This window comes from Mesorhizobium sp. WSM4887 (assembly GCF_029625865.1).
Taxonomy (GTDB): domain Bacteria; phylum Pseudomonadota; class Alphaproteobacteria; order Rhizobiales; family Rhizobiaceae; genus Mesorhizobium.
The window spans coordinates 111,896-198,818 of the sequence record NZ_JARTVP010000010.1 but is presented as its reverse complement, the minus strand read 5'-3'; the positions used below and the strand labels follow the sequence as shown (position 1 = coordinate 198,818).

The 86,923-nt window shown below is 62.5% G+C and carries 83 protein-coding genes, 2 tRNA genes and 1 pseudogene (1 of these 86 only partly in view); 35 read left to right on the top strand and 51 right to left on the bottom strand.

Features of this window, described 5'->3' with window-relative positions; genetic code table 11:
• From P9230_RS26925 to moaA, 4 genes and pseudogenes are all read right to left on the bottom strand, one after another.
• The coding region (locus P9230_RS26925) for a DMT family transporter (RefSeq protein ID WP_278121209.1) at window positions 1-984 on the bottom strand (984 nt) is incomplete at its 3' end.
• Between the two features lie 121 nt (window positions 985-1,105).
• Window positions 1,106-1,461, bottom strand: a pseudogene (locus P9230_RS32440) (hypothetical protein).
• Window positions 1,462-1,576: 115 nt separating this feature from the next.
• A complete protein-coding gene (locus tag P9230_RS26915) occupies window positions 1,577-2,071 on the bottom strand; it encodes a hypothetical protein (RefSeq protein ID WP_127325323.1) in 495 nt (164 codons plus the stop codon).
• A 54-nt stretch (window positions 2,072-2,125) separates the two neighbouring features.
• Entirely contained in the window at window positions 2,126-3,121 is a 996-nt protein-coding gene (gene moaA / locus P9230_RS26910) for a GTP 3',8-cyclase MoaA (protein WP_095825398.1), read from the bottom strand.
• 193 nt (window positions 3,122-3,314) lie between these two features.
• Here moaA and P9230_RS26905 point away from each other — a divergent pair, with 193 nt between their 5' ends.
• Both P9230_RS26905 and P9230_RS26900 read left to right on the top strand, forming a co-directional pair.
• Complete coding sequence (locus P9230_RS26905) at window positions 3,315-3,668, top strand: DUF971 domain-containing protein (protein WP_066989863.1); 354 nt, start codon at window positions 3,315-3,317, stop codon at window positions 3,666-3,668.
• Window positions 3,669-3,751: 83 nt separating this feature from the next.
• Window positions 3,752-4,363 carry a pyridoxamine 5'-phosphate oxidase family protein gene (locus P9230_RS26900; protein ID WP_067320176.1) on the top strand — a complete coding sequence of 204 codons (612 nt, stop codon included), beginning with the start codon at window positions 3,752-3,754 and terminating at the stop codon, window positions 4,361-4,363.
• A gap of 18 nt (window positions 4,364-4,381) precedes the next feature.
• On the opposite strand, the gene P9230_RS26895 is transcribed toward P9230_RS26900, so the two are convergent.
• Window positions 4,382-4,834, bottom strand: a complete 453-nt coding sequence (locus P9230_RS26895; RefSeq protein ID WP_067320018.1) for a MarR family transcriptional regulator — start codon at window positions 4,832-4,834, stop codon at window positions 4,382-4,384.
• 47 nt (window positions 4,835-4,881) lie between these two features.
• On the opposite strand from P9230_RS26895, the gene P9230_RS26890 reads away from it, so the two are divergent.
• Window positions 4,882-5,790 (top strand): alpha/beta hydrolase, encoded by a 909-nt coding sequence (locus tag P9230_RS26890; protein WP_127325324.1) that lies wholly within the window; start codon window positions 4,882-4,884, stop codon window positions 5,788-5,790.
• A 53-nt stretch (window positions 5,791-5,843) separates the two neighbouring features.
• On the opposite strand, the gene P9230_RS26885 is transcribed toward P9230_RS26890, so the two are convergent.
• Window positions 5,844-6,245 carry a rhodanese-like domain-containing protein gene (locus tag P9230_RS26885; protein WP_066989852.1) on the bottom strand — a complete coding sequence of 134 codons (402 nt, stop codon included), beginning with the start codon at window positions 6,243-6,245 and terminating at the stop codon, window positions 5,844-5,846.
• 344 nt (window positions 6,246-6,589) lie between these two features.
• Between P9230_RS26885 and P9230_RS26880 the strand changes: the two genes are divergently transcribed.
• Window positions 6,590-8,464 carry a murein L,D-transpeptidase gene (locus P9230_RS26880; RefSeq protein ID WP_278121203.1) on the top strand — a complete coding sequence of 625 codons (1,875 nt, stop codon included), beginning with the start codon at window positions 6,590-6,592 and terminating at the stop codon, window positions 8,462-8,464.
• On the opposite strand, the gene P9230_RS26875 is transcribed toward P9230_RS26880, so the two are convergent.
• Entirely contained in the window at window positions 8,456-8,932 is a 477-nt protein-coding gene (locus P9230_RS26875; RefSeq protein WP_127216935.1) for a hypothetical protein, read from the bottom strand. The genes P9230_RS26880 and P9230_RS26875 overlap by 9 nt on opposite strands.
• A gap of 107 nt (window positions 8,933-9,039) precedes the next feature.
• Window positions 9,040-9,297 carry a PepSY domain-containing protein gene (locus tag P9230_RS26870; RefSeq protein ID WP_066989847.1) on the bottom strand — a complete coding sequence of 86 codons (258 nt, stop codon included), beginning with the start codon at window positions 9,295-9,297 and terminating at the stop codon, window positions 9,040-9,042.
• A 409-nt stretch (window positions 9,298-9,706) separates the two neighbouring features.
• Between P9230_RS26870 and P9230_RS26865 the strand changes: the two genes are divergently transcribed.
• Together P9230_RS26865 and P9230_RS26860 are read left to right on the top strand one after the other, a co-directional pair.
• Entirely contained in the window at window positions 9,707-11,491 is a 1,785-nt protein-coding gene (locus P9230_RS26865; RefSeq protein WP_278055755.1) for an adenylate/guanylate cyclase domain-containing protein, read from the top strand.
• Window positions 11,492-11,610: 119 nt separating this feature from the next.
• Window positions 11,611-15,879 carry a cytochrome P450 gene (locus P9230_RS26860; protein ID WP_278121201.1) on the top strand — a complete coding sequence of 1,423 codons (4,269 nt, stop codon included), beginning with the start codon at window positions 11,611-11,613 and terminating at the stop codon, window positions 15,877-15,879.
• Between the two features lie 16 nt (window positions 15,880-15,895).
• Here P9230_RS26860 and P9230_RS26855 read toward each other — a convergent pair whose 3' ends face one another.
• Window positions 15,896-16,582 carry a Crp/Fnr family transcriptional regulator gene (locus P9230_RS26855; protein WP_095830188.1) on the bottom strand — a complete coding sequence of 229 codons (687 nt, stop codon included), beginning with the start codon at window positions 16,580-16,582 and terminating at the stop codon, window positions 15,896-15,898.
• Between the two features lie 654 nt (window positions 16,583-17,236).
• Between P9230_RS26855 and P9230_RS26850 the strand changes: the two genes are divergently transcribed.
• A complete protein-coding gene (locus P9230_RS26850) occupies window positions 17,237-17,407 on the top strand; it encodes a hypothetical protein (RefSeq protein ID WP_164746760.1) in 171 nt (56 codons plus the stop codon).
• An 85-nt stretch (window positions 17,408-17,492) separates the two neighbouring features.
• Here P9230_RS26850 and P9230_RS26845 read toward each other — a convergent pair.
• Window positions 17,493-17,567 (bottom strand) — tRNA-Val (locus P9230_RS26845).
• Between the two features lie 126 nt (window positions 17,568-17,693).
• Window positions 17,694-18,374, bottom strand: a complete 681-nt coding sequence (locus P9230_RS26840; protein ID WP_066989841.1) for a phosphoglycolate phosphatase — start codon at window positions 18,372-18,374, stop codon at window positions 17,694-17,696.
• Window positions 18,375-18,527: 153 nt separating this feature from the next.
• Here P9230_RS26840 and rpiA point away from each other — a divergent pair, with 153 nt between their 5' ends.
• The 3 genes from rpiA to gor all read left to right on the top strand — a co-directional run bounded on the left by rpiA (window position 18,528) and on the right by gor (window position 21,385).
• Window positions 18,528-19,259: a ribose-5-phosphate isomerase RpiA gene (gene rpiA / locus P9230_RS26835; protein ID WP_066989839.1), complete on the top strand. Its 732-nt coding sequence runs from the start codon at window positions 18,528-18,530 to the stop codon at window positions 19,257-19,259.
• Window positions 19,246-19,881 carry a DUF2059 domain-containing protein gene (locus P9230_RS26830; RefSeq protein WP_095830088.1) on the top strand — a complete coding sequence of 212 codons (636 nt, stop codon included), beginning with the start codon at window positions 19,246-19,248 and terminating at the stop codon, window positions 19,879-19,881. Before rpiA ends, P9230_RS26830 begins: the two co-directional genes overlap by 14 nt.
• A 115-nt stretch (window positions 19,882-19,996) precedes the next feature.
• On the top strand, window positions 19,997-21,385 hold the full coding sequence (gene gor, locus P9230_RS26825; RefSeq protein ID WP_127325116.1) for a glutathione-disulfide reductase: 1,389 nt from the start codon (window positions 19,997-19,999) through the stop codon (window positions 21,383-21,385).
• Between the two features lie 52 nt (window positions 21,386-21,437).
• On the opposite strand, the gene mgtE is transcribed toward gor, so the two are convergent.
• From mgtE to P9230_RS26805, 4 genes are all read right to left on the bottom strand, one after another.
• Window positions 21,438-22,802 (bottom strand): magnesium transporter, encoded by a 1,365-nt coding sequence (mgtE, locus tag P9230_RS26820; RefSeq protein ID WP_278121196.1) that lies wholly within the window; start codon window positions 22,800-22,802, stop codon window positions 21,438-21,440.
• Window positions 22,803-23,179: 377 nt separating this feature from the next.
• The gene (locus tag P9230_RS26815) at window positions 23,180-25,069 is read right to left on the bottom strand and encodes an ABC transporter ATP-binding protein/permease (protein WP_278121194.1); all 1,890 of its coding nucleotides are present in this window, start codon (window positions 25,067-25,069) and stop codon (window positions 23,180-23,182) included.
• Between the two features lie 500 nt (window positions 25,070-25,569).
• The gene (locus P9230_RS26810) at window positions 25,570-26,250 is read right to left on the bottom strand and encodes a DsbA family protein (protein WP_278121192.1); all 681 of its coding nucleotides are present in this window, start codon (window positions 26,248-26,250) and stop codon (window positions 25,570-25,572) included.
• Between the two features lie 41 nt (window positions 26,251-26,291).
• Window positions 26,292-28,112 (bottom strand): extracellular solute-binding protein, encoded by a 1,821-nt coding sequence (locus tag P9230_RS26805; RefSeq protein WP_278121190.1) that lies wholly within the window; start codon window positions 28,110-28,112, stop codon window positions 26,292-26,294.
• Window positions 28,113-28,396: 284 nt separating this feature from the next.
• On the opposite strand from P9230_RS26805, the gene P9230_RS26800 reads away from it, so the two are divergent.
• Complete coding sequence (locus P9230_RS26800; RefSeq protein ID WP_095777677.1) at window positions 28,397-29,026, top strand: invasion associated locus B family protein; 630 nt, start codon at window positions 28,397-28,399, stop codon at window positions 29,024-29,026.
• Window positions 29,027-29,099: 73 nt separating this feature from the next.
• Here P9230_RS26800 and hspQ read toward each other — a convergent pair whose 3' ends face one another.
• Together hspQ and P9230_RS26790 are read right to left on the bottom strand one after the other, a co-directional pair.
• Complete coding sequence (hspQ, locus tag P9230_RS26795; RefSeq protein WP_066989816.1) at window positions 29,100-29,423, bottom strand: heat shock protein HspQ; 324 nt, start codon at window positions 29,421-29,423, stop codon at window positions 29,100-29,102.
• Window positions 29,424-29,648: 225 nt separating this feature from the next.
• Window positions 29,649-30,860, bottom strand: coding sequence for a UbiH/UbiF family hydroxylase (locus tag P9230_RS26790; RefSeq protein WP_245322432.1), 1,212 nt, complete (start codon window positions 30,858-30,860; stop codon window positions 29,649-29,651).
• 98 nt (window positions 30,861-30,958) lie between these two features.
• Here P9230_RS26790 and P9230_RS26785 point away from each other — a divergent pair, with 98 nt between their 5' ends.
• The 8 genes from P9230_RS26785 to P9230_RS26750 all read left to right on the top strand — a co-directional run bounded on the left by P9230_RS26785 (window position 30,959) and on the right by P9230_RS26750 (window position 39,246).
• Complete coding sequence (locus P9230_RS26785; protein WP_095825409.1) at window positions 30,959-31,846, top strand: DUF2182 domain-containing protein; 888 nt, start codon at window positions 30,959-30,961, stop codon at window positions 31,844-31,846.
• A gap of 11 nt (window positions 31,847-31,857) precedes the next feature.
• Window positions 31,858-32,472 carry a DUF1326 domain-containing protein gene (locus tag P9230_RS26780; protein ID WP_066989810.1) on the top strand — a complete coding sequence of 205 codons (615 nt, stop codon included), beginning with the start codon at window positions 31,858-31,860 and terminating at the stop codon, window positions 32,470-32,472.
• On the top strand, window positions 32,469-33,287 hold the full coding sequence (gene pcsA / locus P9230_RS26775; RefSeq protein WP_066989933.1) for a phosphatidylcholine synthase: 819 nt from the start codon (window positions 32,469-32,471) through the stop codon (window positions 33,285-33,287). Before P9230_RS26780 ends, pcsA begins: the two co-directional genes overlap by 4 nt.
• A gap of 41 nt (window positions 33,288-33,328) precedes the next feature.
• Window positions 33,329-34,306, top strand: a complete 978-nt coding sequence (locus P9230_RS26770) for a quinone oxidoreductase (protein WP_095825410.1) — start codon at window positions 33,329-33,331, stop codon at window positions 34,304-34,306.
• Between the two features lie 215 nt (window positions 34,307-34,521).
• Window positions 34,522-36,099 (top strand): ABC transporter ATP-binding protein, encoded by a 1,578-nt coding sequence (locus tag P9230_RS26765; protein ID WP_176477636.1) that lies wholly within the window; start codon window positions 34,522-34,524, stop codon window positions 36,097-36,099.
• Window positions 36,096-37,208: an ABC transporter permease gene (locus P9230_RS26760; protein ID WP_067320065.1), complete on the top strand. Its 1,113-nt coding sequence runs from the start codon at window positions 36,096-36,098 to the stop codon at window positions 37,206-37,208. Before P9230_RS26765 ends, P9230_RS26760 begins: the two co-directional genes overlap by 4 nt.
• Window positions 37,208-38,128 (top strand): ABC transporter permease, encoded by a 921-nt coding sequence (locus P9230_RS26755; protein WP_127324903.1) that lies wholly within the window; start codon window positions 37,208-37,210, stop codon window positions 38,126-38,128. Before P9230_RS26760 ends, P9230_RS26755 begins: the two co-directional genes overlap by 1 nt.
• 50 nt (window positions 38,129-38,178) lie before the next feature.
• Window positions 38,179-39,246, top strand: a complete 1,068-nt coding sequence (locus tag P9230_RS26750) for a BMP family ABC transporter substrate-binding protein (protein WP_066989795.1) — start codon at window positions 38,179-38,181, stop codon at window positions 39,244-39,246.
• A 70-nt stretch (window positions 39,247-39,316) separates the two neighbouring features.
• Here the strand turns inward: P9230_RS26750 and rimO are convergent, their stop codons facing one another.
• The 5 genes from rimO to P9230_RS26725 form a co-directional block, all read right to left on the bottom strand.
• Window positions 39,317-40,630 (bottom strand): 30S ribosomal protein S12 methylthiotransferase RimO, encoded by a 1,314-nt coding sequence (rimO, locus tag P9230_RS26745; RefSeq protein ID WP_127243354.1) that lies wholly within the window; start codon window positions 40,628-40,630, stop codon window positions 39,317-39,319.
• 139 nt (window positions 40,631-40,769) lie between these two features.
• Entirely contained in the window at window positions 40,770-41,429 is a 660-nt protein-coding gene (locus P9230_RS26740; RefSeq protein ID WP_067320072.1) for a TerC family protein, read from the bottom strand.
• Window positions 41,430-41,705: 276 nt separating this feature from the next.
• Window positions 41,706-42,113, bottom strand: a complete 408-nt coding sequence (locus P9230_RS26735; RefSeq protein ID WP_066989790.1) for a DUF930 domain-containing protein — start codon at window positions 42,111-42,113, stop codon at window positions 41,706-41,708.
• An 822-nt stretch (window positions 42,114-42,935) separates the two neighbouring features.
• Entirely contained in the window at window positions 42,936-43,094 is a 159-nt protein-coding gene (locus P9230_RS26730) for a hypothetical protein (RefSeq protein WP_164748299.1), read from the bottom strand.
• Between the two features lie 663 nt (window positions 43,095-43,757).
• Window positions 43,758-44,156: a hypothetical protein gene (locus tag P9230_RS26725; RefSeq protein WP_278055786.1), complete on the bottom strand. Its 399-nt coding sequence runs from the start codon at window positions 44,154-44,156 to the stop codon at window positions 43,758-43,760.
• A gap of 602 nt (window positions 44,157-44,758) precedes the next feature.
• Here P9230_RS26725 and P9230_RS26720 point away from each other — a divergent pair.
• A complete protein-coding gene (locus tag P9230_RS26720; protein WP_278121184.1) occupies window positions 44,759-45,790 on the top strand; it encodes a hypothetical protein in 1,032 nt (343 codons plus the stop codon).
• Between the two features lie 31 nt (window positions 45,791-45,821).
• On the opposite strand, the gene P9230_RS26715 is transcribed toward P9230_RS26720, so the two are convergent.
• The 9 genes from P9230_RS26715 to P9230_RS26675 all read right to left on the bottom strand — a co-directional run bounded on the left by P9230_RS26715 (window position 45,822) and on the right by P9230_RS26675 (window position 50,794).
• Complete coding sequence (locus tag P9230_RS26715) at window positions 45,822-46,121, bottom strand: hypothetical protein (protein ID WP_278121182.1); 300 nt, start codon at window positions 46,119-46,121, stop codon at window positions 45,822-45,824.
• 411 nt (window positions 46,122-46,532) lie between these two features.
• A complete protein-coding gene (locus P9230_RS26710; protein WP_278121180.1) occupies window positions 46,533-46,988 on the bottom strand; it encodes a hypothetical protein in 456 nt (151 codons plus the stop codon).
• Between the two features lie 145 nt (window positions 46,989-47,133).
• Window positions 47,134-48,441, bottom strand: a complete 1,308-nt coding sequence (gene dgt, locus P9230_RS26705; protein ID WP_278121179.1) for a dGTP triphosphohydrolase — start codon at window positions 48,439-48,441, stop codon at window positions 47,134-47,136.
• Complete coding sequence (locus P9230_RS26700; protein WP_278121178.1) at window positions 48,428-48,646, bottom strand: hypothetical protein; 219 nt, start codon at window positions 48,644-48,646, stop codon at window positions 48,428-48,430. Before P9230_RS26700 ends, dgt begins: the two co-directional genes overlap by 14 nt.
• A 358-nt stretch (window positions 48,647-49,004) precedes the next feature.
• Window positions 49,005-49,430, bottom strand: a complete 426-nt coding sequence (locus tag P9230_RS26695) for a hypothetical protein (RefSeq protein ID WP_278121176.1) — start codon at window positions 49,428-49,430, stop codon at window positions 49,005-49,007.
• Between the two features lie 8 nt (window positions 49,431-49,438).
• Window positions 49,439-49,600: a hypothetical protein gene (locus tag P9230_RS26690; protein ID WP_278121174.1), complete on the bottom strand. Its 162-nt coding sequence runs from the start codon at window positions 49,598-49,600 to the stop codon at window positions 49,439-49,441.
• A 42-nt stretch (window positions 49,601-49,642) separates the two neighbouring features.
• Window positions 49,643-49,897: a hypothetical protein gene (locus P9230_RS26685; protein WP_278121173.1), complete on the bottom strand. Its 255-nt coding sequence runs from the start codon at window positions 49,895-49,897 to the stop codon at window positions 49,643-49,645.
• Complete coding sequence (locus P9230_RS26680; protein ID WP_278121171.1) at window positions 49,890-50,165, bottom strand: hypothetical protein; 276 nt, start codon at window positions 50,163-50,165, stop codon at window positions 49,890-49,892. Before P9230_RS26680 ends, P9230_RS26685 begins: the two co-directional genes overlap by 8 nt.
• A 2-nt stretch (window positions 50,166-50,167) precedes the next feature.
• Window positions 50,168-50,794, bottom strand: coding sequence for a hypothetical protein (locus tag P9230_RS26675; RefSeq protein ID WP_278121169.1), 627 nt, complete (start codon window positions 50,792-50,794; stop codon window positions 50,168-50,170).
• Window positions 50,795-51,682: 888 nt separating this feature from the next.
• On the opposite strand from P9230_RS26675, the gene P9230_RS26670 reads away from it, so the two are divergent.
• Window positions 51,683-52,348, top strand: a complete 666-nt coding sequence (locus tag P9230_RS26670) for a recombinase family protein (protein ID WP_278121168.1) — start codon at window positions 51,683-51,685, stop codon at window positions 52,346-52,348.
• 1,254 nt (window positions 52,349-53,602) lie between these two features.
• Here the strand turns inward: P9230_RS26670 and P9230_RS26665 are convergent.
• The 4 genes from P9230_RS26665 to P9230_RS26650 form a co-directional block, all read right to left on the bottom strand.
• Entirely contained in the window at window positions 53,603-55,657 is a 2,055-nt protein-coding gene (locus tag P9230_RS26665) for a bifunctional DNA primase/polymerase (protein ID WP_278121167.1), read from the bottom strand.
• A 1-nt stretch (window position 55,658) separates the two neighbouring features.
• On the bottom strand, window positions 55,659-55,979 hold the full coding sequence (locus P9230_RS26660) for a hypothetical protein (RefSeq protein ID WP_278121165.1): 321 nt from the start codon (window positions 55,977-55,979) through the stop codon (window positions 55,659-55,661).
• Window positions 55,976-56,230, bottom strand: a complete 255-nt coding sequence (locus tag P9230_RS26655) for a hypothetical protein (protein WP_278121163.1) — start codon at window positions 56,228-56,230, stop codon at window positions 55,976-55,978. Before P9230_RS26655 ends, P9230_RS26660 begins: the two co-directional genes overlap by 4 nt.
• Before the next feature lie 324 nt (window positions 56,231-56,554).
• On the bottom strand, window positions 56,555-56,860 hold the full coding sequence (locus P9230_RS26650) for a hypothetical protein (protein ID WP_278121161.1): 306 nt from the start codon (window positions 56,858-56,860) through the stop codon (window positions 56,555-56,557).
• A 659-nt stretch (window positions 56,861-57,519) separates the two neighbouring features.
• On the opposite strand from P9230_RS26650, the gene P9230_RS26645 reads away from it, so the two are divergent.
• Together P9230_RS26645 and P9230_RS26640 are read left to right on the top strand one after the other, a co-directional pair.
• Window positions 57,520-57,792 carry a DUF1883 domain-containing protein gene (locus P9230_RS26645; RefSeq protein ID WP_278121159.1) on the top strand — a complete coding sequence of 91 codons (273 nt, stop codon included), beginning with the start codon at window positions 57,520-57,522 and terminating at the stop codon, window positions 57,790-57,792.
• A gap of 77 nt (window positions 57,793-57,869) precedes the next feature.
• A complete protein-coding gene (locus tag P9230_RS26640) occupies window positions 57,870-58,106 on the top strand; it encodes a hypothetical protein (RefSeq protein WP_278121157.1) in 237 nt (78 codons plus the stop codon).
• Window positions 58,107-58,137: 31 nt separating this feature from the next.
• On the opposite strand, the gene P9230_RS26635 is transcribed toward P9230_RS26640, so the two are convergent.
• Complete coding sequence (locus P9230_RS26635; protein WP_278121155.1) at window positions 58,138-59,409, bottom strand: integrase arm-type DNA-binding domain-containing protein; 1,272 nt, start codon at window positions 59,407-59,409, stop codon at window positions 58,138-58,140.
• A gap of 178 nt (window positions 59,410-59,587) precedes the next feature.
• Window positions 59,588-59,677: transfer RNA gene (locus P9230_RS26630), tRNA-Ser, on the bottom strand.
• A 797-nt stretch (window positions 59,678-60,474) separates the two neighbouring features.
• Between P9230_RS26630 and P9230_RS26625 the strand changes: the two genes are divergently transcribed.
• The 9 genes from P9230_RS26625 to P9230_RS26585 all read left to right on the top strand — a co-directional run bounded on the left by P9230_RS26625 (window position 60,475) and on the right by P9230_RS26585 (window position 69,813).
• Window positions 60,475-61,743 (top strand): septal ring lytic transglycosylase RlpA family protein, encoded by a 1,269-nt coding sequence (locus tag P9230_RS26625; RefSeq protein WP_278121153.1) that lies wholly within the window; start codon window positions 60,475-60,477, stop codon window positions 61,741-61,743.
• A gap of 83 nt (window positions 61,744-61,826) precedes the next feature.
• Complete coding sequence (locus P9230_RS26620) at window positions 61,827-63,005, top strand: D-alanyl-D-alanine carboxypeptidase family protein (protein WP_278121214.1); 1,179 nt, start codon at window positions 61,827-61,829, stop codon at window positions 63,003-63,005.
• Between the two features lie 72 nt (window positions 63,006-63,077).
• Entirely contained in the window at window positions 63,078-63,752 is a 675-nt protein-coding gene (gene tmk / locus P9230_RS26615) for a dTMP kinase (protein WP_278121151.1), read from the top strand.
• Window positions 63,749-64,804: a DNA polymerase III subunit delta' gene (locus P9230_RS26610; RefSeq protein ID WP_095825414.1), complete on the top strand. Its 1,056-nt coding sequence runs from the start codon at window positions 63,749-63,751 to the stop codon at window positions 64,802-64,804. The genes tmk and P9230_RS26610 overlap by 4 nt, the downstream gene beginning before the upstream one ends.
• Before the next feature lie 134 nt (window positions 64,805-64,938).
• Window positions 64,939-66,486, top strand: a complete 1,548-nt coding sequence (gene metG, locus P9230_RS26605; RefSeq protein ID WP_278121150.1) for a methionine--tRNA ligase — start codon at window positions 64,939-64,941, stop codon at window positions 66,484-66,486.
• A complete protein-coding gene (locus P9230_RS26600) occupies window positions 66,486-67,280 on the top strand; it encodes a TatD family hydrolase (protein WP_278121149.1) in 795 nt (264 codons plus the stop codon). The genes metG and P9230_RS26600 overlap by 1 nt, the downstream gene beginning before the upstream one ends.
• A 1-nt stretch (window position 67,281) precedes the next feature.
• Window positions 67,282-68,103 carry an MBL fold metallo-hydrolase gene (locus P9230_RS26595; RefSeq protein ID WP_278121148.1) on the top strand — a complete coding sequence of 274 codons (822 nt, stop codon included), beginning with the start codon at window positions 67,282-67,284 and terminating at the stop codon, window positions 68,101-68,103.
• 66 nt (window positions 68,104-68,169) lie between these two features.
• Window positions 68,170-68,778 carry a chloramphenicol phosphotransferase gene (locus tag P9230_RS26590; protein WP_278110983.1) on the top strand — a complete coding sequence of 203 codons (609 nt, stop codon included), beginning with the start codon at window positions 68,170-68,172 and terminating at the stop codon, window positions 68,776-68,778.
• A 123-nt stretch (window positions 68,779-68,901) separates the two neighbouring features.
• Window positions 68,902-69,813 (top strand): agmatinase, encoded by a 912-nt coding sequence (locus P9230_RS26585; protein WP_127240454.1) that lies wholly within the window; start codon window positions 68,902-68,904, stop codon window positions 69,811-69,813.
• 127 nt (window positions 69,814-69,940) lie between these two features.
• Here the strand turns inward: P9230_RS26585 and P9230_RS26580 are convergent, their stop codons facing one another.
• Window positions 69,941-70,177: a hypothetical protein gene (locus P9230_RS26580; RefSeq protein ID WP_095800710.1), complete on the bottom strand. Its 237-nt coding sequence runs from the start codon at window positions 70,175-70,177 to the stop codon at window positions 69,941-69,943.
• Window positions 70,178-70,379: 202 nt separating this feature from the next.
• On the opposite strand from P9230_RS26580, the gene P9230_RS26575 reads away from it, so the two are divergent.
• The gene (locus tag P9230_RS26575) at window positions 70,380-71,897 is read left to right on the top strand and encodes a winged helix-turn-helix domain-containing protein (protein WP_278121146.1); all 1,518 of its coding nucleotides are present in this window, start codon (window positions 70,380-70,382) and stop codon (window positions 71,895-71,897) included.
• 23 nt (window positions 71,898-71,920) lie between these two features.
• Here the strand turns inward: P9230_RS26575 and P9230_RS26570 are convergent, their stop codons facing one another.
• The 6 genes from P9230_RS26570 to P9230_RS26545 all read right to left on the bottom strand — a co-directional run bounded on the left by P9230_RS26570 (window position 71,921) and on the right by P9230_RS26545 (window position 75,989).
• Window positions 71,921-72,313, bottom strand: coding sequence for a GFA family protein (locus P9230_RS26570; protein WP_095825420.1), 393 nt, complete (start codon window positions 72,311-72,313; stop codon window positions 71,921-71,923).
• Window positions 72,314-72,449: 136 nt separating this feature from the next.
• On the bottom strand, window positions 72,450-72,860 hold the full coding sequence (locus P9230_RS26565) for a hypothetical protein (protein ID WP_278121145.1): 411 nt from the start codon (window positions 72,858-72,860) through the stop codon (window positions 72,450-72,452).
• A 3-nt stretch (window positions 72,861-72,863) separates the two neighbouring features.
• On the bottom strand, window positions 72,864-73,739 hold the full coding sequence (locus P9230_RS26560) for an aldose 1-epimerase family protein (RefSeq protein ID WP_278121143.1): 876 nt from the start codon (window positions 73,737-73,739) through the stop codon (window positions 72,864-72,866).
• Window positions 73,740-73,943: 204 nt separating this feature from the next.
• Window positions 73,944-74,660 (bottom strand): Bax inhibitor-1/YccA family protein, encoded by a 717-nt coding sequence (locus P9230_RS26555; RefSeq protein ID WP_127217141.1) that lies wholly within the window; start codon window positions 74,658-74,660, stop codon window positions 73,944-73,946.
• Window positions 74,661-74,697: 37 nt separating this feature from the next.
• On the bottom strand, window positions 74,698-75,471 hold the full coding sequence (locus P9230_RS26550; protein WP_067321338.1) for an anti-sigma factor: 774 nt from the start codon (window positions 75,469-75,471) through the stop codon (window positions 74,698-74,700).
• Window positions 75,468-75,989 carry a sigma-70 family RNA polymerase sigma factor gene (locus P9230_RS26545; RefSeq protein ID WP_245307415.1) on the bottom strand — a complete coding sequence of 174 codons (522 nt, stop codon included), beginning with the start codon at window positions 75,987-75,989 and terminating at the stop codon, window positions 75,468-75,470. The genes P9230_RS26550 and P9230_RS26545 overlap by 4 nt, the downstream gene beginning before the upstream one ends.
• 187 nt (window positions 75,990-76,176) lie before the next feature.
• On the opposite strand from P9230_RS26545, the gene P9230_RS26540 reads away from it, so the two are divergent.
• Together P9230_RS26540 and mazG are read left to right on the top strand one after the other, a co-directional pair.
• Window positions 76,177-77,361, top strand: a complete 1,185-nt coding sequence (locus P9230_RS26540) for an amino acid aminotransferase (protein ID WP_278121141.1) — start codon at window positions 76,177-76,179, stop codon at window positions 77,359-77,361.
• 82 nt (window positions 77,362-77,443) lie between these two features.
• The gene (mazG, locus tag P9230_RS26535) at window positions 77,444-78,268 is read left to right on the top strand and encodes a nucleoside triphosphate pyrophosphohydrolase (RefSeq protein WP_067321346.1); all 825 of its coding nucleotides are present in this window, start codon (window positions 77,444-77,446) and stop codon (window positions 78,266-78,268) included.
• Window positions 78,269-78,276: 8 nt separating this feature from the next.
• Here mazG and hflX read toward each other — a convergent pair whose 3' ends face one another.
• From hflX to P9230_RS26500, 7 genes are all read right to left on the bottom strand, one after another.
• The gene (gene hflX / locus P9230_RS26530) at window positions 78,277-79,665 is read right to left on the bottom strand and encodes a GTPase HflX (protein ID WP_278121139.1); all 1,389 of its coding nucleotides are present in this window, start codon (window positions 79,663-79,665) and stop codon (window positions 78,277-78,279) included.
• A complete protein-coding gene (gene hfq, locus P9230_RS26525; RefSeq protein ID WP_066989720.1) occupies window positions 79,666-79,911 on the bottom strand; it encodes an RNA chaperone Hfq in 246 nt (81 codons plus the stop codon).
• A 143-nt stretch (window positions 79,912-80,054) separates the two neighbouring features.
• Window positions 80,055-80,918: a D-amino-acid transaminase gene (locus tag P9230_RS26520; RefSeq protein WP_067321352.1), complete on the bottom strand. Its 864-nt coding sequence runs from the start codon at window positions 80,916-80,918 to the stop codon at window positions 80,055-80,057.
• A 156-nt stretch (window positions 80,919-81,074) separates the two neighbouring features.
• On the bottom strand, window positions 81,075-82,436 hold the full coding sequence (locus tag P9230_RS26515; protein ID WP_066989715.1) for a sigma-54 dependent transcriptional regulator: 1,362 nt from the start codon (window positions 82,434-82,436) through the stop codon (window positions 81,075-81,077).
• Window positions 82,426-84,717 (bottom strand): PAS domain-containing sensor histidine kinase, encoded by a 2,292-nt coding sequence (locus P9230_RS26510; RefSeq protein ID WP_278121137.1) that lies wholly within the window; start codon window positions 84,715-84,717, stop codon window positions 82,426-82,428. The genes P9230_RS26515 and P9230_RS26510 overlap by 11 nt, the downstream gene beginning before the upstream one ends.
• Before the next feature lie 119 nt (window positions 84,718-84,836).
• Window positions 84,837-86,297, bottom strand: coding sequence for a nitrogen regulation protein NR(I) (ntrC, locus tag P9230_RS26505; protein ID WP_066989709.1), 1,461 nt, complete (start codon window positions 86,295-86,297; stop codon window positions 84,837-84,839).
• Window positions 86,294-86,923, bottom strand: partial view of a nitrogen regulation protein NR(II) gene (locus P9230_RS26500; protein WP_066989706.1) — the 3' portion only. 513 nt of this gene lie beyond the right edge of the window; the window shows 630 of its 1,143 coding nt (coding positions 514-1,143); the start codon falls outside the window, past its right edge; the stop codon is at window positions 86,294-86,296. Before P9230_RS26500 ends, ntrC begins: the two co-directional genes overlap by 4 nt.

The following is an 86,923-nucleotide window of genomic DNA, read 5'->3' as shown; positions in this document are numbered from 1 at the left end:
CCCCCCCCCGGCGGTTGGGCCCCCCCCCCTGTTTTTGGCCTCAACCGCTTCTACCCTGGGGCCATTTTTGGGGCCGGCCGCCTGGGGGGGCCCCGGGTTTGGGGGGGCTGGGGGGCGCCGCCCCACGACACGCTCGCGGTAGAGCGCGTAGAGGCCGGAGCCGATGATGATCGCGGCGCCGACGATCATCGGCAGGTCGGGGATATCGCCGAAGATGACGAGGCCGAGCACTATCGACCACAGCAGCGCCGTATAGCGGAAGGGCGCGATGAAGGAGATGTCGCCCGAGCGCATCGCCATGATGATGAACTGATAGCCGATGAGCACGAGCACGGCGGCCAGCGCCAGCAGCGCCGTCGCCTCGGCGGTCATTGGCGTCCAGCCGCCCATCGGCGGGAGCAGCAGCGCACCCAGGATCGTCATGGCCAGCGCAGTCGCGGTCGATACCAGCATGGTCGGGATCGCTTGCGGGATGCGCTTGGTGGCGAGATCGCGCACCGCGCAGCAGGCGACGCTCGCCAGCGCCAGCAACGAATAGGCGCTGAAACCCTCGAAGCCCGGCCGCACGATGATCAGTACGCCGGCAAAGCCGACGGCAATGGCGAGCCAGCGGCGCCAGCCGACGCCCTCGCCGAAGAACAGTGCGGCGCCCATCGTCACCGCCAGCGGCAGCGCCTGCAGAACGGCGGAGACGTTGGCGATCGGCAAATGGGCAAGGCCGATCAGGAACGACACGGTCGCGCCGGCTTCGCCAGCGACACGCAGCGCGACCATCGGCTGCAGCATGGCGCGTGGATCAGCAAGCGCGCCGCGCCGCCAGGCGAGCAGACCGACGAAGAGCGAGGCGAAGGCGCCACGCACCAGCATGACCTGCGCCATGTTCATCGATTCGGAGGAGAATTTGGTGATCGCGTCGTTCAAGGTGAAGCCGATCATGGCCACGACCATGAACAGTGCGCCGCGAAGATTTGGCGAAAGAGGCAAGGGCGCTTCCGGTTATGTTCTCTCGCAAGCGTCTAACAGCCAGCGGCGAGACAGCAACATCAAAGAAATGGGCCACAGGAGGTTCCTGCGGCCCTCAAGATCGGCTGCGTTACTGGAGCGATTATTTCGGCGTCAGCGTCTCGGTGCCGTTGCCGTTCTGGCCGGCGATGGTCCACAGGCCGTGCAACGAGCCGTCCTTCTCCACTTTGTAGACGACGAGGCCGATTTCCTTGCCCATGACGTAGCCGGCGGAAAAGGCATCGTCATTGCGCATGCAGATGCCGTCGGAGGACGAGCCGCCGGTTTTCCAATGGATCGTGCAGGTTGTGTCGCTGGTCAGCGTGATGGTTGCCTCGCCGCCATATTTCGATCCGTCGAAATTGGTGAGGCGACAGTGTAGGTGCCACCGATCGACTGAGCGGCCGCAGGCACCAAGGCAATCCCGAGCATTGCAAGCGAAGCCAAGAATTTGCGCATGAGAATTCCCCCTGAATGCGAAAAAAATCGCTTCATGAGGCTAGGCCGGAACAAGTCGGCGGTAAATCGGGTGGAAGTCGGCGCGGTGGTTTATTTCCAGTGCGCCGAGCGCAGCTCAAGGGCCGCGCAGGCTGGCGGCGATCGCCCCGGTCAGCGGATCGTATTTCGCCTTAAGCGAGGAAGGATACTCGATCCAGACGGTGCGGATGACACCATCCTTTCCGAACAGGCGCCGTTCGTAGAAGACCTTGTCGCCCTTGATGCCGGAAACCACCGCCCAATTCTTCCCGGTCTTGCTGTAAGTGATCTTGTAGCCCGGCCCGGTGTTTGCCTTTTCGTCGGCGACGAAGCCCTTCGGAGTGTCGCTGTCGATGTTATAATTGCCCCAGCAGGTCAGGCTGGCGCCGTCGGGCGCGCTCCATTGCTGCCCATCGCCGTTTTCTGGCTCGGGCAAGCGGTCGCTGAAAATCTCGTCGGGAAAGGTGCAGGACGTGCCGAAGCGCGCATTGACGTAGGTGAACGGCTTTGCGATTGCCGCTGTCGTCGCAATCGTCAGCAACGAGAAGGCGATCACCAAAGGCGCGCCCTGGACGAGATGAACACACTTCATGATGCCCCCAAGGTCCGTGACCGAGGGTGATCCTGCACCAAATCGGAGAAAAAATCAGCCGCCGGTGACGCTCATATGGCGCGATACCGAGGGTCGGCTGGTGCGGCGGTCGATGACGAAATCATGGCCCTTCGGCTTGCGCCCGATCGCCTCGTCTATGGCCTCGCCGACCAGCTCATTGCCTTCGGAGGCGCGCAGCGGCGCTCTCAGGTCGGCGGCGTCCTCCTGGCCGAGGCACATATAGAGCGTGCCGGTGCAAGTCAGCCGGACGCGGTTGCAGCTTTCGCAGAAATTATGCGTCATCGGGGTGATGAAACCGAGCCGACCGCCGGTCTCGGCGACCTGGACATAGCGGGCAGGGCCGCCGGTCTTATAAGGAATGTCGGTCAGCGTGAACTGGCGCTCAAGCGAGGCGCGCAGCAGCGACAGCGGCAGATACTGGTCCGTGCGGTCGGCGTCGATCTCGCCCATCGGCATGGTCTCGATGACCGTCAGATCCATGCCGCGACCATGCGCCCAGCGCAGCATCTCCGGTATTTCAGCGTCGTTGAAGTCGCGCAGCGCCACGGCATTGAGCTTGACCTTCAGGCCTGCCGCTTGCGCGGCGTCGATGCCTTCCATGACCTTGCCGAGATTGCCCCAGCGGGTGATCTGGCGGAATTTGTCGGCATCGAGCGTGTCGAGCGAGACATTGATGCGCTTCACGCCGCAGTCGGCGAGCTCGGCGGCAAAGCGCGACAGCTGCGAGCCGTTGGTGGTGAGCGTCAGCTCTTCCAGCGCGCCGCTCTCAAGATGCCGCGACAGCTGGCGAACTAGGTGCATGATGTTCTTGCGCACCAGCGGCTCGCCGCCGGTCAGCCTCAGCTTCCTGACGCCCTTTTCGATGAAGACGCTGCAGAGCCGGTCGAGCTCCTCGAGCGAGAGCAGATCCTTCTTGGGCAAAAAGGTCATGTCCTCGGCCATGCAATAGGTGCAACGGAAATCGCAGCGGTCGGTAACCGACACGCGCAGATAGCTGATCGTGCGACCGAAGGGGTCGATCATGTCCATTGCAAGCGCTTCCGTGGCCTGAGCAGCGTCGTTATATACGGCTATGTGATACGATCCAACCGCGCATTCAAGATAGAAGCTCTCGATCTTTGGTAACATTCCCCGACCGACATTCTCTGTCGGCTGCCTTCTATCACCTTTTCGCACTGCGCGAACCGGCGTAGGGAAGGGCGCAAAGCATATAGGAAGAAACATGACGGCGCCGAAGGAACTCAGGGTCTCGAAGGACCGCAAGCTGCTCACCGTGACCTTTGCCGGGCATCAGCCGTTCGAACTGCCGGCGGAGTTCTTGCGCGTGGCCTCGCCTTCTGCCGAGGTGCAGGGCCATTCGCCGGATCAGCGCGTGACTGTGCCCGGCAAGCGCAATGTCGCGATTCTTAAGATCGAGCCGGTCGGCAACTACGCGGTGCGCATCACCTTCGACGATTTCCACGACACCGGGATCTTCACCTGGAACTATCTTCACACGCTCGGGCATGAAAAAGACGAGCGCTGGAACGCCTACCTTGCCGAGCTGGCCGAGAAGGGCCTCAGCCGCGACCGCTAGCCTGGCGCCAAGACGTTCGATTGGGTGTCGTCAAAGCGTCATGGACATAGAATAGCGCCGGCAAAAGGTCAGGAGGCGAAAAGATGTCGCTCATCACATCGGTCGAACAGCTCGAAGCCCTCTACGGCCTGCCTGGCGAGGCCTCGGTCGTCAAGGAGCTCGACCATGTGATCCCCGAATATGCAGCCTTCATTGAAGCCTCGCCTTTCGTGGCGCTGGCGACCTGCGGGCCGGAGGGGCTGGACTGCTCGCCGCGCGGCGATCTCGCCGGCTTCGTGCGCCTCCTGGACGAAAAAACGCTGATGATGCCCGACAGGCGCGGCAACAACCGCGCCGATTCGCTGAAGAACATTATTCGCGATCCGCGCGTCGGGCTGCTCTTCCTTGTGCCGGGCTCCGGCACGACGCTGCGCGTCAACGGCCGCGCCCATATCACAGCCGATGCCGAGCTTTGCGCGTCCTTCATGGTCGATGGCAAGCCGGCACGGTCGATCACCGTTGTCGCCGTCGACGCGGTCTATTTCCAGTGCGCACGCGCCATCGTGCGCTCGGAGCTGTGGAACCCGGCAAAGCATGCCGACCCGAAGTCGCTGCCGACGCCCGGCCAGATCCTCGAGCTCACCAGCCGCAGGAATATCAATGGCGCCGCATATGACAAGGAATGGCCGGAGCGGGCAAAGAAGACCATGTGGTAGCGGCATCGAGAGCGCCGGTCAGGCCTCCTTCAGGACATCGGCGATCTTGCGCATCTGCTCGCCGATCATGTCGCACTGCTCCGGCGTCGACTGGCTCATCGCCTTCTCGATGAGCGCCATATGTACTTTCAGCGCCCGCATCAGCAGGGCCTCGCCGGCTTCGGTGAGGTTCAACCGCAGCACGCGTTTGTCCTTTTCGTCACCCTCTCGACGCAGCAGGCCGCGGGCTTCCAGTTGCGGCAATAGCATCGTGATGTTGGAGCGGCCGACCAAGAGCTTGCGAGCAAGGTCGTGCTGCGACATCCCGGGATGACGGTAGAGGTTCATCAGCACGTCGAGCTGCGCCGGTTTGAGGTCGAGCGGCGCCAGCTTCACCGCCAGCGTGCGCTCCAGCACATGGCAGGCGCGCGCCACCGCAACCCAGTTGCGGAAGCGCGGATTGTCCCAGGGCAGCTCTTGCTTAATGTTCATGTTTGAACTATTATGTTCATGCCTGAACGAATGGTTGGACCGACACTATGGCATCATTTGGATTGAAGGTCATCCGAGGCGTCTTCGGCGCGGCCGAGCATGTCGCGCCGCGTCTCAGTGGCCGCGCCGCGTTCGAATTGTTCTGCCGCACGGCAAACGTCAAGGCCTTGAGCGATGGCGAGCGCCGCGCAGTCGAGCGCGCTGCGGGTTTCATGGCCGAGGCGCGCCATCACCGGCTGAAGACGAAGGCGGATTGCGTTGCGGTGCATGAGTTCCGGCCGGGGCCGGGCAGGGGCTCCCGCGGCACCGTGCTTGTCATCCATGGCTGGCGCTCGCGCACCGAATATATGCGAACTCTGATCGATGGGTTTCGCGACGCCGGCTACAAGGTGGTCTCGCTTGACCTGCCGGGCCACGGCCATTCGCTCGGGCGACATCTCAATATGGTGACCGCGGTCGACGCCGTGCGAGTCGCAGGCGAATGGTTCGGCCCGTTTGCCGCTGCCGTCGGCCATTCCTTCGGCGGCGCCGTCGCCGCCAATGCGGTTGCCGCTTCGGTGAAAGGCATGCCGCCGCTTGCGGCCGAGAAACTGGTTCTAATCGCGGCGCCGAGCTCGCTGCCGGCGATCTTCGACGATTTCAGCCACCGGCTCAATGTCGGGCCGCGCTCCCGGGTCGCCATGGCGGATCGGGTGAAGCATTTGTCGGGACGGCCGCTCAGCGATTTCACGGGCGACCGCCAGCTCGCTGAGGCTCCGGTGCCGACGCTGATCATCCATGCGCCGGACGACCGCGAAGTCCATGCCGATCACGCAAAACGATATGCGGGAGCCGGCGATCATGTGAGCTTGCATTGGGCCGAAGGGCTTGGCCACCGCCGCATCCTTGCCGACAAGGATGTCGTCGCGCGCGCCGTGGGCTTCGTCGCCGAGGAACGGCAACCGGCGCTGCATTGAAAATGACTGCGGGAGACGCCTGCTGGCGTCTTCCGTCCGTAGTTGCGAATGGCTCAGTCGGCCTTCTTCTTCTGCCCTGGCTCGACCGGCAGGCCGGCAGCCTTCCAGGCTGTGTAGCCGCCAAGGATGTGTTTGACCGGGGCGAGACCCATGTCCTGCGCCGTCTTGGTCGCCAGCGCCGACCGCCAGCCGCCGGCGCAGAAGAAGACGAAGGTCTTGCCGGAGGCGAAGAACGGCTTGTGGTAAGGGCTTTCGGGGTCGATCCAGAATTCGAGCATACCGCGCGTCACATGCTTGGCGCCGGGAATCTTGCCGTCGCGCTCGACCTCGCGGGGGTCACGTAGGTCGACGAAGATGGTGCCGTCATCCTCCAGCAGCCCGGCAGCTTCCTCAGGCGAAACCACCTCGATCTCGGCATTCGCTTCGTCGAGAAGTTCGCGATATCCCTTCTTCACTGCGCATCCTCCAGGCCATGGCTCGCGCCCGCCGGAATTTCGATCACAAAGACTGCTGTTTGTCACGGGCCGATGTTTGTCAGGAGGGAAGGTCGGCCATGATCGCCAAGGCCGCACAGCGCCAACGCCTGATTGTTACCGAGGCGTCTGAAACCGGGAGCCGCCCTGCCGCATTGTGTCTCACACGGATGTGAAACTGTTCTGCAACACGGTCGCGAAAATTTATGGAAGCTTAACGGAATCAGTATGAATCGGTACAGTCGCGCATTACATCCGCCATGCGGAGGGCGGGACCGTCTAGCGGCGCGGAACGGGAAACCGGTTTCAACCGGTGCGGGTGAAGCATGAAAATCCTCGGGAACAAAATGGCCGTCATGCCGATCGCGATCGCGACGGCGCTTGCCTTCGGCCAGCAGCCGGCGAGCGCGCAGGGGCTGTTCGACATGCTGTTCGGCGGCGGCATCCGGCACAATTCCCAAGGAGAATTTCCGCCGCCGCCGAAGCCGCGCAAGGTGCAGCCTGGCACAGGCGGTAGCGTCAGGATCAGCAGCCCGACCTACAATACCTACAGGGCCGACAAGCTTGTGCGCGTCGACTTCAAGTCGCTGCTGCCCGCTCCGCCGCCCGCGACCGCGCAAGATGCTGCCTTTGTGCCCTCCGTAACCGGAAGCGCGTTCCGCGACGCGCTGGCGGGCCTGAGCGATTATGAACTCTTTGCCGAGCCCGATATCGCCAAGGCGCTCATCGCCTACTATTCGGCCAATCCGGATTTCATCTGGGTGACAGGGGATGCACCCAACAGCAGGGCGCAGGATGCCGTGCGGGTGCTTGGCGGAGCGGCGAGCTATGGCCTGACGCCTGCCGATTATTCCGTCGATGTTCCTGCGGCGGCCACGAATGCCGCCTTGCCCGAAGCGCGGACCAAGGAACTGGTTCGCTTCGAGATGGCGCTATCGGCGCGCGTGCTGCGCTACGCCCATGACGCCCAGAGCGGCCGAGTCTATCCGAACCGCATGACCGGCTATTACGATTTTCCGGGCAAGCCGCTCGATCTCGAAGGCGTGCTGAAGACGCTGGCGCACACGCGAGAGGTGCGCACCTATCTCGAATCGCGGCACCCGCAGAACCCTGAATATCAGGCGCTGCGCGTCGAGTTGGAGTCGCTCCAGGCAAGCGAGGAGAACGAGATCGTCGTCGATCCGAAGCTGCTCCTGAAGCCCGGTGAAAGCAGCCCGGAACTGCCCAAGCTTTTGACTTTGATCGCGCGCAACCTCGATGACGAGATGGGCGGTGACTTTGGCGAGACCCTCGCCCGGCTCGGCAAGAGCGAGGTTTACGATCCTGAACTGGTGCCAGTGATCAAGGCGGTGCAGAAGCGGGCCGGCATGAAGGGCGACGGCGTCATCGGCCCGCGCACCGTCGCCTCGCTCGCCGGAACGTCCAAGGCCGACAAGGTCGAGAAGGTCATGGCGGCGCTTGAAGAGCTGCGCTGGCTCCCCTCCGATCTTGGCAGCCCGCGCGTCTTCATCAACCAGCCGGCCTTCACCGCAAGCTACATCGACAACGGCGAGGAGAAGCTGAAGACTCGCGTGGTCATCGGCAAGGTCACCAACCAGACCGCATTTTTCTACAACCAGATCAAGCAGGTCGACTTCCACCCCTATTGGGGCGTGCCGCAGTCGATCATCGTCAACGAGATGCTGCCGAGGCTGCGCAGCGATCCGGGCTATCTGGACCGCGCCGGCTATGAGGTGACGGATTCCAGCGGCAGGCGAGTTCCCTCTGCGGCGGTGGACTGGGGCGCCTACGGTGCCAAAATCCCGTTCAGCGTGCGCCAGCAGCCGAGCGAGGCCAATGCGCTTGGCGAGTTGAAGATCCTCTTCCCCAACAAGCACGCCATCTACATGCACGACACGCCGCAGAAGTCGTTCTTCGGGCGCGACATGCGCGCGCTGAGCCATGGCTGCATACGCCTGCAGGATCCGCGCGGCATGGCGGCCGCTGTGCTCGGCACGTCGGTCGACGACATCGCCGAGAAGCTGAAGCATGGTCATTCGACCGAGAATGTCACGCGCGTCATCCCGGTCTATGTCACCTATTTCACCGCTTGGCCGGACATGTCCGGCAAGGTCGAATATTTCGACGACGTCTACGATCGCGATTCGAAGCTGATGCAGGCGCTGGATGCGACCGAAGCGGTGCGCGCACCGTCAACCTAAGCGCTCGATGAGCGGGCGCCTGAAACCGGCGTCACGTCCGGCAATGAGCCAATAAACGAAACCGGCCACCAGCCCGGCCGCGAGGATGATGCCAAGGTCGGCCCAGCGTTCCGGATCGTGCGGCGCGTCCGGCGAAAGCAGCATGAAACCGGCGGCCGCAACCACGCCGCCGAACAGCATATGCAGCCAGAAGCTCCGCAACGAGAAGACCTCGGCGATAAGCGCAAAGATGAGAGTCTGCATGCCGGTCGCCACGATCGTCAGGAAATAGACGAACATGCCAAGCGGCGGCACGACCAGCACGGCGACGGGCGTGAACTGCATCAGCTCGAAATAGCTTGGGGCGTTGGGCAGCGAGCTCAGCGCTGCATAGATCGCGACCAACGCGACCAATCCGACGAGCACCGCGATCAGATAGCCGGCGAGCACCATCAGGATGCGCTTCAGAACGTAGCCAACCATTGCCATGCACCCCCGTGCCCGCAATCATGGCGCGCAGTCAGCCATCAAACGTGCATCGACGCAAGTCTCGGATAGGGAGGCGCCGGCCCAGCTGCGGGCGGCCGTATCAGGCGTTACTTCGGTTCGCCGGTGACCGGATCGTAGGTGATTTCGACCTTGGCCTTGTCGGTCGTGTAATAGGTAACGGTATAGCCGTCGCTGCTCCAGCCGACCTCCTTGATATATTGGAAGTCGCTCCGCTTCTCGACCTTGGTCAGGATTTCCGAGAGCTTCTTGGCATTTTGCGGCGGCAGCGCTTGCGCTTCGGCCGCGAAAGCCGACCCGCCGACAAGGAAAAACGCGATACCGCTTGCCAAAAGAACACCGCGCATGACTGCCCTCAATCTCTCGTGGTGGCATGAACGCGCTGACAACTCGAATCCTGGCCCGTTGGTTCCGCCAACGGGCCGCAACGCCTTGCTCCACAGTTGGTCCGTCACGGCCGGCGCGACCTCTATTCGCGAAAGCTTAAATAAGTAAAACGGCGTGAATCCAACAAGTAAGGAGGCTTCTGCAACATCGGACTTCAGGTAACGAACGACTAACCATGGCTTGCGCCGAAACCGCCTTCCATTAGCTGTTCGTGGTAGAGCTTTTGGCCAGACCCTGTTAGAGTCCCGGACCAACAGGGTGGCAACGGCGCGCCGAGCCTGCCGGGGATCTTCCATCGGCAAACGGCGAAGTTTTTTGGGAGCGGAAGTCGCCTGTTCTGGACCGAAAACAGGGACCGGGGGCTCAACCATGGCTGAACGGAACTATACCCGTCAGCTTGCGACAATCATTTCTATCGACGCCGTTGGTTTTTCGCGGCTGATGGGCATCGACGACGAGCGCGCCGTCGCGGCCTTCGAGGAAAGGCGCGATATCATCACCGACAGTTGCGGCGCCTTTGGCGGCCGCACGTTTGGCGTTGCCGGCGACAGCATCATGGCCGAATTCGGCAATCCAATCGAAGCCTTGCGCGCGGCGTTCGATTTCCAGGACCGGATCATGGCGCTCAATGCCTCGGCCGCGGATGAGATGCGCATGCCGTTCCGGGCCGGGATCAACACCGGAGACGTCATCGTCCGCGAGGGCCGCCTCTATGGCGACGACGTCAACATTGCCGCGCGCCTGCAGGAATTCGCTCCGCATGACGGTCTAGCCATCTCAGAGACGACCTGGCACCACGTGAAGGACAAGACGGCCGCGGTTTTCACCGACCTTGGCGAGTTCATGCTCAAGAACATCGCCCTGCCTGTACGTGTGCTGATCGCCGGACGCGGCGGCAACGGCGCGGCGATTGCTGCGCCCCTGGCCGCCATCCCTACCGCTCCCGTCCATGACAGACTCGCATCGAAGGGCCCGCCGGCAATCGCGGTGCTGCCGTTTCACGGCAGCAACGGAGGCGAGCCTGACGTCGGCTACATGGCCGACGGCATTGCGGAAGACATCATCTACGGCCTGTCCAACACCCGCTGGCTCTCGGTGATCGCGAAGGGCTCCAGCTTCCAGTTTCGCGACGACCAGCTCGGAACCAGGCTCATCGGCAATGCGCTTGGCGCGCGCTACATCGTCGGCGGCACGCTGGCGCGCCACAACGGGCAGATACGCCTCAACGCCTCGCTGACCGACACGTCGAACGGGCGCCTGGTCTGGTCGCAGCGCTTCGACCGCGACCTCATCGACATCTTCAGGCTGCGCGACCAGATCGGCAGCGAGATCGTTTCGATCCTCGACAAGGAGGTCGACCGAGCCGAGCAGGTGCGCACCTTCCAGGTGCCGTGGGAAAGCCTCGAGACCTGGCAGCTGGTGCGGCGAGGCCGCTGGCACATGAACAGGCGCACGCGCAAAGACACCGAGATCGCGCTCGAATTCTTCGAGAAGGCTTACCAGGAAGATCCGAATTCCAGCGCCGTTCTGAACGAGCTGGCATGGTGGTATTTCTGGCGGGCATGGCTGCGCTTCGGCGACAGCGACGACCTGGCCAAGGTCGAAGAATTTGCGCGCAAGTCGCTGTTGATGGACAGCCTCGACGCACGGCCGCACGCCTATCTCGGGGCTGCCGACATCATGCGCGGCCAGCCGGCATCGGCGGCGGAGCATCTGGCCGAGGCGATCCACATCAATCCGAGCTTTGCCTTCGCCCGCTCGGCAATGGGCAGCGCGCGGCTGCTGCTTGGCGATGCCGCCGGCGCGATCCCGTTCTTCCTGGATACCGAGCGGCTGAGCCCATTCGACCTCTACCGCTTTCACAATCTGGGCGAGCTGGCTGCCGCATACTGTTTGGTCGAGGACTGGCCGGCCGCAATTGCGGTTGCCGATCGCTCGCTCAACCTTTCGCCGGGCTATTTCTACGCCAGGTTCCTCAAAATCGGCGCCTTGATGCGGAGCGGCCGTCTTGAGGAGGCCGAACGCGAACGCGCCATTCTGGCAACCAGGCATCCCGATTTTTCCGAGCAGCGGATTCGCTGGATACCGTTCGTCGATCCTGCGAAGAACAACTTCCTGATCGCGAATTTCGGCCAGGCCAAGTCCATCGCATGATTGCTGGAACCGAACACCGATGATTGTGAAAAAAATCACATACGCCGGACCGAACCAAACCTAGGCCAGACAATAGCCGGCATCGCAGTGACGTGGACAGCCGGGGGGCTCGAGCGCGCATGATCAAGTTGAAGTATTTCGCTGCTGTCCGCGCTGCGCAGAAGAGCCAGCGCCCTGTCGCCGAAATGCCGCCCTTCGATATCGACCGGCTCCGCGCCAAGGGGCTTGCGTCCCGTATCGCCGGCTTCCTTTTCAACGACCCGCGCTGGCTGCTGGCGCTGCTGCGCCGCTTCTGGCCGAACCTGGCCTTCGGCAATTTCCTGCTTGTCACCAAAGGCGTCGATGTGCGCGACATTTTGGAGCGCGGCGACGAGTTCGAGACGCCGTACGGACCGGAAATGGCGGAACTGGCCAGGGGATCGAACTTCATCCTCGGCATGCAGGACGGGGCCGCCTACCGGCAAATGAAATCGGCCGTGCTGAGCGCCTTTCCGCCGGCGGAAGTCGAAGCCGCCGTCAGGCCGATCGCCGAGCGTCATTCGCGCGACATCATGACCCGGGCCAGCCCCGGCTTCGACGCCATCGGCGGGCTGATGAAGATCGTTCCGGTACGCATCTGTCGCGACTATTTCGGCCTCGAGATCGACGATGAAACCGAATTCGCCGACTGGTCGATCGCGCTCAGCGCGCTGTTCTTTTCCGATCCGACAGCGAGCCCAACGACACGTCAACTCGCGATCGTCGGGGGCGATCGTCTGATCAAGGTCATCGACCGCTCGATTGCCGCGATCAGGGAAAGGGGAGGGAAGGACGAACGGCCGCTGGCGCGCCTCGTCGCGCTCATGGATCAAGGGCGCCTATCGCAGCCCGATATCCATTCGATCATGCTCGGCCTGATTGCCGGCTTCGTTCCGACCAATGTGCTTGCCGGCGGCAATTGCCTGGACGTCATCCTGTCGCGGTCAGACGCAAGGCAGGCTGTCGACGCAGCCATTGCAGCGGGCGATACCGGCAAGCTCGATAGGGCGATCCTGGAAGCCATGCGCTTCAAGCCGATCTGGGTCGGCCCGTGGCGCTACACCGCCCGTGACGCGGTCATCGGCCAGGGCACCCGGCGAGAGCGCCTTGTGAAGGCCGGAACGGTCGTCATGCCGGCGACCCTTTCCGCCATGTTCGATCCCGAAATCGTGCAAAGGCCAAACGAATTCGACACCTCGCGGCCTCATCGCGATTACATGGTGTTCGGCCACGGCATTCATCTATGCATCGGGGCCGAGATCGCCCGCATTCAGATCGGCGAATGCGTTCGCGCCCTGTTCAGCAAGCCCAAGCTCCGCCGCGCGCATGGCAGAGCCGGCAAGATGGTCAATGTCGGCGCCTATCCGGCCAGCCTCAAGGTCGATTTCGAGCGCTCGCCGCTTTGCCGCACAGTCGACCAGTCGATGGTCACCGTGGTTTGCCCGATCAGGCGTGCGGTGCCGCTGGATGCCGTGCGCGACAAGGTCGGCGCACTTGGCAACCCGGCGATCGACGAGGTGGGCAATGCGCTCGACAATGTCGGCACGGTCCACTTCGCCAGCCTGGCTGTCGCCGCCACCGGCAGGGACGAGAAATTGGACCTCGAGACGGGCGCGCTCGTCCTCGAAATCTCCGGCGACGGCAGCACCGACGATGTCATCGGTGCCATCACGCAGGCCATAGGCCACCGGCTGCGGCCGATCTTCAGGGCCGTATGCGGTCTGCCCGACGACGCTTCGCTGCAGGACTTACTGAAGAAGCATCACATCGAGATCTCGCCGTCCTTCGGCAGCACGGCAGGGCTGGTTTTTTCCGGAACGCCTGGCCATTCGGTGCGCCGCATCCTGGCCGAGGCAGAGCTCGCCGACAGCGTGCGCGAGATCGTCGAAAAGCCGCGCGCGGGTACTGGCAACGCCCTTGCTGTGCTCACCGAGGCGCGCCGGCATGCCCAGTCGATAGGAAAGTTCGGCTGGGCCTTCGAGCCGGCTGAGAGCCTGCTGGAGCGGCCTCCGGGCCGCTGGTGGCGAGCCTTGACGACGACGCTGCTTGCGCCGGCTGTGCTCGCCACCGTCGCGATCGTCATACTTGCCTGCTGGCGCATGACCTATGTGCTCGTGTTCGGCAATCCGCACGGTGTCACCTTCACCAACGTCGCAATTGCCAGCACCGCGCTTCTGCTGGCGGTGCTGGGGCTGCTCGCGATAGCCCTGCTGTTCATCGGCTTGTGCTTCCTCAGCCTGCGGCGCCTCGAGGACAAGGACCGGCCGCAGAACACGCCGGTCGATCTCGGCGCGCTGGACAGAATCCTCGCCAATGAGGACCACTGCGCGCAAAACCATCTCACCGCGATATCGACGATGAAGGCCGGCACCTTGCGGCGACTGGCGCTGAGGCTTTCCTTCTACCTGATCTCGATATCGGCGCAGAAAGTGTTCAAGCCGGGGTTCCTCGCCACCATAAACACCATTCACTTCGCCCGCTGGGTGCTGCTGCCGGGCACCGACAAGCTGATGTTCTTCTCCAACTATGGCGGCAGCTGGGAAAGCTATCTCGAGGACTTCATCGCCAAGGCCTCAGAGGGCCTGACCGGCGTATGGAGCAACACGGAAGGCTACCCGCGCACGCGTTGGCTCTTCCTCGACGGCGCGCGCGACGGGGACCGCTTCAAGCGCTGGGCGCGGCGTCAGCAGGTGCCGACGCTGTTCTGGTACTCTGCCTATCCGCATCTCAACACCGCGCGCATCCGTATCAACTCGAAGATCCGGCGCGGCATTGCTTCCGCCACCGGCAGCGAGGCCCGCAACTGGGTGAGCCTGTTCGGCTCGCTGCAGCGGCCGCAGGCAAGGCCGGCCGTCGGCCGTGAACCGGCGCCTTCGCCCGTGGAAGAACTGGAAGCCGGCGAGATCCAATCCATTTTCTTCGGCCCGTTCGGCGCGCTTGGCCACGCGCATATGCTGGCGATCCGGGTGCCGGAAGAACTGCCGGCCATGCAACGCAGAGCGTGGCTGGACTTCGTCATCGACAAGACCAGTTTCGGCGACGGCGTGCCGGCCGGACGCGCCATGACGGTGGCCTTCGGTCCCGACGGTTTGCGCCGTCTTGGGCTGAAGGGCGGCGTCGACGACGATCCGCTGGACACATTCCCAGCTGCCTTTCGCCACGGCATGGGCAATCCAGAGCGCAGCCGCATCCTCGACGACACCGGCCCCGATGCGCCTGACAAATGGCAGTGGGGTTCGGCCACGGCGCCGGTCGACGCAGTCGTCATCTGCTACGCCGCGGAGCCGGCGGTACTGAAGGGGGAGGTTGCGGCCGCGAAGCGAAAGACGACAGGCGCGGGGATGAAGATCGTTGCCGAATTGCCGCTTGTCGTGAACCGCGAGCCAAAGAAGGACGGTGGGACAACGCAACATGCCGGCAACGACGGCAAGCCGGAGCGCGCCCGCGCCTATGAGCATTTCGGCTTTGCCGACGGCGTCTCGCAGCCGATCGTCAGGGGTACGTCGCGCGCCAGCAAGGGTGCCGCGCCGATGCACCTGGTCGCGCCGGGCGAGTTCCTGTTCGGCTATCGCGACGAGCATGGGTTCTATCCAGCCTCGCCCTCCGTCCGGGCGGCGCAGGATCGGACCGGCATCCTGTCTCATGTGCGGCGCAACCGGCAGATCCCCGGTCAGCCCCCGCCGCCGCGCGATTTCGGCCGCAACGGCTCGTTCCTGGTCGTGCGCCAGTTCGAGCAGCATGTCGAGTTGTTCGATGACTACTGCAAGCACGCCGCCGCGCGGGCCGCGCGCGAGACCGGCGACAACGCGATCACGCCGCGCTGGGTCGCGGCCAAGATGCTCGGCCGCTGGCAGGACGGCAGTTCGCTGGTGCGCAACCCCGATGGCCGTCCGGGTCGTGGCGTCGACAACGACTTCGCGCTCGGCGCCGAGGACCCGCAGGGGCATCGCTGTCCGATCGGCTCCCATATACGCCGTTCCAATCCGCGCGACTCGCTTGGCGAGGATCGCGAGACGCAGATCAGGATCGGCAAGCGCCACCGCATCCTGCGCGTCGGCCGTACCTATGAGAAGAAGGACCGCAGCGGGAAGGTCGAGAAGGGGCTTCTCTTCATGTGCCTCAACGCCGACATCGAACGCCAATACGAGTTCATTCAGCAGACCTGGGTCTCGTCGAGCTCGTTCCAAGGCCTTGTCGGCGAAAAGGATCCGACGATCGGCGCGCGCGACGGCGGCGGCCGATTCTCGATTCCGTCCTGGGAAAAGGTGACGGTGCTCAGGGACATGCCGCAATTCGTCACCACGAAAGGCGGCGGCTACTTCTTCATGCCGAGCCGGTCCGCGCTGCGCTACCTGATTTCGCGGCTCTGATTCGGGTCACAATCGTTCAGTCGTCGTCCTGCGAAGCGGCGATGTGGTTCAGCGCGGCGGCATTTGTGATGCGCAGCCCGCCGCGTTTGATGTCGATCATGTGCCGGTTGCGCCAGTCGTTGAGCGTCTTGTTGACCGACTCGCGCGTCGCGCCGAGGAATTCGCCGAGTTCCGATTGCGAAATTGGGATCCAGCCGGCGGGGTCGGCCATGACGCCGCTGAGGAACACCAGCCGTTTCGCAAGCCGGGCCTCGATGCCGAAGAAGGCCTGGTCGCCAAGCTCGCCGCTGACCCAGCGCAGCCGCGTGCACAACAGCTCGATCATGGCGCGCGCCAGCGGTGGATTTTTTTCAATGCGATCAAAGAGTTGCGCGCGACTGAGGGAAACCAGCTCGCATGCGGTGAGGCAGATGGCGGTTGCCGTGCGCGGGCGTCCGTCGAGCGCGCCGATCTCGCCGATCAGGCTGCGCGACAGCTCGATATTGGCCACCAGCTTCTGCCCGCCCGGTGAATAGAGCGAAATCTCGACCGTGCCGCTCATTACGCCGTAGATGCGGTCGGATGCGTCCTCCTGGACGAACAGGTGCTGACCGGCGGCATAACGTTCGACCTTGCAGCCGCCGAACAGCAAATCGAACTGGCGCGGATCGATCCGCGCCAGACGCGGCAGGGTGCTCCTGTCGTCTGCGCTGGCTGTGGACATGATGCGGTTCCGCCTCTCGTTGAGCGGAAATTGTATGACAAGTGCATGCTCGATCAAGGCCTGTCTCCTTTCGTGCGATTGCGGCAACACACGATGGCCTTTGTAGATCGGGCGCCAGTCGTGCGCTGCCGGCACTCAAATTGGCCGGCAACTGTCCCCTGCAGCGGGAAACCGGAGCGCGCTGGCGGACGCGAACCGAACTACGAAACGCCGTTCGCGCGCGTGGCGGGAGGCGACCGACGCGCGCGAACAGCAAATCTGAAAATGGCTAGGTGATCGAAACTCCCTGCCGAGCTTTCAGGCCGGAGGCCGTTGGAGCCCATGCATTGAAGCAGAAGCCAGTACCACAGGTGCAATATCTGTGCGCGATGCCTCCGCGGCGTATGTGAAGGCGATCACAGAACCGTCGCCATTGTCCAGCAGCGGCTTGCCGCCGGCCTGCATGGACCAGGCCGACGACCCCGATCGAACTCAGCGCCTTCGAATGCAATGTCGGCAACAAGGGCAGCGGCCCGGCTGTCGACACCGCCCGCAGCAGGCACCACACTGCGGCAGTGCTTCAAAAGGCAATTGCGGAAAATCGAAAACCGATCTATGGAGCACGCGGCTGATTGAGGGCGGCTATCCATCCTATTTGCATAGGTTCGCTGCCCCATGCCCGATAACTTCTCGCGTGTAATCGCATTTCTTGCCGTGGTTATGGCTCTGCTGTTTGCCGGGCTGCATTTCCATCAGGGCAACATCATAGCCACGCTCTACTTCATGACCGGCGCCATTCTGGTGACGGGAGTAACGCATTTGAATGTGCGCCGAGGCCTGATCTAAGCGGCCTCCCGGACGCGAGCTGTCCCGCTGCACGAAATTGAAGAGGTTCATCGCGGCCGGATCATCCAACTTTCAGGAAGTTGGATGGTGGGCGATGCAGGGATTGAACCTGCGACCCCACCCGTGTGAAGGGTGTGCTCTCCCGCTGAGCTAATCGCCCGCTCGTTGCCCGAAGGCTGAAGCGAGCCGCGATATAAGGGAGGCGGGTGCGCGAAGTCAAGGCAATGTGCCGTCGTTATCCTGCGGATCGATTTCAGGTTCCTGCCGGCTCGATCTGAGCCGCCGCTCAGCGCGCCGCCGCGATCAGACGCTGGGCCAATTCCGGCGTCAGCGTGTCGAAATGCGAGATCACCAGCGTCGGTTCGAACTCGCGCACATGACGATCCGTATAGCCGAAATCGACCGCCACCACCGGAATACCGGCCGCCTTGGCGGTGTCGATGTCGGTCTGCGAATCGCCGACCATCAGGGCGTTGTGCGGATCGCCGCCAGCCAGTTTGATGGTTTCGGTCAGATGGCGCGGGTCGGGTTTGCGGAAGGCAAAAGTGTCCTGGCCGCAGATCGCGGCAAAGTATTTGTCGAGACCGAGCGCGCCGATCAGCGTCGCCGAATTCGCTTCATACTTGTTGGTGCAAACCGCCATCAGATAACCGGCGGCCTGGAAGTGGTCGAGAGCCGCGACCACGCCGGGATAGGGGCGGGACTTGCCTGGAATGTTGATCGTGTAGTGGTCCAGGAAAAGCTTCAGCAGCCGGTCGTGCTCTTCCGCCATCAGCGCCTTGTTTTGCGCCGCATGCGCGCGTTCGATCATCACGCGGCCGCCATGGCCGACGTAGCGCTTGAAGCCGGCTTGGTCGACCGCGGCCAGCTCCGCGGCCGCCAGGCTGTGGTTGAGGCTGTCGAGCAGATCCGGCGCAGTGTCGATGAGCGTCCCGTCGAGGTCGAACACGATGATCGGTCGGGTCATGGCCAGTCCTGAATGATTGAGGTTCCGCAGCCGATACAAGCTGGGCGGTGGTCAAGCAAGCCGCCTCCATCGGTCCACAGGCAGAGCCTTTGACGGGACAGGCAAAAATGCTAGGAGGCGCGCCAAACCATGGAAATCGGGGACAGGAGCGGCATGGACGCAAGGCAGATGAAGGTCGAGGCCGCGCGTGCGGCGCTCGCCCATGTCAGCAGCGGCATGCGGCTCGGCATCGGCACGGGCACGACCGCCGACGAGTTCGTCCGGCTGCTCGCCGAAAAGGTCGCGACCGGCCTCAGCGTCATCGGCGTGCCCACATCCGAGCGCACCGCGGCACTCTGCCGCGAGCTTGGCGTGCCGCTGTCGACGCTCGAGGAAACGCCGGAGCTCGACCTCACCATCGACGGCGCCGACGAGATCGATCCCGCGCTGACGTTGATCAAGGGTGGGGGCGGGGCGCTGCTGCGCGAGAAGATCGTCGCGGCGGCGTCGCAGCGCATGATCGTGATTGCCGACCAGTCCAAGATGGTCGAGACGCTTGGCCGTTTCCCGCTGCCGATCGAGGTCAACAAGTTCGGCCTGCGCGCCACCGAGATCGCGGTCGGCGCGGCGGCGGCAAGCCTCGGCCTTGCCGGCCCGGTGACATTGAGGATGACGGGGGAGCAGCCATTTGTTACAGACGGCGGCCACTTTATCCTCGATGCATCTTTTGGCCGCATTCCGGATACAAGAGCGCTTTCGAATGCTCTCTTCGCCATTCCAGGCGTTGTCGAGCACGGTCTATTCATCGGGCTGGCGTCAACCGCCGTCATCGCCGGCGGCGACGGCATCCAAACCGTGCATGCCGCCCGAAAACCAGGGAGTTCTATCGACCATGATGTTGCATAAACGGGTTCGCCGCCTTTCGACCATTCTGGCGGCCTCAGCGGTGCTTGCGCTGTCCTCGCCGGCGTTTTCGCAGGATATCAGCGAATCGCATCTGAAGGCCGCACGGGCCGCAGTTGCGGCTATCCACGCCACCGACCCGTTCGACAATATCCTGCCGCAGGCGGCGGCCGCGCTTGAGAACCAGCTGATCCAGAAGAATCCCGACATGCAGGAACTGATCGGCAAGACGGTCACCGAAAAGGCCATGGGCTTGGCGGCGCGCCGCGCCGACCTGGAGAAGGAGGCGGCGCTCGCCTACGCCAAGGTGTTTTCCGAAAAGGACCTCAACGATATCGCCACTTTCTACAGCTCGGAAGCCGGCAAGAAGCTGCTCGACAGCGGCCCGGCGGTCACGCGCGACCTGGTGAAGGCGGCCGACATTTGGCAGAACGGGGTCGCCCGCGACCTCGCCCAGCAGGTCGGCGAAACGCTCGCCGCCGCCGCAAAGGCCGCGGCTCCGGCCAAGCCTGCGAAGGATGCGACCGCTCCTGCCGACGGCTCCGCTCCTGCCGATAATTCGGCGCCTGCAGACGACCAGGCTCCTGCCGACAACTCGGCTCCTGCCGACAATTCGCAGAACTGATCCGTTTCAAGCGGCCGACGGCCGACTTGACCAGAAGAGCCCGGATTTCCGGGCTTTTCTTTTGCCTGCTGTCCGCCTACCTGTGACACACTTCCATTGCGCAGGAGTCCTTTCGATGGCCGGTTACGACTATGATCTCTTCGTCATCGGCGGCGGCTCCGGCGGGGTGAGGGCGGCCCGTGTGGCTGCCTCGCTCGGCAAGCGCGTCGCCATTGCCGAGGAGTATCGCTATGGCGGTACTTGCGTCATCCGCGGCTGCGTGCCGAAGAAACTTTATGTCTATGCCTCGCAATTCCCCGAACATTTCGCCGATGCCGCCGGCTATGGCTGGATGGTGCCCGAGGCAAGCTTCGACTGGCCGACGCTGGTCGCCAACAAGGACAAGGAGATCGCCAGGCTGGAGGCGATCTACAAGAGGAATGTCGAAGGTGCGGGCGGCGAGGCCTTCCACTCGCGCGCCGTGCTGGTCGATCCGCATTCCGTCTATCTCACTGCCGAAGACCGCACCGTCAGCGCCGACCAGATCCTGATCGCCACGGGCGGCCGTCCGGCTCCGCACCCGGCGCTTTCCGGCCACGAATATTGCATCTTCTCCAACGAAGCCTTCGACCTCAAGGAATTGCCGAAGGCGATCATGATCGAGGGCGGCGGCTATATCGCCGTCGAATTCGCCAACATCTTTCATGGACTGGGCGTCGACACCACGCTGGTCTACCGTGGCCAAGAAATTCTTTCGCGCTTCGATATGGACCTTCGCCGCTCGCTGCACGAGACAATGGAGAAGAAGGGGATCAGGATCCTCTGCCGTTCGATCTCGGAATGGGTGCGCAAGACCGCTGAGGGCAGACTGGACGTGCTGCTCTCCAGTGGCCAGACGCTGACCGTCGACCAGGTCATGCTGGCGATCGGCCGCATCCCGAACACGGAGAATATGGGACTCGAAGGCATCGGCGTGGAGCTCGGCAAGACCGGCGCGATCATCGTCGATGAATTTTCCCGCACCAGCATCGACAATATCTGGGCGATCGGCGACGTCACCCACCGCGTGCAACTGACGCCGGTGGCCATCCACGAAGCGATGTGTTTCATCGAGACAGCCTTCAAAGGCAATCCGACAGCGCCAGACCATGATACCATTCCGACGGCCGTGTTTTCGCAGCCCGAGATCGGCACCGTTGGCCTATCCGAGGACGAGGCGGTCAAGCGCTTCCCCGACATCGAGATCTATCGCGCGTCTTTCCGTCCCATGCGGCACACGCTGTCGGGCCGTGACGAAAAGATGCTGATGAAGCTGGTGGTCGACGGCGCGTCGCGGAAAGTGCTCGGCGCCCATATCCTGGGACCGGACGCCGGCGAGATGGCGCAGCTGCTCGGCATTCCGCTGAAGGCGGGGCTGAGCAAGGACGATTTCGACCGCACCATGGCCGTCCACCCGACAGCGGCGGAGGAGCTGGTCACCATGTACAAGCCGACCTATCGCGTGAAGAACGGCGAGCGCGTTTGAAGCCAAGCCGGGAAGGCGCCGCCGGCCATGCCGGCGGCGCGAAGTTTCTTGGCTAGAGGAGCGTGCCGCGCAGGATCACCAGAGCCACCGAGAAATAGATCACCAGCCCGGTGACATCGACCAGCGTGGCGACGAACGGTGCCGAGGCGCTTGCCGGATCGAAGCCGATGCGCTTCAGCGCGAAAGGCAGCATCGATCCCGACAGCGAGCCGAAGGTCACGATGCCGACCAGCGCCGCGCCCACCGTTGCCGCGATCAGCATCCAATGCGGGCCATAGTCGTAGAAGCCGAAATACTGCCAGAGCGCGATGCGGCAGATGCCGACTATGCCGAGGATCGAGCCGAGCACCAAACCGGTCGGCAGCTCGCGCAAGGCGACACGCCACCAGTCGCGAAGGCCGATCTCGCGCAGTGCCAGCGCGCGGATGACGAGCGAGGTCGCCTGCGAGCCGGAATTGCCGCCCGAGCTCATGATCAGCGGGATGAAGAGGGTGAGCACGATCGCCTTCTCCAACTCGCCCTCGTAGCTCTGCATGGCGTTCGCCGTGAGCATCTCGCTGAGGAACAGTGCGCATAGCCAGCCGGCCCGCTTCTGGATCATGGCGAGAAAGCCCATCTTCATATAGGGCTCGTCCAGCGCCTCCATGCCGCCGAAACGATGAACGTCTTCGGTCGTTTCCTCGACCATGGTGTCGATGATGTCGTCGATGGTGACGATGCCGAGGATCTTGCCGTGATCCACAACCGGCAGGGCGAGCAGATCGTATTTGGAGATCGTCTGCGCCAGCGTTTCGCGATCGGTCAGCGGCGTGACCGTGACCGGCATGCGATCCGGCGCCACCGACAGGATCGAGTCCTGAGGCTCGCCGGTGATCAGCCGGCGCAAGCCCGTCGCCCGCAGCAGGAGCTGCGTCTCCTTGTCGGTGATGTAAATCGCATAGACGGTCTCGCGCGTGCGCTCGACTTTGCGGATGTAGTCGAGTGTGCGGCCGACGGTCCAGTCCGAAGGCACGCTGACGAACTCGGTCGTCATGATCGAGGCGGCGCTGCCTTCGGGATAACCGAGAATCGAAAGCAGCGTCGCGCGCAGCGGTGGGGCAAGCGCGCCAAGCAGTTCCGAGCGCGCAGGCTCATCGAGCTCGCGCAGGATGTCGGCTGCGCGGTCGACCGACATGGCGGTGAGCAGCTTGCCTGCTTTCGCGCGCGGCAGGGCTGCGGCGAGGTCCGGCGCGCTTTCGAGCTCCGGCTGGTCGAAGATTTCGACCAACCGCTCGAACGGCACCGCGCAGAGCAGCTCGATGGCCGTCTCGCGAGGTTCGCGGTTGAGGGCTTCGACGACGTCGGCGACGTGGTCGTTGGCAAGAACACGGGCAACGGCGACCGCTTCGTCGTCCAATACGGATGCGAATTCATTCATGGCTCACTCCTTGCCGTCCGGCAGGACGTGAGCCGTCAGGTCACGTCAAGGCGGACGGCGGTTGCGTTCGACTGTGACTGTCGCCAGGCATGGCGGGTTTGACCTTTCTGCTCGCGGGGTAGCGCATGACTCCCCGAAAAATCGGCTCCGATTTTCGGAAAGGATCATGCGCAATTCTAAGATTCTACAGCGTCCTTTACGCGTCCGAAGGGCGCGTGGCGGTGTAGGTTTCAAATCTGCGAGCGGGCGCAACATAGGAGCGCGTTTTGCCGAGTCAATCGCGAAGAGCGCTGAAAATGAGCGAAGCATTGCCGGATCGCGAGACTGTGATCGACAGTGGCCGCTGCCGAGGCGACGGACCAGGGCTGGGCTGATTGCTATTTCTGCTTGAGCCGCCGGAAGCGCAACCATTTGTCCTCGGCCGGCCGGGGCTGCGCGAGGATCGTCGTGAGCTCGCGCGGCAGAGCGGGAGCGAGCGGCTTCTTGGTCGCGACGCCATCGGAGATCGCCACGACGCTATGATAGAATTCCTCTCCGGAAAGCGACCGCGGCGGAACGGCCTCGTGCATCACGCTGATCACGGTTACATCGGGGCAATTGACCTTGATCGCTTCGTGGAAGGCGATCTTGCCTTCGGGGTCGAGAGCGCCGGTCGCTTCGTCGAGGAAGAGCAGTCCCGGCTGCTGCAGGATGATGCGGGCTACCACCAGCTTCTGCTTCTGCCCGCCTGACAGGACCTGATCCCAGAGCTTGCCTTCGCGGCTCTCATCGGCCAGGTGGCCGATGAATTCGCCGAGTCCGGCCTTGTGCAGCGCGGCCGCCACCAGCACGTCGGTGTGATCGTTTTCCGAACCCGGCAGACAGACGAGCTGCTTCAGCGAGACCTGCTGCAGCTTGACCTCCTGGGCGGCATAGAAGCTCGTCACCCCTTCCGGGAACACGATGGTGCCGCGACCATAGGGCCACAGACCATTGATTGCCTTGATCAGCGAGGTCTTGCCGCAGCCGGACTCACCCTTGAGGAATGTCCACTCGCCGCGGCGGAAGCGCAGGTTGGCGGCGCTCAGGAAGGGCGTCGCATCCTCGCCCTGATGCGCCAGCTCCAGCTTCTGGATGGTCAGGCCGAAGACGGGATTTTGCGTGGCATAGCTGAAGTCCGAGCGGCCGGTCTGGCGATAGAACTCCTGCGGCTGCTGGACGTTCTCGATGGCGCTGGCGAGCTCGGTCACACGCTGGCTGTTGGCTCTAAGCGTGGCGATCGCGGGCATGACATGGATGAACCACGAACACTGGCTGATCAGCTGCGCGACCATTTCGGAGCCGGTTATGTAGCCCTTGAGATCGAAGCCGTTGTGAATGAAGGGCACGAGACCGGGTCCATAGGAAACGATGCGGGCGCCGATGAAATTGTAGATCAGCTCGAACGACATGTAGCTGGTGTTGACGACGTTCAGCCGCCCCCAGGTCTTGTCGATGTCGACATAGAGCTTGTCGTGCATCGTCTTCTGCACATCCTCGCCGTGTGAGGCGGCGACGTGGAAGCTGCGGCGCAGGAAGGTCGTCAATTCGCTGCGATAGCTGCCCTCGGCCTGTTGCATGCGGATGTTGAGACGTTCGAGCAGGCCGCCGAGCTTCACCGCAATCCAGGTGTTGAGCGGCACGTAGGTCGCGACCGCCAGGAAGGCGAGCACGGCGCTGCCATAGCTGCCGAGGAACTCCAGCCCTTTGACCTCCACCGAGGCCCCGATCAAATTCTCGCCGACGAAATAAAGCGAGGTCGCCACACCCAGCACGCCCATGGCGAGGCCGATGGCGCCGCCCGTCATGTCCTTGATCGATTCCTGGATGCGCTGGTCCATGTTGTCGGGAGCGACGATACCGCCTGCAACCGAGCCATGCTGGGCATGGAAATGGGTATGGTTGCCGTCGAGCAGCGCCCGGTTGAATTGGCTGTTCAGCCAGCCCCGCCATTTGCGATGCAAGGTTGCGGAAACGAGATTGCGCACTCCGGTGAAGCCGGCGTCCTTGAGCACGACCAACAGCACCAATATGCCGGCATTGGTCAGAAGCGTCTGGAGCGGATTGATATTGGCGGCGTCGTGGAAGAAGGCGATCGAATTCACCAGCTCGCCCGATGCCACGGCAAACCACACGCCGGCCTTGCTGGAGAGCGCTGTCAGCAGCGCGATGACGAGGGTGAGGGTCCAGGCTTCCTTCCACCGGTCGGAGAACCAGTAGGCTCGCATCAGCCCCCAGAATGTGCGCATCGACGATACCGGCGTCAGAGGCGAGGGCCTTGCCGCCTCGCTGGATGTTTGCTCCGGTATTGTACGTCGCGGTCTACCGACCCGAATCACGATCCCGCCCGAACCTTTCCTGTTTTGTTACACATGGTAACACCAATTGATCATTTTCCATTAATTTTCTTCCTCCGAATGGGAACAGGGTTACCGGCCGTGGCATGAAGGCAACAGAAAAGCTTTGCCGGCTGATATCTATCGGAGGGGAATTCGTATTTTGTTTCAGCCGTTTGGGAACAGAGTTTCGGCTGGAAAGGACTTTCCCTAGGGGAAGCCAAAAACACGGTTTTGTGAAGGGATATTCAGCCCGATGCTCGGCTGGTCCACGGGTTGAGGGGCTCGAAAAGTCCCTTCAGGAGACCTGGGCTACCTCGAATCAACCGCCGTAGACCGCGGGAATCTCTCTCAGCAGTCATCACGGGCTTCCGCGTCGGCTAGGCGGAGGGGTGATGCGAACTTGGTCTAGTCTAGCCCGCCGTTTCGAGCTCACCGCGCGCCTTGGCCGCAGCGACCTGGCGGATTGCATCGGCCAGCGTGTCGGCATCCTGCGCGCCCATCACGGCATATTTGGCTTCGAGCAGGAAACAGGGCACGCCGGTGATGCCCATGCGCGAGGCGGTGGCGATTTCGTTGCGCACCGCCTCGACATCGGCATCCGTCGGCAGCAGCGTCTGGACCACGGAGCCGTCCATGCCGGCTTCGCGGGCGGCTTCGGTTAGGACGGCATGGTCGCCGAGATTGGCGCCTTCCTCGAAATTCAGCTGGAAGAGGCGTCGCACCAGCCGGTTCTGCATGTCCTCGCCGGCAGGCCCCGCCCAACGGATAACGCGGTGAGCGTCCAGCGTGTTGGGAGCGACCTTGATGGCGCCGAAGGCGAAATGGATCCCTTCCGCCTCGCCGAGCGGCTCAATGCGCGCATGGATCTGCTGGATGCGTTCCTCGCTGCCGAATTTGCCCAGCATGTATTCGCGGCGATCCATGCCACCTTGCGGAATGGTCGGATCGAGCTGGAACGGCCGCCAGCGCACGTGCACGTCGATATCGCCGGCAGCGGCGATCGCCCTGTCCAGCCGCTTCTGGCCGATGAAGCACCAGGGACAGACGACATCCGACACCACATCGATGGTGATCGAGTTCTCCGCGCTCATGCTCGTCTCCTTGCTTGGTCCGTGTCAGGCGGGGGATCGCGTCAGTTGGGCTTTCGCCACCATGTCGGCAGCTGATAGCCGAATATGGGCGTCTTTTGCGGATGTTCCAGGTAGCTCCAGTAAGCCAGCCACTGCTGCGTGTTGTATTGCATGGGCACCATGTAGTTGCCCGATATCAGCAGCCGATCGAGAACGCGCACCGCGGCGACATAGTCTTCCTTCGTGCGGGCATTCAGCATCGCGTTGATCGCCGCGTCGACCGCGGGATCGGCGACGCCGGCCAGGTTGAATGAACCCTCCTGCTTGGCGGCGACGGATCCCCAGCGTCCCACCTGCTCGCTGCCGGGCGAGAGCGAATTGTTGAAACCGCTTGTGCCGATCAGTACCTCGAAGTCGAAGCGCTGCTTGCGCGACTGGATTTGATCGCCGTCGAGGCCGCGGATGGTTACATCGATGCCGATCTTCTCCAGCGTGCGCTGATAGAGAGCGGCAAGCCGCTCCTCGTCCTGCGATGACGTCATGATCTGGAAGCCGAAGGGATTGCCTTCAGGGTCGAGCATCCGGCCGTCCTCTACGTGATAGCCAGCGCTTTTCAGGAGCTCGAAAGCCGCTCGCAGCACCTTGCGGTCCTGGCCGGAGCCGTCGGTGACCGGCGGCCGCCAGGTGCCGTCCATCACCTCGGCAGGGACGCGGCCGGGGTAGGGGGCAAGCAGCGCCTTCTCCCGGTCGTCGGCGGGATGGCCGAGCGCGGACAGCTCGGAGTTCTGCCAGAAGCTCATGGTGCGATTGAACTTGCCGGCGAACAGGTTTTTGTTGGCCCATTCGAAGTCGTAGAGCATGCCGAGGGCGCGCCGCACGACCGGATTGGAAAACTTCGGCAGCCTGGTGTTGAACAGGAAGCCCGTCACCACGGGCGGAATACCGGTGTCGAAATATTCCTGCTTCACATCACCCTTGCGAAAGGCCGGGAAGTCGATATCGCGGTCGCGCTTGACCGGATCGGTCTCGTCGTCGAGGGCGCAGATGCCTTTCTTGAACGCTTCCGTCTTGGCGTTGGCGTTGAGGAAATACTCGATGGTGATCTGGTCGAAATTGTCGAAGCCGCGCTTAGATGGGATGTCCTTGCCCCAATAATTGGGATTGCGCTTGAACACGATGCGCTGCCCAGGCTGCACCTTGTCCACGGTATAGGGGCCGCTGCCGATCAGCGGCTTCAGCGTGGTCCTGTCGAAAGTCTCCTTGTCGAAGGCGTGCTTGGGGATGATCGGCGTCAGCGCGACGATCAGCGGAAATTCGCGATTGGCCTTTTCGTTGAAGGTGAACTTCACGCTGTGGTCGCCGGTCTTCTCCAGCCTGGCAATCATGCTCATGCGATCGCTGTAAGGCGGGCGGCCCTTGTCCTTGAAGACATCGTAGGTGAACAGCACGTCCTCCGGCGTCACAGGCTGGCCGTCCGACCATTTGGCCTTGGGATCGAGGTGGAACTCGATGCTCTTGCGACCCGAGTCCATGTCGGCGCTGTCGGCGAGCAGGCCGTAGAGGCTGAAGGGCTCGTTGTAGTTGCGCTGCATCAACGGCTCGAAGACCAGGTTGCCGTAGACCGTGTCGATCATGCCGCGCGCGGTGGTGCGCAGGCTCTTCAGGATGAAGGGGTTGAGATTGTCGAAACTGCCGACGACGCAATAGGTGACGCTGCCGCCCTTCGGCGCATCGGGATTGACGTAGTCGAAATGCGTATAGTCCGCAGGCAGCGCCGGCTCGCCCTGCATGGCGATGCCGTGCTTCGGTTCCGACAAAGCCGGAAGCAGCGAGAGGGCCAGAAACGAGGTCGCGGCGATCAGCCGAACGAGAACGCGGTCCATGACCGTCTCCTTGCCGGGCAGCTTGGTGATTCGACATGCACCCTAGAGCATTTCGCTCCCCGATTGAATCGGCGCACGCCGGTCGCTTGGTTCAGTCAGCGCATCGCCGATGGAGGTTCGTCCAGGGCAGGAGAAGCGGCAAGAAAACGCGGAAACCGGGCTGGATTCAGCGCCGCTGGCAGTGTAACACGCGCTCCGAAGTCATGCTGTTGCCTCATTTGGGCAACAGGTAGCGGGACCACACGGCAGGAAGAAGCCGGTCCCCGGGATTATTTGAGAGGAAAGTGCACCATATGACGAGCAACGCGTATCGCCTTTCGGTGCTGGCCGCAGGCGTGGTCGGCGTTCTGGGCGCCGGGCTTTTCACCGCTTCCGCCCAGCAGCCGCCGCAGATTCCGCAGGGCTGGTTCAAGGCCTGCACCAAGCAGGAAGACGTCGACATCTGCAACGTGCAGAACATCGTCACCGCCGGCAATGGCCAGCTCGTCACCGGCGTCAGCCTGATCGAGCTCAAGGGCAAAGTGAACCGTAAGGTGTTCCAGGTGACGGTGCCGACCGGCCGTCTCGTTCCTCCGGGCATCGGCCTGCAGATCGATTCCGGCAAGGCGCAGAAGCTCGACTATGTGATCTGCTTCCCGGATCGCTGCGTGGCCGAAGTGCCGCTGACCGACCAGCTTGTCGCGTCCTTCAAGAAGGGCCAGCAGATCACGCTCACCTCGGTCAATTTCCAGAACCAGCCGAACCCGATCAAGGTTGCGCTGACGGGCTTTAGCGGCGCCTATGACGGCCCGCCGCTGCAGCAGTCGGACATCGAGGACCGCCAAAAGAAGCTGCAGGACTTCGTCGCCAAGAACAACCAGGACTTCGCCAAGAAGCTTAAGGAAGAGCAGGACAAGGCGAAGACCGCCAACTGATTGTTGGAGCGTTTCTCCAGCATGCAAGAAGCGGGGCAGGCGCCCCGCTTTTTTGTTGTCGCTTGTCCAGCCGTCAGTGTTTCGAGTGACCTTTCGGCTCGTAGCGCCCGTCGGGCAGCTTGTCGAACATCTCGCCGATCTGCGGGTGCCGCACCGGCTCGCCCGACCGGTCCTCGAGCAGGTTCTGCTCGGATACATAAGCGATGTACTCTGTCTCGGAGTTCTCGGCGAGAAGGTGATAGAAAGGCTGGTCCTTGCTTGGACGCATGTCCGCCGGGATCGCTTCATACCATTCTTCGGTGTTGGCGAATTGCGGATCGACGTCGAAGATCACGCCACGGAACGGAAACAGCCGGTGGCGAACAACTTGTCCGATCGCGAATTTGGCCGTCTTCATCGCACTCACCACTTCGGTCCCGAGGCGCCGCAGCGGCTTGCGCGCACAGGGCGCCTAAGGTCTTGAATCTACACGTCACGCGCTCAAAAATCGACCCCGACTTTCGGCTTGGTACGATTTGGCGCAGACGTTGCTCCAATGCAATGCTTTACCGACGCCCTGGCCACCAAGCTACCTATCGGCAGGCGCAATGCTCGGCCGAAAGCGGTAGTTTGCAAATGTGCCTCAGCGCGCGGCCTGTTTCCTGAAGCCGCCGGCGAGCGCCCGAAAACCGCTTCCCGGCCGCAGGCCTTCGCGCATGAAGAAGGCGCGCAGCGGCGCGAAGCTGCCCAGCACGTTGAGGCCGGCGCTGCGCGCAAGCTGCGCCGGGAGCATGTCGGACAGCAGTGACATGTTGAGCAAGTTCACCGCACTGCTGCGCGCCAGGATGTCCGGACGGCGCCGCGTGTCGTAGGCGGCAAGGCTCAGCCTCGACCCGGGATCGTCGCGATTTTCGCTGGCGATTCCAATTAGATCGTCGATATCCCTGATGCCGAGATTGAGGCCTTGTGCCCCGATCGGCGGGAAGACATGAGCAGCCTCGCCGACAAGCGCCACACGGTTTTGCGCGAACCGACCAGGCGAGGCCGCCGAAAGCGGGTAGACTTGGCGGCCGGGCTCGACCGAGACCCGGCCGAGCATGGACTGCATTTGCTCTTCGACCCGAACAGACAGCATGGCATCGTCGAGCGCGGCCAGTTCCTGTGCCGTTTCCGGCTTCACCACCCAGACGAGACTGGAGCGCTTGCCCGGCAGCGGCACCTGCGTGAACGGCCCGGTCTCGGTATGGAATTCAGTTGAGATGAAGCCATGCTCGCTGCGATGGCTGAAATTGAGAACGAGCGCCGACTGAGGATAGGGTCGGGCGGAGGCCCTGATGCCGGCGGCCTCGCGCGCCGGCGACAGGCGCCCGTCGGCGGCAACCGCCAGCGATGCCGAGACCTCACTGCCATCGGCGAGGCTCGCATGTGCGTGGTCGGCGTCGAGCCGCCAGGCATCGACCATCGACTTTCGCCACTCAATGCCGGGATTTGCGGCGACCTTCTTGGCAAGCACCGGGATCAGGATTTTGTTCGGCAGGTTGAGCCCGAACTGCTCCTCGCCGATTTCGCTGGCGCGGAAGGTGACGGTCGGGCTGCGGATCAGCCGGCGCGTTGCGTCGACGATGCGCATCATTTTCAGCGGCGCCGCCTGCGGTCTGAGTTCGTCCAGCACACCCAGCCGGTCGAGCACCTTGAGAGCAGGGTTCATAAGGGCGGTGGTGCGGCCATCGCCGCCGGCGGCCTCGGGGCCAGCCAACGTTACGGCAAAGCCTGCCTCGGCAAAGCCGAGTGTCGCGATCAGGCCGGCCGGGCCGCTGCCGGCGATCAATATGCGAACTTTGTCACTCTGCTCCACGCCAGGCTTCCATGTTGATGGCGGCCCGTCGGCCTGCATGCGGTATAGGGCAGATCGGCGGGCTTGATCAACGCGGCGATTCGGCCCATTCGATTGGCATGAGCGCCCAGGAGCACGATTTCCGCCATCTCGACCGCGCCGGCCGCGCCACGGCGGGACTGGCGCGCAGCCCCCGCCTTGCCGTGATGCTCACTATCGGTGCGGGCGTCGTGCTTGCCTGGTGGATCCTCGCTGCCATGGCTATTCGCGGCGCCGAAAGCCGCGTTGCCGGCGGCGCTCCGGGCGATGCGCTGCTGAAGAACCTGCCGCCATTGCCGCTGCCGGATTTCCTCGACCGGTTCTTCGCTTTGTGCCTTGCGCCGGCGCCGCTTTCAGGCTCGTTGGCGGCGTCGGCGCTCGTCCTGATGTGGTTCGTAATGGCGGTGGCGACGATGCTGCCCTCGGCGGCGCCGATGATCCGCACCTATTGCGAGATTGCCGATACCGCTCGGATCAAGGGAGAGCCCGTCGCCCATCCGCTGGTTCTGGTGATGGGATTTCTCGCGACTTGGCTTGCCGCCTCAGTGGCGTTCGCCGCGCTGACCCTCATAATCTATGGCTTTGTCGCCGCGGGACAGGTGCTCGATCCTGTCGTCGGGGTTGCCGGGGCCGCCGCCTTGGCGATTGCCGGCCTCTATCAGTTCAGCGGCTTGAAGCAGGCGTGCCTCAAGAGGTGCCGCAACCCGTTCTCGATCCTGTTCGCCAACTGGAGCGCGAAGCCGGGGCGTGTCTTTCGCATGGGGGTGGAGCAGGGCGTCTGGTGTCTCGGCTGTTGCTGGGCGCTGATGCTGGTCATGTTCGCCGTGGGCGCGATGAACATCTTCTGGATGGCGCTGATCAGCCTGTTCGCTCTGATCGAAAAACAGACCGCGGGCAGGGTGGCCGGCCAGGTTTCCGGTGCGATACTGCTTGTGTGGGCCGCCGCCCTGCTATTAGTTTCCGCGTGAGGGAGATTTCGATGGCCGATCAGAGCTGGGCGATGAAGGGAGAGCTGGTACTCTCCTGCAATTGCACGGTTTTCTGCCCCTGCGTTCTGTCGCTCGGCAGCCATCCGCCGACCGAAGGCTATTGCCAGACGTGGGCCGGGTTCCGCATCGACGCCGGCCATTTCGGCGAGGTCGATCTTTCCGGCCTTAATCTTGGTCTGGTCATGGAAATCCCGGGCTATATGAGCCGCGGCAACTGGAGCGCCGGCCTGTTCATCGACAAGCGCGCCTCCATCTATGCCGTGAAGGCCCTGACAAAAATCTTCACCGGCAAGGCGGGCGGGACCACTTCGCTACTGTCGATTCTTGTTGGAAACTTCCTTGGCGTGGAACAGGTGCCGATCACCTATGAGACGCGTGATAGGACGCGCGTTTTCCAGATACCGCGGATTATCGACGGCGCGGTGACGCCGATACCCGGCAAGGACCGCGACAAAGACACCGTCATTACCAATTCCGAATACTGGATCGCACCGGAAATCATCGTGGCGAAGTCGGACAAGAGCAAGATGCGCGCCTTCGGCCGCAATTGGAATTTCGCCGGCCGTTCGGCCGAGATATGCAAGCTGGATTGGCGAGGCCCGTGAGCAAGAACACAGCGGCCCGGAATGCGGCCAAGAAAATCGCGGAGCGGATTCCGCGGCCGAAGAAGAAAGTGACGTGGCCGCAGGCGCGGGCTTTTTCCGTGCACCTGCTGACTGCGTCCGGCTCGTTCCTCGCCTTCCTGTCGCTGGTGGCGGCGAGCGAGGGACGTTGGACGGCAATGTTCTGGTGGCTCGGGCTGGCGCTCTTCGTCGACGGCATCGACGGCCCGATCGCCAGGAAGCTCGAAGTCAAGGAGATCCTGCCGACATGGTCGGGCGAGCTCCTCGACAACATCATCGACTACGTGACCTACGTGCTTATTCCGGCCTTCGCGCTCTACCAGCGCGGCTTGATGGGCGAGAACCTGTCGTTCCTGTCGGCGGCGATCATCGTCGTCTCCAGCGCGATCTACTACGCCGACACCGGCATGAAGACGAAGGAGAACTTCTTCAAGGGGTTCCCGGTCGTCTGGAACATGGTGGTGTTCACGCTCTTTGTCATCGAGCCGGGGCAGTGGGTTTCCTTCGCCGTGGTCGTGGTCGCCGGTATTCTCACCTTCCTGCCGATCAACTTCATCCATCCGGTACGGGTGGTGCGGCTCAGGCCGATCAATCTCGGCATGACGCTGTTATGGTGCGCCTTCGGCGCGCTTGCATTGGCACAGGCCGCACTTGCCTCGTTCTATGACAAGATCGGGGTTCTGAGCGAGCAGGTCAGCATCTTCACCAAGGCCGGCATTACGGTTACCGGGCTCTATCTCGCCTGCATCGGGGGCATCATGCAGATGTTCCCCAATCTTGGCGCCAGGAAATCCTGACTCGATATCCACCTTCCGTCCTTTTCCGAGAAAGTTGAGCAATGTCCAAAGCGATCCGCATTCACGCCCATGGCGGCCCCGAGGTCCTGACCTATGAGGATTCAGATCCCGGCCAGCCAGGCGCCGGGCAGATTCTGATCAGGCATACCGCGATCGGACTCAACTTCATCGACATCTACCATCGCTCGGGCCTCTACGCGCCGCCCGGCGGCTTTCCGCTGGTCCCGGGCGGCGAGGCGGCGGGCGTGGTGCTGGCCGTTGGCGCCGGCGTCGACTGGCTGCAGCCCGGCGATCGCATCGCCTATGCAGTCAATGTCGGCGCCTATTCGGAAGAACGCGTGATCGCCGCCGACCGCGTGGTAAAGGTGCCGAACGGCATCAGCGACGAGCAGGCGGCGGCCATGATGCTGAAAGGCATGACGGCCGAATATCTGCTGCGCCGCACCTTTAAGGTGAAGGCGGGCGACACGATCCTCTACCATGCCGCGGCCGGCGGTGTCGGCCTGATCCTGGGCCAATGGGCAAAGCATCTCGGCGCGACGGTGATCGGCACGGCGAGCTCCGTCGACAAGGTCGAGCTCGCCAAGGCACATGGCTTCGACCATGTCATCAATTACAAGGAGCAGGATTTCGTCGCCGGCGTCGCCGCCATTACCGGCGGCAAAAAGTGCGACGTCGTCTATGATTCCGTCGGCAACGACACTTTTCCCGCTTCGCTCGACTGCCTGAGGCCGCTTGGCATGTTTGTCAGCTTCGGCCAGTCGTCCGGGCCGATCCCGCCTTTCCCGATGTCGCTTCTGGCGCAGAAAGGCTCGCTCTATGCGACCCGCCCGACAATCTTCGTCTACAACGCCAAACGCGAGGACCTTGTGGCCTCGGCGCAAGCGCTGTTCGAGGTAGTGCTGAGCGGCGCCGTCGAGATCAAGATCAACCAGCGCTACGCGCTGAAGGACGCGGCACAAGCGCAGTCCGATCTCGAGGGCCGCAAGACGACGGGCACAACCATCCTCATCCCCTAAGCCGGCTGCCTTGTTTTTCAGCGCCTTGCCGCGCCTCAAGGCAGTGGTTTCCCCGACAAGCTTACTGGTTTCCCTCTTGCCCTGAACAGGCCTATCTTACCCCTTGAGTTTCCGCTGGAATTCTTGAAGCTCTTTCAAGTTGCGTGCCGCTTTCCGACCGAAGCCGGCCGCGCATACGATACCAGCGGGAACACAGAACATATCCGGGTAACTGGATGGGAGGCACTGTGAGTGCAAATCATGACAGGGCGAACCTGCTGGAGGTTCGTGGCCTTACGAAGATTTTCGGCACGCTGACGGCGTGCAACCATATCGACCTCAACATCGCGAAGGGCGAGATCCACGCCCTGCTCGGCGAGAACGGCGCCGGCAAGTCGACGCTGGTGAAGATGCTGTTCGGCTCGCTGGAACCGAATTCGGGTGAAATTTTCTGGAACGGCCAAGCCGTCAGGATCACCAGCCCCGGCCTCGCCAAGAAGCTTGGCATCGGCATGGTGTTCCAGCATTTCTCGCTTTTCGAGGCGCTGACGGCGGCCGAGAACATCGCGCTTTCGCTGAACGACGGCTCGCCGATCAGCGCGATTGCCGCGAAGGCGCGGGCGCTCTCCTACAGCTACGGCCTGCCGCTCGATCCGGAATCGCTGGTCGGCGATCTTTCCGTCGGCGAGCGCCAGCGCATCGAGATCATCCGTTGCCTCTTACAGACGCCCCAACTCATCATCCTCGACGAGCCGACTTCGGTGCTGACGCCTCAGGAAGCCGACAAGCTGTTCGAAACGCTGGAGCGGCTTCGCGCTGAAGGCAAGTCGATCCTTTACATCTCGCACCGGCTGGAAGAGGTCAAACGCATCTGCGATCGCGCCACGGTGCTGCGCCACGGCAAGGTCGTCGGCCACTGCAACCCGCGCCAGGAGACGGCCGCGTCGCTAGCCCGCATGATGGTCGGCAATGAGGTCAAGGCAGTGGTGCGCGCGCCGGCCAAGGGCATCGAGACCGCGCCGGCATTGCTGGAGATCCGCGGGCTTACCCGCAAGCCGGCGACGCCGTTCGCCATTCCGCTCAAGAACATCAATCTTTCGGTACGTGCCGGCGAGGTGATCGGCATCGCCGGTGTCGCCGGCAACGGCCAGGGCGAGTTTTTCGAATCCGTCTCCGGTGAGGTGCTGCAGCAGGTTCCCGGTTCCGTGCGGATCCGCGGCAAGGATGCGGGCGGCGTGTCGATCACCGGCCGGCGGCTGATGGGCGCCGCCTTCGTGCCGGAGGAACGGCTCGGTCACGGCGCGGCGCCGCGGATGAAGCTTTCGGAGAACCTTTTGCTGTCGCGCCATGCCACCGACGGCAAGTCCTTCGTCGGCTCCGGCGGCATGGTCAGGAACGCTTCCGTCTACAGCGCCGCCCAGCGCATCATTGCCGCGATGGACGTGCGCAAGAGCGCTCCCGATCCGGAGGCCGCGGCGCTGTCCGGCGGCAATCTGCAGAAGTTCATCGTCGGCCGCGAGCTCGACCGCAAGCCGAGCGTGATGGTCGTCAACCAGCCGACCTGGGGCGTCGACGCCGGTGCCGCCGCCCATATCCGCCAGGCGCTGATCGAGCTTGCCCGCAGCGGCTCGGCGGTTCTGGTCATCAGCCAGGACCTCGACGAATTGTTCGAGCTGTCGGACGCGATCGCGGTCATGCACAACGGCGAATTGTCCGCGCCGCTGCCGATCGCCGAAGCCACCTTCGAGAGGATTGGCCTGTTGATGGGCGGCGCCGAGCCCGGCCACGCCGAACACAGCATGGAGACGGCATGATGCGCCTCGAACTGGTCAAACGCCCGCAGCGCTCGGCGCTGTTTTCGGTGCTCTCGCCCTTCATCGCCTTCGCGCTGACGATGATTGCCGGCGCCATCATGTTCGCGTTGCTCGGCGTCAATCCGCTCAATGCGTTCAATGTCTACTTTGTTCAGCCGATCAGCGAGGTCTGGCAACTGCATGAACTGGCCATCAAGGCGGCGCCGCTGATCCTGATCGCCGTCGGCCTGTCGGTTTGCTACAAGGCCAACATCTGGAACATCGGCGCCGAAGGTCAGTTCATTCTGGGCGGCATCTTCGGCTCGATCATCCCGGTGCTGTTCCCCGAATTCGAAGGTCCGCTGGTGCTGCCGCTGATGCTCTTGCTCGGCATGGTCGGCGGCGCCCTTTATGCGGCCATCCCGGCGCTGCTGAAAACCCGCTTCAGCACCAACGAGATCCTGACCAGCCTGATGCTGGTCTATGTGGCGCAGCTTTTCCTCGACTGGCTGGTGCGCGGACCGTGGCGCGACCCGCAGGGCCACGGCTTCCCGCAGACCATCCAGTTCGGCGACTCGGCCGTCCTGCCGGAATTGATGCCGGATGCCGGCCGCGCCAATTGGGGCTTCGTCTTCGCGCTGGTCGCCGCTGTCACGGTCTGGCTGATGATGAGCCGCATGCTGAAAGGTTTCGAGGTCCGCGTGCTGGGCTCGAGCCCGAGGGCAGGGCGCTTCGCCGGCTTCGGCCTCAGCAAGATGGTCTTCTTTACTTTCCTGCTGTCCGGTGCATTGGCTGGCCTTGCCGGTATCTCGGAAGTCTCAGGCGCCATCGGCCAGCTACAGCCGGTGATCTCGCCCGGCTATGGCTTCACCGCCATCATCGTCGCCTTCCTCGGGCGGCTCAATCCGCTCGGCATCGTCGCGGCAGGCCTGGTGCTGGCGCTGACCTATCTCGGCGGAGAGGCGGTGCAGAGCGCGCTCGGCATCTCCGACAAGGTGGCGCGCGTGTTCCAGGGCATGCTTTTGTTCTTCGTGCTCGGCTGCGACACGCTCATTCATTATCGCATTCGTCTGATCGGCTTTGCCGCGCCACGACTCGAGGCCGCGCCCAAGCTGGAGGAGGCACGCTGATGGACATCACAGTCAACATCCTTTTGACCATCGCGACCGCGGCGACGCCGCTCTTGATCGCGGCGATCGGCGAGCTGGTGGTGGAACGCTCCGGCGTGCTCAACCTCGGCGTCGAGGGCATGATGATCATGGGCGCCGTCGGCGGCTTTGGCGCGGGCTATCTCACCGGATCTCCCTGGATCGGGCTGCTTGCCGCAATCGTCGTCGGCGCGCTGTTTTCGCTGCTCTTCGCCGTTATGACGCTTTCCCTGGCGACCAACCAGGTGGCGACCGGCCTGTCGCTTACGCTGCTCGGGCTTGGCCTCTCCGGCATGATCGGCACCAGCTTCGTCGGCCAGCCTGGCGTCAGGCTGCCGAACCTCGACATCCCCGGCCTGAGCTCGATACCGGTCGTCGGCAAGCTGATCTTCGGCCAGGATCCGTTGTTCTACGTGTCGATCGGGCTCACCGCCGCCGTGATGTGGTTTCTGTTCAGGACGCGCACTGGCCTCACGCTGCGCTCGATCGGCGACAGCCACGCGTCGGCCCATGCGCTCGGCATCAAGGTCATCAGCTACCGTTACCTCGCCGTAATCTTCGGCGGCGCTTGCGCCGGACTTGCCGGCGGCCACCTGTCGCTCGTCTACACGCCGCAATGGGTCGAGAACATGAGCGCAGGACGCGGCTGGATCGCTCTGGCGCTGGTGGTCTTTGCGTCCTGGCGCCCCTGGCGGGTGCTGGCCGGCGCTTACATCTTCGGCGCGGTGTGGATCGGCCAGCTTCATGCACAGGCTTTCGGCATTCCTGTGCCCTCGCAGTTTCTTTCTTCGCTGCCCTATCTGGCAACCATCGTGGTTCTCGTTCTAATCTCGCGGAACAAGCGGCTGACGATGATGAACACGCCGGCTTCGTTGGGGCAGCCATTTGTTCCGGATCGTTGACGACAACAAAAAGACGGGAAGCCCCAGGGCTTAACTCAGAGAGGTACACGATGAAGAAACTGCTTATTGCGCTGATGACCACGGCCGCGGCCCTGTCGCTGGCGGCAACCGCCGAGGCGGCCGACAAGCTGAAGGCATGCTGGGTTTACACGGGGCCGATCGGCGACTTCGGCTATTCCTATCAGCACGACCAGGGTCGCCTCGAGGTGGAGAAAGCGCTCGGCGACAAGGTCGAGACCGCCTATCTCGAGAACGTCTCGGAAGGCCCGGACGCCGACCGCGCCTTTGAGCGCCTAGCGCGCGAGAAATGCAAGATCATCTTCGGCACATCGTTCGGCTTCATGGACGCCGAGGTTAAGGTCGCCAAGAAGTTCCCGAAGGTGATGTTCGAGCACGCCACCGGCTACAAGACGGGCGACAATCTCGGCATTTACAACGCGCGCTTCTATGAAGGCCGCTATGTGCTCGGCCAGATCGCGGCCAAGGAATCGAAGAAGGGTCTTGCCGGCTACATCGTCTCCTTCCCGATCCCGGAAGTGGTGATGGGCATCAACTCCTTCATGCTCGGCGCGCAGTCGATCAATCCGGACTTCAAGGTGAAGATCGTGTGGGTCAATACCTGGTTCGATCCGGGCAAGGAAGCCGACGCCGCCAAGGCGCTGTTCGACCAGGGCGCCGACATCATCGTCCAGCACACCGACTCGACCGCCCCCTTGCAGGTCGCCGAGGAGCGGAAGCTGCATGGGTTCGGCCAGTCGTCGGACATGATCAAATTCGCGCCGAACGCGCAGCTGACCTCGCTCACCGACGAGTGGGGCCCGTATTACATCAGCCGCGTGCAGGCTGCCCTCGACGGCACCTGGAAGCCGGACAATGTGTGGCTTGGCATCAAGGATGGCGCCGTCAAGCTCGCGCCCTTCACCAACATGCCTGACGACGTGAAGGCAATGGCGGAGGCGACCACCAAGAAGATCGCCGATGGCTGGAACCCCTTCACCGGCCCGGTGGCGAAGCAGGACGGCTCGCCCTGGCTGAAGGACGGCGAGGTCGCCGACGACGCCACGCTGCTCGGCATGAATTTCTACGTCAAGGGCATCGACGACAAGCTGCCGCAGTAAACAGCAGCCTGGCATCAAAACAAAAAGGGCGCCCCACCGGCGCCCTTTCATTTTCAGCCAATCCCGCTTGTCAAACGGCCGAGCCGTAGAGATCGTAGGCGTCGGCGCGCTCGACCTTGACCGTGACGATCTCACCGGCGCGCAGCGGCCGACGCGACTGGATATGCACGGAGCCGTCGATCTCGGGGGCGTCATATTTGGTGCGGCCCTTGGCCGAGGTGCCATGCGCCTCGTCGATCAGCACCGGCAGCCGCTTGCCGACCTTCCTGGCCAGCTGCGTCGCCGAAATCTTCTGCTGGCGCTGCATGAAGCGGTGCCAGCGGGCTTCCTTGATCTCCTGCGGCACTTGTTCCAGGCCGAGGTCGTTGGAGCGCGCGCCCTTGACCGGCTCATATTTGAAGCAGCCGGCACGATCGATCTTCGCCTCGTCCAGCCAGTCGAGCAGCATCTGGAAGTCGTCTTCCGTCTCGCCGGGGAAACCGACGATGAAGGTTGAGCGGATGGCGAGATCCGGGCAGACCTCGCGCCAACCGCGGATCCGCTCCAGCGTCTTTTCGCCATGAGCGGGACGGCGCATGTTCTTCAGCACCTGCGGCGAGGCGTGCTGGAAGGGGATGTCCAGATAGGGAAGGATCTTTCCCTCGGCCATCAGCGGAATGACGTCGGCAACATGCGGGTAAGGGTACACATAGTGCATGCGAACCCAGATGCCGAGCTTGCCGAGCTCCTCTGCAAGGTCGAGGAACTTCGCTCGCACCTCGCGGTCGCCGAACATGCTCGTCTGGTATTTGATGTCGATGCCATAGGCGCTGGTGTCCTGCGAGATGACGAGGATCTCCTTGACGCCGGCCTTGGCGAGCTTTTCGGCCTCGCGCAACACGTCGGCCGCCGGCCGCGAGACGAGATCGCCGCGCAGCGCCGGGATGATGCAGAAGGTGCAGCGATTGTTGCAGCCTTCGGAAATCTTCAGATAGGCGTAATGCCGCGGCGTCAGCTTCACGCCCTGGGGCGGCAGAAGATCGATGTAGGGATCATGGCTGGGGGGAGCCGCCTCATGCACCGCCGCCATCACGCTCTCATAGGCCTGCGGGCCGGTGATCGCCAGCACATTGGGATGCTTCTCGCGAATGACTTCCGGCTCGGCGCCGAGGCAGCCGGTGACGATGACGCGACCGTTTTCGGAAAGGGCGGAGCCGATCGCGTCGAGCGACTCGTCGCGCGCGGAGTCGAGAAAGCCGCATGTGTTGACGACAACGAGGTCGGCGCCATCATGCTTGCGGGCGATCTCGTAGCCTTCAGCGCGGAGCCGCGTGATGATGCGCTCGGAATCGACGAGCGCCTTCGGGCATCCAAGGCTGACGAAACTGACACGAGGGGCAGACATAAGCTTTTCCAGGTTTTTCGGGATCGGCGGCGCCATACCACACTAATTGCGGCATTGGTATGGGCTGGTCCTTGTTGCGGCAAAACGCAATGCGAGGCCAGATCAGTGGCCGGCCAAAGCCCGCGTCAGGTGGCGGCAGTCAGCTCACCGCGTTGTTGACATGCGGCCAGATTTCCATCGTGCCCCTGTAGACCATGTCTAGCGCGACATAGAGGATGATCAGCAGGCCGATATAGGCAATCCAACGGTAACGGTGCAGCAGCCGCGCAATGAAGCTGGCGGCAAGGCCCATCAAGCCGATCGACAGCACGAGGCCGACGATCAGCACCCAGAAATGATCCCGCGCGGCGCCGGCGACGGCCAGCACGTTGTCCAGCGACATCGACACGTCTGCGACGACGATCTGCAGCGCCGCCTGGCCAAGCGTCTTGCGCGGCGCCTTGCCGGCAACCGCCTTGTCGCTGTCGAGATCGGAATTGGCGAGCGCCTCCGTCGCCTCGTGCTCGTCGGCATGGGAGGTGCGCAGCTCGCGATACATCTTCCAGCATACCCATAACAGCAGGATGCCACCGGCGAGCAACAGTCCGACGATTGCAAGCAGCTTGACGGTAACCGCCGCGAACAGGATGCGCAGCACCGTCGCTGCCACCACGCCGATCAGAATGGCCTTTTTGCGCTGCTCCGTCGGCAGGCCGGCGGCCGCCAGTCCAATGACGATGGCATTGTCGCCCGCAAGCACCAGGTCGATCGCGATGACCTGGACAAGGGCAGTCAGGCTTGCGGCGCTGAAAATATCCATCGTCTGGAGCCTTCCTGTTTGCGAAATGTCGATCTTCGAGTGTTCTAACGCCGGAGCGATTCACCGATTGATGCGATCGCGTTCTAAGTCTTTGTTTTCACGCAATTCCGGCGGGAAAAACGGCTGCGCGCTTTTCCTGGAATTGCTCTACGTGCATGGTTCCTGCACGTCAAGATAACTCACGAAACAAGCGGTTGCCGCTCGTCTGGTTCCATTGGGTTAAAATGAGTTTGCACTCGAAAGGCCGATTTGCGCGCAACCGACCGCGGCAGTCGGTCAATCGTAAAGATTGTATTTTGCCCAGTCGGTTTCCGGGATCTCGTCACCGATCTTGTAGAGCAACTGCAGCACCTGCATGTGGTCGGGCGCAGTCTGGCACTTGAACTTCAGCCGGAACCATTGACCCTTGCTGCGAAAGGCGGCGCCGGGGCTCCTGATCGCGTCGGCGCTCATCTGCGGCGTGGCGAAGGCATAGGCCACCACACGGTCGGCCTTGAATTTGCGATCGTCGTGGCTGATCCGGTCGAGCACCTCGGCGTCGCAACGCTGTTCGAGACGAGTCTGCGGATCGAGTTTCAGCAGGCCGGCACGAAGTGCGTTGTCCATCGCCTTGGCCGGCCAGGCCAGCGCCAGAGGCGCCAGAACCATCAGGCAGAGCTTTTTCATGGGCGCGACAAGCAGCATATTCTGTCTGAGAAATCAACCAAACGCACGCGCTTGTGACATGGGTGCCGGCTCGGCCAGGCCAGCCATGCGGCACAAGCCAATCTCGGGCTTCGGCGACTGGGCTATTGCCATTGTTCCGGGGTCCGCGATGAAACGATCTCCGCTGCCGAAGAACTGTCAAGAACCTGTCAGACTTGGGTCGTATAGAGCAGGGACTGTAGAGCCTCTTTTTCTCCTCGTCGGGCGGCAGTATTGTGCTTTCAAAGTGCTGGAGCACAATCCTGCCCGGTTTCGCAGGCTCAGCCGCCGAACAGATTTGCGTTGGAATACTAAAACGAAGAACCGTCAGTGATGAGGTTTACCTGCTTATCGGATCCGTGTGACCAATGGATGGTCTATGATCTATTTTTCGACCTTCCGGCGGAATTGTCGGGCCGACTGCTGCTTGGATTAACGCAAAGGGGCGCAGAGCATTTAACTGAGCAAGCGAACATAAAAACTGTGTCGACGTGCCTGACGATGGAAACCGGCCCCGGTGGGAAGGCCGTTAGCCCGAAAGCACTTTACCAAAAATGTTTCGCTGCAGGGTAGCGCTATAGGTTCCGTGGTTTGCAAGATGATCCCATACGGAGAAACAGGCCGTGAGCGCGGCCAGAGCAAGAATCATGCGCATTGGAACTCCCCACGGCGCCCGAAAACGTCCAATGGTAAGTTCGTGTCAGATTGGAGGCCATTGCCAATATAGTGGGTGACCCTACACCGATCGCGGTATGCTACAGCAAGCGGATAGCAGGGCGAGCCACGCGGACTTTGCGCAGCCGCCGGTACTTTCCTGGTGACTTAGCGAGCGATAGCTAGCCCGATACCGATGCCAACCCCCACGGCGACCCCTAAAAAGAGCTTGCTGGCGAAGTCCAGGGCGAACGCGCGCACAGCCGTATAAATATCTGTTCGGGGCTGCCTGACAGCAGCCGCAAGGTCATCGAACATCGCTTCCATAGGTTGCCACCCGCGATTTCTTCGACCTGCAAGACTAGATCAGTTCTGGTGAGATGGGAATCCTCCGATCCATCAAAATTTAACGATCACGAAAGCTCGTTGGTAGGCACGTGTGGTAACGGTTGATTCAACCATCGCTGGTATAAAGCAAAGTCAGGTGGCGGCCCCGACAGAGGGCGGGGGGTGCTGGGCCTGCCGGAGCCGCCGGCGCGGGAGTGGGCGCTACCCGCGCTGTCCCAGAATAGGACAGCGCGGGTCTACAATTAGTTAAAGCTAATAGAATTTTGCCGGCGTGCCGCCGCTTTGTGTCGGCTGTGCCTCCAGCGGTGTGTCCGCTGCCCGCCCGGCAACGTGCGGCTGAGGGGCGCAAGCCGCCGACCGTGAGGTCATGAGTCTGGTGCGCTCCTGAGATCGGTGTTCTCCACTGGACAAGAAACCTTGACGCCATTGCCTGACGCCGGGCGGCCCGGCAGGCTGGCGGGGTAGGCCAGCAAACGCCGGGCCTGACCGGTGGGCTCGGGGGCGAGACACAGCACCGGCTGCCGATAAACATACGCTTGTGCTGATGTGGCCGGTACATATCAAGAAGTTGATGGCGTAGTAGCCTAAAGGGGCCTCAGCGCACGAAAGGACGCGGCAGAGCCGCCAACCTGCCGGAGCCAGCTAGTGAAGCTTGCCCCTCGGAGGCTTGGCGGTCAGCCACTTCAATTTGACGCTGTTAAGCTCTTGTTCGAGCTCCAGCGCGAGCCGGACGATGGGGTCCGGAATGGAAATCGCGTCTCTCCCGCCCTCTTCCACCTGCGTCTTCGCCGAAAGCTCCGAGACTACTTTGGATCCAGCCGATTTCGACAGCAGTCGGGACAGGTGCTCCCGCTGCAAAGCGTGAACCTCTTCCAACAGGCTCAGGAACCTCAACGCATCCACTGTCGGCAGCCTGTTGGTTCTCAAGCGGGCAATCCGCTCGTGCTGACGCGCAATGTGCCGCTCGCCATGTCGAACATGACGCTGCGCCATGCTGATGTGGTCTTCGAGAGACATGGCGCACAACGCGAAAACAGGCATCTCGTTCCTTCGCCAGGATCTTGCAGCACAATCGGATGGGCACGAGACGCACCAAGGCTCGCCGGAACCAATAAAGCACGATGGGACAGATAGCCGTCTACAGCGAAACGGTGGCCATGCAGGAGATGATATGCGGATTCGGTTGGGAATTGTGGCGGAGGGAGTGGCCACCGAATAGGTGCGGCCAAGTTACTGTTTTTACATCGCATTTTTGGTAGGGTGCGACAAAAGTACCCGGCTTGGTACCCGGTCAGCGTTTGAACGGCGCCGGCATATGGGTGGCTCTAAGGGCGTCAGTCCGCTTTCTCGAAGTCGACAAAGAGGTGGATCACAAACGCGAGCGCCATCAGGCGCAACAAACCAGGCGAATAGGCGTACCCTATTCCAAACCTAACCAAGGCGATTACGGCCGCAAGCAAGCGTATCGTCGACAATCTCTCGCGATAGGGCTTGTTCGCCGCGCGCCCACTGCCTCACGCTGCTTTTCGGCCCGCTCGGCTTCGTCACGCTGATCTATCTGGCCTTGCAAGGCGCGGATTTCCGCAAGAAGTTGTGTCTTCGTTTGGGACCGCAGTTCTTGATAATATTCGTCCTCTTCACGCATGTTTCACCTTCCGACGCGCCGTGAAAGAAACTGGACCGCCAACGCGGGTGTTCAAGAGGGTTGCGAGCACGGACTGCGCACCCATATATCTCGCAGGGCACGTTGGGGGGACCTTAGCATCAGCATACTTCGGGAAATACAGGCGGCTGTCCTCAGCGATGAAGCGGACCTCAGCACTATAATGCTGAAACTTCGCTTTCTGGCATCCCGGCTCGGCAGCGAGCAGCTTGAGGATTGGGTTAAGTACGAGACGGAAGGCTATCCACGCGACATCGAGGTTCCACCGTACCGTATTGTGCACGTCACTTTTAAAGGAACGTGGTCGGGTCCGTTTGGCGGCGGTATCCAGAATGCACCTATTCCTTCACATCTCATCGACAAATATGCGGGGAAGAATTGGACCCGCCGCCAAGTGCGAGAGAGCGTCGCTGGCGTTGAAGAGCTGGCAAAGTCCGAGGAACTGGGAATAGACGCCTCAAACCTCATACTCCTGCTCCAAGGCAAAGTGTATGCGGATTGGGCCTGTGTTTCGGTATCCGGGGAAGTCTCCCCTATAGCCATGAAAGAGATCAGGCAGGCGGTACGCAGCCGCGTCCTGGAACTCACGCTCGAACTTGAGAAGCGCGTTCCGCTGGCCGGCGAAGTATCCTTGATGAAAGCGATACCGAAGGGGCCAGAGAACGGGGCAGCGGTGACGCAAATCTTCAATCAGACGGTGTACGGGAACGTTACCCACGTAACGGCAATGGACGGCGCCCAGGTAACGCTATCGATCATGGCGGGCGACGTGGGGTCTATGACGACCGCGCTAGTAGAGGCAGGCCTGCCGCAGGAAGCGGCCAAGGAGTTTTCTGAGATCGTCGCCGCCGAACCGCCCAAGAGTGTGGACAAGCCCCTTGGAAACAAGGCGCTAGCCTGGATCAAGAAGAACGGTCCGAAGGCGGCCAGCGGAGCGTGGAAAGTTGGTTCGGATGTCTTAACAGAGGTGCTCACGGAAGCCGCGATGAAGTTCGCCGGTCTGAAACCCTAGCCCGGTCAGCGTTTAAACGCCGTCGGCCACTCTAGCGCAGTTTGACGCCTATCAGGTCTTCCCGCGCTTGCACCTCAGCGTCGGTCAAAGCGCCCATGCTGAGGCAGTTGGCAACTGCCTTCGGGTGCGGGTCATAGGTGGAACCGGCAGAGGCCAAGTCCTCAAGGCATCCCTTCCGAAGCACGTCAGCTAATGCCCGTTGTGTGGCCGCCTCGTGTTCCCCTTGATGGGTCCGATATTCGCCAATGAGGTAATACCCGACTGCAACGATGATAGCTACGCAAGCGCAGGCCACCAGCACGCGCAAGCCGGCGTCGTTCTTGCCGTCCATCTAATTGCCCCCATTGCGTTCCTTTTTCAGCGCCCGGTTTGCACCAACAGCGTTGCCGGCTACGGCGCCAGAGAGAACGGCGAGGAGAACGACAAGCCACCACCCAGCGAAGGCGGTTCCCAGCACGGCCACACCTAGCGGAGGGACGAAGTAAAGCGCGAAGAGGGCGGCAACCACTGCGCCGAAGGTGGTCCAACGGCGGGTTGTCGTGCTTAGAGCGTATGTGCGAACCCGGCGCGCTAAGGCATGCGACGTTCCAAGGTACCGATTTGTCATTCCGTGAACTCCCCAACCCGGAAGGGCGATAGCAGTCGTGGGCGCTGTTGTCGATGCGCTGGGCACGCGCACCACCCACGTCTTCCCCAGGGCAGCCTCCAAGTGGCGAGTAGAGTGTAGCGGCGCCTGGAGGTCCTACGCTTGCATTTTGACAATTGCCGGTGTGATAAACCCGACTGCTTGTAGCCAATGGGTATTCTTGGGCGGGGGTCTTTCCTCCCCGCTTTCAAAGTTTTTATCGCTCCACCGGCATACATATACCCGGGCCTGCGGATCGCGGACAATGAAGGCTATCAGGTTGGCCTGTAATGCGAGATAGACTGGCCGCCGTGGGTGACGAATGCCTGGTTTGGATAAGACATCATCCATAACAAACTTAGCGTAAGATCGCGCCGACATTATCGCCGCCGCCTGCTGATAGGTCAGATTGCCAAGGGGCGGCTCACAGATTAGGCGTTCGATCGTATCGATCTGGTTTTTGCTGGCGGGAGTGCCGTCGTCGCCAGCGATCGGAACCGCGATTTCGGATATATGCGGACGACCTAATCGAGGCTTCGATGCGCCGCCGAATAGCCAGTTAAAAAGGCCCATTTTTGCTCCCGCCCTCCCAGCGACAGTTGCTCGCTAAGGCTGCGCCCGTATTTCCCGTTTTCCAGGATACCTCGATAGTATGACGTTCGATTTTAGCCGCTAAGGCCCCGGATCGCTGGCCTAGTCTCCACCCCTTAGCCTGAGACTATCGGATAATTGGGTCCATAACCGAACCCGCCGAGGCCCCGGTCAGGCGTTGATGCAGGCCTACCACTTCAGACTCAGTCATGCTGGCGATGCAATCGGCTGCAAATCGGGCCTTTTGCCCCGCGCTCAAATTCCAAATATAGCGCAGCTTGATCGGCAAGAATTTGGGATACGTATTTCCGGAATTGTCAAAAAGCGCGTCGAATACGTCCGTAATTATCTGTGTTTGCCCGTGCTGTTGTGCGGCGAGACTTGGGCTCGATATAATAAACTGTTTTGCAATTTGCTTAAGTAGCCGAACTTCGGCTTGAATGGGGAGCTCAACTGAGATTCCTTCCTCAGTCAATTTGGTCGCTTGGATAAATCTCCCAATGAGAAAGGACGTTAGGTTCCTCAGCGTAAATCTTTGATCCCTAGTACCGTCATATTGCACTTCCAAGAGAGGGCCAAAAACCGGCTGAACTGTCCCTACCAAAAGTTTGTCAAACGCTTTCTCCAAGATCTTTTGTGCGTTCTTGGGGGGCGCGAACCACTTTTCTAATGTGTTCTGAACAATCGAGCTTTTACCTTCGGCTGAGAAAATAGAAGCCCACGGAATTGCGCCCACGCGATGGAAATCTTCCAAATCGTGTACCGAGTAGGCGATGTCATCGGCCCAATCCATCAGAGCCGCTTCAAGCGTTTGTTTGTCGTCGGGCAGGTACTCACGCGCGAATTCGAAGTCTTCGCGGTCCAGCTGATAGGCGCCCCATTTGTCGGTCCGACTAACGACCTTTTTGTTCCGAAGCCACGGGTATTTCAGGCATCCCGCCAATGTGACGCGGGAAAGGTCCAAGCCGTCAATTAGGGGAAAGCGAACTGCCAGCTTCGTAATTATGCGGAAAGTTTGCGCGTTGCCCTCGAAGCCGTCGGCATCGCCCTTGTCTTCCACAAGTTTATTCAACGTATGCTCGCCAGCATGGCCAAAAGGCGGATGGCCAAGATCATGAGCGAGACAAGCAGCTTCAACGACCTCCGGATCGAGACCTAGTTTCTTTGCAAGCTTTTCGTCGGTGGACTGGCAGTATTGGGCGAGGCGCCGGCCAATCTGCGCTACCTTGTATGTGTGCTGCTGCCGCGTGTGGAACACGCCCGACTCTCCGGCGCGGACAATCTGCGTCACGCCGGCTAGCCGATGAAAGGCGCTGGAATATTGGATGCGGTCTCGGTCTACCTCGAAGGGGCGCCTCTGGTCCTTCTTTGGCGTCTCATGCCGGCGCTTGCTTCTGTACTCGTAAGACCTGACATTGACGCTAGGCCGCTTCAAGCGTCCTCACGGCCTTCACTCGTAGCTGCTTGTCAAAGACAATTTCATTCTGGCCGATGGCAGTCTGCAACGCGCCATGAATTTCCTCGCGAGTGTAGCCTTGCGCTAGCAAGGCGGCCAACACGTCCTTGGGTTGAGCAACACGGCCTTTTTGTTGGAGAAGCACCAAAAGCGCCTGCTTTGCAGCGGCAACACGTGCGATCATGTTAATTTCTCCCGTTACGGCTCACATTCTCATACTCATTTCACATTGACAATGCGTCAACGCGGAAGCGGTTCACATCCATGTTCGCGAATTGAAGCGACAATTGGAACAAACGCAAAGCGTGGGGAATGGCGAGAACGAACCCAACAAATAAGTTACATGCGCAGATTCGGCAAACGGATTATGCGATCACGCGGGAATTCGCTTGCCGAATTCGTCAACGATTGGGCTACTCGACGAGGTTGTCAACTGCGGCGGGGGTGGGGCGCTTGGCCGGTTACCCGTGGGGGTAACTCTCCTCTTAGCCATGTCCCTAGTATGTGACCAAGGAGACAGTCAGCCTGGCCGTCGAAGAAACTCATAGCGGTGCCGCCTTCAAATCCGGGTCCAGGAGGCCGTGCAGTTGGCAAAGCCTCTCAGTTGCGCGCAGGCTTGCCCCGGCCGCGCCTTTGGAGCGTGCCAACTCGCGGTCGGCTTCAAGGTCGGCGATTGCTTCGGCTACGCCATAAAGGGCGCGGCGATTGAGCAGGTGGTCGATTGCCTTGATCGCTTTCACGACAGCGGCGCGTTTCTTCGTGAGCTGATAACCGCTGGCCTTGGCCTGCTCCCGTGAGCTGGCAAAGCCAGAGACGCGCGCGGCCAGGCTCGCGTTGCGCCGGCAGGCGCCATAATAGGCGCGGAGGAAATCCGCTTGGCGCGGGGTCACAGTTTCCAAGATCGCTTCGAAGTCGGCTAGGTCCTGCTCGGTGAAGCGAGGGTGCGGAGAGATTGCTGAGGTCGACATGGCCAAGATCAAGCGGGACGGTTAGCGTGGATGATCGCGGCGCGCTGTCCCTCCGCCGCGATATCGTTCTGAGTGTCGTAAACGGTGCAGGGCAGGGCAGCGGTCGGCCGCCGCTCCGCCTGGCGCCTCTGGAGCTTGGCACTTCGGCGCCGATGTTCGGCTTCCATCATGGCCGCTTCCGCGCGACTTGCTTTGCGGTACGACTTCATGAGCTAGACCTTCGGCGTCGCGGGCAGGGCGCCCGTGGCGCCAGCGGCTATCTGGAGTAGGCCGCGACGCTCCTGCATGCGCAGCTTGTGCAGCGGATGGTGGAAGTTCTGGAGGCTGTCCAGGTAATCCGGCTGGGCCTCGCGTTCTGCGAGGCGGGCCTTCGCCATTTCGGGATTTGTGGGAACAAGCGGGCTACCGTCGACGGGATCGAAGCCAATCGGGAAATCCTGGGTCCAGTTCTGAGGGAGGTCAGCCATCGAAGTGTGCTCCTATGGAGTAGTTGCGCCGCGCCTGGTCGGCTTTGCTGTTGATCATCTTGTCGGCGGCGGCCTTTGCGTCCGCAGTGGCCGTGGCTTCGGCCTCTGCCGCCTTGCGGGCCTCGCGAGCGGCCTCAACAGCCGCCCGTTCGGTTTCCTCCTGCCTGACGATTTCCTCGCGCAGTCGCCAGGCCGCCTGCTCTGCCGGGGGCTGCCAATCCGCCTTGGGCGGGCGCGGCAGGATGAAGTCGCGGGACTTATAGGCCACGGTCAGTCCTCCCTCGGCAGCATCGCCAGAATGTCGGCGCCGGAGCGCGACATGCGGCCTTCGATCGAAGTCATGAGCTTGCCCTGCGCGTCGAAGCGGAAACGCGGCTTGTCGGCGAACAGCCAGGAGCAACCGGCCTGGTACAGGCTTTCCTCGACGCCGTACCGGATTTCGTCTTGGTCGACGACATTGGGCTTCAAGCCAACAGTCGCGGCCGACAGCCTGATTTCGGTAGTCGCGGCGGACATGTCGCGCGCTGCCTGGCCAAGCTCGGCAGCGGCCTTTTCAGCGGCGACCGCTGCGACGTTGCGCTTGGCAATGAGGGCCTTGAAAGCATCGGCTTTGGCACGGCGCTCTGCCTTGGCGCGAGCAGCTTCCGCTTCGGCTGCGATCGCCGCACGGCGTTCATGCAGCGCGGCAAGGTGCTCCTCGGAGAATGCCTGGTCGGCGCTAAGCTCCGCCAACTGGCTGCGAAGCTCTCGGGCCTGCTTATCGGTGCCGCTCGAAATCAGCCGGTCGCGGATTTTGGCGCGAAGCTCCTTGACCTTGGTGGCCAGAGCAACGGCACCCGATCGCGCTTTCTCGATGCTGGCGTCGAGCCCTTCAAGCGTCGTGAACTGATCGGACATCGGGGGAGAATCCTTTTGGGTTGGCGCCGACCATTGGGCGCGCAAAAGTTGATGACTACAAATATTGTCTGCGAACATACTGGCAAATTAAAGGCATTGTGCGCGTTATGACTATGATAACAAAGTATAGATATGTATCGATATTGATACTTTTGGATCTATATCCATTGATTTCGTAAGTAGGGCCGGCCGAAGAATTTAGGCTTAGAGCCCCGGACGGGGAGGCGCCGAAGAGCCTTTGAGACGGAGAGGCGGGCACGGGGTTAGCTGCGCGCAAGGCGGTCGCGCGCGACACGCGAGGCGGTTGCTCGCGCGCGAAGCTCGGCGGCTGGGATGGGTGAGGGGGGCGTCGGCGGCCCGCGCGCGAGAGCCGCTGGTATCTATTGGGGTATGCTGGTTTTTCCGGGTCGATTCAAAAGTTCGGCCCCCCATGCCGGCCACTCCCCCCTCCCCCGATAAGCATTCCTTGGCCGATCGACGAGGCAAACGACGCTCCGATGCCCGGCGCGAGCGGTACGGAAAGCGTATCGCGGTATTATCTTAGCTGCATCAATGACTTAACTGCCGTGCTAGGGTCTTGTCGTCTTGGCGCTCAATCGAGCGGCCGAGCGCAACAGAGGAGATCAAGATGCACATCACCTTCGCCATCGAACCGCGCCAGACTGCTCACCTGCTTAGCCAAGGCTTTGGCTTTTCGTCTGGGATCGCAACGCTTGTGCTTGGCCGGCTCACTTGGGCGCTCACCTGGTAGCAGTCGACGGCCGCAGCGGCCTCGAGGCCCGGCCTCGCGCCGGGCTTTTGATTTGTTGATGCTGTACCTAATTCCTCAGTATAATGTACAGAAATCGGACGCTATGCCTTGCCCGTCAACGAAATCAGGTCACGAGAATGTCTACCGCAGTTGCTTATCTTCGCACATCGTCCCGCACCAATCTCGACGGCGACAGCGCGCCGCGCCAGCGGCAGGCTATCGACGAGTACGCCAAGCGCAGCGGCCTTGAAATCGTGCGGGAGTTCTATGACGCAGCCGTTGCCGGCACCGACCCAATCGACACGCGGCCCGGCTTCCAGGCGCTCCTAGAATACCTGGCCGGCAACGGCGCCAAGGTGATCCTGATTGAGAACGCCTCCCGCTTCGCTCGCGACCTGGCGGTGCAGTTGGCAGGCCACAAGCTGCTCCAGCGTCTCGGCTATGAGCTTATCCCTGTCGACGCTCCGAACCATTTCACCGACGACACGCCAACCGCCGCAATGGTGCGGCAGATATTGGGCGCCGTGGCGGAGTTCGAAAAGGCGCAATTGGTGGCAAAGCTTCGCGGGGCGCGAGATAGGCGCTCCAAGGCCCTAGGGCGCCGCGTGGAGGGTAACCACGGCTATCGCGTGTCCAATCCCGCAGTGATCCGGGAAGCCAAGCGGCTGGCCCGGAAGAGCCCGAAGACGGGCAAGGCCAGGAGCCTGCGGGAAGTCGCAGCAGAGCTTGCGAAGCTCGGGCATGTCACCGCGTCTGGCCAGCCGTTCTCTGCCTCTCAGGTGCAACGACTGATTGGTAGATAAGGCTCGGGCGGGCGGGCGTGCTACTGGTCGTAGGCAGGGGTTTCGCCAGGCCGGCAGCTGTAGGCGTCAAGGATAGCCCTCGCTATGATTACGCTGGCCCGCATATTCAAAAGCTCCGGGTGGTCTCTCATAGCTTTGTCCACTATTAGTTTCATCTGCTCCCCGGAAACGCCTTTCGGCCAGCATATGAGCGGGCCGGGCATCGACGCCAGCTGTTGGCCTGTAACCAAGCCTTCCGTGTAACCGTTAATGTACATCAAACACGCTAGGCTGGCCGAAGCGTCGCTCGAAGTGCACCAGTCGCGCAACTCCATACCTGAGCCGGCGCTCTGCGCTTGGGCTGCCGATGTTGCACCGCCAGCAATGGCGCCAGCGACTATGACGCGAAGCGTTTGCGCCAACATTGTAATCCCCTCCCTCAGTTTGCCCTCTAGCGGCCCACTACGTCTTTCGCCCCAATGCGCGGTTCGCTTTCCTGCGCGCGCATGGCTGGCGCTTTCAAATCAGGGTGACGAAAAGTGAGCAGTCCATACTTTTGGCGACCTCACCGCTCCTGATCCCGGCGACGCGCCTCTTTTAGGCGTAGTTGTCTAAGCTCCGCGTTCTGCGCTCGGGCGTTACTGACATCGCGGCGCCGTATCAGGTATTGGATGAGAAGGAACACGGCTCGGAGGAACAAAAACATTCCAACGGCAATGTAATAGATCGCAAGACCTATAACGCGGAAAATTGCGCCTATCACTTGTAGCATAACGGTAGTCCCCCACGTATGGACCTTACCCATATGAGAGGGTGTTTCACAAGATCACGCCGGCGCTTCGCCGCTTAGCCGTCCCGTGTATGCGCTACCGCGCCGACAATCCCGCATCGCCGTGCCAGTCTGCGCTTGCTGCCGAATAGACCAGGGGAGGGGTTTCTTATCTGCCGCCGCCAGGCCCGGCGGGGGGAGCGCCGGCCCCAGCCGGTGGCGCTTCCACCGCCACGGGGGGTATGGGGGGTGGTAGGAACTTCCGGTGGAATTTCGGTGGAAGGGCCGCAACGCCTTGGGCCGCAAGGATTTGAGGCTTCTGCCTTCCACCGCCTTCCACCGCGGTTTTTAGGTCGGTGGAAATCCCGGTGGAAGGCCGCCCACAGATTCCATCGGATCCGATCAATATCGATCTCCTAGTATGCCCAAAATGCCGTTTTCGCCCCTTCCACCGCCCTTCGGCTCGTCAGCCGCCACATGGCCGGTGGAACGCGGGTGGAAGGGGCCTATGCCGCTTCTTCCAACTCGGCGGCGCGAGCGATGTGTTTCCGCTCCTTGGAGGGCGGCCCCGACGTAACAACTTCGATGGCGCCAGCGGCGAAAAGCCTGTTCATCGCGGCGGCGAGCTGCTTGTTGTCCAGCGCCCCGGACCGCTCATCCTTGGCGAACATGGCCGGGGCGTAGGAAGTTCCCGTGGCGGCGCCAACGTGCCTGCCGGCCGCCGCATAGGCGTCGAGCATGTCGAGGAACACGCGCTCAGCCTCACGGGCCGCCGCTTCGCTCTCCGCCGTCGTTGCTTCGGCGCTGCCGTTAAACACGCCATTTTCCCACCGGAGCTGTATCGCTGCGCCGGCCCGGCTGTAGTTCGCCTTCTTGGCGGTGAGGGTCCGGCCATCGGGGTTTTTCGCCTCGTCGCCCCGTGCCAGTTCAAGCCGCGAACGGACGGAATTGTGCCACGCCGTCGAGCCGGACGTCCCCGCGCCCGCAGTGAGGCCAGCGGTATTGAGGCCGGCGCGGCTCGGATGCGCCAGAACTACGAATGCCACGTCATGCGCAATGGCCGGTGCGCGGAGCTGGGCAATGAAGGCGCGCGCCTGGTTGCGCACATTCTCATTGCCGGCGAACACATCCGCAAGGGTATCGAGCACGATGAGCTTGGGCTTGTAGCCGCCAATCATATCGACGAGTTCGCCCCAACGCTTCGTGGCCTTAATCCTGTCGCCGTCGCTGGCAACAGCAAGCGCGGGATCGTCGGCAACCAATGGGATGATCTTCATGTTGGCCGCCAGGTCGCGGAAGGAAAGACCTTCCTGGCTGGCAATGTCGGCAATGCGCCGATGCAACTCGTCGCCGTCATCCTCCGCCGTCAGGTAGATGACGCGGCCCGGCCGAACCGGAAGCCCAAGCCAGGGACGTGATGCCGCCGTCGAGACGGCAAGCTGCATCGTCAACAAGCTCTTGCCCGTGCCGCCGTCGCCGTAAAGCAGAGTGACGTTGTTGCCGGGTATCCAGCCTTCGACATGCCAATTGCGCTCGGGGATGGGCTGGCCAGACATCGCGGCAAGGTCGAGCGTCGCCCGTGCCAGGACGCTCTTGCTGCCGTTGTCATTGGCCGCCTTCGAAAGCAGGGCGTTGATGTCGGCGAAATCGTCATCGTCGGGCAGCTCATCGAAATGGGCCGCGATGCTATCGGCGCCGAGGGCGTTTTGCGCATAGGCGTAGGCATTGGCCACTTTGACGGCCATGTCGTCCGGCTCCCAAGGTCCGATGCAGCGGGGATTGTAGTGCTCCAGCATGAGGTCGAATGCCACGGCCTCGCTGATCCCCATATCGCGTACCTCGCACGCCACGGCATAGGTCAGAGCGTCGCCGCCGTTGCCGTCGATTGCAGGCGCCGCATCGTGGCTAAGGTAGCGAGTGGCCGCCGCGACATTGGCCGACATGTCCAGTTCCAGGCCTCCGGGTGCCTTGCGCGGCTCTGCCTTGGCCTTGCTTGCGGCGAAAGCCGCGACAAGCCACTGAGGCATGTCTGCTATGGGGACATCATTGAGGATGCGATACGGCTTGCCGTCGATCTTCGATCCGGCGCCGACGACGAGATTGCCAGCCGCCCGGATATCGATCCCGTCGCCAAGGGCGCCGACGTTGCCAGTCATGGCCGCCACATGGGCAGGCACGCGGTAGAACAGGTGCATGCCGCCGGAGGGCGTCACGACAGTCAACGTCTTGCTGCCTGCCAGAGACGTGCCGTGCGCCTCTGCGAGGGCCGCCAGAGCCTTGCCTCCGTCCTTGCCGTCTTTGCGGTCGAGGTCGACCACGATAACGCCGGACGGCCCGCCTGTGGCGATGCCGACGTTGGGCGGATTGAGGCCGCCGAACCATTTGCGGATCATCGTCGCGTCGGTCGTGGCCTCCCGCTGCCATCCCTCTATCAAAGGCGGTTTGCCGTTGCGCACGCAGCGGAACACCGGGCCGATCGTTCGGGCACACCACATCGCGCTTTCGACGCGTGAAGCTTGAGTTTTGGGCGACGAAGCATTAAACTTTATGGCATCAGACATTTCAATTTTCCTTGGGGAACCCGCCGCGCTTTTGGCCAGCGTCGGCGGGTTTCTTTTGTAGGGATAGGCTCCGGCGCGGGTCGTGGCCGGGCGGCCAGATGTATACGAGCCTTCCGTCCTCACTGATGCTGACACCTGTGTCCGGCTCTGCTGGTGGCCACATTTGTATTCCGAACGGCAAGAGCTTCTGTTTGACGAATTCGGCCTTGAGAGGGCCGTGTGCTAGTAGCCGTGCTAGCATGGCCCTGGCGGCGCTGTGGTTCTCGCGCACCTGCTCAGCTCCCAAGAGAGCGTTCACGATGATCTCGTCGACGGTGCTCACGAGGCTATCGCTTTCGCGACGTTGGCCTTGGCCTTGGCCACCCTGGCCAGGTAGCGGTCGAGGTCCCAAACCAACAGGTCCGACATGCGGTAGAGTGTGCCGGGCGAACCGCTGATTTTCGTCGGGCGCGGACCGATGCCTTTGCTTCGAAGATTGTGCAGGGTTTGCTGGTGGCGGAAGCCCAAGTAGGCCGCCGCGTCCCTGTGGCTGAGTAGAGGGTCCGCCTCTTCGGTGAAAACGTGAGGTGCCACGGCTGGCGCTCCCTTGTGACATCCGAAGCGCGTACTCGCGCCTCGGCGGTGCTTAAACAGTGTCGGGGTCCTATCCGATCAGGGAGCGCTCTTTGACCCGCTCGGTCGTCGGCGGCTGGCGGGATAGGTGGCCAGGTGTTCGCCTTGTCCCTGAAATTTCAGGATATATAATCATATCATATTAGGCAGTGAAATCAACAAATTTCACCGTCAAACCAGCAGAAGACTGGTGCTTTATCAGGCGTGGCCCTTTGATTTGCTTGATAAATACTTCGCTTTTAAAATCGCTGGTCGCAACGTGGTCGCTTGAACCGGGCGGCTACGTCAACGGGCCGGGTCGGGGTCTTTTGCAAGTATGTCTCGCTCAAGCCAATCGGCCTGGAGATCAGCGATATCGTCCCGCAGGCGAAAGAAGGCAGACGCAATATTCTGGAGGTCTTCCACCCTTAGGTGCTTCGTCGTATCGGAGAATGCTTCGCCCCTCCAAAATGCGCCGGAGGCATGATGGTCGAACTGCCGCTTATGGTAATAAGGGAAGAAATAAGCATGAAACTCGTCCTGATCTTGTTCTCGCGTGACAATGACCGAGCCGTGCGCAATCTCCGCCGCTTTCGGCTTTTTGATTGGCACCTGTTGTGGAGGGTGTCCCACCGCAGTTTGAATTCTTCGTTCCGTGAGCCGCGCAGCGCATACGAGATCATCGCAGAGCAGAGCCTCAATCGAGCTTCGAAGGAGATGACCAACCAATAGCCGGCCGCAAATGTTGCATCGCGATGGCCACCTGCTTCGAGGGCGTACTGGGTTAAATGCAGGATTTGATCCTCAACATGATTCCAAGCTGACAGGCAGCGGCCTACGTTGAGGTAAAGCGCATCGCGCGTTTCGTCGTCGAACATGAGCGAACCCTAAAGTTTGGCGTCGTGGCCCGGCCAGGAGGTCGATTGCCGGCGTCGCGTCTCCATTAGCCAGTCTGCCCACTCCTGCGCCATCTGTAACAGCGGCTTGACGCGCTGGCTCGATTGAGGCAGCGGCAATGACACCACGTGAGTTTCGAGCCCTGCTACAAAACAGAAAAACCACAACATGTAGTGCTGGATAGGCTATGTTGCGTGTTTGTTCTAGCTAGGAATAGACAGACGCAAAAATTTTTGCTAAATCTTTAGGCATGCGGAGGGGATCGTTTCAACCTTCCGAATGGCCGCTTTTTTCATGAGCCAGGGCGGGGCGAGTTTCATCTTAGAGGCGTTAATCGGGCGCGGCTCGGCCCTCGAACAGAGGTCATCCTCCCAATGTCTGACTTCATTCATGCAAGAGACTATCTAAATGCCGGCGACACTGTCGTCGTGGAATGCTCGCATCAATGCAACGTCCTGGTGATGGACGACGCAAACTTTCAGAACTATCGGAGCGGTCGTAGCTTCCATCACTACGGCGGCTTCTACGAAAGGCTTCCGGCCCGAATCGCGGTGCCGCATACGGGCTATTGGAATACCGTTATTGACCTTGGCGGCGGGCGGGCAAACATCCGCTACAACATAGGCTATCTCAAAGCCGCCGCTTAGAACATCCCGAGCGGCGACGGCGCAAGTTGTTCGCCGCTCAACTTTCCAAGAGTTCAAGCACGAAAGGAACGTCAAAGGTGGCGACCACGAGGACTATAGAGCTTGCCGAGCAGTTTAACGTCAGGGATAGCTCGGGCAGGACAGGTCGGGTCAACGTCTGGCAGACCATTCTTCGGACCAAGATGATGGACGGGTCTATAAGCGTGGCCAAAGGACTGAAAGACTTGAAGCTCTCCGATGGCACCGAGTTGAACTACATCGATGACGACACCGTGCAGGCCGTTATGACGGGCGAGATTTACAAGCGCACATAGGCGCGTCGTGGCCGGCGACAGCACCCATCGATTACCGTCTTGGCCCCGCTAGGAGACTTATCGCTGGCGGGGCACCCTCAAGGATTAGATCGGCCCATTCCTGCGCCAGCTCCCGCCGCCGCTCCAGATGCAATGAGCGGTCGTAGGCTGCATCCACCTTGTCTTTCGGAACATGGGCAAGCATGAGGTCGATCACCGGCTTGTCGGCGCGGAACCGTTCATTCATCACGGTTGAGAACGTCGCCCGCCAGCCATGCGGGACGTGGTGGCCGTTGTAGCCGGCGCGGTTGAGCAGGTAGCCCATCGCGTTCTCGCTCATAGGCTTGTGCGCGTGGCGGGCGTTGGGGAAAGCTAGGGGGCCGCGCCCGGTGAGGACGCGCAGCGCCTCGATAGCCTCGACGGTCTGCTTGGCGAGAGGCACCAGGAAGTCTCTGGCTTCATCGTCCTTGTGCTGTAACCGGAGTTTCATTCGCTCGGCCGGGATGTGCCAGAGCGGCTTGCCCGCGTCGAGGCCTGTCCACTCCGCCCAGGGCGTTGTCGCCAGCGTGCCAGGCCGCACGACGCTAAGCGCCAGGATGCGCAGCGCGAGCTTGGTGACGGGGTGCGACGGCTGGGCCTCCGCCTTGGCCAGCATTTCCTTGGCGGCTTCCAGATTGGTGATCGCCGGCTGCCGCCCTTTCTTCAAAGGCGCCATTGCGCCCTTCACGATGGCCGCTGGATCGGTCGCGGCCTTGCCGGAGGCGATGGCAAAGACGAAGATCGCCGATACGCGCTGGCGGATGCGGCGCGCCGTTTCCTTGGCGCCTCGCTTTTCGATCGGCCGCAACATCGCCAGGATTTCCGGTGCGGTGATCTCGGCGATCGGCAGGCTGCCGATGATCGGGAACACCTCTTGTTCCAGGCTATCGAGCACGTCGGCCGCGTGGCGCTCGACCCATTGCGGCTTTTGCAGCTCATACCACTCGCGGCCGATCGCTTCGAAGGTCGTCGCCGTGCTCTGGATATTGGCCAGCTTGGCGCGCTTTTTGACGACGCTTGGATCATGGCCGGCTTTCACGGTCGCGCGCGCTTCGTCTCGGGCGGCGCGCGCTGCGGCCAGCGTCATGGCCGGCGGCCGATCGCCGTAAGTGCCGAGAGTGAGCAGCTTTTCCTTCTTTTCTGTGCCGCCGATCTCATAGCGGTAGCGCCAGGATTTCAGACCGGCGGGGCTGACGAATAGATGCAGGCCGCCGCCGTCGATGAGCTTGTAAGGCTTGTCAGCCGGCTTGGCGCCACGGCACTGCGCGTCGGTGAGCTTGGGCATGGTCGTTCTCCGTATCCGGGGAATACCCGGTTCGGAAGTGAACGCTACCCGGTTTCATACCCGGCAACAACATCGATTGATTTCAAACGAAAGTGATGAGATTTCCCGGCAGAGTGCGCAAAATTCGTTATAAATCAGCTTCTTAGGTTATCGATACTGATCTTAATCGAGGCGGTTCTGGCGGAGGGAGTGGGATTCGAACCCACGGTGAGCTTGCGCCCACGCCGGTTTTCAAGACCGGTGCCTTAAACCGCTCGGCCATCCCTCCAGCATGGTCTTTCAACCACTTAAGATCGTCGCTATCGGTCAATTTTCAATGGTCGGCGCAAACTTGACGCCAAGGCATTTGCGACCGGTTAGCGCTTCATTGCTGTAGTGCGGCGGTCAGGGCTGCGTCAACCACCGCGACGTGCCTTCCTGCGGTCGAGACAGACGATGCATTGCCCGGTTGCCTGGTTGGCCGGTCGCTTTTATGTCTGTGGCGAAAATGTCACGCAACCAGAATATGCGGCGGCTCAACCGTAGCGCGCTTATTATCCAGCCAAACGAGGCGTACCGTCCTTAGCGGGGCAAGGGGACGACCCAGACCGCAAGCGTCTCTCACTTCCTCCCGAACTAGCGCCCGCTACGAAAAACGTGGTGGGCGTCTTCTTGTCCAGTCCGAAGGCAACGCCTCCGGCTAAGGCGCGATAGCGTCTCCCAACTGATCCGTGAAACCACTGCTCATATGGATGAGCCGAGTTCATCCGTTCGATCTAGGCAGGCCTTGCGGACGCCCATGCTAAACTCCTGGTTGGCGCGGGCAATTCCAGCGCTGTGAGCGCCGGTTGGAAATGGAAGTCCCCCTCCAAAAAGCTGCCCCTCCATCCGGCGCTCATCCCACGCAAGGCTCACCCTCGGTGGCAGTTTTTTCCCCGCCATAATCTCGCCCGGTTCCGGCCATAATCGATTAACATCGTAATAAACATTTCCTGTGCACAAAGAGATTGGGGATCAAGGTGTTGCTGCGTTCGGGGCGCTTGGCTCCGATTGATGGCGGCGAGACTGTAGGGGACAATCGAAAACATGCAGACCTCGGCGCGCCCGCGTCTTCGTCGCGCTCCTGCCTTCGTGCTGTGCGCCCTCTCGGCGGTGCTGCTTGCCGGCTGTACGTCGACGCCGCAACCGAAAGGCATGGTCGACAAGCGGCCGCGCTCCAAGGAATATTTCGCCGAGTCCGAATATGGCGTGAAGGCGAGCCCGCGCGTTGCCTTCATGCGGCGCGGCGGCGGCCGCGACCAGCTCGGCAAGCCGTACCAGGTGCGCGGCAGGTGGTACTATCCCAAGGAAGATAAGAAGTACGCCAAGGTTGGCCTGGCTTCCTGGTATGGCGATGCCTTCCACGGCCGGCTGACCGCCAATGGCGAAGTCTATGACACGATGCAACTGACGGCGGCGCACCCGACCATGCCGCTGCCGAGCTATGCACGCGTCACCAATCTCGAGACCGGCAGTTCGATTATCGTCCGCGTCAACGACCGCGGCCCATATCACGAGGGCCGCATCATCGACGTCTCGGAACGTGCCGCGCAAATGCTCGACTATGGCAAGGTCGGCACGGCAAGGGTGAAGGTCGAATATGTCGGCCGGGCGCCTCTCGACGGCAATGACGACCAGTATCTGATGGCTTCCTACCGTCCCGGCAGCAGGCGGCCCGATCCGTCCGACGGCCTGCCGACGGGCGTGATGGTGGCCATGAACGGCCCGTCGCCCAGCCTGTCGATGAGCGATGCACCTCCAGCGGCCGTGCCGTTCCCCGGCCAGCTGACCAGTTCTGGGCAGGCTTTTGCCACGCAGTCGGGTCTGTCGGAGCAGCCTGCCGCGCAACCGGCGATGTCAAGGCAGGCGCAGGGCGCCAGCGAAGTCGTGCTGCCGGATTTCGGGCCGATCGTGCCGGAGCGGCCGCAGTTCAGGCTGCCGCCGAACTCGCCCTTTGCCATGGCGTCGCTGTCCTACGCGGATGAGCGCGTCAATAGCGCCGACGTCTTTGCCGCCCTCGACGGCAGCGGCATGTCGCCGGCCGACATCCTGCAGTCGTGGAAGAAGTCGAACGGCCAGGAACAGACGCCGGCCTCCGATTATGTGGCCGCCGGCTCCTTTGACAATGCGGCGCAGGCAAACCGCGTGGCGGCGGCGCTCGAGCCGTTCGGCAGGACTGAGATCCAGCGCACCGAGCTCGACGGCAACGACTGGTACGCGGTCAACGTCTATCCGGATGGCCATAGCAGCATCGACGACCTGCTGCAGGCGGCCTGGTCGCACGGCGCGCCGGACGCATTGGTTGTGCGAAACTGATCAATTTCGCGCGCGCCGTTGATCCGGCGGAAAGAACCCTGATAACTTATCGACGCCAGCACGGCTAAATGGGTCGATATTTCATGCAGTTCCGCATCTTTCAGCCTTTCGCCGGATTGCTAGGCCTGGCGGTGATACTGCTTTGGGCAGCCCCGGCCGGCGCGCAGCTTTTCGAGACCAAGGCGGCCCAGGCCTTCATGATCGACGCCGATACCGGCACGGTGCTTTTCGCCAAGGATGCCGACAAGCCGATCCCGCCGGCTTCGATGGCCAAGCTGATGACGATGGAGGTGGTCTTCAACGCCATCAAATCGAAGCGGATCACGCTCGACGATACTTTCGTGGTCAGCGAAAACGCCTGGCGCACCGGCGGCGCGCCGTCGGGCACCTCGACGATGTTTGCCAAGCTCAAATCGGCGGTCCGTGTCGAGGATCTGATCCAGGGCGTGACCGTGCAGGCCGCCAATGACGGCTGCATCGTGCTTGCCGAAGGCATGGCAGGCTCGGAGGCGAATTTCGCCGCGCAGATGACGGAGCGTGCCCGCGAGCTTGGTCTCTCGAAATCGACCTTCGTCAATTCGACCGGGCTGCCGGCAGATGGCCAGCAGACGACAGTGCGGGAGCTCACGATGCTGGCACTGCACATCTGGCGCGACTATCCGGAGTTCTTCCACTACTACGGCCAGCCCGACTTCACCTGGAACAAGATCTCCCAGCGGAACCGCAATCCGCTTTTGGCCATGGGCATCGATGCCGACGGCTTCGTGGCCGGGGCGAGCGAGTCCGCCGGCTTCGGCATTGTCGGCACGGTCAGCCACAACGGCATTCGGGTGATCGCGGCGCTGAGCGGTCTGGCGAGCGACCGGGAACGCTCCGAGGAGGCGCGCAAGCTGCTAGACTGGGGGTCGCGCTCCTTCCAGAAGACGGAGATCTTCGCCAAGGACGAGGTCGTCGGCGAAGCCGAAGTGTTCGGCGGCGCCAAATCCGGCGTGGCCTTGAAAGCCAAGGGCCCGGTGGACATCTTTCTGCCGATAACCAACCGCGACAAGCTGACCGCCAGGATTGTCTATGACGGTCCGGTGGCGGCGCCGGTGGAGGAGGGGCAACCGGTCGGGGAGCTGCGCGTTTGGATAGGCGACACGCTCAGCCAGCGAACGCCGCTTTTCGCCGCCGAGGCGGTGAAGGTCGGGACGTTGCCGCAGCGTGCGCTTGACGCCGCCAAGGAACTGGCTGTCGGCTGGCTGCGTCAGAAACATTTGTGATCGGGCAGGCTCGTGGACCTTTTGCCGGACGGGAGCTATGACAGCGGCCAGCACGGGCGAAGGCATTCACGATTGGCGAGCGGATTTTTCATCACCTTCGAAGGCGGCGAAGGAGCCGGCAAGTCGACGCAGATCGAGCGGCTGGCACGGCGCATGCGCGCCAAGAAATACGAGGTTCTGGTGACACGCGAGCCAGGCGGCTCGCCGGGCGCCGAGGCGGTGAGACATGTGCTTCTGTCCGGGGCCGCCGAGCCCTTCGGCCCGAAGATGGAGGCGATCCTCTTCGCCGCCGCACGCTCCGACCATGTCGAGCAAGTGATCCGGCCGGCGGTCGAGCGCGGCACGATCGTGCTTTGCGACCGTTTCATCGATTCCTCGCGCGTCTATCAGGGGGTTACCGGCGGGCTCGATCCGGATTTCATGGAAGCGCTGGAGGCGGTCGCCATCAACGGCATGGTCCCCGACATGACGCTGATCTTCGACATTGATCCGGCCGAAGGTCTGAAGCGCGCGGCGGCACGCCGTGGCGCCGGCGACAACGCCGATCGCTTCGAGAAGGAGACTGTGGCCATCCACCAGCGCCGGCGGGAGGCTTTCCTGGCGATCGCCGAGGCGGAGCCGGATCGCTGCATAGTGATCGATGCGTCGGCCGATCCCGAAACGGTGGAAAACGTCGTCACTGCGGCCGTGTTCGCGGTGCTGGAAAAGCGGATGCCGGTGCAAAGGAAGCAGACGGCGCCTGCATGATCTTCGAACGCATCGCCCCCGAACAGCACGACACGTTGGACGGCGTTCCCGAGCCATCGGAAACTTCGCGGCTGATCGGCCACGCGCAGACGGCGGGCATGCTTGCCACCGCTTACCGCGCCGGCAAGCTGCCGCATGCGCTGATCCTCGCCGGGCCGCACGGCATCGGCAAGGCCACGCTTGCCTTCCACCTGGCGCATCACCTTCTCAGACATCCCGATTTTGCGGCCGCGCCCGAAGCGCTTGCCGTTCCAGATCCGGCCTCGTCGCTGTTTCGCCAGATCGCTACCGGCGCGCATCCTTCGGTGCTGCATCTCACCCGTCCGGCCAACGACAAGACCAAAAGCTTCAAGACTGTGCTAACCGTCGACGAGATACGCAAGGTCAGCCGCTTCCTGTCTATGACCTCGCATGACGGCAGCTACCGCGTCGTCATCGTCGATCCGGCCGACGACATGAACACTAATGCCGCCAATGCCTTGCTCAAGAATCTTGAGGAGCCTCCGGCGCGCACCCTGTTCATCCTCATCGTCCATGCGCCGGGCAGCCTGTTGCCGACGATCCGGTCGCGGTGTCAAATGGTGCGGCTGACGCCGCTTGCGCCGGACGAATTGATGGGTGTGCTGGAAGGCATCGAGCCGCCGCCGCCGGTCGATCCGGCGGCGCGCGCGGCTTTGGCCGAGCGGGCAGGGGGCAGCGCGCGCAACGCGATCCTGCTTACCCAGTATGGCGGGCTGGAAATCGCCGGCGCGCTCGACGCGCTGGTGGCGGCGCAAAAGCCGGACATTGCCGCTGCCCATCGGCTTGCCGAAGCCGTTGCCGGCCGCGACCAGGCGATCCAATTCGATATCTTCAACCGCCGCGCGCTCGATCTGCTGTCGGCCGCCGCCAGCGAAGCAGCCTTAGCCGGCGACCTCGCCAGGGCCAAAACGCTGTCCGACGCTTGGCACGAGGCCGTGAACACGATATCTGAGGCAGAGACCTACAATCTCGACAAGAAGCAGCACGCCCTGACCATGATCGACCGCCTGAATTCTGTGATGCGAATGTGACGGTTTTCTTAGTGCATGCCGCTGCCCCAAAACCGGGCACCACTTTCGGGCGGCATGCATCGGGATGGCAATCGCCATGCCGATAGTTTATCCACCGCCACAACTCACATTCAGACCTTCATGACGGTTCATTCATGTCACGCGAAAAATCCTACCTGACCACGCCGATTTTCTATCCGAATGGCAAGCCACATATCGGCCACGCCTATACGGTCATCGCCAGCGACGCGCTGGCCCGCTTCCAGCGTCTCGACGGCAAGGAAGTGTTCTTCCTCACGGGCACCGACGAGCATGGCCTCAAGATGCAGCAGACAGCCGAGAAGGAAGGCATCGCGCCGATAACGCTCGCCGACCGCAATTCGGCAATCTTTCGCTCGATGACCGAGACAGTCGGGGGCTCAAACGACGAATTCATCCGCACGACCGAACAACGTCACTACGCATCCTGCCAAGCGATCTGGAAGGCGATGGCCGCCAATGGCGACATCTATCTTGATCGCTACAGCGGCTGGTATTCGGTCCGCCAGGAAGCCTATTTCGACGAAAGCGAAACCACGCTCGGCGACGACGGCGTACGCCGCGAGCCGCTTGGCTCGCCGGTTGAATGGAACGAGGAGGAAAGCTATTTCTTCCGGCTATCCGCCTATCAGGACAAATTGCTGGCACTTTATGAGAGCCGGCCAGACTTCATCGGTCCAGCGGAGCGCCGTAACGAAGTGATCAGCTTCGTCAAGTCCGGCTTGAAGGACCTGTCGATCTCGCGCACCACTTTCAAATGGGGCGTGCCTGTACCGGGCAACGACAAGCATGTGATGTATGTCTGGGTCGACGCATTGACCAACTACATCACGGCCGCTGGCTATCCCGACACCAAATCCGAGCAATGGCACTACTGGCCGGCGACGCATATCATCGGCAAGGACATCGTGCGCTTCCACGCGGTCTACTGGCCGGCCTTCCTGATGTCGGCCGGCATAGAATTGCCGAAGCGCGTGTTCGCCCACGGCTTCCTGTTCAACCGCGGCGAGAAGATGTCCAAATCGGTCGGCAATGTCGTCGATCCGTTCGCCATGATCGAGCATTACGGGCTCGACCAGGTACGCTATTTCTTCCTGCGCGAGGTGCCGTTCGGGCAGGACGGCAGCTACAGTCACGAAGCGATCGTCAACCGCACCAATGCCGATCTCGCGAACGGCCTCGGCAATCTGGCGCAGCGTTCGCTGTCGATGATCGCCAAGAACTGCGGCGGCGCGGTGCCAAAGCGCGGCGAGCTCACCGAAGCCGACGCGGCGATCCTCGATCAGGCGGTGGAGGCGCTTGCGGTAGCGCGCAGAGCCATGGCGGAGCAGGGCATCCATCTGGCGCTGGCGGCGATCTTCGGCGTGGTGGCCGACGCCGACCGCTACTTCGCGTCGCAGGAGCCCTGGGCGCTGCGCAAGACCGATCCGGAGCGCATGGAGACGGTGCTGTGGACGACGGCCGAGCTTGTCCGGCGCGTGACGGTGCTTTGCCAGCCCTTCATTCCCGGATCGGCGACGAGGCTGCTCGACCTGCTGGCGGTGCCGGCGGACAAGCGCAATTTCGCGCATGTCCACGCAGACCATGCGCTGGTGCCCGGCACGGCGCTGCCGGTGCCTGAGGGCGTGTTTCCCCGCTACGTCGAGCAGGACACCAAAGCCTGATGCTTGTCGACAGTCACTGCCATCTCGATTTTCCGGATTTTGCCGAGGAGCGGGCGGCTATCGTCGCCCGTGCTCTCGCAGCCGGGATCGGCCGCATGGTGACGATCTCAACGCGCGTGAAGCGTTTTCAGCAAATCCTTGAAATCGCTGAAGCTTTTAGTGATGTCTATTGCTCAGTCGGTACTCATCCGCACAATGCGGCGGAAGAGCTCGATGTGACCGCAGAGGAGCTGGTACGGCTTTCCGACCATCCCAAGGTGGTGGCGATCGGCGAAGCCGGCCTGGACTATTTCTACGACCGCGCGCCGCGCGAGGCACAGGCGCAAGGCTTCCGCACTCACATCGCCGCCGCGCGCCGGACCGGCCTGCCGCTGGTCATCCATTCGCGCGACGCCGACGGCGACATGGCGGCGATTCTCGAGGAGGAGACAGGGAAGGGCGCTTTCCCCTTCATCCTGCATTGTTTTTCGTCCGGGCGTCGGCTGGCGGAAGTCGGCGTGGCGCTGGGCGGCTATGTCTCCTTCTCAGGCATCCTGACGTTCAAGAACTCGACCGAATTGCGCGCGATTGCCGCAGATGTGCCGCGCGAACGGCTGCTGGTCGAGACCGACGCGCCTTATCTTGCGCCAATCCCGCATCGGGGAAAACGCAATGAGCCCGCCTATGTCGCGAATACGGCGAAGGTGCTGGCCGAGACCATCGGCGTCAGCGAGGCGGAGATCGCCGACATCACCACCGACAATGTCTTCCGGCTGTTTACCAAGATGCCGCGACCGGACGTGACGGCGGCCTGACATGGGCGACCAGCTGCGCCTCACCATTCTCGGCTGCGGCTCGTCGCCCGGTACGCCGCGCATCACCGGCGACTGGGGCAATTGCGATCCGGCCAATCCGAAGAACCGCCGCATGCGCACGGCTGCTCTTGTCGAGCGGATCGCAGGGAATGGCGGCCGCACCACCGTCGTCATCGACACCGGACCGGATTTTCGCGCGCAGATGCTGCTCGCCTCGGTCAAGCACATCGACGCGGTGGTCTATACCCATCCGCATGCCGACCACATTCACGGCATCGATGATCTGCGCGGCTTCGTGCTCGAGCAACGCCGTCGTATCGATATCCATGCCGACCAGCCGACCATGCTGCGGCTGCGCCAGGCGTTCGGCTACTGCTTCGAGACGCCCCCGGGCAGTTCCTATCCACCGATCGTCAGGCCGCATCTCATAGACCATGCCCGGCCGGTGGTGATCGAAGGCGAGGGGGGTCCCCTCACCCTTGAGCCGCTGCCGCAGATCCATGGCGACATCATTTCGCTCGGTTTCCGCGTGGGCGAGCTCGCCTATTGCCCCGATATCAGCGACTTTCCAGCTGCCACAGCAGGAAGGCTTGAAGGCCTTGACGTGCTGGTGATCGACGCGCTGCAGTACAACAGCCATCCAAGCCATCTGTCGCTTGCCGAGGCACTGGGCTGGATCGAGAAGCTCTCGCCGAAAAACGCGGTGCTGACGCATATGCATGTGCCGCTGGACTATGCCGCCGTGATGGCCGAGACGCCGGACCACGTGGTGCCGGCCTATGACGGCATGACGATCGAAATTCCTTGTGAATCAGAGCGATAAAGACGCCTGTTCACTTTGGCGCTTAGTCGTCAATCCGATTCTCTTTGGTGCTTCGGAAACTGATCGATGGTTCAGAATGTGTTTGTTCTGCTGCTCGGTTTCCCTGGCGTCGGCAAGCTGACGATCGCACGGGAACTCGTAACGGCACTTTCCGGCCAGGTCATCGACAATCACTGGATCAACAATCCTATATTGGCACTGCTTGCCGATGACGGTCGCCGCACATTGCCTGATGCCGTCTGGGAGCAGACCGCCAAGGTCCGTCAGGCTGTGTTGGACACCGTGGCAACACTTTGTCCTCCCGCCGCCAACTTCATCTTCACGAACTCCGGCATCCAAGGAGACGCGAGGAGCCTCGCGTCCTACCAGCAGATGAAAGATGCGTCGGATCGACGAGGCGCTCACTTCGTGCCTGTGCGCTTGCTTTGCGAAGAGGCCGAACTGGTTCGTCGCGTGATGTCGCCAACTCGACGTGACCGTCTCAAGTCTATCGATCCGGAAGCGGCGCGCCGCCGCAGCCGGACAGTCGCTGTCCTTGACCCGAAGCACCCGAACAGCCTGACGATCGACGTAACAGCGATCAGCGCGGCGGAGGCGGCTACAAGGATTCACGAACACATCAAGGACCGCGTTGACGCCTCTGAAGCGCGCACGGAAAGCCCAGGAGAACCGTAGCAAAACCAGCTTCGTGCTACATACGTAAGTTCCATAATCTATCTTATGCGACTTTCTGATATGGATCACGTAGAGGCGATAAAGCGATCCTATCGACGTGCCCTCGCTGCGAGCGCTCACATAATGACCTCTTCATCTTCCTTTCTTGGCTTTCCCGATTGCCTCGCCGGAGGCCGCGTGCCTCGCATGGTGATCTACGGTGCCGGTCATGGCAGCACCTATCCGCGAAAGGACAGCAGCGGCCATGCTCTGGCCGCCAACGCCATCCGCGCTGCGAGCCAGGACGATGCGCCGCTGGTCGAGCATTGGGATTTAGATCTCGGCGGTCCATTGTTCGACGGCAAGCCGGTCTGCTGCGTCGATGCCGGCAACATCTCGACGGTCATGCACGACAATGAGGGAAACCGGGCGCGGATCGAGGCGAAGACGCGCGAGGTCCTGGCCGCGTCGGCCGTGCCGATCCTGCTCGGCGGTGACGATTCCGTGGTAATTCCCTTTCTCGCCGGCTTTGCCGGTCACGGGCCGGTCTGGATCCTGCAGATCGACGCGCATATCGACTGGCGCGACGAGGTCGATGGCGAACGCTACGGCTATTCGAGCCCGATGCGCCGGGCGAGCGAGATGCCGCATATCGCCGGCCTCGTGCAAGTCGGCCTGCGCAGCGTCGGCAGCGCACGCCTGGCTGAAATCGAAGCGGCGCGACGCTATGGCAGCCGCTTTGTGACTGCCCGCGAGCTTCATGCCCAGGGCGTCGACGCAGCTCTCAGCCACATTCCGGACGGCGCGCGCGTCGTCGTGACCTTCGACTGCGACGGCCTCGATCCCAGCATCATGCCGGGCGTGGCGGCGCGCACGCCAGGCGGCCTCACCTACACCCAGGCGATCGACCTGATCGCCGGCCTCGGCAAGCGGGCCAGGATCGCAGGATTTGATCTGGTCGAATTCTATCCGCCTGCCGACCTTGACGGCCTGTCGGCGCTGACTGCAGCCCGGCTTCTCGTCAATGTCATCGGCACTGTCGTCCGGCAGGTTTAACTCAGATGGCCTGATGCCCCGACGAGATTCCCCGTTATGGCCGACCGATGTCGCTTCGAGCTCATGCCGGACCACCCTACCCGGTGGGACTGCGCTGCCGGCATCAGCGTTGACGCCACATCCGCGTTTATCTTTGCCAGAAGGGCAGCTTTCCGATCTCTTCCTCGGCCTGCTGTTTCGTCAGTCCGATATCGTCGATCAGATGCGGGTTGGCCTCTGATATCCGCTTCAGATCCCAGCGAAACCGTATCTGCTCGCGCCGGGCCGCGATCATGCCTCGCAGGGTCTGCAGGCTGTAGCGCCGGCGCGATGCCTGCCCGACCAGCGTTGCCAGCTGCGGGATCGATGCAAACGTGTCGTTCATGGCAACCTCCTATGGTTTGCGGCCCCATGCTTTTCGAGTTGGGGCCTTCCACCTGAATGAGGTTGGATTCTGCAGGATGCGGGCTGCGCCGTAATTAAGCGCATCCAAATAGTTCTCAAAACTTCCAAATCGGCCTGAGCGGTTCATCGGACATGACGAACTGCTCTACCCGTCTCACACTTTTCCTGGAATTGCTCTATAGATGCGCCGCATGCAGGGATCGCGCTTTGCCTTCGGCCCGTACGTGCTTGATTCAGCTGCGGGAACGTTGCTTCGGAACGATGTCCCCGTGGCCGCCGGCTATCGGGGGCTGAAGCTGCTTGCCGCGCTCGTGGAACGTCCCGGCGAAATCCTGGCCAAGGCCGAGCTGATGGACGCGGCATGGCCGGGCACGGCCGTCGAGGAAGGCAACCTCACCGTCCAGATCGCGCAGCTCAGAAAGCTGCTCGGCCCCGCCGCCGACGGCGGTGAATGGATCGCTACGGTGCCGCGCGTCGGCTATCGCTTCACGGGGGTCATCGAACAGCTTGGCGAGACGAAACGAAAACCTTTGCCACTGCCCGGCAAGCCTTCGATAGCCGTGCTGCCCTTCGTCAATTTCGGCAATGATCCCGAGCAGGAATCCTTCGCGGTCGGGTTGACCGAAGACCTGATCACTGACCTGTCCAGGAACGCGGGACTGTTCGTCATCGCGCGCAACTCGGTCTTCGTCTACAAGGGAAAGCCGATGGATGTGCGCGCGATCGCCGAGGACCTTGGCGTGCGTTACCTGCTTGAGGGGAGCGCAAGACGCGCCGCGGGGCGTGTGCGCATCAACGCGCAGCTTGTCGACGCGGTGAGCGGTGAACATCTGTGGGCGGAACGCTTCGATCGCAGTCTGGAAGATATTTTTGCCGTCCAGGACGAGGTAACGGCCAAGATCGTGGAGGCGCTGCTCGGCCGGCTGCGCACGCAGCCGCCGCGCAATCGGCCCAAGAATCTCGAGGCCTACGATTTGTGCGTGCGGGCGCGAAAACTGATCGACGACTCGCCTCAGACGGCGCGGGAGGCGCATCTGATGCTGACGCGCGCGGTCTCGCTCGATCCGGAATATGCCGAGGCCTATCGCTGGCTCGCCATGAACCATTGGATGGGATGGGTGCATTGGGGCGAGCCCGTCGACCCCAACCGGAGCATTGCCTTGGAGCTGGCCCGCAAAGCCGTGACGATCGACCCCAACGACGCCGGCTGCCGCTGGGTGCTTGCCAACCTGCTTGCCTATGAGCATCGCTTCGGCGAGGCGGATGCCGAATTCGCCAGAGCGTTCGAGCTCGATCCGAACGAGGCCGACGCCTGGGCGACATTGTCCGATATCGAGGTCCTAGCCGGGCGGATCGAGGAAGGCCTTGAGCACATTCGCAAGGCGTTCCGGCTGAACCCGTTTCCGCCGAGTTGGTACTATCTCACGCTCGGCGCCGCGCAATATGCGGCCCGCGACTATGAAGCCGCCATCGAGACGCTGCGCCGGGACGAGACCTATCGGACCAGCTCACGCCGTTTCCTGGCGGCAAGCCTTGCGCAGCTCGGCCGGTTCGAAGAGGCGCGCGCGGAGGTCGAGATGTTCCTTATCGCCAACCCGCATTTCACGACCAGCCACTGGGTCTGGACCGAGCCGTTCCGCGACGGCGCGATGCTCGAGCATTTCGTTGACGGGTTCCGCAAGGCCGGGCTTCCGGACTGAGGGCCAGAAAGGAATGGCGCGACCTATTCTTCGAAGCGGCTCGTCGCCTCGCGATCGCGCTCGTATCGCTTGCTGACTGGAAACGGCGGCAGCCACGACTCGCGACGGATGATCCAGCTTTCGTAGGTCGGGGCTAGCTGGTCTGGGGCGTCCAGGGTCCCGAGATGCACTTCGATCTCGTCCGCGGTGCGTGCGAAAACGGACGAACCGCAGCGCGGACAGAAAAACCGCCCGGCATAGTCGCGAGTCTCACCGTCGATCGTAACCGCGTCCTGAGGGAATACCGCCGAAGCATAAAAGAGCGCGCCATGATGTTTGCGGCAATCGAGACAATGGCAGATGCAGACCCTGTATGGGCGGCCCGACGCCACAAGTCGGACATTGCGACACAGGCAGCCGCCGGTGAATCGGTCCATGTTGCGTCTCCTTCAAAGCCGTGCGGTGGAACATTAGCAGCGAACTCGCCCAGGCGTCCAAGGCTGAGACGTCTCGCTTGCGTGGCTCTCAACAGCCGGATTCCATAGAGATCGATTTGATCCGTGGCTTGCCGTCTTAGAAAAACCCATCGAGAAAAGCCGCCGTCCCATGCGAGAGGCTGACGATCTTGTTCGTCGCCTGGCGATAGAATTTGAAGTTGAGCTCGGTCTCGGGCCTGCCATCGCTCCAGTCCTTGAACCGCTTGAGCTCGTCCCGACCCAATCGCCGCGTTGCCAATGCGGTGCGGCGGATGGCAACACTGACGCGCGGCGTCTGCCGTTCGCGGTCGGATCTTTTGGGAATGGCCTCGGATGACGTGACAACGCCCCGTGCGACCACACCCTGCCCGCCTTCGTTTTCGCTGGCGAAGACAAACATCGTGTCGCCTTCGGCGATATGCTTGCCGCCATACATGGTTTTCTGCGCCGCGAATGAGAATGTCTCGGCCAGCGGATCCTTGACCTCGGCCTTGATCGCGAACGCCATGCCTTACGCATCCCGGCTGATGGTGATCCGGTAGGTCAGCCTGCGCTTGGCGCCTGGCGGGATCAGCATCACGCCCGGCTTGTCGGCGAATTCGCCGTCGAAATCGACCGGGCTTGCAACGCCATGCCAGGGCTCGATGCAGAGGAACGGCGCGCCGCCGGGCTTGGACCAGATGCCCAATTCGTTGAATCCCTGCCACGACATTTCGATCGCCGGCCCCCGCCCGGCGGCATAGCGCACGCTGGTGCTGGCGGGCCGGTCCAGAATGACGGCGTCGTCATCGAACAGGCGCTCGGAGAGGGCAAGCGTCTTGCCCTCGACGGGCGTTGGCTGCGGCGTCGGCAGCATCAGCCCGTCCTTCAGGCGTCGTATCGGCGCAGGTTCATCGTCGGCAAAGGTCAGCCGGTAGGCTTCCTTGGGCAATTCCGGCAGCAAAGGCCAGTTGAAGGCCGGATGGGCGCCGACCGAGGCCGGCAGCACCTCGTCGCCTGTGTTGGCGACCTCGAAGGTCACGCCAAGCTGGCGGGGGCCGAGGCTGTAGCTTATGGCCAGCCGAAAGGCGAATGGGTAGCGGGTGCGGGTCTCGGTGTCATCGGTCAGGACCAGCGTGCAGGAGGAAGGTCCCTGCTCCACCCAGGCAAAGCGCCTGTCGCGGGCGAAGCCATGCTGCGTCATTGGATAGGCTTTGCCGCGATGGCGCAACTGGTCGCCTTTCAGCCGGCCGACTATCGGAAACAGCACCGGCGAATGACGCCGCCATTCAGGCCCCGCCTGCCACAGAAGTTGCGTGCGTTCGGCATCGCGCAAGGAGACCAACTCGGCCCCCTGCCCGACGATGGTCGCCGAGATGCCGTCACCGTCAAGCGTCAGCTGTTCCATGCGTCCTCGCGACTGGCTGCTCGGGCCGGCAGGCTAGCAAAAGGCCTCGCCTGAACTCAAGGGCAGCAGGCAGTGCGGCATCCCCTCAAGCAGCCGCCGTGAACGACCAGCACTGCCACGCCAGATGCAACGCCAAAAGAAAAACCGTGGCCAGCGGTTTACCCGTCGGCCACGGTACGAAGCTGTTGCCTGCTACGGTCCGGACTATTCGCGCTCGCCGGTAAAATTCAGCAGCAGCTGGAAGATGTTGATGAAGTTCAGATACAGCGAGAAGGCGCCGAAGACGGCGAGCTTCTGTTGCGATTCGGCGTCGAAATTCTCGGCATACTGCTCCTTGATCGTCTGCGTGTCCCAGGCGGTCAGGCCGATGAAAACCGCAATGCCGATCACGGAGATGGCGAACTGCAGCGCGGTCGAGCCGAGGAACAGGTTGACGAGGCTCGCGATCACCACGCCGATCAGGCCCATGATCAGGAAGGACGAGAACTGCGTCAGGTCGCGCTTGGTCGTGTAGCCGTAGAGGCTGGTGGCGCCGAACATGGTGGCGGCGATGAAGAAGGTGCGCGCGATGCTGGTGCCGGTGAACACCAGGAACACGGAAGCCAGCGACAGGCCCATGACCGCGCAGAAGGCCCAGAACATCGCCTGCGCGCTCGCCGCCGACATCGTCTGCATCTTGAAGGAGAAGAACATGACGAAGGCGAGCGGCGCCAGCATCACCACCCATTTCAGCGGCGTGGAGAAGATCGGGACGTAGAGCGCCGGCGTCGAGGCCACAACAAGGGCGACGAGGCCGGTGACGACGAGCCCGAGGCCCATATAGTTGTAGACGCGCAGCATGTGCCGGCGCAGGCCCTCGTCATAGAGGGCACCGGCCCGGACGCCGGTGCCCATTCGGTATCCAAGATTAGGGCTGTTCATTTCGTTTCTCCTTGGTTGGTCGGTTCGATTGGCTGCTTCAATAGAGAGTGCGGGCGAGCTTTTCGGCGGCCCGGTCGAGATCGCCGGCATCGCCTTGTCCGACGACGGCGTAAGCGACCTCGCCGATCTGGAAATAGGCGGACGAGATATCGCCCAAGGGCGCGACGGTGGGCTTCACGACGTCGAACGTGCCTGGCCTGATCGCAAACAGCGACACCAGCCCGAGGTCCTTCGTTTCGAGTGCCATCTCGACGCTCGGCCCGAACCGCGACGGATAGATCTGAACATCGCGGATCCGCCAGTCGTCGGGCAATGACGGCATGACGATCGCGGTCGCGGCGCGGATCTCGTCGGCATTGTAATTCGGCGCCTCGGCCTGGGACGGCATCGTCTCACGCACCAGCGTCGTCCGGTGCGCGCTCACCGCTTCCTCGACATAGGCGGGCGGCTGCGTCGAGGCGACCACCTTGCTGACGGCGATCGGCCCGAAGACGCCGTTCGCAAGCCACCCTGCCGCCACCAGCACGGCGGCGGCCGCGGCGCGCTGCAGCACGGAAAAGGCTCGGTCCCTGGCAAGCACCCTTTCCAGCCGACGCGCCGCGTCGGTCGTCGCCGGGCGCGCCATTGCGCCTGGCCCGGCCAGCGCCACGCGCAACTCGTCGCGCGTTCTGAGATCCGACATCACACGCGCGGCCACTTCGGGACGAGCGGACAGGAACGCCTCGACCTCGATGCGGCGGGCGACGTCGAGCTGATCATCGACATAGGCGTCGAGATCGGCATCGGTCACCGGATCGACGATAGCGGTCATGATTCACCTCCCACGATCCTCAGGTGATTTTTGCCGCGCGCCGGAGCGCCCTCCTCCATCTCGCGCAGCGCCGCACGAGCGCGGCCGATGCGCGACATCAGGGTTCCGAGCGGGACGCCACTGACCTCGGCGGCCTCTGCGTAGCTCAACCCTTCGATGGCGACGAGATGCAGCGCGGCGCGCTGCTCTTCCGGCAGCGACAGGAAGGCTTCGCGCACCTGCGAAAGGCGCACCGAATGGTCCTGGGACGCCGGCATGTTTTGCTCGGCGAGACGGCCTGCCTGCTCGATGCGCGCTGTCTCGGACCGCCGCGAGCGCATGCGGTCGATGAAGATGTTGTGCAGGATCGCCAGCAGCCAGGCGCGCGGGTTGCCGCCCGAACGAAAGGTGCCGCGCCGCTCATAGGCGCGCACCAGCGCGTCGTGGACCAGATCCTCGGCATCGGCGCTGTCGCGCGTCAGCGAGCGTGCGTAGCGCCGCAGCGAGCCCAACTGCCCGACGATATCGAAGCGTGCCATCGACCGTTTCATGCCCTGTTTACGGAGCATGTGGGGATTTTAATCCCTGGCTGCCGTTTCTTTCTGCGATTCCCGCGAGGAGTTGCGCCGGCCTCGGGAGAGCCAGGACCGAGCGGGCAAACGGAGGAAACCGCTGGCGAAGCGCGGCCGATTTGCGTATCACTCCGCCGCCACTGGAGCCCTATCGATGTTCGAGACCCTGCAGCCCGCGCCCGCCGACAAGATCCTTGCGTTGATCGGCCTTTACCGCGCCGACACGCGCCCCGGCAAAGTCGACCTCGGTGTCGGCGTCTACAAGGATCGTGACGGCAGGACGCCGGTGATGCGGGCCGTGCGCGAGGCCGAGAAGCGGCTGCTCGCGGGCCAGGACACCAAGACCTATCTCGGCCTCGCCGGCGACACCGGCTTCAACGCCGCCATGATCAGGCTTGCCTTCGGCGATAACGCCGATCATTCGCGCATCCGCGCAGCGCAGGCGCCGGGCGGATCGGGCGCCCTCAGGCTGGTGGCCGAGCTTCTGCAGCGCACGCGGCCGGGCGCGACGGTGTGGCTCTCCGATCCGACCTGGCCGAACCACCTGCCGGTGATGCGCGCCGCCGGCCTACAGGTGCGCGACTATCCTTATTTCGACGCTGTTTCCGGCGCTGTCCGTTTCGACGACATGCTGGCGGCGCTCAAGACCGCCACTAGCGGGGATGTCGTGCTGCTGCATGGCTGCTGCCATAACCCGACCGGCGCCAATCTGGATGCTGCGCAATGGGCGAAGGTTGCCGACGTTCTGCTTGAGCGCGGCCTGCTGCCTTTCGTCGACATCGCCTATCAGGGCTTTGGCGAAGGGCTCGACGCCGATGCCGCCGGCCTGCGGCTGCTCGCCGGCAAGGTGCCCGAGATGGTCGTCGCCTCGAGCTGCTCGAAAAATTTCGCCGTCTATCGCGACCGCGTCGGTTCCGCCATGATCATGGCCAAGGACGGCGCACAGGCCGACGTGGCTATGAGCCAGATGCTGGCAGCGGCGCGAGCGCTCTATTCGATGCCGCCGGACCATGGCGCTGCGGCCGTACGCATGGTGCTGGAAGACGCCGATCTGAAGAAGGTCTGGGAGACGGAACTCGAGGAGATGCGGCTGCGCATGCTCAGGCTGCGTGTCGCCTTCGCCGAGGCGTTGCGCCGGCAATCCAACTCCGATCGCTTCGATTTCGTCGCCAGCCATCGCGGCATGTTCTCCCGCCTGGGGCTCACCGAAGCGCAGGTTGAGCGTCTGCGCACCGAGCACGCCGTCTATATGGTAGGTGACAGCCGCATCAATGTGGCAGGTCTGCCTGAGGACGGCATGGACGAGCTCGCCAAGGCGATCGTTTCGGTGCTCGACTAAGTGCCGGCGCAACTGTGGACAATCGGCTTTTGCCAGCCGGCGGGATTGGTCGCCCGCCGCGGCGCGCGCTAGGGTTTGTTGCATGAAACCCTCCAAAGACATCTCCCGTCTGATCGAGACCATGGCGGCACTCAGAGCGCCGAAGACCGGCTGCCCCTGGGACATCGAGCAGAACTTTTCCACCATCGCCCCCTACACGATCGAGGAAGCCTATGAAGTGGCGGATGCGATCGCGCGCGGCGACTTCGACGATCTGCGAGAGGAACTGGGCGACCTTCTGCTGCAGGTCGTCTACCACGCGCAGATGGCGCAGGAGATTGGCGAGTTCGCGTTCGGCGACGTTGTCGAGGCGATCACCACCAAGATGATCCGCCGTCACCCGCATGTCTTCGGCGACGAGAAGGCGCGCAGCGCCGGCATGGCCAAGGGCATGTGGGAGAAGATCAAGGCGGTGGAGAAGGCCGACAAGCGCAACGCCCGCATCGCGCGCGGCCTCGACCCGGAAGATCACGGCAAGGGCTATCTCGATAGCGTGCCGGTTGCGCTCCCTGCGCTGACCCGCGCGTTGAAGCTGCAGGAGAAGGCTGCGCGCGTCGGCTTCGACTGGAGCGAGGCAGCACCCATCCTCGACAAGATAGAGGAAGAGATCGGCGAGCTGCGCGAGGCGCTGGTCACGGGCGACGCGGCACCCATCAAGGATGAGTTCGGCGACATGCTGTTTGCCGTCGTCAATCTCGGCCGCCATTTGAGACTTGATGCCGAAGCCGCGCTGAGCGGCACCAACGAGAAGTTCCGCTCGCGCTTCCATTATGTCGAGCGGGAGTTGGAGGCTTCCGGGAGGTCGTTGGAACAGGCGACTTTGGACGAGATGGAAACCCTCTGGCAGCAGGCCAAAAACGCAAGATAAGCAGCGGCCTAGCCGTGGTTCCTGCGGTTCAGCCGGGTCTCGATCTCCTGGCGGGCGCTGTGCGTGGCCGTCAGTGAGATGGTGACGCTGCCGTCCTCATTGTCGCTCCGCGAGACGACATCGCCATTGCGATAGAGCCAGTCGACCTGGCCGAGCTCAGCGGGGCTCAACGTCACCGTCATCGTTTCCAACTCGCCCGACACTCTGGCCTCGATGAGCGCCTTGAGCGCATCGATCCCCTCGCCGGTCGCTGCCGATATCGCGATCGGCGGCGCCTTGCCACCGGCGCTCTCGGCAAGCAGGCGCTCGCGATTGCCTTCGTCGAGCAGGTCGATCTTGTTCCACACCTCGATCATGCGGCTGGTGTCCGCGGCATCGACGCCGAGATCGCCAAGGATGCGCTCGACATCCTCGGCCTGCGCTGCAGTGTCCGGATCAGAGATATCGCGCAGATGCAGCACGAGATCGGCCTCGACGACCTCTTCCAGCGTCGCCCGGAAGGCCGCGACCAGATGAGTCGGCAAGTCCGAGATGAAGCCGACCGTGTCCGACAGGATGATCGGCGTGCCGTGCGGCAGGCGCACGCGGCGCAGCGTCGGATCGAGCGTGGCGAACAGCATGTCCTCCGCCAGCACCCCTGCCCCGGTCAGCCGGTTGAACAGCGTCGACTTTCCGGCATTGGTGTAGCCGACGATCGCAACTACCGGAAATGGCACCTTCTTGCGTTTTGCGCGGTGCAGGTCGCGGGTGCGGCGAACCGTTTCCAGCTCATGTTTGAGCTTGGTGATCTTGTCCTGCAGGATCCGCCGGTCGGATTCGATCTGCGTTTCGCCGGGACCGCCCAGGAAACCCGCGCCGCCGCGCTGCCGTTCGAGGTGGGTCCAACTGCGCACCAGCCGACCCTTCTGATAGTTGAGATGCGCCAGCTCGACCTGCAGGGTGCCTTCCTTGGTCCTGGCGCGCTCGCCGAAGATCTCAAGGATAAGCCCGGTGCGGTCGAGCACCTTGGCGTTCAGTTCCTTCTCGAGATTGCGCTGCTGTACCGGCGTGAGCGGATGGTCGACGATGACCAATTCCGCCTTGCGTTCCTTCACGATGTCGGCGAATTCCGCCACCTTGCCGCTGCCGAGCAGCGTTGCCGGGCGGGGATCGGTGACCGTCACCACCGCGGTGTGGACCGGGTCCAGGTCGATGGCGCTGGCAAGCCCGACCGCCTCGTCGTGGCGGGCATCCGCCGAGCGGCTCAGGCGCGGGCGGCTCGAATCGTCATCGCCCCGCGGCTGGCGCGCAAGCACCGGCACAATGACAACGGCCCGGGTCGGATCCTTGGCTTCCGGCCCAAGTTGATGTCCTTGTTTCCCGCGAACTCTGCGGTCCGCGTCCTGCTCACGTGCCAATCAGGCGCCCTGGCCTTCCTCGCCATCAAACATCTGAACCGGCTGGCTCGGCATGATCGTGGAAATGGCGTGCTTGTAGACGAGCTGGGAATGCCCGTCGCGCCGCAACAACACACAGAAATTGTCGAACGAAGTGACCACGCCGGTCAGCTTCACACCGTTGATGAGAAAGATGGTAAGTGGATTTTTGCTCTTGCGAACTGAATTCAGGAACAGGTCCTGAAGGTTTTGCGATCGTTCCGCCATTGTTTTTGTCTTTCGCCGATCCCCTTCGGTCTGCAGGCCAATGCGCCAAATTACGCGGCGCCTGTCAAGCGCGCAAACCCCCTCTTGCCGCCTAAACGACAAGCAGAACGAGATAGTTGAGGTTCATTCCACCTTTGCGGTTATCAGGCTGGACTTTTTTCCGCAATGTCAAAAAATGCCTGCCGCAACGAAAGTGTCATGGAGCCGGGGTGGCCGTTTGCGATCGGCGCGCCGTCGATTTCGACTACCGGCATGGCGATCGTGGTCGCGGAACTGATGAAAGCCTCCCGCGCTGCCTTGGCTTCGGCGATCGAAAACCCACGCTCCTCGATCGTCAGACCGAGCTTTTCGGCGACGTCGAACAGTGTCGTGCGGGTGATGCCGCGCAGGATGCCGTGTTCGGCCGGCCGCGTCACCAGAACGCCGTCGCGGGTGACGATCCAGGCATTGGACGAGCCGCCCTCCTTGACCGTGCCGTCGGAGTCGACGAACCAGGCCTCCTGGGCGCCGGCTTCCTTGGCCTTCTGCTTGGCGAGCACATTGGCAAGCAGGCCGGTGCTCTTGATGTCGACGCGGTCCCAGCGATTCTCCGGGACGGTGATGACCTTGATGCCGGTCTCAACCCGCTTGGCGGCAGCAGAGGGGTCGGCCTTCCGGGCGGTTATAACCAAGGACGGACGGGTGCCGGCTGCCGGAAAGACGAATTCACGGCTGGCGACGCCGCGCGTCACCTGGAGATAGACGAGGCCGTTGACGACGTTGTTGCGGCGCACCACCTCGCGCAGCAGCATCGGCAGGACGCCTTCCGAGACGGGCCATGCGATCGACAATTCCTTGAGCGAGCGCTTAAGCCGGGCCAGATGGCGCGGCATGTCGACGATAAAGCCGCGCGCCACCTCGCAGACCTCATAGACGCCGTCAGCGAACTGATAGCCGCGATCCTCGATATGGACCCGGGCTTCGGCATGGGCGACGTAGCGCCCGTTCACATAGGCAATGCGCGGCATGGGCTACCTCAGGGAAATGTCCGGCTCTCTTAAGCGATTCCGCCGCTGCCGTAATGAACAATCGCGTGGGCCAGCCGGCTTTGGGCAATTCCGGACGGAATGGTACGGCGAAGCCGCCGACTCCAACCGGCGCTGCACACTTTTCCTGGATTGCCTTTACACGCCCAGCGACTTCAGCTTGCGGTGCAAGGCTGATCGCTCCATGCCGATGAACTCGGCCGTCTTCGAGATGTTGCCGCCGAAGCGGTTGATCTGTGCGATCAGATAGTCCTTCTCGAATTGCTCGCGCGCCTCGCGCAGCGGCAGCGCCATGATGTGCTGGTCCGACTGGTTGGGTGTGCGCGGCATGACGTCGCCGATCTCGGAGGGCAGAAGGTCAGCGGTGATCGGGGCGTCGACGTCTCCGCCTCGCGCCAGGATCATCAGCCGCTCGACATTGTTGCGCAGCTGGCGCACGTTCCCCGGCCAGTTGTGCGCCTGCAGCACGGCCAGCGCGTCGTCACCGATGCGGCGCGGCTTGATACCGGCCTGCCGCGCGATCTGCTTCATGAAATTGTCGACGAGATACGGAATATCCTCTCGCCGTTCGGCGAGACCCGGCACAGTGACGGGGACCACCGCCAAGCGATGATAGAGGTCCTCGCGGAAGCGGCCATCGGCAATCATGGCCTCCAGGTTTTGCGCTGTGGAGGAGATGATGCGGACGTCGACCTTGACCCGCTTTGTGCCCCCTACCCGCTCGAACTGCTGCTCGACCAGCACGCGCAGAATCTTGTTCTGCGTCTCGCGCGGCATGTCGGCGACCTCGTCGATGTAGAGGATGCCGCGATGCGCCTCCTCCAGCGCGCCGACCTTGCGTTCGGTGCCGTTCGATTCGGTGCCGAACAGCTCGATCTCCATACGTTCCGGCGTGATGGTGGCGGCGCTCAGCGTCACGAACGGCCCGTTCTTGCGCGCCGACAGCGCGTGGATGGCGCGCGCCGTCAGTTCCTTGCCGGAACCCGACGGACCGATGATCATGATGCGGCTGTTGGTGGGTGCGACACGCTCGATGGTCTGCCGCAGTTGGCTCATCGCTGACGACATGCCGATCAGGTCGAAGGTCTCGCCGCTGCGCAGCTTGAGGTCGGAGACCTCGCGCCGCAATTTCGAAGTTTCCAGCGCGCGCTCGGCGATCAGGATAAGACGGTCGGCCTTGAACGGCTTCTCGATGAAATCATAGGCGCCACGCCGGATGGCCGACACCGCCGTTTCGATGTTGCCGTGGCCGGAGATCATCACCACCGGCATGTTCGGATGCATCGTCTTGATCTCGTCGAGCAGCGCCAGGCCGTCGAGGCGCGAGCCCTGCAGCCAGATGTCGAGGAAAATCAGCCGTGGCGCGCGATCGGCAATCGCCGCCAGCGCGCTGTCGGCATCGTGTGCCGTGCGGGTTTCGTGACCTTCGTCGCTCAGGATACCGGCGACCAGTTCGCGGATGTCTTCCTCGTCATCGACGATGAGAATGTCAGACGCCATTACCGACCTTTTCAGTTTCTCGTTCGTGTTCGTCGCGGCCTTCGCCGCGTGGCGGCGCGGCGACGACCGCCGCCGGCGGCACGATGATCGAGATCATCGCGCCCCGGCCGCCGTGGAAATCGGGCGGCGCGTCGTGCAATTCGAGCCGGCCGCCATGGTCCTCCACGATCTTCTTGACGATAGCGAGGCCAAGGCCAGTGCCTTTTTCGCGCGTCGTCATGTAGGGCTCGAGCAGTCGCTGCCGATTCTCGCGCGGCAGCCCTTTGCCGTTGTCGATAACATCGATTCTTATGGCGCCATCTTGGCGCCCGGCTTGAATCCGGATTGTGCCGTCGGAACGGTCTTGCGCATCAAGTCCGTCGATGGCCTCGGCGGCGTTTTTGATGACGTTGCCGAAGGCCTGCGCCATCAGGCGGCTGTCGAACGTTCCCTTGAGCGGCTCGTTGCCGAAATCACGCTGGAAAGCAACGTCGGAGCGGCTGACTTCCACCAGGAACGAAGCTTCGCGGAGCGACTCGCGCAGGTCTATCACCTTCATCTCCGGCTTCGGCATGCGGGCGAAGGCCGAGAATTCGTCGACCATGCGGCCGATGTCCTCGACCTGACGGATGATGGTGTCGGTGCACTGATCGAAGACTTCACGGTCCTCGGTGATGACCTTTCCGTAACGGCGCCTGATGCGCTCGGCCGAGAGCTGGATGGGCGTCAGTGGATTCTTGATCTCATGGGCAATGCGCCGCGCCACATCGGCCCAGGCCGAGGACCGCTGCGCCTGCACGAGATCGGTGATGTCGTCGATGGTGACGACATAGGATTTTTCCTCCGAGCCGTCGTCTCCGGCCTCGACGGTGACCTGGACATTGAAAGTCCGTTCCATGCCGGCGCGGAAGAAAGTCACCTGCTCGCGATAGACCGGCTTGCCGGATTGGCGCCCGATCTCGAAGACGCGACCGACATGCGGCAGGATGGCGGAGAGGTTCTGTCCGAGCGCGGCACTCGCCGAGATCGCCAGCATCGTTTCGGCCGAGCGATTGGCGATGGTAATGACGCCGTAGGGATCGACGCCGATGACCCCTGCGGTCACGCCGGCCAGCACCGCCTCCGAGAACCGCCGCCGCTCGTCGATCAGGTCTTTGGCCGACAGCAGCTCGTTGCGCTGCGATTTGAGCTCGAGGATCATGTTGTTGAAGGTCTCGCCGAGCGAAGCGACGTCGCCGTCCGATTGACGCACGGGGACGGCGACGTCGAGATTGCCCGTCGCCACCTCGTCGGCCGCGCCGATCAGCTGGCGGATCGGCCGGACAATTCGATCCGCCACGGCGATGCCGGTCCAGATCGCCGACAGGATGACGATCAGGGTCAGCGACAGATAGGGCAGCGCGAACGCGACTTGCGAAGTGCGACGGTTCTCTTCCAGTCCGCGATACTCGTCGGTGTTCGACCGAACGATCTGCCGCGCCTTGATAACGTCCGGGTCGACGAGCCGGATCGTGTAGAGATAAAGACCTTCGATCTCGCGCAACTTGACAATGGCGCCCATGATGTTGCGGGTGCGCGGCTCGATCAGCACCGGCTTGCCGTCGGCGGCCGTGTTGACCGCGCCAGGGGGCGGCTCCGGCATGGCGAAGTCGGCGTCGGTTTTGGCGCTCATGACGAAGGAGCCGTCAGGCTTGATCAGCGCCGCATGTGCCAGTCCGCGGCCGACGGCCTCCTTGTTCATGAGGTCGAGGAAGCCGGTCCGGTCGAGCCCGTAGAGCGTGCGCGAGGCATCGAGGTCGTAGGCCATCGACAGGGTCGTGCCCTGCAGGTTGCGGGCATTTTCCTGGACATAGGCATCGGCGATCGACAGCGACGAATTGACGATCGTTTTGGTGCGGATCTCGAACCAGCGGTCGAGGCCGATATCGAGCGTGATCGAGGCGATGATCGCGACCATGATCGCCGGGATGGCGGCGACCAGCGCGAACATGGCGACGATGCGCACATGCAGCCGCGATGCTGCACGGCCGTGCCTGCGGGCCATGACGATGCGGCGGATCTCGCGGCTGATCAGAGCGATCAGGAAGAGGACGAAGACGGCGTTGAGCGCGATCAACGCCCAGGTGGCGTTTGCATTCGGCGCGATCGGGGTCGCACCGACAAGGATTGCAAACGAGATCGCTGCGGTGATCATGGCGCCGACGATCGCGACCACGCCGGGCAGCGCCAGCAGCCGGCGGCCGTCGCGAACGCCGGCCCGGCTGAAAAGCGGTTGGTTCAGTGTCGGAGCCTCAGCAGCCATATCGCCGTCTAGAGTCGGTCATTGCGTCGGATGTATGCAACGCATTGTGGCGATTATGCAACAAGTGTGGCCGGGACGGAAATCTTTCCCCGACTTAATCCCCAAAAGTGAAGGCAAAGTCAGGGCTGCCTGGCGGCCTTGTAGACGTTGACGCCAAGCTCGCGGATCTTCTTGCGCAGCGTGTTGCGGTTGAGGCCCAGAAGCTCGGCCGCCTTGATCTGGTTGCCGCGCGTCGCGGTCATCGAAGCCAGCACCAGCGGATATTCGACCTCGGCGAGGATGCGTTGGTAGAGCCCGGAGGGCGGCAGGTCGCCGGCGAAGGACGCGAAATAGCGCTGCAGGAAATGCTCGACCGCCTGGCCGATCGACAGGTCGTCGGGTATCAGCGCGCCGCCGTCCGGCACGACAGATCGCTCGCCGGTCTTCAGTTCGGCCTCGATGATCTCGGCCGAAATCTCGTCCTGCGAATAGAGCGCGGCGAGCCTGCGCACCAGATTTTCCAGCTCGCGCACATTGCCGGGCCAGGGATAGCGCTTCATCAGCTCGATGCCACCGGCGGAAATGCGCTTGGTCTGCAGGCCTTCGCTGGCGCCCTGCTTGAAGAAATGCCGGACAAGGTCAGGCACGTCTTCAGAACGCTCTCGCAACGCCGGAAGTCGCAGCGGCACGACGTTCAGGCGGTAGAACAGGTCCTCGCGGAACAGGCCCTGGTTGATCAAGGTCCGCAAATCCTTGTTGGTGGCGGCGACGATGCGCACGTCGGTCTTGATCGGCGTGCGGCCGCCGACGGTCGTGTATTCGCCCTGCTGTAGCACGCGCAGCAGGCGCGTCTGCGCCTCCATCGGCATGTCGCCGATCTCGTCGAGGAACAGCGTGCCGCCTTCGGCCTGCTCGAAGCGGCCGGTGGAGCGGTTCTGCGCGCCGGTGAAGGCGCCCTTCTCATGGCCGAACAGTTCCGATTCGATCAGGTCGCGCGGGATCGCGGCCATGTTGATGGCCACGAAAGGCCCGCCGCGGCGGCGGCCGTATTCGTGCAGCGCGCGCGCTACCAGCTCCTTGCCGGTGCCGGATTCGCCGCTGATCATCACCGTCAGGTCGGTCTGCATCATGCGGGCCAGCATGCGGTAGATGTCCTGCATGGCGGCCGAGCGGCCGACCAGCGGCATCGTCTCCGGCTGATCGTCGGCGCGGGAATCCAGCTTCGGCCGCTTCGGCTCTGCAAGCGCGCGGTTGACGATGTTGAGCAGCTCGGTCAGATCGAAGGGCTTCGGCAGATACTCGTAGGCGCCGGTCTCGGAGGCGCGGATGGCGGTCATGAAAGTGTTCTGCGCGCTCATGACGATGACCGGCAGCTCGGGTCGCGCCTTCTTGATGCGCGGCAGCATGTCGAAGGCGTTCTCGTCCGGCATCACCACATCGGTGATGACGAGGTCGCCCTCGCCGGCAGCCACCCAGCGCCACAGCGTCGAGGCGTTCGAAGTCACGCGCACTTCATGGCCGACGCGCGACAGCGCCTGGTTGAGCACGGTTCGGATCGCCGCATCGTCGTCGGCGACGAGGATATTGCCGCGAACGGTCATTTGCGGTCTCCTTCAGCTTCGTCGCCGGCGTTGGGCAAAGTGTCCTTCCAGGCCGGCATCAAGACGCGGAAAGTGGTTCCACGCTGCGTCGAATCGCATTCGATGATGCCGCCGTGCTCGCCGACAATTTTGGCGACCAGTGCCAACCCGAGGCCCGAGCCGTTCGGTTTGGTGGTGATGAACGGATCGAAGAGGATCGGCAGGATGTCCTCGGAAACACCGGGGCCGTTGTCGTGCACGCAGAATTCCAGCGGCAGCGAGACGCGGTCTTGCGTTCCCGGCACGGAAACGCGGATGCCGGGCCGGAAAGCCGTCGACAGCACGATCTCGCCCTGCGGGTCGGCGCCGATCGCCTCCGCGGCGTTCTTGACCAGGTTGAGGAACACCTGGATCAGCTGGTCACGGTTCGCATAGACTGGAGGAAGCGAAGGATCATATTCCTCCAAGATTTTGATTTTTTTTGCAAAGCCGTTCTTGGCGATCGCTTTCACATGATCCAGAACGACATGGATGTTGACGGGAAAGCGCTCGATCGGCCGCTCGTCGGAAAACACTTCCATGCGGTCGACCAGCGACACGATGCGGTCGGTCTCGTCGGTGATCAAGCGGGTGAGCGCACGGTCCTC

Coding starts and splice junctions, on each gene's coding strand:
- P9230_RS26915 (WP_127325323.1), bottom strand. CDS start 2,071: ATGAAGTGTGTTCATCTCGTCCAGGGCGCGCCTTTGGTGATCGCCTTC.
- moaA (WP_095825398.1), bottom strand. CDS start 3,121: ATGGACATGATCGACCCCTTCGGTCGCACGATCAGCTATCTGCGCGTG.
- P9230_RS26905 (WP_066989863.1), top strand. CDS start 3,315: ATGACGGCGCCGAAGGAACTCAGGGTCTCGAAGGACCGCAAGCTGCTC.
- P9230_RS26900 (WP_067320176.1), top strand. CDS start 3,752: ATGTCGCTCATCACATCGGTCGAACAGCTCGAAGCCCTCTACGGCCTG.
- P9230_RS26895 (WP_067320018.1), bottom strand. CDS start 4,834: ATGAACATTAAGCAAGAGCTGCCCTGGGACAATCCGCGCTTCCGCAAC.
- P9230_RS26890 (WP_127325324.1), top strand. CDS start 4,882: ATGGCATCATTTGGATTGAAGGTCATCCGAGGCGTCTTCGGCGCGGCC.
- P9230_RS26880 (WP_278121203.1), top strand. CDS start 6,590: ATGAAAATCCTCGGGAACAAAATGGCCGTCATGCCGATCGCGATCGCG.
- P9230_RS26875 (WP_127216935.1), bottom strand. CDS start 8,932: ATGGCAATGGTTGGCTACGTTCTGAAGCGCATCCTGATGGTGCTCGCC.
- P9230_RS26870 (WP_066989847.1), bottom strand. CDS start 9,297: ATGCGCGGTGTTCTTTTGGCAAGCGGTATCGCGTTTTTCCTTGTCGGC.
- P9230_RS26865 (WP_278055755.1), top strand. CDS start 9,707: ATGGCTGAACGGAACTATACCCGTCAGCTTGCGACAATCATTTCTATC.
- P9230_RS26860 (WP_278121201.1), top strand. CDS start 11,611: ATGATCAAGTTGAAGTATTTCGCTGCTGTCCGCGCTGCGCAGAAGAGC.
- P9230_RS26855 (WP_095830188.1), bottom strand. CDS start 16,582: ATGTCCACAGCCAGCGCAGACGACAGGAGCACCCTGCCGCGTCTGGCG.
- P9230_RS26850 (WP_164746760.1), top strand. CDS start 17,237: ATGCCCGATAACTTCTCGCGTGTAATCGCATTTCTTGCCGTGGTTATG.
- P9230_RS26840 (WP_066989841.1), bottom strand. CDS start 18,374: ATGACCCGACCGATCATCGTGTTCGACCTCGACGGGACGCTCATCGAC.
- rpiA (WP_066989839.1), top strand. CDS start 18,528: ATGGACGCAAGGCAGATGAAGGTCGAGGCCGCGCGTGCGGCGCTCGCC.
- P9230_RS26830 (WP_095830088.1), top strand. CDS start 19,246: ATGATGTTGCATAAACGGGTTCGCCGCCTTTCGACCATTCTGGCGGCC.
- gor (WP_127325116.1), top strand. CDS start 19,997: ATGGCCGGTTACGACTATGATCTCTTCGTCATCGGCGGCGGCTCCGGC.
- mgtE (WP_278121196.1), bottom strand. CDS start 22,802: ATGAATGAATTCGCATCCGTATTGGACGACGAAGCGGTCGCCGTTGCC.
- P9230_RS26815 (WP_278121194.1), bottom strand. CDS start 25,069: ATGCGCACATTCTGGGGGCTGATGCGAGCCTACTGGTTCTCCGACCGG.
- P9230_RS26810 (WP_278121192.1), bottom strand. CDS start 26,250: ATGAGCGCGGAGAACTCGATCACCATCGATGTGGTGTCGGATGTCGTC.
- P9230_RS26805 (WP_278121190.1), bottom strand. CDS start 28,112: ATGGACCGCGTTCTCGTTCGGCTGATCGCCGCGACCTCGTTTCTGGCC.
- hspQ (WP_066989816.1), bottom strand. CDS start 29,423: ATGAAGACGGCCAAATTCGCGATCGGACAAGTTGTTCGCCACCGGCTG.
- P9230_RS26785 (WP_095825409.1), top strand. CDS start 30,959: ATGAGCGCCCAGGAGCACGATTTCCGCCATCTCGACCGCGCCGGCCGC.
- P9230_RS26780 (WP_066989810.1), top strand. CDS start 31,858: ATGGCCGATCAGAGCTGGGCGATGAAGGGAGAGCTGGTACTCTCCTGC.
- P9230_RS26770 (WP_095825410.1), top strand. CDS start 33,329: ATGTCCAAAGCGATCCGCATTCACGCCCATGGCGGCCCCGAGGTCCTG.
- P9230_RS26765 (WP_176477636.1), top strand. CDS start 34,522: ATGGGAGGCACTGTGAGTGCAAATCATGACAGGGCGAACCTGCTGGAG.
- P9230_RS26760 (WP_067320065.1), top strand. CDS start 36,096: ATGATGCGCCTCGAACTGGTCAAACGCCCGCAGCGCTCGGCGCTGTTT.
- P9230_RS26755 (WP_127324903.1), top strand. CDS start 37,208: ATGGACATCACAGTCAACATCCTTTTGACCATCGCGACCGCGGCGACG.
- P9230_RS26750 (WP_066989795.1), top strand. CDS start 38,179: ATGAAGAAACTGCTTATTGCGCTGATGACCACGGCCGCGGCCCTGTCG.
- rimO (WP_127243354.1), bottom strand. CDS start 40,630: ATGTCTGCCCCTCGTGTCAGTTTCGTCAGCCTTGGATGCCCGAAGGCG.
- P9230_RS26740 (WP_067320072.1), bottom strand. CDS start 41,429: ATGGATATTTTCAGCGCCGCAAGCCTGACTGCCCTTGTCCAGGTCATC.
- P9230_RS26735 (WP_066989790.1), bottom strand. CDS start 42,113: ATGCTGCTTGTCGCGCCCATGAAAAAGCTCTGCCTGATGGTTCTGGCG.
- P9230_RS26730 (WP_164748299.1), bottom strand. CDS start 43,094: ATGGAAGCGATGTTCGATGACCTTGCGGCTGCTGTCAGGCAGCCCCGA.
- P9230_RS26725 (WP_278055786.1), bottom strand. CDS start 44,156: ATGCCTGTTTTCGCGTTGTGCGCCATGTCTCTCGAAGACCACATCAGC.
- P9230_RS26720 (WP_278121184.1), top strand. CDS start 44,759: ATGTTTCACCTTCCGACGCGCCGTGAAAGAAACTGGACCGCCAACGCG.
- P9230_RS26715 (WP_278121182.1), bottom strand. CDS start 46,121: ATGGACGGCAAGAACGACGCCGGCTTGCGCGTGCTGGTGGCCTGCGCT.
- P9230_RS26710 (WP_278121180.1), bottom strand. CDS start 46,988: ATGGGCCTTTTTAACTGGCTATTCGGCGGCGCATCGAAGCCTCGATTA.
- P9230_RS26700 (WP_278121178.1), bottom strand. CDS start 48,646: ATGATCGCACGTGTTGCCGCTGCAAAGCAGGCGCTTTTGGTGCTTCTC.
- P9230_RS26695 (WP_278121176.1), bottom strand. CDS start 49,430: ATGTCGACCTCAGCAATCTCTCCGCACCCTCGCTTCACCGAGCAGGAC.
- P9230_RS26690 (WP_278121174.1), bottom strand. CDS start 49,600: ATGATGGAAGCCGAACATCGGCGCCGAAGTGCCAAGCTCCAGAGGCGC.
- P9230_RS26685 (WP_278121173.1), bottom strand. CDS start 49,897: ATGGCTGACCTCCCTCAGAACTGGACCCAGGATTTCCCGATTGGCTTC.
- P9230_RS26675 (WP_278121169.1), bottom strand. CDS start 50,794: ATGTCCGATCAGTTCACGACGCTTGAAGGGCTCGACGCCAGCATCGAG.
- P9230_RS26670 (WP_278121168.1), top strand. CDS start 51,683: ATGTCTACCGCAGTTGCTTATCTTCGCACATCGTCCCGCACCAATCTC.
- P9230_RS26665 (WP_278121167.1), bottom strand. CDS start 55,657: ATGTCTGATGCCATAAAGTTTAATGCTTCGTCGCCCAAAACTCAAGCT.
- P9230_RS26645 (WP_278121159.1), top strand. CDS start 57,520: ATGTCTGACTTCATTCATGCAAGAGACTATCTAAATGCCGGCGACACT.
- P9230_RS26635 (WP_278121155.1), bottom strand. CDS start 59,409: ATGCCCAAGCTCACCGACGCGCAGTGCCGTGGCGCCAAGCCGGCTGAC.
- P9230_RS26625 (WP_278121153.1), top strand. CDS start 60,475: ATGCAGACCTCGGCGCGCCCGCGTCTTCGTCGCGCTCCTGCCTTCGTG.
- P9230_RS26620 (WP_278121214.1), top strand. CDS start 61,827: ATGCAGTTCCGCATCTTTCAGCCTTTCGCCGGATTGCTAGGCCTGGCG.
- P9230_RS26610 (WP_095825414.1), top strand. CDS start 63,749: ATGATCTTCGAACGCATCGCCCCCGAACAGCACGACACGTTGGACGGC.
- metG (WP_278121150.1), top strand. CDS start 64,939: ATGTCACGCGAAAAATCCTACCTGACCACGCCGATTTTCTATCCGAAT.
- P9230_RS26600 (WP_278121149.1), top strand. CDS start 66,486: ATGCTTGTCGACAGTCACTGCCATCTCGATTTTCCGGATTTTGCCGAG.
- P9230_RS26595 (WP_278121148.1), top strand. CDS start 67,282: ATGGGCGACCAGCTGCGCCTCACCATTCTCGGCTGCGGCTCGTCGCCC.
- P9230_RS26590 (WP_278110983.1), top strand. CDS start 68,170: ATGGTTCAGAATGTGTTTGTTCTGCTGCTCGGTTTCCCTGGCGTCGGC.
- P9230_RS26585 (WP_127240454.1), top strand. CDS start 68,902: ATGACCTCTTCATCTTCCTTTCTTGGCTTTCCCGATTGCCTCGCCGGA.
- P9230_RS26580 (WP_095800710.1), bottom strand. CDS start 70,177: ATGAACGACACGTTTGCATCGATCCCGCAGCTGGCAACGCTGGTCGGG.
- P9230_RS26575 (WP_278121146.1), top strand. CDS start 70,380: ATGCGCCGCATGCAGGGATCGCGCTTTGCCTTCGGCCCGTACGTGCTT.
- P9230_RS26570 (WP_095825420.1), bottom strand. CDS start 72,313: ATGGACCGATTCACCGGCGGCTGCCTGTGTCGCAATGTCCGACTTGTG.
- P9230_RS26565 (WP_278121145.1), bottom strand. CDS start 72,860: ATGGCGTTCGCGATCAAGGCCGAGGTCAAGGATCCGCTGGCCGAGACA.
- P9230_RS26560 (WP_278121143.1), bottom strand. CDS start 73,739: ATGGAACAGCTGACGCTTGACGGTGACGGCATCTCGGCGACCATCGTC.
- P9230_RS26555 (WP_127217141.1), bottom strand. CDS start 74,660: ATGAACAGCCCTAATCTTGGATACCGAATGGGCACCGGCGTCCGGGCC.
- P9230_RS26550 (WP_067321338.1), bottom strand. CDS start 75,471: ATGACCGCTATCGTCGATCCGGTGACCGATGCCGATCTCGACGCCTAT.
- P9230_RS26545 (WP_245307415.1), bottom strand. CDS start 75,989: ATGGCACGCTTCGATATCGTCGGGCAGTTGGGCTCGCTGCGGCGCTAC.
- P9230_RS26540 (WP_278121141.1), top strand. CDS start 76,177: ATGTTCGAGACCCTGCAGCCCGCGCCCGCCGACAAGATCCTTGCGTTG.
- mazG (WP_067321346.1), top strand. CDS start 77,444: ATGAAACCCTCCAAAGACATCTCCCGTCTGATCGAGACCATGGCGGCA.
- hfq (WP_066989720.1), bottom strand. CDS start 79,911: ATGGCGGAACGATCGCAAAACCTTCAGGACCTGTTCCTGAATTCAGTT.
- P9230_RS26520 (WP_067321352.1), bottom strand. CDS start 80,918: ATGCCGCGCATTGCCTATGTGAACGGGCGCTACGTCGCCCATGCCGAA.
- P9230_RS26515 (WP_066989715.1), bottom strand. CDS start 82,436: ATGGCGTCTGACATTCTCATCGTCGATGACGAGGAAGACATCCGCGAA.
- P9230_RS26510 (WP_278121137.1), bottom strand. CDS start 84,717: ATGGCTGCTGAGGCTCCGACACTGAACCAACCGCTTTTCAGCCGGGCC.
- ntrC (WP_066989709.1), bottom strand. CDS start 86,297: ATGACCGTTCGCGGCAATATCCTCGTCGCCGACGACGATGCGGCGATC.